This window comes from Flavobacterium segetis, assembly GCF_900129575.1.
Classification (GTDB): domain Bacteria; phylum Bacteroidota; class Bacteroidia; order Flavobacteriales; family Flavobacteriaceae; genus Flavobacterium; species Flavobacterium segetis.
This window is the reverse complement of the sequence record NZ_FQWE01000006.1, coordinates 115,343-230,685: the sequence shown is the minus strand read 5'-3', so window position 1 is coordinate 230,685 and position 115,343 is coordinate 115,343. Positions and strand designations below refer to the sequence as shown.

At 31.9% G+C, this 115,343-nt stretch carries 103 protein-coding genes, 1 tRNA gene and 1 pseudogene (2 of these 105 running past the window's edge); 55 read left to right on the top strand and 50 right to left on the bottom strand.

The window, feature by feature from the left end:
* The 8 genes from BUA99_RS10630 to BUA99_RS10595 form a co-directional block, all read right to left on the bottom strand.
* Positions 1-918, bottom strand: the start of a protein-coding gene (locus BUA99_RS10630) for an acyl-CoA dehydrogenase family protein (protein ID WP_072991946.1). It extends 1,341 nt beyond the left edge of the window; the window shows 918 of its 2,259 coding nt (coding positions 1-918); the start codon lies at positions 916-918; its stop codon lies beyond the left edge, outside the window.
* 397 nt (positions 919-1,315) lie between these two features.
* Entirely contained in the window at positions 1,316-2,248 is a 933-nt protein-coding gene (locus tag BUA99_RS10625; protein WP_072991944.1) for a transglutaminase-like domain-containing protein, read from the bottom strand.
* Between the two features lie 22 nt (positions 2,249-2,270).
* Entirely contained in the window at positions 2,271-3,122 is an 852-nt protein-coding gene (locus tag BUA99_RS10620) for a substrate-binding domain-containing protein (protein WP_072991941.1), read from the bottom strand.
* Positions 3,122-3,649 (bottom strand): GNAT family N-acetyltransferase, encoded by a 528-nt coding sequence (locus tag BUA99_RS10615; RefSeq protein WP_072991940.1) that lies wholly within the window; start codon positions 3,647-3,649, stop codon positions 3,122-3,124. The genes BUA99_RS10620 and BUA99_RS10615 overlap by 1 nt, the downstream gene beginning before the upstream one ends.
* Before the next feature lie 36 nt (positions 3,650-3,685).
* Positions 3,686-4,810, bottom strand: a complete 1,125-nt coding sequence (locus BUA99_RS10610; RefSeq protein WP_072991937.1) for an SDR family oxidoreductase — start codon at positions 4,808-4,810, stop codon at positions 3,686-3,688.
* A 95-nt stretch (positions 4,811-4,905) separates the two neighbouring features.
* Positions 4,906-5,775 (bottom strand): nucleoside phosphorylase, encoded by an 870-nt coding sequence (locus tag BUA99_RS10605; RefSeq protein ID WP_072991934.1) that lies wholly within the window; start codon positions 5,773-5,775, stop codon positions 4,906-4,908.
* A 123-nt stretch (positions 5,776-5,898) separates the two neighbouring features.
* Positions 5,899-6,228 (bottom strand): translation initiation factor, encoded by a 330-nt coding sequence (locus BUA99_RS10600; protein WP_072991932.1) that lies wholly within the window; start codon positions 6,226-6,228, stop codon positions 5,899-5,901.
* A 97-nt stretch (positions 6,229-6,325) separates the two neighbouring features.
* Positions 6,326-7,276 carry an isopenicillin N synthase family dioxygenase gene (locus BUA99_RS10595; protein ID WP_072991930.1) on the bottom strand — a complete coding sequence of 317 codons (951 nt, stop codon included), beginning with the start codon at positions 7,274-7,276 and terminating at the stop codon, positions 6,326-6,328.
* Between the two features lie 173 nt (positions 7,277-7,449).
* On the opposite strand from BUA99_RS10595, the gene BUA99_RS10590 reads away from it, so the two are divergent.
* Together BUA99_RS10590 and BUA99_RS10585 are read left to right on the top strand one after the other, a co-directional pair.
* A complete protein-coding gene (locus BUA99_RS10590) occupies positions 7,450-9,426 on the top strand; it encodes an alpha-ketoacid dehydrogenase subunit alpha/beta (protein ID WP_072991927.1) in 1,977 nt (658 codons plus the stop codon).
* A gap of 329 nt (positions 9,427-9,755) precedes the next feature.
* On the top strand, positions 9,756-9,977 hold the full coding sequence (locus BUA99_RS10585; protein WP_072991924.1) for a hypothetical protein: 222 nt from the start codon (positions 9,756-9,758) through the stop codon (positions 9,975-9,977).
* A gap of 25 nt (positions 9,978-10,002) precedes the next feature.
* Here BUA99_RS10585 and BUA99_RS10580 read toward each other — a convergent pair whose 3' ends face one another.
* A complete protein-coding gene (locus BUA99_RS10580; protein ID WP_072991922.1) occupies positions 10,003-11,547 on the bottom strand; it encodes a hypothetical protein in 1,545 nt (514 codons plus the stop codon).
* Between the two features lie 154 nt (positions 11,548-11,701).
* Here BUA99_RS10580 and BUA99_RS10575 point away from each other — a divergent pair, with 154 nt between their 5' ends.
* From BUA99_RS10575 to acs, 7 genes are all read left to right on the top strand, one after another.
* Complete coding sequence (locus BUA99_RS10575) at positions 11,702-12,877, top strand: 2-isopropylmalate synthase (protein WP_072991919.1); 1,176 nt, start codon at positions 11,702-11,704, stop codon at positions 12,875-12,877.
* Positions 12,878-12,922: 45 nt separating this feature from the next.
* Entirely contained in the window at positions 12,923-14,038 is a 1,116-nt protein-coding gene (leuB, locus tag BUA99_RS10570) for a 3-isopropylmalate dehydrogenase (protein ID WP_072991916.1), read from the top strand.
* A gap of 54 nt (positions 14,039-14,092) precedes the next feature.
* Positions 14,093-15,772 carry a dihydroxy-acid dehydratase gene (gene ilvD / locus BUA99_RS10565; RefSeq protein WP_072992132.1) on the top strand — a complete coding sequence of 560 codons (1,680 nt, stop codon included), beginning with the start codon at positions 14,093-14,095 and terminating at the stop codon, positions 15,770-15,772.
* A 146-nt stretch (positions 15,773-15,918) separates the two neighbouring features.
* A complete protein-coding gene (ilvB, locus tag BUA99_RS10560; RefSeq protein ID WP_072991914.1) occupies positions 15,919-17,613 on the top strand; it encodes a biosynthetic-type acetolactate synthase large subunit in 1,695 nt (564 codons plus the stop codon).
* A gap of 4 nt (positions 17,614-17,617) precedes the next feature.
* Complete coding sequence (ilvN, locus tag BUA99_RS10555; protein ID WP_072991911.1) at positions 17,618-18,139, top strand: acetolactate synthase small subunit; 522 nt, start codon at positions 17,618-17,620, stop codon at positions 18,137-18,139.
* Between the two features lie 79 nt (positions 18,140-18,218).
* The gene (ilvC, locus tag BUA99_RS10550) at positions 18,219-19,688 is read left to right on the top strand and encodes a ketol-acid reductoisomerase (protein ID WP_072991908.1); all 1,470 of its coding nucleotides are present in this window, start codon (positions 18,219-18,221) and stop codon (positions 19,686-19,688) included.
* A gap of 437 nt (positions 19,689-20,125) precedes the next feature.
* The gene (acs, locus tag BUA99_RS10545) at positions 20,126-22,033 is read left to right on the top strand and encodes an acetate--CoA ligase (RefSeq protein ID WP_072991906.1); all 1,908 of its coding nucleotides are present in this window, start codon (positions 20,126-20,128) and stop codon (positions 22,031-22,033) included.
* 17 nt (positions 22,034-22,050) lie between these two features.
* Here the strand turns inward: acs and BUA99_RS10540 are convergent, their stop codons facing one another.
* Entirely contained in the window at positions 22,051-22,773 is a 723-nt protein-coding gene (locus tag BUA99_RS10540; protein ID WP_072991904.1) for a hypothetical protein, read from the bottom strand.
* 104 nt (positions 22,774-22,877) lie between these two features.
* Here BUA99_RS10540 and BUA99_RS10535 point away from each other — a divergent pair, with 104 nt between their 5' ends.
* From BUA99_RS10535 to BUA99_RS10505, 7 genes are all read left to right on the top strand, one after another.
* Entirely contained in the window at positions 22,878-24,008 is a 1,131-nt protein-coding gene (locus tag BUA99_RS10535) for an NAD(P)/FAD-dependent oxidoreductase (protein ID WP_072991901.1), read from the top strand.
* Positions 24,009-24,719 (top strand): methyltransferase domain-containing protein, encoded by a 711-nt coding sequence (locus BUA99_RS10530; protein ID WP_072991899.1) that lies wholly within the window; start codon positions 24,009-24,011, stop codon positions 24,717-24,719. It begins immediately after the preceding gene.
* Complete coding sequence (locus BUA99_RS10525; protein WP_072992130.1) at positions 24,716-25,768, top strand: type III polyketide synthase; 1,053 nt, start codon at positions 24,716-24,718, stop codon at positions 25,766-25,768. Before BUA99_RS10530 ends, BUA99_RS10525 begins: the two co-directional genes overlap by 4 nt.
* A 70-nt stretch (positions 25,769-25,838) precedes the next feature.
* Complete coding sequence (locus BUA99_RS10520; RefSeq protein ID WP_072991897.1) at positions 25,839-26,267, top strand: 3-hydroxyacyl-ACP dehydratase FabZ family protein; 429 nt, start codon at positions 25,839-25,841, stop codon at positions 26,265-26,267.
* Positions 26,268-26,350: 83 nt separating this feature from the next.
* On the top strand, positions 26,351-27,628 hold the full coding sequence (locus BUA99_RS10515) for a beta-ketoacyl-[acyl-carrier-protein] synthase family protein (protein WP_072991895.1): 1,278 nt from the start codon (positions 26,351-26,353) through the stop codon (positions 27,626-27,628).
* 93 nt (positions 27,629-27,721) lie between these two features.
* Complete coding sequence (locus tag BUA99_RS10510) at positions 27,722-27,979, top strand: acyl carrier protein (protein WP_072991892.1); 258 nt, start codon at positions 27,722-27,724, stop codon at positions 27,977-27,979.
* A gap of 16 nt (positions 27,980-27,995) precedes the next feature.
* A complete protein-coding gene (locus BUA99_RS10505; protein ID WP_072991890.1) occupies positions 27,996-28,487 on the top strand; it encodes a 4'-phosphopantetheinyl transferase family protein in 492 nt (163 codons plus the stop codon).
* Between the two features lie 38 nt (positions 28,488-28,525).
* On the opposite strand, the gene BUA99_RS10500 is transcribed toward BUA99_RS10505, so the two are convergent.
* From BUA99_RS10500 to BUA99_RS10465, 8 genes are all read right to left on the bottom strand, one after another.
* The gene (locus BUA99_RS10500) at positions 28,526-29,740 is read right to left on the bottom strand and encodes an ATP-grasp domain-containing protein (RefSeq protein WP_072991888.1); all 1,215 of its coding nucleotides are present in this window, start codon (positions 29,738-29,740) and stop codon (positions 28,526-28,528) included.
* Between the two features lie 15 nt (positions 29,741-29,755).
* Positions 29,756-30,586, bottom strand: coding sequence for a type 1 glutamine amidotransferase (locus tag BUA99_RS10495; protein WP_084673529.1), 831 nt, complete (start codon positions 30,584-30,586; stop codon positions 29,756-29,758).
* 41 nt (positions 30,587-30,627) lie between these two features.
* A complete protein-coding gene (locus tag BUA99_RS10490) occupies positions 30,628-31,734 on the bottom strand; it encodes a carboxylate-amine ligase (RefSeq protein ID WP_072992128.1) in 1,107 nt (368 codons plus the stop codon).
* Positions 31,735-31,890: 156 nt separating this feature from the next.
* Positions 31,891-32,838 carry an ATP-grasp domain-containing protein gene (locus BUA99_RS10485; protein WP_072991883.1) on the bottom strand — a complete coding sequence of 316 codons (948 nt, stop codon included), beginning with the start codon at positions 32,836-32,838 and terminating at the stop codon, positions 31,891-31,893.
* Between the two features lie 18 nt (positions 32,839-32,856).
* Positions 32,857-33,570, bottom strand: coding sequence for an esterase family protein (locus tag BUA99_RS10480; protein ID WP_072991882.1), 714 nt, complete (start codon positions 33,568-33,570; stop codon positions 32,857-32,859).
* Between the two features lie 308 nt (positions 33,571-33,878).
* Entirely contained in the window at positions 33,879-34,268 is a 390-nt protein-coding gene (locus BUA99_RS10475; RefSeq protein ID WP_072992125.1) for a glyoxalase, read from the bottom strand.
* Between the two features lie 250 nt (positions 34,269-34,518).
* A complete protein-coding gene (locus BUA99_RS10470) occupies positions 34,519-35,778 on the bottom strand; it encodes a mechanosensitive ion channel family protein (protein ID WP_072991879.1) in 1,260 nt (419 codons plus the stop codon).
* Positions 35,771-36,049 (bottom strand): DUF3817 domain-containing protein, encoded by a 279-nt coding sequence (locus BUA99_RS10465; RefSeq protein ID WP_072991877.1) that lies wholly within the window; start codon positions 36,047-36,049, stop codon positions 35,771-35,773. Before BUA99_RS10465 ends, BUA99_RS10470 begins: the two co-directional genes overlap by 8 nt.
* A gap of 102 nt (positions 36,050-36,151) precedes the next feature.
* Here BUA99_RS10465 and BUA99_RS10460 point away from each other — a divergent pair, with 102 nt between their 5' ends.
* The 16 genes from BUA99_RS10460 to BUA99_RS10385 all read left to right on the top strand — a co-directional run bounded on the left by BUA99_RS10460 (position 36,152) and on the right by BUA99_RS10385 (position 54,023).
* A complete protein-coding gene (locus tag BUA99_RS10460; protein ID WP_072991874.1) occupies positions 36,152-36,679 on the top strand; it encodes a DUF6155 family protein in 528 nt (175 codons plus the stop codon).
* 198 nt (positions 36,680-36,877) lie between these two features.
* Complete coding sequence (locus BUA99_RS10455) at positions 36,878-38,422, top strand: DEAD/DEAH box helicase (RefSeq protein WP_072991871.1); 1,545 nt, start codon at positions 36,878-36,880, stop codon at positions 38,420-38,422.
* A 138-nt stretch (positions 38,423-38,560) separates the two neighbouring features.
* Positions 38,561-39,898 (top strand): DEAD/DEAH box helicase, encoded by a 1,338-nt coding sequence (locus tag BUA99_RS10450; protein ID WP_072991868.1) that lies wholly within the window; start codon positions 38,561-38,563, stop codon positions 39,896-39,898.
* Positions 39,899-40,200: 302 nt separating this feature from the next.
* Positions 40,201-42,186 (top strand): tellurite resistance TerB C-terminal domain-containing protein, encoded by a 1,986-nt coding sequence (locus BUA99_RS10445; RefSeq protein WP_072991865.1) that lies wholly within the window; start codon positions 40,201-40,203, stop codon positions 42,184-42,186.
* Positions 42,183-43,496 (top strand): ATP-binding protein, encoded by a 1,314-nt coding sequence (locus tag BUA99_RS10440; RefSeq protein ID WP_072991862.1) that lies wholly within the window; start codon positions 42,183-42,185, stop codon positions 43,494-43,496. The genes BUA99_RS10445 and BUA99_RS10440 overlap by 4 nt, the downstream gene beginning before the upstream one ends.
* A complete protein-coding gene (locus tag BUA99_RS10435) occupies positions 43,496-45,631 on the top strand; it encodes a DEAD/DEAH box helicase (RefSeq protein WP_072991860.1) in 2,136 nt (711 codons plus the stop codon). Before BUA99_RS10440 ends, BUA99_RS10435 begins: the two co-directional genes overlap by 1 nt.
* 98 nt (positions 45,632-45,729) lie before the next feature.
* Positions 45,730-46,137, top strand: a complete 408-nt coding sequence (locus BUA99_RS10430) for a hypothetical protein (RefSeq protein WP_072991857.1) — start codon at positions 45,730-45,732, stop codon at positions 46,135-46,137.
* A 411-nt stretch (positions 46,138-46,548) separates the two neighbouring features.
* The gene (locus BUA99_RS10425; protein ID WP_143151749.1) at positions 46,549-46,809 is read left to right on the top strand and encodes a hypothetical protein; all 261 of its coding nucleotides are present in this window, start codon (positions 46,549-46,551) and stop codon (positions 46,807-46,809) included.
* Positions 46,810-46,991: 182 nt separating this feature from the next.
* Positions 46,992-47,864, top strand: a complete 873-nt coding sequence (locus BUA99_RS10420) for a DUF3347 domain-containing protein (protein WP_072991853.1) — start codon at positions 46,992-46,994, stop codon at positions 47,862-47,864.
* A 60-nt stretch (positions 47,865-47,924) separates the two neighbouring features.
* Positions 47,925-48,401, top strand: a complete 477-nt coding sequence (locus tag BUA99_RS10415) for a TlpA family protein disulfide reductase (protein WP_072991850.1) — start codon at positions 47,925-47,927, stop codon at positions 48,399-48,401.
* Between the two features lies 1 nt (position 48,402).
* On the top strand, positions 48,403-48,900 hold the full coding sequence (locus BUA99_RS10410) for a heavy-metal-associated domain-containing protein (protein ID WP_072991847.1): 498 nt from the start codon (positions 48,403-48,405) through the stop codon (positions 48,898-48,900).
* Positions 48,900-49,709: a hypothetical protein gene (locus tag BUA99_RS10405; RefSeq protein WP_072991845.1), complete on the top strand. Its 810-nt coding sequence runs from the start codon at positions 48,900-48,902 to the stop codon at positions 49,707-49,709. The genes BUA99_RS10410 and BUA99_RS10405 overlap by 1 nt, the downstream gene beginning before the upstream one ends.
* An 89-nt stretch (positions 49,710-49,798) precedes the next feature.
* Positions 49,799-50,074 (top strand): heavy metal-binding domain-containing protein, encoded by a 276-nt coding sequence (locus BUA99_RS10400; RefSeq protein WP_072991843.1) that lies wholly within the window; start codon positions 49,799-49,801, stop codon positions 50,072-50,074.
* 87 nt (positions 50,075-50,161) lie between these two features.
* Positions 50,162-50,644 carry a DUF305 domain-containing protein gene (locus tag BUA99_RS10395; protein WP_072991840.1) on the top strand — a complete coding sequence of 161 codons (483 nt, stop codon included), beginning with the start codon at positions 50,162-50,164 and terminating at the stop codon, positions 50,642-50,644.
* On the top strand, positions 50,634-52,913 hold the full coding sequence (locus BUA99_RS10390; protein ID WP_072991837.1) for a multicopper oxidase domain-containing protein: 2,280 nt from the start codon (positions 50,634-50,636) through the stop codon (positions 52,911-52,913). The genes BUA99_RS10395 and BUA99_RS10390 overlap by 11 nt, the downstream gene beginning before the upstream one ends.
* A 102-nt stretch (positions 52,914-53,015) precedes the next feature.
* Positions 53,016-54,023 (top strand): DNA topoisomerase IB, encoded by a 1,008-nt coding sequence (locus tag BUA99_RS10385; protein ID WP_072991835.1) that lies wholly within the window; start codon positions 53,016-53,018, stop codon positions 54,021-54,023.
* Positions 54,024-54,041: 18 nt separating this feature from the next.
* On the opposite strand, the gene BUA99_RS10380 is transcribed toward BUA99_RS10385, so the two are convergent.
* A complete protein-coding gene (locus BUA99_RS10380) occupies positions 54,042-55,247 on the bottom strand; it encodes a multidrug effflux MFS transporter (RefSeq protein ID WP_072992124.1) in 1,206 nt (401 codons plus the stop codon).
* Between the two features lie 267 nt (positions 55,248-55,514).
* Between BUA99_RS10380 and BUA99_RS15380 the strand changes: the two are divergent.
* Together BUA99_RS15380 and BUA99_RS14960 are read left to right on the top strand one after the other, a co-directional pair.
* Positions 55,515-56,153: pseudogene (locus tag BUA99_RS15380) on the top strand (hypothetical protein).
* Complete coding sequence (locus BUA99_RS14960; protein WP_143151748.1) at positions 56,134-56,316, top strand: hypothetical protein; 183 nt, start codon at positions 56,134-56,136, stop codon at positions 56,314-56,316. Before BUA99_RS15380 ends, BUA99_RS14960 begins: the two are co-directional and overlap by 20 nt.
* Positions 56,317-56,359: 43 nt before the next feature.
* Here BUA99_RS14960 and BUA99_RS10365 read toward each other — a convergent pair whose 3' ends face one another.
* The gene (locus BUA99_RS10365; protein ID WP_072991826.1) at positions 56,360-57,079 is read right to left on the bottom strand and encodes a sulfite exporter TauE/SafE family protein; all 720 of its coding nucleotides are present in this window, start codon (positions 57,077-57,079) and stop codon (positions 56,360-56,362) included.
* 105 nt (positions 57,080-57,184) lie between these two features.
* Here BUA99_RS10365 and BUA99_RS10360 point away from each other — a divergent pair, with 105 nt between their 5' ends.
* The gene (locus BUA99_RS10360; protein WP_072991824.1) at positions 57,185-57,604 is read left to right on the top strand and encodes an Lrp/AsnC family transcriptional regulator; all 420 of its coding nucleotides are present in this window, start codon (positions 57,185-57,187) and stop codon (positions 57,602-57,604) included.
* Positions 57,605-57,770: 166 nt separating this feature from the next.
* On the opposite strand, the gene BUA99_RS10355 is transcribed toward BUA99_RS10360, so the two are convergent.
* Positions 57,771-58,277 (bottom strand): DUF2911 domain-containing protein, encoded by a 507-nt coding sequence (locus tag BUA99_RS10355; protein WP_072991821.1) that lies wholly within the window; start codon positions 58,275-58,277, stop codon positions 57,771-57,773.
* Between the two features lie 182 nt (positions 58,278-58,459).
* Between BUA99_RS10355 and BUA99_RS10350 the strand changes: the two genes are divergently transcribed.
* From BUA99_RS10350 to BUA99_RS10295, 12 genes are all read left to right on the top strand, one after another.
* Positions 58,460-60,376, top strand: a complete 1,917-nt coding sequence (locus BUA99_RS10350) for a DUF294 nucleotidyltransferase-like domain-containing protein (protein ID WP_072991819.1) — start codon at positions 58,460-58,462, stop codon at positions 60,374-60,376.
* 2 nt (positions 60,377-60,378) lie between these two features.
* On the top strand, positions 60,379-60,975 hold the full coding sequence (locus BUA99_RS10345; protein ID WP_072991817.1) for a 3'-5' exonuclease: 597 nt from the start codon (positions 60,379-60,381) through the stop codon (positions 60,973-60,975).
* Positions 60,976-61,460: 485 nt separating this feature from the next.
* Positions 61,461-62,024: a gluconate 2-dehydrogenase subunit 3 family protein gene (locus BUA99_RS10340; RefSeq protein WP_072991814.1), complete on the top strand. Its 564-nt coding sequence runs from the start codon at positions 61,461-61,463 to the stop codon at positions 62,022-62,024.
* Between the two features lie 48 nt (positions 62,025-62,072).
* Positions 62,073-63,776, top strand: coding sequence for a GMC oxidoreductase (locus BUA99_RS10335; RefSeq protein ID WP_072991812.1), 1,704 nt, complete (start codon positions 62,073-62,075; stop codon positions 63,774-63,776).
* A 10-nt stretch (positions 63,777-63,786) separates the two neighbouring features.
* On the top strand, positions 63,787-64,947 hold the full coding sequence (locus BUA99_RS10330; RefSeq protein WP_234972950.1) for a Gfo/Idh/MocA family protein: 1,161 nt from the start codon (positions 63,787-63,789) through the stop codon (positions 64,945-64,947).
* A 36-nt stretch (positions 64,948-64,983) separates the two neighbouring features.
* Positions 64,984-66,036 carry a sugar phosphate isomerase/epimerase family protein gene (locus BUA99_RS10325; RefSeq protein ID WP_072991806.1) on the top strand — a complete coding sequence of 351 codons (1,053 nt, stop codon included), beginning with the start codon at positions 64,984-64,986 and terminating at the stop codon, positions 66,034-66,036.
* 19 nt (positions 66,037-66,055) lie between these two features.
* Positions 66,056-66,427: a c-type cytochrome gene (locus BUA99_RS10320; protein WP_072991803.1), complete on the top strand. Its 372-nt coding sequence runs from the start codon at positions 66,056-66,058 to the stop codon at positions 66,425-66,427.
* A 71-nt stretch (positions 66,428-66,498) separates the two neighbouring features.
* Complete coding sequence (locus BUA99_RS10315) at positions 66,499-67,956, top strand: Gfo/Idh/MocA family protein (protein WP_072991801.1); 1,458 nt, start codon at positions 66,499-66,501, stop codon at positions 67,954-67,956.
* Between the two features lie 30 nt (positions 67,957-67,986).
* Positions 67,987-68,724 (top strand): 3-keto-disaccharide hydrolase, encoded by a 738-nt coding sequence (locus BUA99_RS10310; protein ID WP_072991798.1) that lies wholly within the window; start codon positions 67,987-67,989, stop codon positions 68,722-68,724.
* A 49-nt stretch (positions 68,725-68,773) separates the two neighbouring features.
* The gene (locus BUA99_RS10305) at positions 68,774-69,994 is read left to right on the top strand and encodes a nucleoside permease (RefSeq protein WP_072991796.1); all 1,221 of its coding nucleotides are present in this window, start codon (positions 68,774-68,776) and stop codon (positions 69,992-69,994) included.
* 6 nt (positions 69,995-70,000) lie between these two features.
* A complete protein-coding gene (locus BUA99_RS10300; protein WP_072991793.1) occupies positions 70,001-70,888 on the top strand; it encodes a hydroxypyruvate isomerase family protein in 888 nt (295 codons plus the stop codon).
* A gap of 19 nt (positions 70,889-70,907) precedes the next feature.
* A complete protein-coding gene (locus BUA99_RS10295) occupies positions 70,908-71,783 on the top strand; it encodes a sugar phosphate isomerase/epimerase family protein (protein ID WP_072992121.1) in 876 nt (291 codons plus the stop codon).
* Between the two features lie 67 nt (positions 71,784-71,850).
* On the opposite strand, the gene BUA99_RS10290 is transcribed toward BUA99_RS10295, so the two are convergent.
* The 22 genes from BUA99_RS10290 to BUA99_RS10185 all read right to left on the bottom strand — a co-directional run bounded on the left by BUA99_RS10290 (position 71,851) and on the right by BUA99_RS10185 (position 97,683).
* The gene (locus BUA99_RS10290; protein ID WP_072991790.1) at positions 71,851-73,506 is read right to left on the bottom strand and encodes a M1 family metallopeptidase; all 1,656 of its coding nucleotides are present in this window, start codon (positions 73,504-73,506) and stop codon (positions 71,851-71,853) included.
* A gap of 48 nt (positions 73,507-73,554) precedes the next feature.
* A complete protein-coding gene (locus BUA99_RS10285) occupies positions 73,555-74,589 on the bottom strand; it encodes an alkaline phosphatase D family protein (protein ID WP_072991788.1) in 1,035 nt (344 codons plus the stop codon).
* Positions 74,590-74,718: 129 nt separating this feature from the next.
* Positions 74,719-75,933, bottom strand: a complete 1,215-nt coding sequence (locus BUA99_RS10280; RefSeq protein WP_072991785.1) for an ATP-grasp domain-containing protein — start codon at positions 75,931-75,933, stop codon at positions 74,719-74,721.
* A gap of 3 nt (positions 75,934-75,936) precedes the next feature.
* Positions 75,937-77,370, bottom strand: a complete 1,434-nt coding sequence (locus BUA99_RS10275) for a leucyl aminopeptidase family protein (protein ID WP_072991783.1) — start codon at positions 77,368-77,370, stop codon at positions 75,937-75,939.
* A gap of 51 nt (positions 77,371-77,421) precedes the next feature.
* A complete protein-coding gene (locus BUA99_RS10270) occupies positions 77,422-78,555 on the bottom strand; it encodes an alpha/beta hydrolase (protein WP_072991780.1) in 1,134 nt (377 codons plus the stop codon).
* Between the two features lie 202 nt (positions 78,556-78,757).
* The gene (gene hisIE / locus BUA99_RS10265; protein ID WP_072991777.1) at positions 78,758-79,357 is read right to left on the bottom strand and encodes a bifunctional phosphoribosyl-AMP cyclohydrolase/phosphoribosyl-ATP diphosphatase HisIE; all 600 of its coding nucleotides are present in this window, start codon (positions 79,355-79,357) and stop codon (positions 78,758-78,760) included.
* Between the two features lie 46 nt (positions 79,358-79,403).
* A complete protein-coding gene (hisF, locus tag BUA99_RS10260) occupies positions 79,404-80,159 on the bottom strand; it encodes an imidazole glycerol phosphate synthase subunit HisF (protein WP_072991774.1) in 756 nt (251 codons plus the stop codon).
* 69 nt (positions 80,160-80,228) lie between these two features.
* Positions 80,229-80,954 (bottom strand): 1-(5-phosphoribosyl)-5-[(5-phosphoribosylamino)methylideneamino]imidazole-4-carboxamide isomerase, encoded by a 726-nt coding sequence (gene hisA / locus BUA99_RS10255; RefSeq protein ID WP_072991771.1) that lies wholly within the window; start codon positions 80,952-80,954, stop codon positions 80,229-80,231.
* A gap of 41 nt (positions 80,955-80,995) precedes the next feature.
* The gene (gene hisH, locus BUA99_RS10250) at positions 80,996-81,577 is read right to left on the bottom strand and encodes an imidazole glycerol phosphate synthase subunit HisH (protein ID WP_072991768.1); all 582 of its coding nucleotides are present in this window, start codon (positions 81,575-81,577) and stop codon (positions 80,996-80,998) included.
* A 105-nt stretch (positions 81,578-81,682) separates the two neighbouring features.
* Positions 81,683-82,819, bottom strand: coding sequence for a bifunctional histidinol-phosphatase/imidazoleglycerol-phosphate dehydratase HisB (gene hisB / locus BUA99_RS10245; protein WP_072991765.1), 1,137 nt, complete (start codon positions 82,817-82,819; stop codon positions 81,683-81,685).
* A 100-nt stretch (positions 82,820-82,919) separates the two neighbouring features.
* On the bottom strand, positions 82,920-83,969 hold the full coding sequence (hisC, locus tag BUA99_RS10240) for a histidinol-phosphate transaminase (RefSeq protein ID WP_072991763.1): 1,050 nt from the start codon (positions 83,967-83,969) through the stop codon (positions 82,920-82,922).
* Positions 83,959-85,251, bottom strand: a complete 1,293-nt coding sequence (gene hisD, locus BUA99_RS10235; protein WP_072991761.1) for a histidinol dehydrogenase — start codon at positions 85,249-85,251, stop codon at positions 83,959-83,961. Before hisD ends, hisC begins: the two co-directional genes overlap by 11 nt.
* Positions 85,252-85,371: 120 nt before the next feature.
* A complete protein-coding gene (gene hisG / locus BUA99_RS10230; protein ID WP_072991758.1) occupies positions 85,372-86,229 on the bottom strand; it encodes an ATP phosphoribosyltransferase in 858 nt (285 codons plus the stop codon).
* A gap of 271 nt (positions 86,230-86,500) precedes the next feature.
* Positions 86,501-87,004 (bottom strand): DUF2231 domain-containing protein, encoded by a 504-nt coding sequence (locus BUA99_RS10225; protein ID WP_072991756.1) that lies wholly within the window; start codon positions 87,002-87,004, stop codon positions 86,501-86,503.
* Between the two features lie 12 nt (positions 87,005-87,016).
* On the bottom strand, positions 87,017-88,132 hold the full coding sequence (locus BUA99_RS10220) for an efflux RND transporter periplasmic adaptor subunit (protein ID WP_072991753.1): 1,116 nt from the start codon (positions 88,130-88,132) through the stop codon (positions 87,017-87,019).
* A gap of 10 nt (positions 88,133-88,142) precedes the next feature.
* Positions 88,143-92,477: a CusA/CzcA family heavy metal efflux RND transporter gene (locus BUA99_RS10215; RefSeq protein WP_072991750.1), complete on the bottom strand. Its 4,335-nt coding sequence runs from the start codon at positions 92,475-92,477 to the stop codon at positions 88,143-88,145.
* Positions 92,478-92,532: 55 nt separating this feature from the next.
* Positions 92,533-93,927: a sensor histidine kinase gene (locus BUA99_RS10210; protein WP_072991747.1), complete on the bottom strand. Its 1,395-nt coding sequence runs from the start codon at positions 93,925-93,927 to the stop codon at positions 92,533-92,535.
* A gap of 5 nt (positions 93,928-93,932) precedes the next feature.
* A complete protein-coding gene (locus BUA99_RS10205) occupies positions 93,933-94,595 on the bottom strand; it encodes a response regulator transcription factor (RefSeq protein WP_072991745.1) in 663 nt (220 codons plus the stop codon).
* Positions 94,596-94,622: 27 nt separating this feature from the next.
* Positions 94,623-95,996 (bottom strand): DUF3570 domain-containing protein, encoded by a 1,374-nt coding sequence (locus BUA99_RS10200; protein ID WP_072991743.1) that lies wholly within the window; start codon positions 95,994-95,996, stop codon positions 94,623-94,625.
* Between the two features lie 42 nt (positions 95,997-96,038).
* A complete protein-coding gene (locus BUA99_RS10195; RefSeq protein ID WP_072991741.1) occupies positions 96,039-96,251 on the bottom strand; it encodes a DUF4266 domain-containing protein in 213 nt (70 codons plus the stop codon).
* Between the two features lie 11 nt (positions 96,252-96,262).
* On the bottom strand, positions 96,263-97,249 hold the full coding sequence (locus tag BUA99_RS10190) for an FAD:protein FMN transferase (protein ID WP_072991740.1): 987 nt from the start codon (positions 97,247-97,249) through the stop codon (positions 96,263-96,265).
* On the bottom strand, positions 97,246-97,683 hold the full coding sequence (locus BUA99_RS10185) for a thioredoxin family protein (RefSeq protein WP_072991738.1): 438 nt from the start codon (positions 97,681-97,683) through the stop codon (positions 97,246-97,248). Before BUA99_RS10185 ends, BUA99_RS10190 begins: the two co-directional genes overlap by 4 nt.
* Positions 97,684-97,847: 164 nt before the next feature.
* Between BUA99_RS10185 and BUA99_RS10180 the strand changes: the two genes are divergently transcribed.
* Complete coding sequence (locus tag BUA99_RS10180) at positions 97,848-99,947, top strand: LTA synthase family protein (protein WP_072991737.1); 2,100 nt, start codon at positions 97,848-97,850, stop codon at positions 99,945-99,947.
* A gap of 488 nt (positions 99,948-100,435) precedes the next feature.
* Here BUA99_RS10180 and BUA99_RS10175 read toward each other — a convergent pair whose 3' ends face one another.
* A complete protein-coding gene (locus BUA99_RS10175) occupies positions 100,436-101,434 on the bottom strand; it encodes a zinc dependent phospholipase C family protein (RefSeq protein ID WP_072991735.1) in 999 nt (332 codons plus the stop codon).
* A gap of 96 nt (positions 101,435-101,530) precedes the next feature.
* On the opposite strand from BUA99_RS10175, the gene BUA99_RS10170 reads away from it, so the two are divergent.
* Complete coding sequence (locus BUA99_RS10170; protein WP_072991733.1) at positions 101,531-102,262, top strand: YoaK family protein; 732 nt, start codon at positions 101,531-101,533, stop codon at positions 102,260-102,262.
* Between the two features lie 5 nt (positions 102,263-102,267).
* Here BUA99_RS10170 and BUA99_RS10165 read toward each other — a convergent pair whose 3' ends face one another.
* The 5 genes from BUA99_RS10165 to BUA99_RS10145 form a co-directional block, all read right to left on the bottom strand.
* Positions 102,268-103,200 carry a YeiH family protein gene (locus tag BUA99_RS10165; protein ID WP_394333249.1) on the bottom strand — a complete coding sequence of 311 codons (933 nt, stop codon included), beginning with the start codon at positions 103,198-103,200 and terminating at the stop codon, positions 102,268-102,270.
* A gap of 117 nt (positions 103,201-103,317) precedes the next feature.
* Positions 103,318-104,217, bottom strand: coding sequence for a LysR family transcriptional regulator (locus tag BUA99_RS10160; RefSeq protein ID WP_072991729.1), 900 nt, complete (start codon positions 104,215-104,217; stop codon positions 103,318-103,320).
* A gap of 21 nt (positions 104,218-104,238) precedes the next feature.
* Complete coding sequence (locus tag BUA99_RS10155) at positions 104,239-106,266, bottom strand: hypothetical protein (protein ID WP_072991726.1); 2,028 nt, start codon at positions 106,264-106,266, stop codon at positions 104,239-104,241.
* A gap of 93 nt (positions 106,267-106,359) precedes the next feature.
* Positions 106,360-107,106 carry a 3-oxoacyl-[acyl-carrier-protein] reductase gene (fabG, locus tag BUA99_RS10150; RefSeq protein WP_072991723.1) on the bottom strand — a complete coding sequence of 249 codons (747 nt, stop codon included), beginning with the start codon at positions 107,104-107,106 and terminating at the stop codon, positions 106,360-106,362.
* A 205-nt stretch (positions 107,107-107,311) separates the two neighbouring features.
* Positions 107,312-107,386: transfer RNA gene (locus BUA99_RS10145), tRNA-Val, on the bottom strand.
* A 212-nt stretch (positions 107,387-107,598) separates the two neighbouring features.
* Between BUA99_RS10145 and BUA99_RS10140 the strand changes: the two genes are divergently transcribed.
* A complete protein-coding gene (locus tag BUA99_RS10140; RefSeq protein WP_072991721.1) occupies positions 107,599-109,383 on the top strand; it encodes an ABC transporter ATP-binding protein in 1,785 nt (594 codons plus the stop codon).
* Positions 109,384-109,487: 104 nt separating this feature from the next.
* Here the strand turns inward: BUA99_RS10140 and BUA99_RS10135 are convergent, their stop codons facing one another.
* On the bottom strand, positions 109,488-110,663 hold the full coding sequence (locus tag BUA99_RS10135; RefSeq protein WP_072991719.1) for a proline dehydrogenase family protein: 1,176 nt from the start codon (positions 110,661-110,663) through the stop codon (positions 109,488-109,490).
* A 92-nt stretch (positions 110,664-110,755) separates the two neighbouring features.
* On the opposite strand from BUA99_RS10135, the gene aroB reads away from it, so the two are divergent.
* The 5 genes from aroB to recQ all read left to right on the top strand — a co-directional run.
* On the top strand, positions 110,756-111,823 hold the full coding sequence (aroB, locus tag BUA99_RS10130; protein WP_072991716.1) for a 3-dehydroquinate synthase: 1,068 nt from the start codon (positions 110,756-110,758) through the stop codon (positions 111,821-111,823).
* A gap of 287 nt (positions 111,824-112,110) precedes the next feature.
* On the top strand, positions 112,111-113,511 hold the full coding sequence (locus tag BUA99_RS10120) for a type III PLP-dependent enzyme domain-containing protein (protein ID WP_072991710.1): 1,401 nt from the start codon (positions 112,111-112,113) through the stop codon (positions 113,509-113,511).
* A gap of 95 nt (positions 113,512-113,606) precedes the next feature.
* Entirely contained in the window at positions 113,607-114,578 is a 972-nt protein-coding gene (locus BUA99_RS10115; protein WP_072991706.1) for a deoxyhypusine synthase family protein, read from the top strand.
* Positions 114,579-114,585: 7 nt separating this feature from the next.
* The gene (locus tag BUA99_RS10110) at positions 114,586-114,987 is read left to right on the top strand and encodes a DNA primase (protein WP_072991703.1); all 402 of its coding nucleotides are present in this window, start codon (positions 114,586-114,588) and stop codon (positions 114,985-114,987) included.
* 84 nt (positions 114,988-115,071) lie between these two features.
* Positions 115,072-115,343: the 5' end (the start) of a DNA helicase RecQ gene (recQ, locus tag BUA99_RS10105; protein ID WP_072991700.1), read on the top strand. Its footprint extends 1,849 nt past the window's final position; only the first 272 of its 2,121 coding nucleotides appear in the window; the start codon lies at positions 115,072-115,074; its stop codon lies beyond the right edge, outside the window.

Here is a 115,343-nt window from a genome sequence, read left to right as displayed (position 1 = left end):
TTCTTTTTGAGCTTTTTCGTGTGGAGTGTTTATAACAAATGTTTTATTCTGATGGTTGTAGGTTGCCGTAGTTTCTAAACCTTTTACATTCGAACCATGATTGGTTTCTGTCATAGCAAAACAACCAGGCAATTTAAGAGTACCAATATCTTTTAAGTATTTTTGATAATGTTTTTCTGTTCCAAGCGAATGGATACTCATTCCCCAAAGTCCAAATTGCACACCAAATTTTATAACTAAACTTAAATCATGGTAACTTAGTGTTTCCATTATTGCAAAGTAATCTGCAATATTTTCTCCTCCGCCATATTTTTTGGGATAAGCCATGTTTCCTAAATTCTCACGCGCTAAAATTTTGCACCATTGATATACTTTTTCACGGTAAATAGCGGTATCCGTAGAGGTTTCATAAGCGAATTCAGGTCTGGTAATAATCGATTTTACTTTTTGGATGATTTCTGACTGCTCGCCATCTAATATTTGTGTAAGTTTTGAAATTTCAAACGTGGGATCTGATTGGTGAGTGGAGGTAAAAGTTATTACATTTTTTTTAAAATTGGAGATTACGTCTTCGCCAAGAATTCCTAAATCATTTTCTAGTTGGATAAAATTAGTAGCAAATTCACTTATTGCACTTCCGTTATTAGATAATTCTATTACTATATCAAATAGCGATCGAGCTTCAGGATTGTGCTCAAGAGCTGTATTAATTTCTGATTTCCAATTTGTCATTGTAAATCTCGAGGGCGCATTAGAAATAGATAATTGAGAAATAAGCGCTACCTTTTCGTCGTCTTTAAGCCAATTCTGTACTGATATAAATTTTTTTAATACCAAATGTTCTTTTTGAGTTAAGAGATCATCAGACCAAACGAGATAAAGAAATGGTATAAAAACTTTTAATTTTGTGTTTTCCATGATATTTTTTATTAGGTACTCCGCTATATTTTACTCAATTTAGGCAATTTTGCCTCTTAAAACTATAGTAATAAGAAACATTTAAGAAAATAATAATGAGTTTAAACTCAAAAAAAACAATATTAATCAGTTTGAATCTTTTTCATATTTAATATATAAGTTAAAATTTTTCGAATCTAAAAATTATTTTCTATACCTACTTTTAATTTTTTAAAGAAGATTCTTTTATGGTGGAATAACTAGTTTTTTAAAAATAATTTCGGATTTAAGATTTTATACTAAATTTAAGTAGTGGATTAAAAAGATGCTTTGTTTTAACATTGTTAAAAACTATATATTGGCATTATTAAACACAAAAAAAGAGTATAAGTAACTGATATTAAAACTTTTAAAGCTTTTAATCTAAAGTCAAAGCACCTAAAATTTCTTCAGACATAAAGGGTCCGCCAGGATAACTTGCAGTATAATCTAAATTCATCCAAATTTGTCCCCGCTCATCTACGTGATAAAAAAGTTTTTTATTGTGACTTTCAATAGGGAATAATATATTTTTTATTAAAAAATTCACTTTTTCTAAATCGCTTTCTGAACCAATTAGTATTTCAGGATAAATGTGGCCTTTGGTATGAATTAATCTTGGTGTTCCACCAATAGATCGCACACTTGCAGCCATTAAAATAGAGTGATCGTCGCAATCTCCAGAAAAATATAGTAGAGATTCGGTAGCTGTTGCAATATAATCGCCAGCTTTTGGATCACTTACATAATTCCATCGACTATTAATTTCTTTAAAAACAGCAAAACACTGAATTATGGTTCTATATTCAGCATATCCTTTTATATTTTTAAAATGTTCTGATGTGGCTTTTATTGCAAAATTCCTAATTCGAGGATTTTGATATTCTATAGCGTTGATAATTTTAGATTTATTAGGAAATGGCAACAGCTTAGCGATTATTATATCTTGCGGATAGGGATTATAGGACATTGTATACATCATTGAATTATAATCTTCAAAAACGCTATTAAAGCCATAATTGCCTATTGTAGATCCATAAGCTAGTACGAGAAGATAGATAATGATACAAAAAATAATAATCGTTCTCAATAAACGAAGGATTATTTGAATCACAATTATCATCACGATAAAAAGAATTATTCTATCAATATTTAAAAACCAATTAGGATTTATTAAATTTTGATGTAAAATGATAAAGAGAGGAATAGCAATTAAAATATTCAAAACAAAAATTATAACGTCATCCCAAGGTTTTTTTACTTGAAACTTTTGTTTTAATTGCTGGAAATTGATGTTTTTAATTTTTATCATACTTGAAAATAAAAATAGTATTCTATACTATTTTTACAATTTCCTCAAAAGTACCTTTTTTATCTATAATTTTGAGTTCAAGAAGTTGATTTTGAATTTTGTTTAACATTTCTTGAGATAGAGAATTTTGTGACCAATCAGTGAGATCAAGCCATTCTCGAATATCGTTGGTCTTCTGATTAAATTTAGAGGCTAGAATCTGATCAATATTAGGAATGTTTTTAAAATTTAGAGTTTGCTTGTTGATAACTTTCAAGATAGAAGCAATAGTGTCAAACTCATTTTCTATAATTTCATTTCGAACTGCAATTACAAAACTCGGCCAAGGTGTGGGACAATCGCCCACTCTTCTAAAAATTCCACTATCAACCAGAGGCTTTGTCATAAAGCGCTCCCACATAAAATAATCAGCGGTACCTCCAGTCAAACTTTTAACTGCACCGTCAATAGTGTTTACTATTTCAAATTGAAAATTATCAATATTCCACTTTTGATTGTGCGCATTCACAAATGCCATTAATTGTGATCCAGAACCTAAACGAGAAATTGCAACTTTTTTATTTTCTAAATCAGCTATTGAAATAAAATTAGAATTTGCTGCCACATGAATTCCCCAAATTAGCGGAGTTTCTACATAAATCTGAACTATTTTACTACTATTTCCAGCAACGATGTCTTTGACAATACCCTCGGTAAGAATTACGGCGATGTCCGTTTCGCTGTCTCGTAGCATTTGGTTCATTTTACCTGTACCTTCGGGAACATCAGTCCATTGTAAATCAATATTTTCCTTTTTGAAATCGTTATTTGAAATCGCTAAATGCCACGGTAAATTGAAATGTTCGGGAACTCCTGCTATTTTTATTGTTTTCATTATAAGTTGGGATTTTTTAATTCGTACCAATTCCAAGAAATGCCGTCTTCCTGATATTGTTGAGTCATTTTTAGTCCAATTTTTTGCAGTATTCTATTTGACGCGAAGTTATCGGTATGTGCTGCTGCTCCCATAACTTCGATTTTCATTACATTAAATCCATATTCTATCCAAGCTAAACTGGCTTCGCTTGCATATCCTTTTCCCCAGAATTTTTCATTTAATCGGTAGCCAATATCGTAAAAATGAATTTTGTTATTGACCATTTCAGTATTGTATTTTAAACCAGCCCAACCTATTATCTGATCAGTTTCCTTTAAAACGATTATAAATCGGCCAATATTATTATTATGATATTGTGTTCTAACACTTTTAATATAAGTATTGACTTCAGCAATATTCGTTAACGGTTTTTTCCAAAGATATTGATGCACATTAGGATTTTTTTCCATTTCAAATAATGCATTTGCATCCGAAAACTGCATTTCTCGTAAGATTAAACGCTTAGTATTTAGAATAAGAGTCATCTTTTGAAATTATTGATATTTGTAATTATTTACTAATTATACATTTATATCTTTAAAATTATTCAATTTTGCGTAACGAATCATATTAGTTAAAGCTTCTTGATCCAGTTTTGGTATTTCGAGAATTGAGTTCAATATGGTAGTATCGTATTCATTGGCATTAGTTATAAAGTAAGGATTTAAATGTTTGCCAATACTTTCGTAATACATTTTTTCACTTGAATTTGCATACTTAAAACTTGCTGTATTAGGAATTAATGTGTAATTAGAATATCCCACTTCCTTCATAATTATTTGCAATCCGTCCGTCATATTGAAACTTTTATCGTGAACAATATTTAGTTGCTCAATATCAACTCTATCCAAGGAACTTATAATTACCTTAGCCACATAATCAACAGGAATAATATTCAATACTGTGTCGTCATTTATCATAAAACGTATATTTTCTTGATTCCCTTTTCGTTGCGAAAGAACGTAAAAGAATTTTGCCAAAAGATAAAAAACCATGTACTTCGATATAAAATAGGGATTCTCGTTACTTAACATCTTACCCCCAATAACACTAGGTCGCAGAATTTGAAATGGTAAACCGATTTTCTTGCACTCTTCTGCTATAAAATTTTCAGAATGAAATTTAGCATTTTCATACGCATTTCGATGATCTGGTTTAAAACCTAAATTATGAAAATCATTACATATTATTCCTTCGCGATTTCCAGAAGAAAAAGCAGTTCCTATATAAATGAATTTTTTTATGAAAGGATGAAATATACTAAAAAGAGTTTTTGTAATTGTAGTGTTTTCGTCAAAAATTTTTTCTCGATGTTCTTCATCAGTAGATAGATTTACAAATCCAGCAGAATGAATGAAATATGCATCTGTAATTTCACTTAAAAAACTTTCCTGAACGTCAGCTAAATCAGTGTCAATAATTTTTAAATATTCATGTAGTTTTTTTATTCCTTTTTCTTTTATGATTTTGGGAGTGTAGGAGCTAGATAAAAGGCTGTTTATACGATCAGAAGCTGAATTTACTCCCCTATTTCTTGCAAAAATAATTAGTTTGCCATCAATTTTTTTATTGATAAAAAGCTCTAAAATTTCATACATTATTTGAGACCCTAGTAATCCTGTAGCACCTGTAAGTATTATTTTCATTATCGTTTTATTCTAAAAAGCAAATATAGTTTTAAAAAAATAATAAAAACTTTTTTAAAACTATATATGAATAAAATTTCTAAAATTTAATTTTCTTATCCTGTAACAATTTTCTCTAAAGTGTAGGCTATTAATTCATCGACAGCTTTATATGGATCTTCACTAAAAGTTCCAGAAGCGCGGTTTGCAATTATTGCATTCAAAGAAAGCGCATTATGTCCTAAAAGTGCTGAAAGTCCATAAATTGCAGCTGTTTCCATTTCTAAATTAGTAATTAGATTACCAGCAAATTGAAAATTATCCATTTTAGAATTTAAATTTTCGTCTTGGATATTTAAACGCAGTACTCGACCCTGTGGACCATAAAAACCACCAGCAGTCGCAGTAATTCCTTTATGCATTTTATCACTTTCTATCATTCTTTCTAATTTTGTAGAACAAGCAATAACGTAAGGTTTTCCTTTTTTTAGATCCCAATTGGTATGTTTCACGAAAGCATCTTCCATTTCTATATTTGAAATGTCATCGATTAAATAGGAGCGAAGCATATTATCTAATCCCAAACCAAATTTTGACATGACAAAACTGTCTACTGGAATATCAGTCTGCAAGGATCCTGAAGTACCAATTCTAATGATGTTAAGCGATGTTAATATTTTTTTAGGTGTCTTGGTTTCCAAGTTGATATTGACCAATGCATCTAATTCATTGATTACAATATCAATATTGTCAGGACCAATTCCAGTTGACATCACTGTAATTCGTTTGCCTTTGAAAATTCCTGTTTGCGTTTTAAATTCTCTTTTCTGGGTAGAAAATTCAATACTATCAAAAAACTGAGTAATTTTTTCAACCCGATTTTGATCTCCTACAAAAATTATATCGTGTGCAATATTTTCTGGTTTTAAATTTAAATGGTAAACACTACCGTCTGGATTTAAGATTAATTCTGATGATTGTATCATATAATGATTGTTTTAACCACAAGTTTTAATAAGATTATTACAAAGCTTGAAAGGTTATTTTAATTTTATTTTAAAAATATGAAAAATTGTTTGTTGAAGGTTACTCCTTAATTTATCAGGGAGTTATCCTCCAACGCGTTTGACTTTGAATCCTTTGCTCTTTAAGATTTCCATAATCTTAACGCGGTAATCACCTTGAATAATAATAGAATCGTCCTTGAATGTTCCACCCACGCTAAGTTTGGTTTTAATTTCTTTAGCCAGAATTTTAAAATCTTCGTCAGTTCCTTGATAACCTTCAATTATAGTTGTTGCTTTACCTTTTCGTTTTTCAAATTTGCAAATCATGGGTTCTTTTTGAACATATAACTGATGTTCCTCCTTTTGAATTGAATCTTCAGGAAGTGCCTCGTGATCAGGGAAAAGATTTTTTAATTGGTCTTGTAAGTCCATATATTGATATAAAATTCAAAAAAATAAATCCCAAATTCCAACAATTTGTGAATTTAAACACAAATTTATATTATTGGAATTTGGAATGTTTATTAATCTATTTTTTAATTAAACCTAAGTCAACTAAACGTTCATATAAATATGCCCCAGCAGTAATGTCATCGAATTTTTTTGGATTTTGCGCATCAACACAGTTTTCTAAACAGTTTAGCGGCATATCGCTTACGGGATGCATAAAAAAGGGGATGGAGTATCGTGAAGTTCCCCATAATTCTCTTGGCGGGTTTACCACTTGGTGAATTGTTGACTTTAATTTGTTGTTTGTGTGACGTGATAACATATCGCCTACATTAATGACCAACTCATCTGACTCCGCAATTGCGTCAATCCATTCTCCATCATGTTTTTGTACTTGTAATCCTTTGCCTTGAGCTCCCATCAATAAAGTGATCAAGTTAATATCGCCATGTGCTGCGGCGCGAATCGCATTTTCAGGCTCTGCTGTAATAGGAGGATAATGAATGGGTCTTAAAATTGAATTGCCGTCTTTAGCATAATTATCAAAATAGAATTCATCCAATCCTAAATGTATCGCCAAAGCTCTTAAAACATAAACACCAGTTTTTTCAAGCATCTGGTACGCTTCTTTTCCCACTACATTAAAACGAGGCAATTCTTTTACTTCCACATTTTCAGGATATTCAGTGGCGTATTTTGAATCTTTGGAAACATATTGTCCAAAGTGCCAAAACTCTTTTAAATCGCCTTCTTTTCTACCTTTTGCATGTTCTGTTCCAAAAGAAACGTAACCCCTTTGTCCGCCAATTCCAGGGATTTCATAACCGCGTTTTGTTTCGATTGGTAAAGCGAAGAAGTTTTTAATTTCACCATACAATTCTTCGACTAATTGGTCGTCTAAAAAATGCCCTTTGAGTGCTACAAAGCCAATATCTTCAAAAGCACTTCCGATTTCATTTACAAATTTTTGTTTACGTGTCGGATCGTCCGACAGGAAATCACGCAAGTTAACACTAGGAATGTTTTGCATCTTGTTTACTATTTTTTAATATAAATGCAAGGCCATAAACCTTGCAAATACAAATGTAAAGAATAATTTTATATCTAAATTTTAAAACTTAAAAACAGCATAAAAAATTTTAACAAAACAAGACCAAACTGTTATATTTTTTTATCTTTGAAATCTATAATAAAAATAAAAACATGATCTTCGATAGAAAAAATCTCACTGATATCCAACTATTAGATTTATATAAAAAGATATTAAAACCCAGACTTATTGAAGAGAAAATGCTTATTCTGATTCGTCAAGGTAAAGTCTCTAAGTGGTTCTCTGGCATTGGACAGGAAGCAATAGCTGTGGGAGTGACTGCCGTTCTAGATCGTGAGGAATATATTTTACCAATGCACAGAAACTTAGGCGTTTTTACAGGGAGAGATATTCCGTTATATCGCCTTTTTTCACAATGGCAGGGAAAAGCAAATGGGTTTACAAAGGGTCGTGATAGAAGCTTTCACTTTGGAACACAACACTATAAAATAATTGGAATGATCTCTCATCTAGGCCCGCAATTAGGAGTAGCAGATGGAATTGCATTAGCAAACAAGTTAAAGAAAAATGGTAAAATAACCGCAGTTTTTACTGGTGAGGGTGCAACCAGTGAAGGTGATTTTCATGAAGCTTTAAATATTGCAGCAGTGTGGGAATTGCCAGTAATGTTTGTTATCGAAAATAATGGTTACGGATTGTCAACTCCTACTAACGAGCAATATCGTTGTGAAAACCTGGCCGATAAAGGAATAGGATACGGAATTGAAAGTCACATAATAGATGGAAATAATATCTTAGAAGTTTTTAATCTATTGTCAGAGTTAAAAGCTTCGATGGTTGAAAAACCACGACCTGTTTTACTAGAATTTAAAACTTTTAGAATGCGTGGACATGAAGAGGCTAGTGGTACAAAATATGTTCCGCAAGATTTAATGGATCTATGGGCTATAAAAGATCCTGTGAATACGTATAGAAAATTTTTAGCTGAAAACGAAATTCTAACAGAGGAGTTTGATCTTGCTTTAAAATCTGAAATTAAAAAAGAAATTGATGAGGCCTTAGCGTTTGCAAATACTGAACCTGAGATCGAAGCTACTTATAGTGAAGAATTAAATGATGTATATAAACCATTTCAATATGAAGAGATTAGCTCTCCATCAGAAAGAGATAAAATACGATTTATTGATGCTATTTCTAATAGTTTGCGAGAATCAATGGTACGCCACCCCAACTTAGTTATAATGGGCCAAGACATTGCTGATTATGGAGGAGCATTCAAAATTACAGATGGTTTTATGGCTCAGTTTGGAAAAGAACGTGTACGAAATACTCCTATTTGTGAAAGTGCCATTGTTTCTGCAGCCATGGGGCTATCCATAAATGGTTACAAGGCAATTGTTGAAATGCAATTTGCTGATTTCGTTTCAACTGGATTTAATCCAATTGTCAATTTGTTAGCTAAATCGCATTACCGTTGGCTTGAAAAAGCAGATGTCGTGATTAGAATGCCTTGTGGAGGAGGAACTCAAGCGGGACCATTTCATTCACAGACTAATGAAGCTTGGTTTACAAAAACTCCAGGACTAAAAGTAGTCTATCCAGCATTCCCATATGATGCTAAAGGCTTATTAAATACTTCAATTAACGATCCAAATCCTGTTCTATTTTTTGAACATAAGCAGCTTTACAGAAGCGTTTATGGAGAAGTACCAAAGGATTATTATACACTTCCATTAGGTAAAGCAGCGCTAATACAGGTAGGAACGGCTATAACCATTATTTCCTTTGGTGCGGCGGTTCATTGGGCGTTAGAAACTCTCGAAAAGAATCCTGAGATTTCAGCAGATTTGCTGGATTTAAGAACTTTACAACCTTTAGACACCGAAGCTATATACGCATCTGTACGAAAAACAGGTAGAGCAATTATCTATCAAGAAGACAGCTTATTTGGTGGCTTAGCAAGCGACATTTCGGCATTAATCATGGAAAACTGTTTCAAACATCTTGATGCGCCGGTAAAGCGCGTTGCGAGTTTGGATAGTCCCATTCCATTTACAAAAGCACTCGAAGATCAATATCTGCCAAAAGGAAGATTTGAAAATGATCTTAAAGAGCTTTTAGCGTACTAGAAGCTAAAATTATAAATAGGTTATTTTTGGAGTTGTAATTCTAAAAATAACCTAATATCCAAAAGATAATTATAAAAAGTAATATTGTACCAAAACAACCACCACCTAACTTCTTGGCACCGTAACCTGCTATTATTGTTTTAAAAAATCCGTTCATAATTTGATAATTTTAATTATTGTACAAGTACTTTTTATTAGAAATCGCTCCCTTCAATGCATCTATATTGATAGTAATAAACGCTCTAATTATTTAGATCAATTATAAAAATAGTATAAAAATTTGGCAACTTTATGATGATACTTTAATTTTGAAGAATAAATAAAAAATTATGAAACCTCTCAAGGAAAAACTATTGATTAAAGATGCGACCATAAATAAAATCCAATTTGATACCGAATGGTTTTTTAAATTCGATGACATGACTTATTATCTCAAAGAAGATTTATCAGCTGTGGAGTTCATTTATTTACCAATGATTATCGAAGGAAATCAAGAATATGTAAAATGTGCCTCATTTGATGATATCATAAGAGGAAGGAGAGAATTATAAAATAGAAGCGCGAGACTATACTTTATTATCTATTACTCAATTTTGCTTTCTCCTTAATTATATCACTAATTTTTTGATTTTTGATTTTGCTTTCCAGCCAAGAAATTATATCAAGATAAAGAAAGGCTCTTTTCTCATAAGTGTTTTTTTCTAATTCTATAAAACGTTCTCGCATTTTTATGAATTCCTTTTTAATATCACTTGGATAAATAGAATTTAAACTTTTTAGGAATTTAATAATTTCTTTTTGTACTTCATGTAAATCATTCATTTTTAGTAAAAACTTATAGGTGTTTTTTAAATGATTTTCCAAGTAATAATCGTTTCCAAGTTCATAATGAGCGATCAAACTTAACAACCGCGCAAAACACATCAAATCCTCACGCATGGAAAGGTTTTTATTATTGATGATTTTTTCAAGATAGAATATTGATTCTAAATACTTTTCATTACCAAAATAAATACTTGCGATTTTATAAAAAAACATCATTTCATGATATTCATCTAAATGATCACTATGCAATTTTAGTTTTTGTAAAATCTCCGGAATTAAATACTCGCTCTCAGCAAATGTGCCTTCTAAAATGTGAAAATTTAGTTTATTATTGTAGAAATACAAAAAAGAAAGCGAAGCAATATTATCATTAACAGGAAATTTCGAATCATTAATTGTCTCCTCGAGCTGTGACAAATATTTTTTGAATTTTGACTTGTATTTGAGCATGAATAAAGATTCCAGTAAATAATTATTTCCTTTTAAAAAGAATACCGGGTTCAGATAAATCATATTTGGATTTTCATAAAATAAAGTTACCCATTTATATGCATATTTGTAACTTCCGAGAAAGTCTTGCACCAAAAAACTACGCCAAAGATTTGCATTATAGAACCAATATTTTTCACGAAAACCAAATTTTTTCTCGTCAAACTTAGCGATGTGCTTGTTAAAATAATTGTCGATATACTTATATTCTTCATCTGTTTTTACATATCCCGTTTTCAACATTATTCCGTACAATTGCAATGACAAATTAGAGAGTTTACTAGAAATTGTATTTTGATAGTTTAACTCCTTTGCTTGAATAACTAATTCATCAGCACGACCTTGAATACTTCTGGTTATGTATTGCGATTCTATCAATTTTTCAAATTCCACGATTTCAAAAGCCATTAACTTCTCATCATTTTCTAACGCAAGAATTTTTGATTTATCAAGAATTTTTAAACTCTGTTTGTATAATCCCTTGTTGTACAAAATAGAAGCGAAATCAATTTGTTCCCGGATTTGATAACGCATATTTTGGCTAGGAATATTCAAGCGGATACTAACTAATATTTGTTTGTATACGTACGATTTTAGATTTGACAATTGTACTTTTTTAATAATTCCGCTTTTTAAAATTATTTTTTCGTCATACGCCTCAGACTTATCTAAAACATTAAATAATTCTATAAATTTCGTATTCGAGCTGGTCTCTAGCCGACTCGCAAATATCTTAAATTGTCTTTTTTCCGATTTGGAAAGGGATTTAATTAATACAAACAAAAAATCTTTTTGATGGTTAGCCATTGTAAAATGTAGAAGTGTAAATATTTGATTATAAGTTATTTAGCTGTTTAATAAATAGGTTATGAACAGTATATTTAGTTTATTTGAGTTTTGTGTTGCTGTTTTGAAATCTATTTTTGTTATCAGAATGTGAAATTACATTAAATAAATGATAATGAATAGAGAGAAAGTCCAAATTTTTGATACCACTTTAAGAGATGGAGAGCAAGTTCCAGGATGTAAGTTAGACACTGACCAGAAACTTGTTATTGCAAATCGATTAGACGAAATGGGTGTCGACATAATTGAAGCTGGATTTCCTGTTTCTAGTCCAGGTGATTTTCTATCGGTAACAGAAATTAGTAGAATTGTTAAAAATGCAACTGTATGTGGTTTAACAAGAGCCGTTAAAAATGACATTGATGTAGCAGCGCAAGCTTTAAAATATGCAAAAAAACCGCGTATTCATACTGGAATTGGAACTTCGGAATCGCATATTATTCATAAATTAAACACGACTAGAGAAGATATAATTGCAAGAACAAAATTTGCTGTTTCACATGCCAAGTCTTATGTCGAAGATGTGGAATTCTATGCCGAAGATGCAGGACGAACCGAGAACGAATTTTTAGCTCGAGTCTGCGAGGAAGCGATTAAATCAGGTGCTACTGTTCTTAACATTCCAGATACTACAGGTTATTGCTTACCAGAAGAATATGGAGCAAAAATTAAATATTTAAAAGAAAACGTAAAAGGAATAGAAAATGTAATTCTCTCATGTCATTGTCATAATGATCTGGGTATGGCTACAGCAAATTCTATTTCTGGAGCTATAAATGGAGCAAGACAAATTGAATGTACTATTAATGGAATAGGGGAGCGAGCAGGAAATACAGCACTTGAAGAGGTTGTGATGATTTTTAAACAGCATCCTTATTTAAATTTATATACTGACATAGATTCCAAACAGTTGAACGAAATGAGTCGCTTAGTTTCAGAAAGTATGGGAATGCTTGTTCAACCAAACAAGGCAATTGTGGGTGCTAATGCTTTTGCTCATAGTTCAGGAATTCATCAAGATGGTGTAATAAAGAATAGAGCAACGTATGAAATCATGGACCCTTTAGATGTTGGTGTCAATGAGTCCTCTATTGTCTTAACAGCTAGAAGTGGTAGAGCTGCATTAGCTTACAGGGCAAAAAAAGTGGGCTATGAATTATCAAAAGTACAATTAGATATTGTTTATGTAGAGTTTTTAAAATTTGCCGATATTAAAAAGGAAGTTTTAGATGATGATATTCATCAAATCATTGAGGTTTGTAAGATATATAATGAATTAATAAGAGGTTAAATTATTCTTCATCAATGTGATAATTTAAAAATAATAATCAATCCAATGAATTTAAAAATAGCCGCACTTTCAGGAGATGGGATAGGTCCAGAAGTTGTTTTACAAGCTAAAAAAGCATTATCAGCTATTGCTGTAGTTTTTGATCATGAGTTTGTTTTTGAAGATGCACTCATAGGTGCTATTGCTATTGAAAAAACAGGTAATCCTTTACCGGAACAAACTTTGAATCTTTGTTTAAATACGGATGCAGTTTTGTTTGGAACTGTTGGAGATATTTCTCAAGACTCTGCAATTGATATTAAATCCAGTCCAATACAAGGATTGTTAAAACTTAGACAAGCACTAGGACTTTATGCTAATGTTAGGCCAATCAAGCCATACAATGATTTATTAGATCTTTCGCCAATAAAAAGAAAAATAATTCAAGGAACTGATTTTGTCATTTTTAGAGAAATCTCTGGAGGATCCTATTTTAGCGAAAAAAAAATAAATGAACAAGGAACAATCGCGTCAGATTTATGTGAATATACTGAAAACGAAATTATCCGAATTACACATTTAGCATTCAAAGCAGCTCAAAAACGTAAAAACAAAGTCACTCTGGTTGATAAAGCGAGTATACTTGAAACCTCTAGATTATGGCGAAAAGTGGTAAAGGAAATTAGTGCTAGTTACCCTGAGGTAACAGTTGAATTTCTTTTGGTTGATTATGCTGCCATGCAGGTAATTATGAATCCTAATCAATTTGACGTTATTCTTACTGAAAATTTATTTGGTGATATTTTGTCTGATGAAGCCAGTGTTATTACTGGTGCTATTGGACTTTTACCATCCGCTTCGATCGGAAATTCAACAGCGTTATTTGAACCAATACACGGCATATTTTCAGAGGCAAAGAAAAAAAATATTGCAAATCCTATTGCATCCATTTTATCAGCTGCAATGCTATTAGAACATTTCGGTCTTCATTTAGAATCGGAGAAAGTGTACGAAGCAGTGCAAAAGGCAATCGAGCTTAATGTTGTCACGGCAGATTTGAATCCGTATTCTAAATTTGGAACGAATGAGGTTGGAGATTTTATTGCGAATTATATTGCAAGCAAAGATGATCTATATTTTAAAAGCGACAATGTTTATATAGGGCAATCAACAATTGTTTAAAGAAATAATAAATTTTCAACTATGATTTTTGAAAAAAATACAAGCATAAAAAAAATGGAATTAAACAAATATAGTAAGACAATTACACAAGATGAAACGCAACCTGCAGCACAAGCAATGCTCTATGGGATAGGTTTGACAGAAGATGATTTAAAAAAAGCGCAAGTAGGAATTGTGAGTATGGGTTATGAGGGAAACACTTGTAATATGCACTTAAATGATCTTGCAAAAGATGTGAAAAAAGGAGTTTGGGATACTGATTTAGTTGGTTTAATTTTTAATACTATTGGTGTTAGCGATGGAATTTCTAATGGTACTGAAGGAATGCGTTTCTCTTTAGTTTCGAGAGATGTGATAGCTGATTCCATAGAAACTGTGATGGGAGCACAATGGTATGATGGTATGATTGCAATACCAGGTTGTGATAAAAACATGCCCGGTGCTTTAATCGCAATGGGAAGAGTTAATCGTCCTTCAATAATGGTTTACGGAGGTTCAATCCATTCGGGATCGTGGAAAGGAGAAAGCTTAAACATAGTTTCCTCATTTGAAGCATTAGGGAAAAAGTTTCAAAACACAATTTCTGATGAAGATTTTCAGGGAATTATAAAAAATTCTTGTCCGGGACCTGGAGCTTGTGGCGGAATGTATACGGCTAATACAATGGCATCAGCGATTGAAGCACTTGGAATGAGTTTGCCATACAGTTCATCAAATCCAGCATTGAGTGACGAAAAGAAAAGAGAATGTTTGGAGGCTGGAAAATATATTAGAATATTATTAGAACAAGATATAAAGCCAAAAGACATTATGACCCGTAAAGGTTTTGAAAATGCAATTACCATTGTAGCGGTGCTTGGTGGATCTACTAATGCGGTAATGCACTTAATAGCTATGGCACATTCCGTAGACATTGAGATTACGTTAAAAGATTTTCAAGATATAAGTGATAGAACACCCATGCTCGCTGATTTAAAACCTAGTGGTAAGTATTTAATGGAAAATTTACATAATGTGGGAGGAGTTCCAGCAGTTATGAAGTATTTATTAAAAGAAGGATTGATGCATGGAGATTGTATCACTGTCACTGGGAAAACGCTGGCAGAGAATTTAGCTAATATTCCTGATTTAGAAGATGGTCAAGATGTTATCCATACCATCCAAAAATCATTAAAACCAACAGGAAATATTCAAATTTTATATGGAAATCTGGCCGAAGAAGGCGCTGTTGCCAAAATTAGTGGAAATGAAGGTGAGTTTTTCGAAGGCGAAGCCATTGTTTTTGAAAGCGAATTTGACGTTATTCCTGGAATTCAAAACGGACTTGTAAAACCCGGTAATGTGGTTGTAATAAGATATGTTGGTCCAAAAGGAGGGCCTGGAATGCCTGAAATGTTAAAACCTACATCGGCCATTATGGGTGCTGGTCTGGGTGGGTCAGTCGCTTTAATCACTGATGGAAGATTTTCTGGTGGATCACACGGTTTTGTTGTAGGCCACATTACACCCGAAGCTTTTGATGGTGGTGGGATTGCATTGGTTAAAAATGGAGATTTAATAACTATTGACGCGATCAAAAATACAATCAATTTAAAAATTTCTGATGTAGAATTTGCCGCTCGAAAAGCAAGTTGGGTGCAACCAGCTTTGAAGGTTACAAAGGGCGTTTTACTGAAATACGCAAGAGCGGTTTCAAGCGCCTCTTCAGGATGCGTAACAGATGGGGTTCAGTAAGTGTGAGTGATGAAAAATTAGATGCATCTAAAAATTTAAAATTGTTGCAGTGAATTTGTCTGGGAATTAAAATAATATTTTGGCTGTAGCCAAAATATTATTGCCAAATCAAAAGCCAATTACTGCTTTTAAAAGCAAAAAGAAAAATGAAAAATAATAAAATATCAGGTGCTGAGGCTATAATAAGGTGTCTCTTGGAAGAGGGCGTAAATTTAGTTTATGGCTATCCCGGCGGAGCAATTATGCCGGTTTACGACGAATTATATAAATTTAAAGATCAATTACATCACGTTTTAGTTCGCCATGAACAAGGAGCAACACATGCTGCTCAAGGTTTTGCGCGAGCTACAGGTAAAGTAGGAGTTGCCATTGCAACTTCAGGTCCGGGAGCAACTAACTTAGTTACTGGTATTGCAGATGCGCAAATCGATTCCACTCCTATGGTTTGCATCACGGGGCAAGTAGGGAAACATTTATTAGGGTCTGATGCTTTTCAAGAAACAGATATAATTGGAATTTCAACACCAGTAACAAAATGGAATTATCAGATAACAGAAGCTTCTGAGATTCCAGAAATTATGGCGAAAGCATTTTATATTGCAAAATCTGGTCGTCCTGGTCCTGTATTAATTGATATTACTAAAAATGCTCAATTTGACGAACTAGAATTTAGTTATAAAAAATGTACGAGCATCAGAAGTTACACTCCAAAACCAGTATTAAACTTAAACAAAGTAAAAGAAGCAGCTGCAATAATTAATGCTGCTAAAAAACCATTTATCGTATTTGGACAAGGCGTGATTCTTAGTGAAGCTGAAGCCGAATTAAAAACATTTGTTGAAAAATCAGGAATTCCTGCTGCTTGGACAATTTTAGGACTTTCGGCATTGCCAACAGCACATCCTTTAAACGTAGGAATGCTAGGAATGCATGGAAATTACGGTCCAAATGTATTAACAAATGAGTGTGATGTTTTGATTGCTTTTGGAATGCGCTTTGATGATCGCGTTACGGGAAATCTAGCTACTTATGCTAAACAAGCTCAAGTGATTCATTTTGAAATCGATCCTGCTGAAATTGATAAAAATGTAAAAACAACGGTAGCTGTGCTGGCAGATCTAAAAGAGTCGTTGACTGCCTTAATCCCATTAGTCGATAGTAAAACTCATGAGTCTTGGCACAACCAGTTCAAAGAAAAATACGAGACTGAATTAAAAGCTGTTATCAATGATGAATTGAAACCGAAAAAAGAAGGAATATCGATGGGAGAAACTATTGAAATGATAAATAAACACTCAAAGGGAGATGCAATTATGGTTTCGGATGTTGGACAACATCAAATGTTTGCTTGTCGCTACGCTAAATTCAATTCAACTAAAAGTAATGTAACGTCAGGAGGTTTAGGTACAATGGGTTTTGCTTTGCCCGCTGCAATTGGTGCTAAAATGGGAATGCCAGATCGTGAAGTGGTAGCAATTATAGGCGACGGTGGTTTTCAAATGACTATCCAAGAACTAGGAACCATTTTTCAAACTAAAGTTCCGGTAAAAATTGTGGTGCTCAACAATGAGTTTTTAGGAATGGTGCGTCAATGGCAGCAACTTTTTTTTGATAAGCGTTATGCTTCTACTGAAATGACAAACCCTAATTTTATTGCCATTGCTGAAGGATATTATATTAAAGCAAAAAAAGTTGTTAAAAGAGAAGATCTTGACAGTGCAGTAGCTGAAATGATGGCTTCAAAAGAATCCTACTTCCTAGAAGTTATGGTAGAAAAAGAAAATAACGTATTTCCAATGATTCCTACAGGAGCATCGGTTTCTGATATTCGATTAAGTTAATATTATGGAAAATCAAACATTCACTATCTCTGTTTATTCAGAAAACAACGTGGGATTATTAAATAGAATATCAGGAATATTCTTAAAACGCCACATCAATATTTTGAGTTTAAATGTATCGGAGTCGGAAATTGAAAGTGTCTCTCGGTTTATTATCGTGGTTAACACTACTGAAAAATGGGTGCAAAATATTGTGGGCCAAATTGAAAAACAAATCGAGGTAATAAAAACATACTACCATATTGATGACGAAACCATTTTTTTAGAAAATGCGCTTTTTAAAATTCAATCAAGTTTGCTTTTTGATGAACGCGAAATACAAAATATTATAAAAGAAAGTCATTCAGTTATTGTAACAGTGGCGAGAGACTACTTTGTAATTTCAATTTCAGGACAGCGAGCTGATATCGAATCATTGTACAAAAAATTAAAACCATACGGAATCATGCAGTTTGTTCGCTCTGGAAGGATTTCAGTTTCTAAAGCAAAAATGGATATTTCAAAGCTTTTAGAAACCTTAAAATAAAATAGATAAGCTCGCAACGTCTGCGATATGCTGAAGCAACACAACTTACAATAAATTAAAAAATAAATAAAAACTTAAAATGGCAAATTATTTCAATTCATTACCACTCAGATTACAATTAGAACAGTTAGGGGTTTGCAAATTCATGAATCAATCTGAATTTGCCAATGGAACTAAAGTGCTACAAGGTAAAAAAGTCGTTATAGTGGGCTGCGGTGCTCAAGGTTTAAATCAAGGATTGAACATGAGAGATTCTGGCTTAGATATTTCTTATGCTTTGCGTGCTGATGCAATATCTCAAAAAAGAGCTTCGTTCAACAATGCATTTGATAATGGTTTTACGGTGGGAACCTATGAAGAATTAATTCCAACTGCTGATTTAGTATGCAATTTAACGCCTGATAAACAGCATACTGCAGTAGTTACCGCAATAATGCCTTTAATGAAAAAAGGTTCAACGTTAGCTTATTCTCATGGATTTAATATTGTTGAAGAGGGTATGCAAATTAGGAAAGATATTACCGTTATTATGTGCGCGCCAAAATGTCCAGGATCAGAGGTAAGGGAAGAGTTTAAAAGAGGTTTTGGCGTTCCAACGTTAATTGCGGTACATCCAGAAAACAATCCAAATGGCGAAGGTTTTGAACAAGCAAAAGCATACGCAGTTGCAACCGGTGGTCATAAAGCAGGCGTTTTAAACTCCTCGTTTGTAGCAGAAGTGAAATCGGATTTAATGGGTGAACAAACCATATTATGTGGTATGTTACAAACTGGTTCTATTTTATGTTTTGATAAAATGGTTGAAAACGGAATTGAACCAAGTTATGCTTCTAAATTGATTCAATACGGCTGGGAAACAATTACCGAAGCATTGAAACATGGTGGTATTACAAACATGATGGATCGTTTGTCAAATCCCGCAAAAATTGAAGCTTACAGACTATCAGACGAATTAAAAGTCATTATGCGTCCTTTATTTCAAAAACATATGGATGACATTATTTCCGGTGAATTTTCAAAAAATATGATGATCGATTGGGCGAATGACGATGTTAATTTACTTACTTGGAGGGCTGCAACAGCCGAAACTAAATTTGAGAAAACAGCTCCTACCAATGTAAATATTTCGGAGCAAGAATATTTTGACAATGGTGTTTTAATGATAGCAATGGTAAAGTCAGGAGTGGAGCTGGCTTTTGAAACAATGTCTGAAACAGGTATTATTGAAGAATCAGCTTATTATGAATCATTACACGAATTACCTTTGATTGCAAACACAGTAGCTCGAAAAAAGCTGTATGAAATGAATAGAATCATATCAGACACAGCCGAATATGGTTGTTATTTATTTGATCATGCCTGTAAACCATTGTTAGCTGATTTTATGAAAACAGTGGAGACTAATGTTATAGGAAAACCATTTTCAACATCTAATGCCATTGATAATGTCGTTTTAATTGCTGTTAATAAAAGTATTCGTCAACACCCAATTGAAGAGGTTGGAGAATGGTTAAGAGAATCGATGACTACAATGAAAAAAATTGGATAATATAATAATACGTGATTAAGTGAATATTAAAAGTTTATTGGGATTAGGCATCTATCATTTTGAACCATAATAATTTGAATTAGTTAAATCTTTAATCAAATGAAATTGATGCTATTACATTCACTTAACTTCTGTTGAAGTTAAGTGAATTAATCCCTTACAACTTAGATTATGATCGCTTAAAATATTTTAGTTTGTTAAAAATTAATAAAATTATTATATCAATAGCATAAATAGATTTATCGGACTAAACGTGAAGGAAGTATTTTTTCACGTTTTTTTATTTTTTTAAATTTGAGTCTAAAAGCATCACTTTTTAAATATATATCAAATAAAAGGTTCGTAATTATAATAATTCTCTTTATTTGATTGCTATTTATCATAAAAATAATTTTAACAAGTGCCAGAGATTTAATACTTTTATAAAAAAATAAAACATGAGCTATTACAAAATTGAAAATTTAGAACAATATTTTAAACACTACAATAAATCAGTTCGTGAACCAAGAAAATTTTGGGGAAAAATAGCAGAAGAAAATTTCACATGGTATCAACAATGGGATAAAGTTGTCGATTTTGATATGGTTGAAGCTGATATCAAATGGTTTGAAGGGGCGAAAGTTAATATTGTAAAAAATTGTATTGATAGACATCTAGCTAAAAGAGGTGATAAAACCGCTATAATATTTGAACCTAACGATCCATCAGAAAATGCACTACACATCACCTATATTGAATTGCATCAGCGTGTGTGTAAAATGGCTAATGTGTTGCGTGAACAAGGTATAAAAAAGGGAGATCGTGTTTGTATTTATTTGCCAATGATCCCTGAATTAGCAATTGCAACATTAGCCTGTGCACGCATAGGAGCTATTCACTCGGTTGTGTTTGCAGGATTCTCTGCTGCTGCTGTGGCTAGCAGGATTAACGATAGCGAATGCAAAATGGTTATAACCTCTGACGGTGGATATAGAGGTAATAAAACAATAGATTTAAAGGGCATTATTGATGAAGCATTAGAAAAATGTTCTTCTGTAGAAAATGTTTTAGTAGTCAAGCGTATTCATTCAGAGATAGTTATAAAAGAGGGACGTGACCAATGGTTGCAGCCCCTTTTAGACGCAGCAAGTGATAATAATGTTGCTGAAATAATGGATGCTGAAGATCCGCTATTTATATTATATACCTCGGGCTCAACTGGAAAACCTAAAGGTATGGTTCATACAACAGCTGGTTATATGGTTTATACTGCCTACACTTTTAAAAATGTTTTTAATTATGAAGAAAACGATATTTTTTGGTGTACTGCTGATATTGGTTGGATTACTGGACATTCCTATATTTTATATGGTCCATTACTGAATGGAGCTACTACGGTAATTTTCGAAGGAGTGCCTTCATATCCGGATTTTAGTCGCTTTTGGGAAACCATTGAAAAACATAAAATTACTCAATTTTACACTGCTCCAACAGCTATTAGAGCTTTGGCAAAAGAAAATTTGGAATACGTTCAAAAATACGAGTTGAATTCCCTAAAAGTAATCGGCTCTGTAGGTGAACCGATAAATGAGGAAGCATGGCACTGGTACAATGATCATGTAGGAGCTAAAAGATGTCCTGTTGTTGATACGTGGTGGCAAACCGAGACTGGCGGGATAATGATTTCTCCAATTGCATTTGTAACTCCTACTAAACCTACTTATGCGTCATTACCATTACCAGGTATTCAGCCAGTCCTAATGGATGAAAAACGTAATGAAATAGAGGGAAATCAAGTAAATGGTAGTCTTTGTATTAAATTTCCGTGGCCCGGAATTGCTAGAACTATTTGGGGTGATCATCAAAGATATAAGGATACCTATTTCTCAACATTTCCGGGAAAATACTTTACAGGCGATGGTGCTTTGAGAGATGAGGTAGGTTATTATAGAATTACAGGACGCGTTGATGATGTAGTGATTGTTTCTGGTCATAATTTAGGAACTGCACCAATTGAAGATGCAATTAATGAACATCCTGCTGTTGCCGAGTCAGCTATTGTTGGATTTCAGCATGATGTTAAAGGGAATGCATTGTACGGTTTTGTTATTTTAAAAGAATCAGGAGAATACCGCGACAAAGAAAATTTGAAGAAAGAAATTAATCAGCAAATTTCAAATCATATTGGACCAATAGCAAAATTAGATAAAATTCAATTTGTGTCTGGTTTACCTAAAACACGCTCTGGTAAAATAATGCGTAGAATTTTACGTAAAATAGCGGATGGAGATTATTCAAGTTTTGGAGATATTTCTACTCTTATAAATCCAGAAATTGTTGACGATATAAAAGATAATAAAGTATAGTATATTATTTTAAATTTTTAAGGTTGGAGATCAATAGTATGATTTTCAACCTTTTTTTTAGTGCTTATCATAAATAGGTAAATCAAATAAAATGAAGTAAAATGTAAAATTCTATCTAATGCATTTAAAAAAATATTTTGAACAAAATAGGTAGCAACGGCTGCAAAAACATCATTAAAAATCAATGCAAAAGCCCCGAAAAAAAAGTAATATGCTTTGCTATCACCATATTTTCCTAAATAAGTAACAGCTGTAGCACCAAGTAGTATTGCGGTTATTGCATTAAAAATTATAATGATATTTAGGAACTCATCACTTATTGCAGAAGCTAATATAAAAATAATTGCTACTAAAAAAACACAATTTAAACCCAGAATAAAAAGCGTGTAACCACTGGGAAAAATTTGAATTTCTTTATTTTTAATTGACTTATAACCCAAAAGTATTAATGCGATGTAACAACAAAAAGATGCGATTAGGGCTGCCCTAAAAAATTGAAGTGAATCTTGCCAAAATAAGAGTAAGATCTCTTGTAGGAAGAAAAAGAAAACAAAAAGAAAATAATTTTTTGATAAATTTGTTATGTTACTTTTTACAGCGTAAACAAGGAACGACGGAATAATCAATGGTTTGATATAGATGACATAAGCAGGATTATAAAAAACTCCAGCACAAAAATAAATCACCAATAAAAAAATTGGTAATAATAACAATGTGTTCTGTTTGATAAAATTTTCCATACTTCAAACAAAACTAACAATTTATATTTTTACTACAAAAATTTTACAAAAAATTTATTCAATTTTGAAAGTCATTGTTAAACTTAATTATTAAATTTACCACAATGACTAAGAAATCTGTAATTATAGTAGGTGGCGGTTTAGCGGGATTGACGACCGCTATACATTTATCAAAAATGGGATTAAAGATTGTTCTAATAGAAAAAAACGAGTACCCTAAACATAAAGTTTGTGGTGAATATATTTCTAATGAAGTCCTTCCTTATCTATCATTTTTAGATTTAAAAATTTCTGATCTGCATCCTACTGCAATCACAGACATGGAATTCTCTACAGTATCAGGTAAAATTATTGAAAGCACCTTACCGCTAGGCGGTTTTGGAATAAGTCGTTACACATTAGATCAATATTTATTTAAAAAGGCAGTAGAAAACGGCTGCACAATAATTAAAGATACCGTCGAATCTATAATATTTAAAAACGATATATTTACCATAACCACATCTAATAATAATGTTCACGATTCAAAAATTGTAATCGGAGCCTTTGGGAAAAGATCTAATATTGATCAACAATTATCACGTACTTTTATGCAGAAACAATCTCACTGGTTAGCAGTAAAAGCGCATTATTCTGGAAATTTCCCAAAAGATTTAGTTGGTTTACATAATTTTAAGGGTGGCTATTGCGGCGTTTCTAAAGTAGAAAATGATACTATAAATATTTGTTACCTCGCTGATTATAAAACTTTTAAAAAATATAAGAATATTGATGATTATCAGGAGAATGTAGTTTTTAAAAATCCACACTTAAAATCAGTTTTTTCACATTCTAAACTGCTTTTTCAAAAGCCATTAACGATAAGCCAAGTCTCATTCGAAAAAAAACAAGCGGTAGAAAATCACATTTTGATGATTGGTGACACTGCTGGTTTAATTCATCCCTTGTGCGGAAATGGAATGGCAATGGCTATTCACAGTGCTAAAATTGTCTCTGAATTAGTAATTCAATATTATAATGACCAAATTAAAACAAGAAATGAATTAGAAAATAAGTATATTGAACAATGGAATTTTAATTTTGAACTTCGTTTAAAAATGGGACGTTTGCTGTCAAGTATATTACAAAAACCGAAACTATCTTCGATACTAATGCGTATATTAATCGCTTTTCCATTATTGCTGCCATTAATAATTAAAAAAACTCACGGAAAACCAATAACCCTTAATTATTAAATGGTATTGAATACTAAATATAGAACTGACGATCCTGAAATAATGGACGATTTTGATATGGAAGGAGAAGTCCTTAGAGATGCTCTAGATAAAATTGCAAAGATCAATCAACTTCTAGGAGGCAATAAGTTAACACTACAAGGAGTAAAAGAATTACTTCAATCTAAAAATAGAGATAAAGAAATTACTATAGTAGATGTAGGTTGTGGCAATGGTGACATGCTGCGAACAATAGCTGAATATGCTTTAGGAAAAAACTTAAAATTCAAGTTGATTGGTATAGATGCTAATAATTTTACAATATCTCATGCCAAACAGCTTTCGCAAAAATATCTCAATATCTCTTATTTATGTCAAGATATTTTTTGTGAATCATTTCAAGAATTAAAATACGATATTGTATTGTGCACATTGACTTTACATCATTTTAAGGATGAACAAATTAACCATCTATTGAAAGTGTTTTATTCAAATGCTACTATGGGAATTGTTATTAATGATTTACATCGAAGTGCTGTTGCTTACCGTTTATTTCAAGGGTTATGCTTTGTTTTTCAGCTGAATGATATGTCACGTCAAGATGGATTAACTTCAATTTTGAGAGGTTTTAAAAAAGAAGAATTAGTCGAATTTTCTAAAAGATTAAATAATAATTATAAAATTCATTGGAAATGGGCCTTTAGATACCAATGGATAATTTCAAAAATATGAGCGTAAAAATTAAAACAGTAGCTAAACAGTTACCTAAATATTCAAGAGCAACTGAGGAGATTATTCCTTTTTTAGACGCTTGGTTAGAAGGACAGGACGAACGTTTTATCAGGAAAGTAAAAAAAATTTTTGAAGGTGCTGCAGTTGATAAACGGTATTCAATAATGGATCCAATAGAGGTTTTTACTAAAACTTCTTTTGAAGAAAGAAATGATATTTATGTTCGCGAAGTAATTGATCTTGGAGAACAAGTTTTGAAAAAAGCACTAGAAAAAGCAAACTGGAATCCAGATGACTTGGACTATATAATTACAGTTAGTTGTACTGGAATCATGATTCCGTCATTGGATGCTTACTTAATCAATAAATTAAAATTACGCCAAGATATTGTAAGACTTCCTGTAACAGAAATGGGTTGTGCTGCGGGAATTTCTGGAATTATTTATGCGAAAAATTTTCTGCAGGCTAATCCCGGGAAACGTGCCGCAGTAGTAGCGATTGAAAGTCCTACTGCGACATTTCAGTTGGATGATTTTTCAATGGCAAATATAGTAAGTGCAGCAATTTTTGGTGATGGTGCAGCTTGCGTCTTACTTTCATCGCATGAGGCGGATGAAGGACCTGAAATTTTAGCTGAAGAAATGTATCATTTTTATGACAATATTCACATGATGGGTTTTAAATTGACAAACTCAGGTTTACAAATGGTTCTCGATATAGAAGTTCCTGAGACTATTGCCTCTCATTTTCCTGATATTATTCATCCTTTTTTAGAAAAAAATCAGTTGAAAATTGAGGACGTAGATCATTTAATTTTTCATCCTGGTGGTAAAAAAATTGTGCAAACTGTAGAAAATTTATTTTCTGATTTAGGAAAAAATATATTTGATACTAAGGAAGTATTGCGATTATATGGAAATATGTCAAGCGCTACAGTCTTATACGTTTTAGAGCGAATAATGGATAATAATCCCGCAAAGGGAAGTAAAGGTCTAATGCTGAGTTTTGGTCCAGGATTTTCAGCACAAAGAGTTTTATTACAATTTTAAAACTGATAATTGTAATATCGTTTATTTAACTTTTGTAAATGATCTTTTTTAATTTATAAATAAAGTATTGATGACCTCTGAAGAAATTATATCAAAATTACCGTATTCAAAACCATTTTTATTTGTTGATGAAATCATCCAAATTAATGAAAATGGAGTAGAGGGTAGCTATACATATTGTGAGAATCATGATTTTTACAAAGGTCATTTCAAGGACAATCCTATTACTCCTGGTGTTATTTTAACAGAAACAATGGCTCAAATAGGTGTAGTCTGTTTAGGTGTTTTTTTATTAAATAATTCATTTAATAAAAATTCATCAATAGCACTAACTTCCAATGAAATAGATTTTTTAAAACCAGTTTTCCCAAATGAAAAAGTAAGTGTTTTTTCTGAAAAAATTTATTTTCGATTTGGAAAATTAAAATGTAAAGTTTACATGAAAAATCAAAAAGGCGAGACAGTTTGTAGCGGGATAATTGCAGGAATGATAAGGTAATTAAGAGATGAATAACGATTTATATTGTATCCTATTTTCATAATTAAAAGAAATTAAAATTTGTAGTCTATTAAAATCATATTATGAATAGAAGAGTAGTAATAACAGGTCTTGGAGTTGTTGCCCCAAATGGAGTTGGATTAGACTCGTTTACTCATGCCATCAAAAATGGTATTTCTGGAATTATACATGATTTAGAACTCGAGAGACTTAAATTTTCTTGTCAAATATCAGGTAAACCCAATATTTCAGAGGAATTATCATTAAAATACTTTTCAGAATTAGAACTTCGTAATTTTAATTCATCGGGGATTTTATATGGAGTAATTGCAGGAATCGATGCTTGGATTGATGCGGGTTTAACAGTTGAAAATAATCAAAATCCAGATTGGGAAAGCGGGACCATATTTGGAACAGGAACTTCGGGAATAGACAAGTTTCGCGAAAGCATTTATAAAATTGATGATTTTCAAACGCGACGTCTAGGAAGTACAGCCGTAGCGCAAACAATGAATAGTGGTGTAAGTGCTTATTTAGGCGGAAAATTAGGTTTAGGAAACCAAGTAACAACGAATTCATCTGCATGTACTACTGGAACAGAAAGTATTATGATGGCTTATGATAGGATAAAATCAGGACAAGCCAAACGAATCTTAGCAGGAAGTACTAGCGATTCTGGGCCATATATTTGGGGTGGATTTGATGCTATGCGTGTTTGCACTTTTAAATATAATGATTCGCCGGAGCAAGGCTCGAGACCTATGAGCGCAACTGCATCAGGATTTGTTCCGGGTAGTGGCGCAGGAGCATTACTAATTGAAGATTTAGAAACCGCTTTAGCTCGTGGTGCTAGGATTTATGCAGAGATTTTAGGAGGAAACATAAATTCTGGTGGGCAACGTGGACTTGGAACTATGACTGCTCCAAATCCAGTTGCCGTGCAGAAATGTATAACTGCTGCTATTGCCAATGCTGGAATTAATGCAAATGATATTGATGCAATAAACGGTCATTTAACTGCAACTTCAAAGGATAGTTTAGAAATTCAAAATTGGAGTGAAGCGTTAGGATTAAAAGGGAAAGATTTCCCATATATAAATTCTCTAAAATCAATGGTAGGTCACTGCTTGTCTGGCGCAGGAAGTATTGAAAGCGTCTCCTCTATTTTGCAATTGCATCATGGATTTATTTTCCCAAATATTAATTGTGATGATATACATCCAGAAATTAGTAGTATCATTGATGAGTCAAAAATTCCGAAGAAATATGTGCAAAAAGATATCCAAATTTTAGCTAAAGCTAGTTTTGGTTTTGGCGATGTAAATGGTTGTGTAATATTTAAAAAATATAATCATAAATAGTATCAATCAATTTAGTTGAGATAACTCAATAAATTTTGATGAAATGGCAGTGCTTTTTTATAGATAAAAACTTTAGTAAAAAGAATAATAAAAATGAATAACGAACAAATTATTGAGCAATTAAAGGAAATTATAAGACCTTATGTTCTAGATCAATCTGCATTAGAAACATTAACAGAAACTACTGATTTCATTAATGATTTAAAAATTAATTCGGCAAATTTAGTAGATGTTATTTTAGACATTGAGGAAAAATATAGCATTGTAATAGATAATGAGTCAATGGAGCGTATGATTAATGTTGCCGCTGCTATGGATATAATAAAAACTAAATTAGCGGAGAAAAGTTAAATCTATTTAAAGTAAAATGATAGGAAATGACATTGTCGATTTGGCTCTAGCCAAAATAGAAAGTAATTGGCAACGTCAAGGATTCTTAGATAAAATATTTACTCCAAGTGAGCGATTACTCATTGAAAATGCACCAAATCCTGAAATTATAGTTTGGAATTTATGGACACGAAAGGAAGCTGCTTATAAAATTTACAATCGAGAAACTGGAAAAAGAGGTTATTTTCCTTTAAAATTAGAATGTAAATATGAAAGTGAATTTAAGGGGATTGTGTTCTGCGAGGGCTTTGTCTATTTTACTCAAACAGAAATCACTAAGGATTTGATTTATACCATTGCAGTAACTGAAAACAAAAATTTTAATTTAGTTAGTACAATTACTTTAGAAACTAAAATAGCTAAAATTAATGGCATTCCATATATTCAAGTAGATGCAAATCAAAAATATAAGCCAGTTTCTATAACGCATCATGGTCGTTTTTGGAGGGGAATAACTATAAAAATTTAAATTAGATTTGATCAAGAAACAGAATTTATTTTTATTTTTCACAAATTAATTTCTGCAAGTCTTTCGCTTTCAAATAGGCCTAAAGTTCCTCCAACCCAGTCCTTGTCTTTATTAAATTTTACACCTATCATTTCACCACGACTCAATCTCACCAAATTACAGAGTAGAGTGGGAGATTCATCTTCTTTTTTCCAAACGCAAAGTACTCGCACTTCTGCTTTAACTTTTCCATCAAGAGATTGAACAATTGGGATATAATTTACCTTTTTTTGAAGTATGTAAAGTTCTTTTTCAATAACGTTTTCAAGATCTTCCTTTTTTAGATGGAAAATTACGCCAGTTCCTGAAAATGAAAACAAAGGTTTTAAAACATAATTTTCCAAATCCTTGGGAATTTCTTTTAATTCGCTTAACAATGTTGTTCCTATAAAATATTTACCTTTTAAATAAGGTAAAATAAATTTACTTATCCTAAAAAACCAGTTGGGATGACCAGCCCATTCTACATCTAAATCATCAGTAAAATGAAAGTTTAATTTTAAATCATTTCGCAAATTAAGTTCGTCAAAAATAACTCGATTATAGATTCGCTTTACAAGAATTTCTATGCCTTTACTGTTCCGGTAAAAAAGCTGTTTATCCTTTTTAATCAGATCAGTAACACATATAATTGGGATTCCAATATCTCTATTGCAATAATAAAAATCAATTTTTGTATTTTGCTTCTCTGGCTCAATTTCAAGCAAAATCACATTTTCATTGGGATGTGAATTACAAATCACTTCTTTTAAAATTTCTTGATATTTATGATTGTCTATTCCATCAAAAAAAGGAGTTAACTCTTCAAGAAAGGGATATTGATTTTTGAATTTCTCGTACAAATTAGCTTGATAATTATACAAAGAAGGAAATCCCTGAACCTCAATTAATTTAGGCACAATTTCGCCATTTTCTATACATATTCCAAAATCGATGGCTAAGAAAGTAGTGTGTTTATCTTCATTTGGAACTTTATGATTAAGTTCTAATGATTTGTCAGTAAGTGTTTTGAATTCTTCTTGTTTAATAAAAGTGATAACTTCTTGACATCCTTCAATCAATTGTTGTTTTAAATTTTTAGAGATAAAAAATGGGGTTTCAGCTACTCTAAAAGTGGGTAAATAATTAAAATCAGAAGCGATATCATTTTTGAAATCTTGGTATTTTTTGTCACTGAATTGAGCATTAAATAACTCCCGATACTTTGAAATCATAAACTTAATTATTAACTAATTAGATAACATTTTTTTTGTTTTCATCAAATCATTTATAGCAGTACGAAGAAAATTCGGAATCAAAGTCTCATTAGTTTTGTAGATTTTATCATCGTCCATTAAATCTTCTAACATATCTCGAAACTTCTTTTCGCCTTTCATATTTTTTATTTTCTCTTTAGCTACTTTGTTTCGCAAATGAGCAACAAAACTTATGGGATCAGCTTCGGGATGAAATTGTGTACCAACGAAATAGTCTGTAAATCGAACAGCCATTATCGCTCTTTCATATTGAACATGATCTCTAATTTTTTCTAATGAAATAATTTTTGCTCCTTTTTTAGTAAAAACGCTTAATTTGGGTTGTACGACTTGGTAATCTCGAGAATCAATTCCGTAAAAAGGATCGGATAGGCCTTCAAATAATGAATCAGTTTCACCTTCTTTAGTTTTGTGAATAGTCATAACCCCAAAGCTTGTATCATTTCTTTTAGTAACCGTTGCTAATCCAAAATGCAAACAAGCCATTTGAAAAGAATGACAAATAAAAAGTACATGCTTTTTAATTGCATTTTCATTATTCCACTTGGTTAATGAGTCGATAAATTCATAATATTTTGTATCCCAATTACCATCTCCTATTAATGGATTTCCTGGACCTCCTGTAGAAATATAAATATCAAATTTTTCAATAGTAGGAAATTCACATTTACTACGAATATCAAATATTTGAAAACTTACCACTGGACTAAAGCGATTCACTACATCAATAATGCAACGCATTCCTTGGTTAGGTTCGCCGTTGTACATATCTAGCAAGGCAACTTTTAATATTTTATTTATCATAAACATTTATTTATAAGCGAGATGTAAAGATAAAATATTATTTACAATCCCTTTGTGAATTCTCCTGTTATAAAATCGACAACGCTTGAAAGACACCCTGTTTCATTAAATACTGTTAACTGCTTATCAGCACCAGTCCCATTTTTTAAAATTTCATGCACAAAATTAATTTCATCGCGACTTCCTAATTCATCCACCACATCATCAATAAAATCAAGTAGTTCTAGAATCAAAATCTTAGTTTCAACTTCTTTTTGCAAACCAAAATCGATCATATTATTGTCAATTCCGTAACGAGCGGCACGAAATTTATTCTCTTTAACCAGCGCAATTCTGTAAACATTAAAGCTGGTGTTATTCATATTTAGTTTATAAAGTTTAGCTACAATTGCTTGAATAATTGCTACAATACAAATAGTTTCATCAACTGTTAAGCACATATCACAAATCCTAAATTCAATCGTATTAAAAAAGGGATGTAAACGCAAATCCCACCATATTTTTTTAGGGTTATCTATACAATTAGTTTTAACTAACGTGTCTAAAAAGTTTTGATACGCTCCAACGGAGTCGAAATATTCAGGTAAACCCGTTCTAGGAAATTTATCAAAAACCTTTGTTCTAAACGATTTATATCCCGTTTGTCGTCCTTCCCAAAATGGCGAATTAGTTGAAAGTGCAAAAATATGAGGCAAAAAATAAGTAGCTTGATTCATCAATTGCAAACCTATTTCCCTGTTTTCAATCCCAACATGACAATGCATCCCAAAAATTAAATTTGAACGTGCAGCATCTTGTAATTCGTTCACAATATCATGGTAACGCGGATCGTCAGTAATGGGCTGATCCTGCCATTTAGAAAAAGGATGTGTTCCAGCACCACCAACAATTAAATCTTGCTTATCAGCTAGTTCAACAATTTTAGATCGTAAAAACCGTATTTCATTGCGAGCATCATTTACATTATTGCAAATATTAGTACCTACTTCTACCACTGATTGGTGCATTTCAGCCTTTACTTGCTCATTTAAAATTATTTTTGCACCATCAACAATTTTTGATAAATGCGAGCGCAAATCTCTAGATTCAGGATCAATAATTTGATATTCTTCCTCTACACCTAGTGTAAATATTGGTAGTTTCTTCATTAGCATATTTTTTTTAGGAACTTTTTACCGCTTTCCGTTGCTATTTTCTTCTATTGTTTATAATTCGTTTTATAGGCAAATGCAAAACAATTAAAAAAGATTTTTCGCGTAATATCGGGATAAGCGAGACTAGGGCATTGAGAAAGTTATTCCAGATTATTTTCCTGCAGCAGCTTCTTTTATAAAAGTTCCCCAAGTCAAATTCATTTTTCCGGCTTTTTGCTTTTTTGCAGCAGCAATAGCCATTTTAGCGGCCTCTTCCACCACCCATTCAAAATTTTCAGCACCAACCGAAGTTAATTCTGCATCAGGTGCTGGATTTCCAAAATCAATTGCATAAGGAATTCCTTCACGCACCGCAAATTCTACAGTATTAAAGTCGTATCCTAAGCCTTTGCACAAACGCAATGTATAATCCTTTACTGTTGCCAATAATTTTTTATCTGTAGCAGGGCCATCAATAACGTAACGCAAATGGTGTGGATTTCTTGGTTCATATTGCATAATACGCACCGCTTTTCCGCCTAAACAATATACCCTGAAATACTCGGTAAATACAATTTCTTCTTGTAACATCATTACTAATTGTCCTGTTTCTTGGTGTTTTTCCCAAAACTCTTCTTTGTTTTCGAGTCGGTAAACATTTTTCCAACCACCACCGGCATAAGGTTTCATGTAAGCAGGAAATCCTATATAATCAAAGATGCCTTCCCAATCCATTGGATATTTTAAATTTCTAAAAGATTTTCCAGTTGTGTCTGTAGGATGCTCAGCGGAAGGTAAAATCACAGTATTGGGCAACGGAACTCCTAAAGTATCAGCGAGTGCATTATTAAAAAACTTGTCATCTGCACTCCACCAAAACGGATTATTGATAACATTTGTCCCAGTCAATGCTGCATTTTTTAAATAAGCACGATAAAAGGGAACGTCTTGTGAAATTCTATCAATGATCACTGCATATTCGCCGTCCTTGTTTTGCACCACTTTGTCAATTGAAACGGCTTCGGCAATAATTCCTTTTTCATTTTTTGAGTTAACTCTATCTATAAATGCCTGAGGGAATGTATCTTCCATACCAAATAAAATTCCTATTTTTTTCATCTTTTTAAGTTTATGTTTTTAATAAAATTTAATTCTTGATAGATAATGCGGAAACATTTCTTTCCAAACTGGCCAATCATGTTTTTGATCCTGGCGAATGTCTAACCAATGATGAACATTTTTATCGCTTAACACTTTACTCATTTTTAAGTTGGCATCTAAGCAAATATCCCAATTTGAAGTTCCTAATACAATATCCATGTTCCACAATTCATGATCGTTTAATCCATATAAATAATCTTCGGGACTGTTATAAAACACATCGTCATTATGAAAACCATCCATAAAATTTTTGATAGTAAAAGCGCCACTCATAGAAAATAAATGACTTACATAGCCAGGATGTCTAAATGCAAAGTTAGCTGCATGATAACCACCAAAACTGCAACCAGCAACGGCTACTTTTCCTGCTGTAGTATTGTTTTTTACTCTTTCAACAATTTCATGACAAATTAGTTTATCATAACGAACATGATTTTCCATGCGATGTATTGGATGAATTTGCTTGTTATAAAAACTGTCTTTATCTACACTATCAGGACAAAAGATTTGAATAAGACCTTGTTCAACATACCATCTTGCTGATTCTATAAGCCCCATATCTTTATTCTCATGATAGGATCCCATTGAAGTGGGAAATAGAATTATGGGATAACCAGAATATCCAAAAACAAGCATTTCAATTTCTCTGCCTAAATTTGGAGAATGCCATTTAAAATACTCTTCCTTCATATATTTAATTTTAACAATTATAATGAAAATAATTAGGAATAAAACACAATTATATCATTGAATATAATTATTACGATATAAATGATAAACAAATATAAAATATGAATAAATGATATAATTGCGCTAAAGAAGATATGCTTTTTTAAAAAAAAGATATTTATAGTCTATAAATTGAAATGAAGATAAAGTAAAAGGGAGACCTCATGATCTACAAATAGAGCTAGCAGAAAATAAAAAAGGTCAAAAAAATATATTTTTCCTGTTTAAAGAAAAAATATATTTTAAATTACCTTGAGAAACATAATTGTTTAATCAAAAAGTTGCACTTGACTTTTTAATCGCTCTAATAACATACTCATTATTCTCTTATTGATATTTGAAGAATTTTGGGAATACACCGCATATTCTTCTAATGTGAATAAACCTATTATAATTCCCTTTACCATACTGCTAAATTTAGCATCTTTCTGCACGGCATTATCAATCACAGCTAGTTTTGCCTCGATGGTTTTTGATTGGAATTCTACTTTGTTTCTTTCTATATAATTCTTAAAAGATGCAATAAAAAGATCATTTTGTAATTTTAAGATTGGTCGAAGCGTTTCATTTTGAAAAGATTCTTCGATTGAAGACTCAGAAGATATTGAGCCAATTGCCTGTCCTCTGAGTTGTGAAAGAAAAGTGTCGCGTGTGTTCATTTTTTTTTTCTTTAAAATTAAAAAAAATGAGATAAGAATCATGCAAAAATCACTTATATAAACAAAACATTATGATTTTAAGTCAAAAAATGAATTGTTGAATAAGTTTTGAATTTACCACTGTTTAAAAGAAATCAAAATTTAAACTTGTGAAAAAACAGTTTCTGTCATACAAATTAAAATTAAACTATTTAAATATGAAAAGAAAATCAATTAATGATTCGTTTAAAATTAAGTTTTATTAGTGCCTTTATTTTGCTTTTTCATACTGCTCAGTTGCCGTTTCAAAAATTTCAAGATCGAAATAGCTAACCGATGCTATAATATGATCAAATATGTCTGACATGATATACTCGTAATTTTCAAATCGCTTGTCACTTGAAAAAGCATAAACTTCAAGTGGAACACCATGCGCGGTAGATTGTAATTGACGACAAATCATCAACATATCTTGATTTAATGCGGGATGATGGAGTAAATATTCAGTAATATATTTTCTAAACAGACCTAAATTTGTCATATGTCGACCATTAATAGGTAAGCTTTTATCAATTTTATTTTCAGAGTTAAATTTGCTTATTTCAATTTTTCTTGTATCAATAAAACTGGTTAACAATTGAATTTTTTTTAAATTTTCCAACTCTGCGTCCTCTAAAAAACGAATTGTACTTGTTTTAATTAATAGATGTCTTTTAATTCGTCGTCCATCTGAATTAAGCATTCCGCGCCAGTTTTGGAAAGAATCAGAACTCAAACTATAAGTAGGAATAGTAGTTGTTGTATTATCAAAATTACGAACTTTTACGGTGGCAAGATTAATTTCAATAACATCACCATCAGCTCCAAAACGATCCATAGTTATCCAATCGCCTATGCGAATCATATCATTTATGGATACTTGAACGCTTGACACGAATCCTAAAATAGTATCTCTAAAAATTAAAATTATCACTGCTGAAACAGCTCCTAAAATAGTTAAAAGCTCTTTTTGATTGATCTCAAATAATTTTGATATGATAACAGCAATCCCAAAAGCCCATAAAACAATCATTATAACCTGAATAAAACTGTCAATAGGTTTATCACTATAACGAGGCTTCAACTTCAAATAGTCGCGTAAAGCATTAAAAATAGTACGAACGATCCATAAAATTAAAACGACGATATAAATACCAACAAATTTTCCAAATAGACCCTCCCAATATTCATACCGATCCAGAATTATAGGAACAGATTTATAGATCAATAAAAAAGGAATAAGATGTGCTATGTACTTTGCCGTTTTATTAGTAACTAATAAATCATCAAATTTTGTTTTTGTTTTTTGCGCAATTAGAACCATGATGGTAACCAAAATAAGTCTGAATATTACATAAATTGCATACGCTAAAAGACATAGCATAATACTATTTAACATCAAACTTAAATGGGAAGCGAGACTACTTCCTAATCCCCATTTCCTAAATATTGGATAGAATAGATGAAAAAATTTCTCTAAATAATTATACATTTTTAAGATATTTTCTTTCTATATAAAAAGTGCCAAAAGGAGGAATTGATGCGATGCAAATAATGAAATATTTTTTAAAGTCCCATTTTTCTTTAAAATATAAAATTGTGGCAAGCACAATATATAATGTAAATAATACTCCATGAGCCATACCAATGTGTTTAACATAATAAGGATCATTAAAAATATATTTCATAGGCATAGCAAAGAAAAATAATAATAAAGCAGAAATTCCCTCTACAATTGCGGTAATTTTAAATATCTTGAGCATTTAGATTAAATTTAGTTTTAGTCAGCAAAAATAAGGATTAACATTGATTTTAAGTGTATTGATTCCTAAACTAATTTACTTTTGTATTCTTAAACTTTGATAATGAGCAAGCGCGATTTAAAAAAATATTTAGCTGAATTAAATAAAGAACAGCTTGAAGAGCAAATCATAGAATTGTACGAAAAATTTAGTCCTGTAAAAGTCTATTATAATTTTGTTTTTAACCCAAAAGAAGAAACACTTTTGCAAGAATGTAAACTCAAAATTTCACAGGAATATTATCCCCTTAAAAAGTCAGGGCGAAGGAGCAAACCAAAAATGAGACGTTCAGTTGCTCAGAAATACATTAAGCATTTTATAATTCTTGGAGTGGATCCTTTTTTAATTGCCGATGTTATGTTATACAATATTGAAATTGCTCAAACATTTTCAGCTGAAAATGTGATAAAACACGAATTATTCTACAAAAGTATGTTCAATTCTTTTGAGCAAGCAGTAGTATATTTAATAGCAAATGGAATACTCACGGATTTCAAAGCTAGGATAATTGCAATTCACAATCAATCTATTTCTCAAAAATGGTTTAACGAACCTGAATTTAATGCGGTTATCGAGCGATTTGAATACTAGATTGATGTCGGATATTTTTAAATTTCGCAAATGCAGTAACGTAAAATTTTATTTTTAAAATAAAAAAATTAATGGTAAGCACCATTGAATATTTGATACATAGATCAATATTAATTAAATATTCCCTCATATTTTTAATTAAAAGTAATAGATAAACTGTTTTTTAGGCGTATTTTTGCAAAAATCCAATAGCAAGAAATGTCGCAAAACACCTTAGAAATTGAAATCGAAGACAAAAAAGAACTTTATGCCTACCAAAAAGGAGACATAGATGCCATTTTTGAACGTATCGATAATGGACCTCGTCAACATCACTTATTATATCAATTGCCTACAGGCGGTGGGAAAACTGTTGTATTCTCTGAAATAGTTCGCCGTTATTTATCTAAGCATGATAAGAAAGTGGTGGTTTTAACACACCGAATCGAACTTTGTAAACAAACTTCAAAAATGTTGAAGGGTTTTGATGTAAAAAACAAAATCATCAACAGTAAAGTGAAAGAACTGCCAGATCAAAACGACTACTCTTGTTTTGTGGCAATGGTGGAAACTTTAAAAAACCGAATCAATGATGAAAAATTGCATTTGGATAATATAGGTTTAGTAATTATAGATGAGGCGCATTACAACTCCTTTAGAAAATTACTAAGCTCTTTTAAAAATGCATTTATATTAGGAGTTACAGCGACACCTCTAAGCTCGAATATAAAACTACCAATGCATGAAAGCTACGATGAATTAATAGTGGGAGACACTATCAGTTCGTTAATTGATAAAGGATTTTTGGCAAAAGCCATTACTTACAGTTATGACGTTGGCTTGACATCCTTAAAAGTGGGAATCAACGGAGATTATACCGTAAAATCTTCAGATGATTTATATACCAATATGGCTATGCAAGAAAAATTATTGCATGCCTACACTGAGAAATCTATTGGAAAAAAAACCTTGATTTTTAATAACGGAATCAATACTTCTTTATATGTATATGAAACATTTAGGGAAGCCGGTTACGAAATTCGTCACTTAGATAACACCAGTAGTACTGAGGAACGTAAAGAAATTTTGCATTGGTTCAAGCACACTCCAGATGCTATTTTGACATCTGTTGGGATTTTAACCACAGGTTTTGATGAACCTACAGTTGAGACTATTATTTTAAATAGGGCTACTAAATCATTGACCTTGTATTACCAAATGATAGGTCGTGGTTCTCGTAAATTACCTAATAAAGATACCTTCAATGTGATCGATTTAGGAAATAATGCAGCACGATTTGGATTGTGGAGTGAGCCTGTAAACTGGCAACATATTTTTAAATCTCCTGAGTTTTATTTAGAGAATTTACGTGATGATACGGAGATTGAATTGTATTTTAAATACAGTATGCCTCCTGAATTACGTGAAAAATTCAGTAAAACTGCCATCGTAACTTTTGATGTCGATGAAGAACACAAATTAATTATCAAGCAAAATTTACGTTCTAAGGAAGTTTTAGATAAATCATTAGAGCAACATGCCGCGATGTGTGTTGATAATACAGAAACTTTGCAGGAAGCAAAAGGTTTAGGTAAATTGTTAGAGGACGATATTGATTGCCGCATCAAGCGTTATTCAAAATGCTTGAGTCAATGCAGTAAAAATTACCGTGAATGGCTAGTGGACGATTATAAATTGAAACTAGTATTACTAACAGGTAAAAAATACCGTGAGAAAATCATGAACGAACCTGATGAAGATTAATTCTTTTTTCAGGAGCTGTTTCCCACTATTCGCTATATCTATTGTGGCGAACACCGCCACAACAGGATGCCGCTACTATTGGGGCTAGCGTTCACGATTACAAATAACTATTTTTTCCAAATTATAAAATCCAAAAAAATGTCAAAACAATTCGCTGATTTAGGAATTTCTAAACCAATATTGAATGCACTTTCTGATTTGAATATTGTTACTCCGACAGAAATTCAGCAAAAAACAATACCGTTATTGTTAGCTAACACAACTGATTTTGTTGGATTAGCTAAAACAGGAACTGGTAAAACAGCTGCTTTTGGATTGCCTATTTTACAATTAATAGATACTAATTCGACACTCGTTCAAGCGGTTATCTTAGCGCCAACAAGAGAATTAGGCCAACAAATATTTAAGAATTTAGAGTCTTTTGCGACTTTCTTGCCTGAAGTTTCTATCGCAGCAACTTGCGGAGGAATTCCAATCAAACCACAAATTGAACGTTTATCAGCGCCAACGCACATAGTAGTAGCAACGCCAGGACGTTTAATTGATTTAATTCAGCGTAAAGCAATCAATCTTAAAGAAACTAAGTTTCTAGTGCTGGATGAAGCAGATGAAATGGTTTCTATCTTAAAAGAAAGCCTTGACGAAATCGTAGCCGAATTACCTAAAGAGCACAAAACCTTTTTGTTCTCAGCAACTATGCCGGGAACCATCAAGCAACTGGTTCAGAATTACTTAAATAAAAACGTGGTTCAGGTAAATGCTAACATGGAAACAGTAGGAAATCAAGGAATTGATCACGAATATATTGTAGTAGATCCTATTGAAAAACTTGATGTTTTAATGCATTTCCTAAATTCAAAAGAAGGCGAACGTGGAATTATCTTTTGTAAAACTAAAGCTGCTGTCAATAAACTAGCTAAAAATTTAGCAATCAATCGTTTTTCATCAGGCGCCTTGCACGGAAGTTTATCACAAGGAATTAGAGATCGTATCATGGAGCAATTCCGTGAAGGTCATATCAATATATTAGTGGCTACAGATCTTGCGGCAAGAGGAATTGACGTAAAGGAAATTTCGTATGTGGTTAATTACCATTTACCAGATGCTTATGAAGCTTATGTTCACCGTAGCGGAAGAACAGCAAGAGCAGGAGCAAAGGGACTTTCCTTAACCGTATTGCAACCGGAAGAAGTAGATGAAATTGCCGATTTCGAAAAAGAATTAGGAATTAAATTCACTGAATTTAAAAAACCGAGTTCACTAAGCATCGAAGAAAACAATACCCTTTTATGGGCGAAACAAATATTCAAAACCAAACCCAACCACGAAGTGGACGCGGAATTGAAAACAAAAATAAAAACCGTTTTCCATCACTTAACAAAAGATGAACTGATCGAAAAGCTGTTGGCTAATTATTTGTTACAAAAAAAAAACGAACCAACCGAAAAACCGGTTAAAAGACAAAAAATGAAATAGATTATTTTCTGTTTTATAAATGAAAAACCATTGTGAAGTTTGAAGAAGTTTTACAATGGTTTTTTTGTTTTAGATATTTTAAATTGAAAGAAAAAGATTAATTATTTAATTGATTAAATAAAGAATTAAGCATATATTTGATTTTGTATTCGATTTATGGCTCTGATGAAAAAAGTTTCGATTACATTATGGACACAAAAAATAAAATAAAAAGTTAATAATAATATCTGTAGGTTAAAGCAAATTTGCTTTTTCCTCAGCACCAACAATTTCTTTACATTGACAACTAAGATTTAAAACGAATGACAGCATTAATTATAATTGGAGTAATAATTTTAATAATTATTGTTGTTAAAGGCAACAAAAAGCCAACACGACAAGAGGCTATTTACACAAATTTGAAAATCAGACAGAAATCAGAAAAAGAAATTCACGATGAATTAGTTCAAAACCTTGTCAAAAATATTAAGATTGCTGTGACGACAAGTAACGGAACTAGTAGTTATAACGATGACTCAATAATTGATGTAACAGACCAAACTTATAACATTAACTCGAACAACCATTTGAAAAAATACAGTAGTGGCGTGCCTTACTGGTCACACCGTTACGTTTATTCATATTCTGAACTAAACAGTACTTCTGATGAACAAGAGAAATTTTATTGCATTTTTAAAATCAACTTTTTAAATGGTACATATTTTGATTTAGAAGGGAATATGAATTATGCTTTCATTTTATTGTTTGACTTGCTAAATGAATATGATGATCATAAAAGTATATCAAAATTAGAGAGTCAACTGAAAATTTTAGGAGAATTTTATCCCAAAACCAAATCTTATTGTATTTCATTTTTAATCGATAAAATGGAATTAGGCGGATATAGTGATGATGTCTTAAGACTTAGAACAGAGGATAGGTTTAGCTATCAAAATTACAACTCAGATTACGATTATGACTACTGGAGGTTAGGTAGTAAATACAAATCCAAATTAAATCTCAGTGAAGAACAAGTAATACTTTTAAACAAGATTAATTATCCAAGTAATAATTTCTGTAGTATTGAATTTTGTTGCCTTGAAGTTTTAAAACTCTACGTTGATGTAATACAAGAGTTAAAATCAAAATACAAATCAGATGGAACTACAATTGAAAAGGAATTTTTATTTATTGCAGATGTAATTGCAAGGAAACACTTTAGATATAGAAATGGAAGTCAGAATTATAAATATTGTATTGAATCAACCACAAATGAATTTTACTCAATTATTTTCAAATATTGTGAGAACGCAGTTCGAGAATTTTATGGACACAAACGGAAACTAAATACAGATATTTATCACACAAACGAGGAAGCCAAAACAGAAGTTGAATCAAAAATAACTTTAAAGGTTTCAGAGTTATTGTCGACACTGATTTCTAAAATTATTCACCCTGACGAAGCAACTGAAATTGAGCTTAATTCACAAACTACAAGTAGATGGAAATTAAAATTTGAAGAACTGACAACGAATTATAAAATTAATCCAAAGGAATTTGTAGAGTCAATTATCGAACTTGGAAAACTTAATAAAAAGAATCCCTCTATTGAAAATATATTTTTTGAAGCATCAAAATTTATTGCAAAGCATGATAAAGTTTCATCATTGACACTTTATATTCATTATTTACACCACGATATAAAATCTGTAACCTTTGACAACAAGCAACTAACAAAGACAATCCAGAAAGGTCTTTTTAAAACTAATGAGCAAATTCAAGATTTTGAACAAATTGTTAACGAATTTATAAGTGATAAGAATTTAGATAAGGCACTCAAAGCTGTTGTGAAAGTGTACGAAGTAAAACGAAAAAAAATACAACTAGACAGAACCACAATTAAGGAAGTTCAAGCACAACATTCCGGAACGGTCGAACTTCTTAATGAATATTTACGTGATGACTTTGAAGATGAAAATGACACGATTCAAAATCAAGAAATAAATAGTGAAGAAATAATGATTGAAATAATTCAGAAAAATGATGAATCTCATCAATCACCATTTTTACCTAAATTATCACTTAATCAAATCCAAATTTCTATTTTAGAACTGTTTTATAAAAATAATTTTTCAATTCTTCAAAGTGAAATTGAAGAATTTGCAAAATCAAAAGGTGTCTTTAAAAATCAAGTAATCGAAAGTGTCAATGAAACCTGTTATGAAGTTTTAGATGATGTCTTAATCGAAGAGGAAGACGATTACTATTCAATAATTCCAGAGTATTTCCAAAAAATTTCAACAAAATGATAGATAACATAAAACCAAAAGAAGCCACTTCAATAATCAATTCACTTATTGGTGGTGTAGTTCCAAAGATTGGTATTCAACATATAACCGTTGGTCGTTCAGAAGAAATAAATGCAGTCGTATCTGCTTTAGAGGATGTGAAAAATGGCCATAGTATGGTGAAATTCTGGATTGGAGACTTCGGTTCAGGTAAATCGTTTATGCTTCACTTGCTCAATACAGTTGCTTTAAAACAAAAGTTTGTAGTAGCTAATGCAGATTTCACACCTGATAACCGTTTGTATTCAAATGATGGAAAAGGTGTTGCACTTTATTCTGCAATAATGGATAATGTTTCCATTCAGACAAAACCCGAAGGTGGAGCTTTGCCTACTTTGTTGGAAAAATGGATTGAACAAATTATTACAAAAACAGCAGATGAAAATAATATCTCGTTAGCTGATATTCGAAATGAGCAATACTTGAATCTCATTCAGAACAATATAATGAAAACCATAAATGAAATTACTGACGTTGGTGGTTTCGACTTTGGAACAGTTGTAATGAAATATTACGAAGGTTACATTAAAGGAGATGAACAACTAAGAAGAAATGCATTAAAATGGCTCAAAGGCGAATATAGAACAAAAACCGAAGCAAGGCAGGATTTAGGCGTTAGAGAGGTAATTAATGACCTAAATTACTATGATATGCTTAAAAACTTCTGTAAACTTTTTGTAAGTATGGGTTATAGTGGTTTTATGATAAATCTTGACGAAGCTATAAATCTATATAAGATTTCGACTTCTGTAATGAGAGAAAAAAACTATGAAAAGATTCTAGCTATTTACAATGATTGTTTTCAAGGAAAGGTTTCTAACATATTCTTCAATTTTGCTGGAACAAAAGAGTTCTTGGAAAATCAACGTAGAGGGCTTTTCAGTTATGATGCTCTGAAAACAAGACTTGCAACCAATAAATTTGAAACAGCTCAAATTAGAGACTTCGCGCAGCCTGTTCTGAAATTATTACCTCTAAATAATAACGAAATATTTGTATTACTTCAGAAATTAAAAGCAATCTTTGATTACAACTACAAAACTGAAATACAAATTTCTGATTATGAAATTCAGCAATTTATGGAGGAACTATTCAATAAACCTGGTGCTTCAGAATTTTTAACTCCGAGAGAAGTAATTAGGGACTTCTTAAATATCCTAAACATTATTCGACAAAACCCAACTATTGATAAAAACATGTTATTTGGAGAACTTGAAGTTTCTGATGAAAGACCTGAAGAATTTTCATTAGATAGCATAGAAGAATTATAATGTCATTTGATTTACTTTCAGAACCAATACGAAAATTTATTCGTGATAAGGGTTGGGAACAGTTGCGACCAATTCAAAATGCTGCTATTTCCAGAATTTTGAGTTCAGATGAAAATTTTATTTTGGCTTCAAGAACTGCATCTGGTAAAACAGAAGCAGCATTTTTGCCTATACTTTCAAAAGTAAACTTCAATGATACAGGTGTTCAAGTTCTTTATATTTCACCATTAATTGCTCTTATAAATGATCAGTTTTATCGTGTTGAAGAACTTTGCAAAAATCTTGATGTAACCGTTACCAAGTGGCACGGAGAAGCTAACAAAACTTTGAAAGAAAGATTAATAAAACAACCAAGCGGAATTATACTAATCACACCTGAATCATTGGAAGCAATGTTTGTGAACAAACCTTACAATGTCAAACAGTTGTTTTCCAATTTAAAGTATGTAGTTATTGATGAAATCCATTCATTTATCGGAACAGATAGAGGAACTCAACTAAAATCCATATTAAGCAGACTTCAAAAAGTAAATTCCAGTTCTTTTAGTATTGTTGGTCTTTCTGCCACAATGAGTGAAGAAAATAAATTTATTGAAGTAAAAGAGTTTACTGGAAATGTAGAAAAAACAAAAATCCTAATAGATAGAACAGCGAAAGAAATCAATACTGTATTTCGTTTTTTTAAAAGTAAAAATGAAGAATTACCTTTAGAACTTTTGAAGGACTTATATTTAGAAACAAAAGATAACAAAGTTTTAATTTTTCCAAATAGCAGAGGGCGAGTTGAAGAAGTAGCTGTAAAACTTAAAAAGATATCTGAAAGAGTAAAAGGACATCCTAATTATTTTTCGCATCATTCCTCCGTTGACAGGGAAGTAAGAGAATATGTAGAATACTTTGCAAAAAATAACAAAAGAAATAACTTTTGTATTTCTTGTACATCAACACTGGAACTTGGAATAGATATAGGTTCTGTTGATGAAGTTGTCCAAATCGATGCTACGCATAGTATTGCTTCTTTAATTCAGAGAGTTGGAAGAAGTGGTAGAAAAGACGGAGAAAGTAGTAATTTATTTCTTTATGCAACAAATAAATGGAGTTTACTTCAATCTATTGCTTGCTGGCTTTTGTATAAAGAAGGTTTTATAGAGCCTCCAGAAAAAAATGAAAAGCCTTATGATATTTTGGTACATCAGGCTTTATCAATTACTAAAGGACGTTCCGGAATAATTCTCACTGAATTAATAAAACAACTGAAAGAAAATGCTGCATTCAATTTGATTGAACGATCAGAAATTGAAGAAATACTTCAATATTTGATTGAAATTGATTTTCTAGAAAAACTTGAACTCGAAGTTATTATAGGCGTTGAAGGCGAGAAAATTGTTAATAGTCGGGAATTTTATAGCGTATTCAAAACTGAAGAAAACTTTAAAGTTGTAAATGCTGGCAATACAATAGGTCAAATACCTTTTTCACCTCAAATTATTGAGGATGAAAACATATTGCTATCTGCAAAAATATGGAAGATAAAGTTCGTTGACTACAAAGCTAAGAAAATTGAGGTCATATCAGCAAAAGATGGTAAAAAGCCAATGTTTTTTGGTGGAGGTGCAGCTATTCATCAGAAAATTAGAGAGAAAATGTTTGAAATATTATATTCTAAAATAGAATATGATTTTCTTGATGAGCCTAGTTTTGATGAAATAGCAAATATGCGAGAAGATTTTTTAGTATTCAAAATTAAGGATTTACAATCTGAAAGACCTTTATTGACATCAGAAAAACACTTCCAACTATTCACATTTACTGGAACACGAATTAACAGGACTTTACAATTGCTTTTAAATATTGCTGCGATTAAAAACAGGATTGACGAGAGTACTAGTTCGTTTGATATTGAAGTTTCAGCAGAAGATTTGATTACTAAATGGAAGCATATATTCTATCCTTTAATAGATATTGATACTCATATTTCAACTCTTTTACAGGCAAACCCTACTCTTTTAGACTTTTCTAAATGGGGAATATATTTGCCCTTGAAATATAAAATTAAAGTTATTAAGAATAAATATTTTGACATTGAACAGACAAAAGTATTATTAAATAATTTTAAATTAATTTCTAATGAATAGCATTGACAACAATTCATAAGACTAATAAAACCAAAAAAGCACAAAATTCGTTCCTCTTAAGTACCGCATAATTAGCAATTTTTATAAATCCTTAAAAAATGAAAAGAATTAAATTTGACAATTTACAATACAATTGGTTTTTTATATCATTAGTATTACTATCCTTATTCTGTATCATTTTTGGTTTTTTTGAAATAATTGAATTTCAAAACCCAAAAATAAATAAAGGAATTAGTGCAATTGGACATGTATCGCAAGCGGTATTTTTCTCAAGAATGTTTTGGTTCAAGAATTATGTACAATATAATAAAAAAGGAATTTTTATCCGGATTAAAACATTTTTTGGAAAATCAATATCATTTGATAATGTGAAGAGAACAGAATTAGAGAATCAGGTTATAACAATTTATAAAAATGATGGATCTAGATATGATTTTAACTTAGAAGAAATTGAGGAAATTGATTCTAGAAAGCTTTTTGATGTAATTAATCAATACTCTTCTTAACATATTTATTATTTACCTGAATATAACTTCTATTGTAGAAACTGCTACCTAATTAATGTTCAAGGTTTAAACAACGGATTATATTTCTTAAAATTAGAAAGCGGTAAAACCTTTAAATTTTTAAAAGAATAAAAACTTTTTGTTAAAGCAACAATCTTTCGCAGTAGGCCATTGCAAAAACTTGATAGAGTAGTGCAATGGCTATTTTTAAATCTTTAATTTTATAAAATGATGCTGTTTAACTAAACCCAACAGAAAGTTAAAATTAAACCTATAAAACAAATTACTTCTTACCTTTGGCACATGATTAAAAAGTTGCACATATATTTTGTAATTCTAACTCTTGGCTTGTTCTTACTGCCAAGTTTGACTTATGCGTGTGGAACTCAGTCAGAAAAAGAATGTTGTAAAATGGAAACAACCTCAAAACAAGAGCATAAAGGATGTTCTGAAGAAAGTCATGCTGCTGATAAAAATAGCGGTTGCGACGGTCAATGCGGACATTCAAATTGTACAACAACTTCTGTACAAGTAAGCTTAGCTTTGTTTAGCCAAAATGAATTTGGTTACACTTTCTTTAATTTTCCTAAAGAAAAACAAAAGTTTTACAGTTCAAAAACTTTCGTGTCATCTGGATACACTTCATTATGGCTTATTCCTAAAATAGGCTAATTTTATTTCTTGACAGCCATACTTATGGCTACTTCACTGCATCTGCAGTACACTAGCTTCAATTTTTAGATTAATCAAGTAACGTATTTGCGTTCTTAATTATTTTACTGTTGTTCACAATTCAAAATTTTAATTAAATCACTTTCAAAAGAAAATTCTCTTTTGACACAAATCCCTACACTATGAAATATTCAATTTCAAATGTAATGGTTGCAGCAACGATGTTGTTAACCTTTACAATCTCTAGCGCACAAATAAAAAATTCAGTAACTGAAAACGTAAAGATTTACGGTAACTGTGGCATGTGCGAAAAAACAATAGAAAAAGCAGGTAATCTAAAAAACGTTGCTTCTGTTGATTGGAATAAAGACAGCAAAATGGCTTCGATAACTTATGATTCTAAAAAAACAACTCAAGACGAAGTTTTAAAACGCATTGCTTTAGCAGGATACGATAGCGATACTTTCCTTGCGCCAGAAAATGTTTATAATGAATTACCAGGTTGTTGTCAATATGATAGAGAAAGTAAAATTGCAGTAAAAGCAACTGCATCTACGATGAATTATGAAAATCACGCAAATCACGCAAATCACATGGATATGACAAATACAGCAATGAAAGAAATGAACCAACTTTCGTCAGTTTTCGATAATTATTTCGCAGTAAAGGATGCATTAGTAAGTACAGACGGAGCAATGGCTGCTGAAAAATCTAAAACGCTACTAACTAATTTAGAAGCGGTACAAATGGATAAATTGGAAATGGATGTGCATATGGTGTGGATGAAAGTTTTCACCAATTTAAAGGAAGATGCGAAACACATTGCTGACACTAAAGAAATTGAACACCAAAGAGAACGTTTTATCAATTTGTCAAAAAATATGTATGAATTAATCAAGGTTTCAAAAACAGAAAACCCAGTTTACTATCAGTTTTGTCCAATGGCAAATAAAGGAAAAGGTGCAAACTGGTTGAGCAAAGAAAATGCAGTTAAGAATCCATATTACGGTTCGATGATGATGACTTGCGGTAAAACGGTAGAAACAATTAAATAACTTTAGCAAAGTCCAGTTGTAAAAATTTGGACTTTGTTTTAAAAAAAAACAATATTTATAATGTATATCAGGACAAAACTAATCGTCTTTTTATTAGTAGCTTTTAGTGTTACTTCATTTGCACAAATAAAAATTGGAAACACAATTCCATCAATTGAATTGCAAAGCAATAAAGATAAAAAAGTTAACATAAACGAATTTAAGGGTAAGTATGTATTAATTGATTTTTGGGCTTCTTGGTGCGGACCATGCAGAGTGGGGAATAAAAAGCTAGTGCAAATGCATAAAGATTTAGATTCAAGTAAAATAGAAATTATTGGAATTTCGATTGATACAGACGCTGCTAAATGGAAAAAAGCGATTGAAAAAGACAAGATAAATTTTTTGCAATTAATTGATCCAAAAGGATTTGATGCTAACGCAGCAGTAGTTTTTGGAGTAGAAGAGTTGCCTTCAAAATTCCTATTTGATAGCGAAGGAATATTAATAATGAAAAACCCAACAGATCAAGAAATAATAAATTTAATAAATAAATAAAATGAAAATAGTAAATATAAAATACAGCGCTTTAATAGTTTTAATGGTACTATTTTCGGCGGTAAGTAATGCACAAATTTCAAAAGCAGAGATTGTAGCAACTGGATTAACGTGCTCCATGTGTTCAAACGCTATTAACAAGCAATTAAAATCAATGCCAGAAGTGAAGGATGTCGAAATCGACTTGAATTCAAATACTTTCATTGTTTCATTAGCAGATAATAATTCACTATCGCCTGCGATATTCAAAGAAAAAGTGGAAAAAGCAGGTTTTTTTATTGGTTCTTTAATTGTAACAGTGGATGCTGAAACTTTAAAGAAAAACTCTTTCGTTGTTGTAGACGGTAAAGAAAGTAAGAACAAGGAAGTTCAAGTACAGGTTTTAGATAAAGGTTACGTAACTGATAAAGAGTTTAAAAAACTATCTAAGTCTTACAAGAGCAGCACAACGTATGCCATGAACAATGAAAAGGATTTCCATATTAAAATTGTAAAATAATGAAGAAATTTCTAGTACTAGTTATCGTTTTTATTTTTCAAAAAGGAACGAGTCAGGAATTATTTTTGGTAACAGATCCTGCAAGTAATGTTCCTGCTAATTCTTTAGCAATAAATGTGTTACAGTCTGCTTTTCAAAGCGAAATGACATCAGGATCTATTTATAGTATTATGCCTGAAGTAACTTATGGACTCAACAGAAACTTGATGTTAAGAGCATCAGCTTTTGCCAGTAACAAGAACGATAATTTAGAAGCAGAAGGCGGGAGCATTTATGCCAAGTATCGCTTTTATTCTGAGGATGATATCAATAGTCATTTCCGAATGGCTGCTTTTGGTAGGTACAGCTTTAACAATTCTAATGTAATTCAAGAACAAATTGAAATTATGGGTAACAATACCGGTTTTGAAACTGGTATTGTTGCTACAAAACTGATCAAAAAGTTGGCAATCAGTTCTACAGTAAGTTTTGAGAAGGTATTCGACAATACTTCAAATCATGCTTTTCCTGACAATTTTGGAAGCACAGCCACTAATTATACGTTGTCTTTTGGAAAATTAATGTATCCAAAAAAATATACTAGTTTGAAACAAACAAATATTAACTTAATGTTAGAATTTGTAGGCCAAACTATCAATGAAAATGGTAAATCGTATTTAGATGCAGTTCCAGTTATTCAATTTATTTTTAATAGTCAAGCACGTTTAGATTTGGCTTACCGAAGAGAATTAATTAGTTCAATGAATCGCAATGCATCAAATGGAGTCTATTTGAATTTGTATTATACTTTTTTTAATTTAAAAAATTAGGAAGTGAATTATGAAATAATTTTTAATAAATAAACAACAATGTTTAGATGCAGATAAACGTCTTTAGCAGCTAATTAAAACTCTACAAAATGAAAATTTTAAATTTTAGTTTACTATTAGGTTTGTTTTTAATTATAACTTCTTGTAAACAGCAAATTAGCAAAGACAATAGTAATAAAGAATCACACATGATGAATGATTCAACAATGATGAAACATGATTCAACGATAATGAGTAACGATCATAAAATGATGGATAATAACAAATCATATTCTTGTCCAATGCATCCAGAAGTTATTGGAAGTAAAGGCGATAAGTGTCCGAAATGTGGAATGGAATTGGAGCAAATTACAACAAAAGATTGAAAATGGAAATAATGATTTGATTATCAATTTATTAAGTTGATCTATTCGAATAGATTAATTAGTATTTAACTTTAAGAATATAGTAAGATGGAAAATTTAGAGAAACACAAAAAGCACAATACGTACTCAAAATTCGTTTCAATGTTAGGGCTGTCCTTTCTTGCAATGTATGTTACGATGTATTTAAACACTTATGCGATTGACCATGTATATTTTAGTCTTACAAGATTTTATATGACATGTTTAGGAATAGCAACAATGGCAGTAATAATGTTATTAGTGATGTTGAGAATGTATACGAATAAGAAAAAAAATATAGCAATAGTCGTTGGTAGTTTTATTCTATTTAGTTCGGCTTTGTTTCTTGTTCGAACTCAAAGTCCAATCGTTGGGGATGTTTTATGGATGAAAGCAATGATTCCCCACCATTCTATTGCAATATTAACAAGTGAACGAGCAGATATAAAAGATCCAGAGGTTAGAAAACTGGCTGATGATATCATTAAGGCTCAAAAAAAAGAAATTGAGGAAATGAAAATGATGATAAAAAGATTAGAAAATGATAAATAATAAAGTAATAGTTGTCTTTGCAGCTATATTTAGTTTTTGTGCCTTGAACGCGCAAAACGTAGTAAAATATGACTTAACAGTAACCGATACAGTTGTAAATTTTTCTGGAAAAGATAAACGAGCAATTGCTGTAAACGGACAAATTCCTATGCCAACCTTGACTTTTACAGAAGGCGATATTGCTGAAATTGTCGTTCATAATAAACTGAAAGAGGGAACTTCATTACACTGGCACGGATTAATGTTGCCTAATCAATATGACGGTGTTCCTTTTCTTACACAAATGCCTATCGCGCCCGGCGAAACATTTACGTATCGTTTTCCAATAATTCAAAGTGGAACTCATTGGTATCATTCGCATTCTGGCTTACAAGAGCAAATTGGGATGTATGGCTCACTAATTTTAAAAAAGAAAATAAATGATCCAACCTTTAGAAAAGGGATTGACGATTTGCCTCAAGTTCCCATAATTTTGAGCGAGTGGACTGATTTAAATCCTAAAAACGTACATCGAATGCTGCACAACGCTTCCGATTGGTTTGCAATTAAAAAGGGTACAACGCAAAGCTATGCTGAAGCGATAAAAGCGGGACATTTCAAAACTAAAATTAACAACGAGTGGAAACGAATGCTAGCCATGGATGTTAGTGATATTTATTACGAAAATTTTCTTATCAACGGAACGAATGAAAATCAATTATCGCAATTTAAAGCGGGCGATAAAGTACGATTGCGAATTTCTAACGGTGGTGCATCATCTTATTTTTGGTTGAATTATGCGGGAGGAAAAATTACGGTAGTAGCCAATGATGGGAATGATGTAGAACCTATTGACGTAGACCGATTAATTATTGGCGTTTCAGAAACCTACGATGTTGTTGTGATCATTCCAGCAGACAATACTTCATATGAATTTTTAGTCACTCCAGAGGATAGAAGTAAATCAGCTTCCATTTATATTGGTTCGGGAATTAAGCAATTGGTTAGTCCAATGCCAAAATTAAAATACTTTGAAGGTATGAAAATGATGAACGGCATGATGAACATAGACGGTTCAATGAACGATATGGGAATGGATATGTCTTTACAGAAAATGGATATGAATACTGTCATGTATCCAGAAATATCTGGCAATGCTATGAAAATGAATGACGGGAAAATGAAAATGGATGATGGTAGTATGAAGATGGATGGTGATAAAATGAAAATGAGCGGTATGCAAATGGATCATTCAAGTCATAATATGAATTCAGATATTGTGACTTTGAATTATTCAATGTTGAAATCACCAACTGTAACTACATTACCAAAAGATGCTCCTATTCGTGAAATTAAATTTGAATTAAACGGAAACATGAATCGTTACGTTTGGAGCATGGATAATAAAGTTCTTTCAGAGGTTGATAAGATATTAATTAAAAAAGGAGAAATTGTTCGCATCACTTTGACTAATAATTCTATGATGCGTCATCCAATGCATTTGCACGGTCACGATTTTAGAGTATTGAATGGGCAAGGGGAGTACTCTCCGCTTAAAAATGTATTAGATATTATGCCAATGGAAACCGACGTAATCGAATTTGCTGCGAATGCAGACGGAGACTGGTTTTTTCATTGTCATGTTTTGTATCATATGATGGCTGGAATGAACCGAGTATTTAGTTACGAGGATTCAAAACCTAATCCCTTTTTACCAAACAAAGTGGCAGCCTACAAGAAACTGCAAGCCGAAAGCAATCAGTTGCATTTTATGGCTGAAAATGATTTTGCTACCAATGGAAATGATGGCCAAGCAATGTTTCAAAATGCTAGATGGAGTTTTGGAACCGAATGGCGTTTGGGATATAGCGATGACCACGGCTATGAATCTGAAACACATATTGGAAGATATGTCGGAAAAAATCAATGGTTTATGCCTTTTGTAGGTTTTGACGTCAGATATAGAAAATTAGAAAGTAAAGAAATAGAAGAAAATTTATTTGGACAAAGAAGTACAAAAGATAAGCGGATTCAAGCTAGTTTGGGATTTGCGTACACGTTGCCAATGTTAGTTATTTTTCAAACAGAAATATATCATGATGGAAATGTAAGATTGCAATTGATGCGAGAAGATATTCCAGTTTCTCCAAGATTGAGAGCCTCGTTTATGGTGAATACTGATAAGGAATACATGGGCGGTTTTAAGTATATTGTAGGTAAGAATTTCGGAATTACTACGCATTATGATAGTGATATGGGAATAGGTTTTGGTGTGAATGTGAATTATTAATGATTGCTTGTGTTAAATCTAATTTTGTAATTAAAGATAAAAATTTTAAAACTGATTGTTAAATTTCAGTATTATCTTTCCATTCAATAAATTTTAATTGAAATGAATAAAAAAGAGACTAAGCAAGAGATCAAACATGTTGATGATGAAGCAATGTCAATTCATAAGCGGAAGAGAGGTAAGGGCTACCAATACTTTGATGAAGAAGGAAACAAAATTACTGACACCATACTACTAAGTAGATTTCGCCGACTGATCATTCCGCCTATGTGGAATGATGTTTATATATGTAAATGGGATGATGGACATATACAAGCTATTGGTAGAGATGCTAAAGGGAGAAAGCAATATATCTATCACTCTGAATTTGAAAAAGCAAGACAAGAAGAGAAGTTTGCCAAAATGAAAGATTTTGGTAAAGCATTGACCAAATTCAGAAAGAAAATCATTGCTGATATTTCCACAAAGGACTGGAATAAGGATAAAGTATTAGCATTAATCGTTTTGTTTTTAGATGAAACTGGGATCAGAATTGGAAATAAACAATACGCTAATCAAAATGGAACTTTTGGCTTGACAACTTTAAGAAGAAAGCACATGACTTTTGAAAATAATCAGGTAACTTTTGAATATAAAGGAAAAAGTAACCAAATGCGACACGTAGAAATTGATGATGTCCAACTGGCAAAATTAATTAAAAAATCAGCTGAGTTACCAGGTTTTGAAATTTTTAGATATAAAGGTGCGGATGGAAACTTTCATTCAATTGATAGCGAAGATGTCAATGATTACATTCGAACAAATATGGATGAAAATTTTAGTAGTAAGGATTTTAGAACTTGGGTTGCCAGTAGATTAGCAGTTGAACTTTATCCATATGCAATTGAAGCAATTGGTAAAACTAAAAAAAGTAAATTTAGTAATACTTTGATTCGTATGGTCGCTGAAGAACTTGGTAATACGCCAACAGTTTGCAGATCCTATTATGTGCATCCAGCAATTATGGGCAAAATTGAATCTAAAAGTTTACCTAATAAAATATATGAAGATGTAGGAATGATGCAAAGCGGACTTACAGCATCAGAAAAAGAAGTAATGAAACATATTTAAAATTGAATTGGCAGCTTTTTATCTATTAATTAAAACAGCTGCTTTAATTCTTTTTTTGCCTACAATTAATATAATTAATGCCAACAACGTAGAAGTGGTCATTATAATCACCATGGGTAAAACAGAATTTTGGACAAAAATACCAACCGCAAAGGAAGCGAATGCTCCTAATCCTAATTGAATAGCACCCATCAAAGCGGAAGCACTTCCGGCATTTCTCGAAAATGGAGCGAGTGTTAGACCAGCTGTATTAGGATTTGAAATTCCTAAACAAGCTAAAAATAAAAATAACATACCTATTGTTTCATATAATCCCAAATAGTTGTTAATCGCTAATATCAAAAACAATATGCTAACAAATGCTTGCGAAATTAGCGCGCCAAAAATCATTTGCTCACTTGTAAACTTTTTTAGTAATAATGAATTTAACTGGCTGGCACCGATAAAACTTAAAGACATAAAAGCAAAAATCCAACCATAAGTTTTAGCATCTACTTTAAAAATATCCATAAATAGAATAGGTGAGGCTGCAACATAAGTAAACAATCCTGAAAATGCTATTGCCCCGGCAAATGCATACGTATAAAATTGTGGCTCCTTTATAATGTTTAGAAAATTGTTGATTATGGGCTTGGGTTTCAATGATATTGAAGTATCTGGTAAATAGGAGTTAGGGAGTACAATTTGAGAAGCGATAAGAATAACTATACCCATATACATCAATATAAAAAATACCGTGTGCCATCCATAATCAGCCGTCACATAACCTCCAATTGTGGGAGCTAGCATAGGCGATAGACCAACTACTAACATCAACATCGAAAAAACTTTAGGAATATCTTTAACTGGAAATAAATCTCTAACCATAGCTATTGAAGCTACTGTAGCCGCACAACTTCCTACAGCTTGAATAAAACGTAAACCAATAAAGATGTCAATATCCTGTACAAAAATGCAACCTAAAGAAGCAAAGATGTAAACCAGCAATCCTATAAATAGTGGTTTCTTTCGTCCAAAACGGTCTAACAAGGGTCCGTAAAGTAATTGACCTGCCGATATTCCAATAAAATAACTGGATAAGGTCATAGAAACATTAGCAACTGAGGTATTTAAATCCCTAGCAATTCCAGCAAAACCAGGTAAATACATATCAATAGAAAACGGTCCTAAAGCGGTCAAAGATCCTAATATCAGAATTAATTTAATATATTTTGATTTGGACATTTCTGTAACTTCCATTTCGGGATCAGTCATCTAATAATAATTTTTAATTTTTTGCAAAGGTAAATTATTTATAATCTTACTAAAACTTAAATGAATTTAAGTTTTAGTAAATACGTCTTATTGGCACTCTAATTTTTATTACCAGTAATAAACCAGAGATAAAAAGCAGTGTCAAAATAATTTTTTTCAAAAACTCCTTATTTAATTTTAAATAAACCATTTTACCTAATACTAATACTAATACTAAAGTAAAAAAAGGAAGTACATATACAAGCTATTGGCAGAGATGCTAAAGAGAGAAAACAATATATCTATCACTCTGAATTTGAAAAAGCAAGACAAGAAGAGAAGTTTGCCAAAATGAATGATTTTGGTACAGCATTGACCAAATTTAGAAAGAAAATCATTGCTGATATTTCCACTAAGGATTGGAATAAGGATAAAGTATTAGTATTAATCGTTTTGTTTTTAGATGAAACTGGGATCAAAATTGGAAATAAACAATACGCTAATCAAAATGGAACTTTTGGCTTGACAACTTTAAGAAGAAAGCACATGACTTTTAAAAATAATCAAGTAACTTTTGAATATAAAGGAAAAAGTAACCAAATGCGACACGTAGAAATTGATGATGTCCAACTGGCAAAATTAATTTAAAAATCAGCTGAATTGCCAGGTTTTGAAATTTTTAGATATAAAGGTGCGGAAGGAAACTTTCATGCAATTGATAGCGAGGATGTCAATGATTACATTCGAACAAATATGGGTGAAAATTTTAGTAGTAAGGACTTTAGAACTTGGGTTGCCAGTAGATTAGCAGTTGAACTTTATCCATATGCAATTGAAGCAATTGGTAAAACTAAAAAAAGTAAATTTAGTAATTGCTTTGATTCGTATAGCAGCTGACGAACTTGGTAATACGCCAACAGTTTGCAGATCCTATTATGTACATCCAGCAATTATGGGCATAATTGAATCTAAAAGTTTACCTAATAAAATGTATGAAGATGCAGGAATGATGCAAAGCGGACTTACAGCATCAGAGAAAGAAGCAATGAAACATATTTAGGCTTAAAAAATAGTAAAGTGATATTCTTACTCTAAGTAAAATTTTAATTTTTTATCAGTAACATTAGTCCAGAGATAAAAAGAAGTATTAATATAAAATTTTTTAAAAATTGCTCATTTAATTTTAAATAAACCATCTTTCCCAGAATTAAAGCCGAAATGAAAAATGGTAAAACATAGATCGAATTAGACAATTTTGTTGTTGTAATGGCACCTTCAAATGCTAAGATGGAAATCCGCATCATTGATACCAGACCTAATATTCCAAACATAGTAGCTCTAAAAACTTTTATTTCACTTGTTTCATTTTTGATTATGATAGCATACAATGGACCTCCTGTGGAAAAAACTCCAGAAAAAAAGCCACCAAAAAGTCCTAGTAAGTATTTTGTTTTCGAACCGAAATGATAAACTTTACTATTTAATAGACTGTTAGCTACGAACAAGATAATAAATAGTCCAAGTGCTTTTTTTAAGATTATCGGCTGACCATAGAGCAAAATAAAAGAACCTATTAAAATTCCAATTAGGGAGGTTATAATTAGTTTTTTTAGTAGTAGTTTATTCATATTCTTCCATTCTCTGTAGAAATAAATTGGTGTAGAAATAGAATAAAATATTGAAATGTAGCAAACAGCGTCTTTTAAAGGCATAACAACTAATAGAAAAGGTAGTGCTACTAAAGCACCGGCAAATCCGCTAATAGTTTGAATAAAAAAACCAAGAAATATTCCAATAATTAGTAACGTCAAAGTGATATCCATGGCTCAAAAGTAGTATTACACAAAAACAAATTAAAATTTAATCAACGGATTTTTGTTTAATATTCCATTTTAAAAATGTAATTTTAGAGCTTTAAAACTTTTTATATGGTTGATTCAATAGATTTAAAAATAATCGAGAAATTAAACGAAAATGCTAGAATGTCATTTGTTGATATTGGCAAAAAAATAGGTCTGTCACCATCTAGTGTACGGGAACGAGTGCAAAAATTAGAAGATACAGATATAATTAAAGGCTATAATGTTCAACTAAATAACACAAAATTGGGATATGGATTAGAGGTCTTTATAATGTTTAAACTATTTAGCGGTAAATTAAATTTGTTTTGTGATAAATTGAATCTTTTTCCTGAAATCGCAGAAATTTATCGGATTACTGGAACACATAATATTTTTATGAAGGTAATTTTAAAAGATCAGTTTCATTTACAACAATTTATCGATCGGCTTTTAGTTTATGGTGAACCAACAACACATTTAGTTTTGTCGAACTTAAAGAGTTCATAAGATATTACTTTGCATAGAGTTTAAAAAACCTAGAAAATTGCTCACTACTAAATGAACTATAATTTATATTATGTAAAATAGAAACTATTGTTTTTATATTTAAGTATGCTTTCTAATTGAAAAAGCATCACCTTTCGGTAATGCTTCTTTCAAAATATGTTTTATTTTACTTTATGGATATCGGTATGCTCCAATTAGACCAATTTAATATCATTTTGTTTTTTTCAATTTTATAAGTCAATTTTTCTGTTGGCATTTTTACAGCTTGTTGTTTTACTTTTACTCTTAATTGATCTTCCTTCTCATCATATTTTCCAGATCCCCATTGCTTTGCAACTTTGTTAAATATAATAATGCATTCTTTTTCATTTGGAATTAAGAAAAAAGAGTATTTTCCAGCAGCTAATTTTGATCCTTCGACCATTACATCTTTCGTAGTTTCAAAAGTTGTTGCTTCATTTGCACCAGCACGCCAAACTTGATTGAAAGGCACTAATCCTCCCCAAATTTCTCTTCCGTTTACTGATGGGCTACCATAATTTACTGTAATTGTAGCATCATTAATTTTACCGCTGATCATTTCTTTTGTGCTCTTTGGCTTTCCTTGTGCTGATGCTAGGGAGACAATAAATAAAGCAATAAGCGAAAATTGCATTTTATTAATTAATTTCATGATCTTAAATATTTTAGTTAATCTAGTAAAAATAAAACAACTTCGAATTAATCATAAATATCCTTATTTATTTTATGAAACATTTAAGTTTTGTATAATTTACTGTGGGATAATTTAGTTTCGTTGTGATTGTATTTTTAAAATTGTTATTTTTACAATCGATATTTATTTATCCATTTTCTATGAATACAATTGCTGAACATATTGCTGATTTTCTGAAGGGATATCCACCATTTAATCATTTGACTTTTGATCAATTATCGGAAATTGCTTCAAGTATTCGCGTTTTAAATCTCGAAAAAAATAAAGAATTATTTCAAGTTAACGAAATTCTACACGATAGCTTTTACGTTGTTGCATCTGGTGTTGTAAATTTATCTGTAATTGCCGATGCTGAGGAATCTCTACTCAATAAATGTTCTGTTGGAGATTTATTTGGTTTACGTCCATTTTTTGCTAAAAACAATTATATGATGACTGCTAAGGCAAGAGAAGAAAGTATAATTTATGCAATTCCAATTGCCACTTTCCGACCATTTGTTGCCAATAACTCAGAAGTTTTAAATTATTTATTAGAAAGTTTTGCTGTAAATACAAGAAATCCAAAAGATAAAGAAAATTTAACAGGTAAATTAATTTCTGATACCGTCTATTATTCTGATCAACAATCAGAAATGCAATATTTTCAGTCACTTTCTTACAATATTACCCCTTTAAAAACTACAAGTAGTACAACGGTTCAAGAAGCGGCATTAGCTATGACTGCTAGCTTGAAAAATAGCATACTTATATGTGACAATGATGTACCAATAGGTATTATCACCGATACAGATATGCGCTCAAAAATAGCCACTGGTCGTTATCCATTAACTGTAACTGTTGATAAAATTATGTCTTCGCCAGTGATCACTGTGATGGAAAACATTTCTTTGGCGGAAGCACAACTTTTGATGTTAAAACATAACGCGACTCACCTTTGTGTAACCCACGATGGGACTGATAAATCGACTATAAAAGGAATTATTAATGAACATGATTTAATTATTGCGCAAGCCAGCAATCCTGGAGTTCTAATTAAAGAAATTAAGCGATGTCAGGCTCCTAAAGAGTTAAAACAAATTCGGGATCGTCTCACCGATTTAATTCAAACTTCGATCACTAAAAATATTCCCATTTCTCATATTTTCAATATTGCTAGTGAAATAAACTTAGCGATTATTAAGCGATCTGTTGAATTGTCTATTTTAGATCTTGGCTCACCTCCTGCTCGTTTTGCATGGTTAAGTATTGGCAGTCAAGGAAGAAAAGAACAATTATTGTTAACAGATCAAGATAGCATTCTAATTTTTGAAGATGTAGCGGCAGATAAATATCGTGAAGTAAAGGATTATTTTATAAAATTAGCTAAAAAAACGACTTTCACTTTAGAAGAAATTGGCTATAATCTTTGTCCAAATGGCCACTTGGGAAGTAATTTATTATGGTGTAAATCGTTGACTGATTGGGTAAAACAATATGATAACTGGATGAATACTCCAGGTGAAAATAGCAATGAAATTAGTAGTGTATTTTTTGATTATGAAATTGCTTTTGGAGAACAAAAAATTGAGGATACTATCACAAATGTTATTTTTAAAAATTCGAAAAACAATACATTATTTTATGATTTTTTAGGAAATGATGCTTTACGAAAAAATTCTCCACTTAGTTTTTTTAAAAATTTCAATGTCGAAGATGAAGGTGCTAATAAAAATAAATTTGATATCAAAACTCGTGCATTGTTACCACTAATTGACGGTGCAAGATTATTTGCTCTATATTTTGAAATAAGAGGAATAAATAACACATTTCAAAGGTTTAAGCAGCTAGCAATAAGTGACACTAAACACGCAGAAATATATTTGAATTGTGCTGAAGCATTTTTAATTTTATCAAAATTTAGAACGGTAGAAGGTTTAAAGAATGATAGTTCAGGACAATTTATTAATCTAGATGAATTATCTAAAGTTGATCGTGAAAAACTGAAAAATGCGCTTGCTCCTATGCGAGAATTGGAAGAATTAATAAAAAGTAAATTTAAACTTACTCAATTTTCATAATTATGTTAGATTGGTTAAAATATATTAATAAAGAACATCCTGAATTTTGGAAAAATTACCTCTCTAAATTCGGTGAAAAATCATCTCGATACGTAATTTTATCAACTGAAACCTCTGGCTTGAGTCCACTGAAAGATGTGATTTTGTCTCTTGGTGCATTTGCTGTAGTGGATGATAGTATTTTAATTGGAGATAGTTTTGAAGTTACTTTATTACAGTATAAATTTTTTCATGACAATGGCTTAATGAATGAGTTTATGGTCGAAAGCAAGATGAAGAAAACTTCTGAATCTGATGCTATAGAATCTTTTATACACTTTATAGATAATGCAATTTTAGTGGGTCATCACGTCAATTTTGACGTTGAAATTATAAATGTAGCTTTAGAGAGATTACAGTGCGGAAGGCTTAAAAATGAAGCTTTAGATGTTGATGTCATGCACCGGAAACTAAATGATATCAGTGAAAAACAGTTTTCACTAGATGAACTTTGCACGATATATAATGTTCCAATGAGCGATCGAAACTCAGCAGCTGACGATGCGTACAAAACCGCATTATTATTTTTGAAATTAAAGTCTAGATTGGGCATAAAATAAAAACAATTCAAAATTTAAATTTTGTTAATCGGGTAATATAAAACTCAATATTTTCATATTTTAAACAAAATCTTTTTGTTTGAAAAATTAACATCACATTATTTAATTTATTAAATAGTTTAATCTAAATGCAAATATTTAAGCAAATAATGATTAAGACTTCGCGATTTTAATAAAAATCTTATGACATTTTTATATTTTTTAAATAGAATAAATTATTTCTCAATTTACACATTTGTAATTTATTTTAAACATTATCTCTAAATGTAAAGATGTTTCCACAAAATTTATTTGTAATTTACTATCTATTTTGAAAATTTAATTTTGTTAAAGTAGTAATTTGTTGAATTATTACACAATAATAATATTGAAATTTGAATATTATTGAATTATTCAATGATTTAACATTAAAAAAATAAAATTAATTTTTTTTTCGTTATTATTGTATAGTTAAATGTTTGATTTTTAATTTTAAAGGGAGACAAATGAATAGAAGAGAAGCACTTAAAAGTGTTGCGTTTTTAATGGGAAGCGCAATTTCATCAACTACTATTGGAGTTGTATTCGAAAATTTTATTTTACCTGAAAAAGAGAAAAATTTCGTCTCATTTTCTGTCTCTGATGAACAAATTCTATCTGAATTTGCTGAAACTATTATCCCAACTACAGCCTCCTCAGGTGGCGCTAAAGCCGCAGGTTTAGGCGCGTTTATTCCAATGATTATTAGAGATTGTTATCCTGCTAATATGCAGAAACTTTTTGCAGAAGGATTAAAAGAAATGCAAATTAAGTGTTCTAAGGAGTTTAATAAAGACTATTTGTCAATATCAAAAGAGGAGCGAAATCAATTAATGTCCTCTTTAAGAGATGATGCAATTGGAACGAATAAAGCACCTTCTTTTTTTCTGATTGCTAGGGATCTAACTATTTTAGGGTACTACACCTCTGAAATAGGATGTACGCAAGCTCGAGAATATCTTCCTGTTCCTGGCCGATATGATGGAGAAGCTCCTTACATCAAGGGTCAAAAAGCTTGGGCGACAAATTAAAATAAATCAGAAATACTAACGATATCAATTTCATTAAAAATACTTCACGTGAATATAAATACCAATTTAAAAGCGGAAAATACGTATGATGCTATTGTCATAGGTTCAGGAATTAGTGGTGGCTGGGCAGCAAAGGAGCTTACAGAAAAAGGACTAAAAGTACTAATGCTAGAACGAGGAATGAATATTGAGCACATCAAAGATTACGACTCTGCGATGAAGGCACCATGGGAATTTGAACGAGCTGGAAAACTTACTACGGAGCAAAAGAGTACGCATCCTGTACAAACTCGAGATTATCCTTACAATGAAGCAACTGAAAAATGGTGGGTGAATGATATCGATTGTCCATACACCGAAGATAAGCGTTTTGACTGGTATAGGGGTTTTCATGTAGGTGGAAAATCATTGATGTGGGGAAGACAAAGCTACCGTTTTAGTGATCATAATTTTGAAGATAATGCTAAAGATGGATACGGCAATGACTGGCCTATTCGATATAAAGATATTACCAAGTGGTATGATTACGTTGAAAAATTTGCAGGAATCAGTGGTCAAGCTGAAAATTGGCCTCTCTTACCTGATGGAAAATTTTTACCGCCAATGGATCTAAATTGTGTTGAAAAATCAGTCAAAGAGCGATTAGAAAAACATTACAATAAAACAAGAATCCTTACAATAGGACGCACTGCTAATTTAACGGTTCCTCATAAAGGTCGAGGCAGTTGTCAATATAGAAACTTATGTAGTAGAGGTTGCCCTTTTGGTGCTTATTTCAGCACGCAGTCCTCTACTTTACCGGCTGCTATGGCGACTAATAGGTTAACAGTAAGACCATACTCTATTGTAAATCATATCATTTACGATAAGGACACTAAGAAAGCGAAAGGAGTCATGGTTATTGATGCAGAGACTAATGAGACTATGGAATTTTATGCCAAAATTGTTTTTGTAAACGGATCTACATTAGGTTCAACTTTTATATTACTAAACTCCACTTCTGAAGCACATCCAAACGGATTGGGAAATGCTAGCGGACAGTTAGGTCACAATCTTATGGATCATCATTTTCGTGTTGGCGCTGAAGGTTCTGCTGAAGGTTTTGAAGACAAATATACGTATGGACGGCGAGCCAACGGGATTTATATTCCAAGGTATCAAAACATGGGAAATGACAAAAGAGATTATCTTAGAGGTTTCGGTTATCAAGGTGGCGCTAGTAGAGGTTCATGGCATAAAGAAGTTGCTGAATTAGCTTTTGGTGAAAATTTTAAAAATACAATGTCGTTACCAGCTGATTCATGGAGTATGGGATTGGGTGGTTTTGGTGAAATGTTGCCTTATTATGAAAATAAAGTGTACATCAACCATGACAAAAAAGATAAGTGGGGACAATCTGTTCTTGCAATCGATTGTGAATACAAGGAAAATGAGGCAAAAATGCGTGAGGACATGATGAACGATGCTGCTGAAATGTTAGAGGCATCAGGTATTAAAAATGTCCAACCTTATGATAATGATTGCTATCCAGGAATGGCAATTCACGAAATGGGAACAGCGAGAATGGGCAACGACCCGAAAGAGTCAGTGTTAAACAAATGGAACCAAATGCATGAAGTTAGTAATGTATTCGTTACTGACGGCGCTTGTATGACTTCTGCTGCTTGTCAAAACCCATCGTTAACTTATATGGCTTTAACAGCTCGGGCTTGTGACTACGCAGTAAAAGAACTAAAAAAAGGAAATCTATAGTTTAAAAAGTATGAGAAAATTGAGAATGGGAATGATAGGTGGCGGTCGTGATGCTTTTATAGGGTCAATTCACCGTCTTGCAGCTAATATGGATGGATTAATTGAATTATCCTGTGGTGCCCTGAGTTCAAATCCTGAAATTGCATTACTATCAGCTAAAGATTTATTTCTTCCAGAATCTCGATCATATATAAACTATGAAAAAATGATTGTTGCAGAAGCAGCATTGCCATCTGATATTAAAATTGATTTTATAACTATTGTTACACCAAATTTTGCTCATTTTGCACCAGCAATGATGGCTTTGGAATATGGATTTAATGTCGTAATTGAAAAACCGATGACCTTTTCATTAGAAGAAGCAAAACAGTTGCAACAAAAAGTTATAGAAACGGGATTAATACTCTGCTTAACATATACTTACTCTGGCTATCCAATGGTTAAACAAGCAAAGGCAATGCTTAATCAGGGAAAATTAGGGAAAATTAGAAAAGTTTGGGTTGAATATCCTCAAGGTTGGCTAAGTACGCTTTCCGAAAAAGAAGGAAATGTACAAGCTGCTTGGAGAACAGATCCTTCTAAATCAGGTAAAAGCTCAGTTATGGGTGACATTGGCACTCATGCTGCACATTTAGCGGAGTATATTACAGGATCAAAAATTACCGATGTTTGCGCAGAGTTAAATACAATTGTTGAAGGACGGGCAATGGATGATGATGGAGCAGTTTTATTAAAATTTGACAATGGTTCGAAGGGCGTTTTAATGGCATCGCAAGTTGCTGCTGGTGAAGAAAATGCATTGAAAATTAGAATTTACGGAGAAAAAGGTGGAATTGAATGGTTACAACACGAACCAAATACGCTTGTAGTCAAATGGTTTAATGAGCCAACACAGATCTTACGAGCAGGAAGTAATTATGCGTATTTATCTTCGTTTGCAACTCATAATTGTAGAACGCCAGGTGGACATCCAGAAGGTTATATTGAGGCGTTTGCAAATATTTACAGAAATTTTGCACTAACACTCAATTGTTCCCTAGATGGTAGAAAGCCTACCCCAGAAATGTTAGATTTCCCGACGGTTGAGGATGGCATTCGAGGAATGGCGTTCATTGATACTGTAGTTGCCTCTTCAAAATCTGAAAAAAAATGGACTACTTTTAATTTGTAATTTATTGCATTTTAAATTATTTATCTTACTTAAAATATGACTACAATTAAAGGACCAGCAGTGTTTTTAGCACAACTTATAAGCGATGAAGCTCCATTTAATTCTTTAGATGGAATTTGTCAATGGGCTGCTGATCTCGGTTTTAAGGGAATACAAATGCCAACATTAGATTCTCGATATATTGATTTACAAAAAGCAGCAGAGAGTAAAACGTATGCTGATGAGCTAAAAGGAAAAATTGCAGAATATGGGCTTGAAATTACTGAACTATCAACACATTTACAAGGTCAACTAATAGCAGTGCACCCTGCTTATGATGATTTTTTTGATGGCTTTGCGCCAAAGAATGTTCGAGGAAATCCCAAAGCAAGACAAGAATGGGCGGTTCAACAATTGAAGTTTGCTGCAAAAGCATCTCACAACTTAGGATTAAATGCTCACGCCACTTTTAGCGGTTCCTTGTTATGGCAGTATTTTCATCCGTGGCCACAGCGACCTGCAGGATTAATTGAAGATGGATTTGAAGAACTAGCTAAACGCTGGACTCCTATTTTAAATAAATTTGATGATAATGGCGTTGATCTTTGCTACGAAATTCATCCGGGAGAAGATCTATTTGACGGTGAAACATATGAAATGTTTTTGAAAGCGGTCAACAATCATCCTCGGGCATGCATCTTATATGATCCATCACACTTCGTTTTACAACAACTAAATTATGTTCAATATATAGATTTTTATCATGAAAGAATTAAAGCTTTTCATGTAAAAGATGCCGAATTTAACCCAACAGGCAAGCAGGGAACTTTTGGAGGCTATCAAAATTGGGCTAATCGTGCGGGACGATACAGATCACTTGGCGATGGACAAATCGATTTTAAAACTATTTTCAGTAAGCTTGCGCAATATGACTATAAAGGTTGGGCTGTTTTAGAATGGGAATGCTGTATAAAAAATCAAGAAGTTGGTGCTCGTGAAGGAGCTGAGTTTATTAAGAATCATATTATAAAAGTTACAGATAAAGCATTTGACGATTTTGCTGCGGTTGAAACTAATCAAATTTTAAATAGAAAAAACTTAGGATTGTAAAAATGTAAATTAAAACATAATGAAAATAAAAATTTTGCTTTTTGGAAGTGTCTTTGTAGGATTAACCTCTTTTACAGCGTATGAATCGGAGGTGACTTATGTTGCAATTGGTACAACATCAAATATAATTTATCAATCTTTGGACGGGGAGAAATTAGTAGCTAAGTCGGATTGTATTGGATGCCATAAAATTGATAAAAAGTTAATTGGTCCCTCCTATTTAGATATCGCTAAAAAATATCCTTTAAATGATAAAAGCGTAAATTATTTAGCTTCAAAAATTATTAAAGGTGGCTCTGGTGTTTGGGGCTCAATTCCAATGGCAGCTCATTCCACCTTAAAAAAAGAAGATGCTAAATTGATGGCTAAGTATATTTTATCTGTAAAATAAAAATGATTACCTAGTTGCTGCATTGCATCAATTTGACCTTTAATTACTATTAACTAACCACTTATAAAGTAATGAAACCAACAGAAGAAGATAATAAGATCATTAATAACCGTCGTGATTTTATAAAAACAACCGCTATTGCAGCAGCAGCATTTATGATTGTTCCTAGACATGTTTTAGGCAGAGGTTTCGTCGCGCCTAGTGATCGCTTATCCATTGCAGGTATTGGTGTGGGTGGAAAAGGAAAGTCGGACATTGCAATGTTTGCTAAAAGCGGAAGAGCTGATATCTCTTTTCTATGTGATGTCGATACCCGTAGAGCTGCTGAAAGTGTAAAAGCATTTCCAAAAGCTAAATATTATAAGGACTGGCGTGAAATGCTAGACAAAGAACATAAAAATTTTGACGCTGTTTCTGTATCTACTCCTGATCATAACCATGCAGTACAATGCCTAGGAGCAATGCAATTAGGAAAACATGTTTTTGTTCAAAAACCTATGGCTCACGACATTTATGAAGCTCGCATTATGACGCAAGCAGCTGAAAAATATAAGGTAGTAACCCAAATGGGAAATCAAGGTGCCTCCAATGATGGAACTCGAATTCTGAAAGAATGGTATGAAGCGGGTTTAATAGGAGATGTTCATACTGTGCATGCGTGGACTGATAGACCGGTTTGGCCACAAGGCATTTCATGGTCAATTAATAAAGCCAATGTTCCAAATGAACTAGATTGGGATTTATGGCTAGGAACAGCTCCTTACAAAGAATATGTGAATAAGTTAGTGCCATTCAACTGGCGCGGTTGGTGGGATTATGGCACAGGTGCATTGGGAGATATGGGTTGTCATTTGCTTGAAGCCCCTTTCAGTGTATTAAATTTGAAGTATGCAAAAGATGTTCAATGCAGTGTGGGCTCAGTTTATGTTGATGAATTCCAACGCGGTTATTTTCCAGAAAGTTGTCCTCCGTCAAGTCACGTTACATTAACATTTCCAAAGACTGAAAAAACAAATGGAGATATTGCTGTCCACTGGATGGATGGCGGAATTCAACCTGTAAGGCCAGCAGAATTGGGTGATAAAGAGATTTTTGGAGATGGCGGAAGCGGAACTTTATTTACCGGTACAAAGGGAAAAATGATGTGCGATACCTACGGATTAAATCCTCGTTTAATACCTCTCAGTAAAAATGAAAATCTAAATGTGACCCAGAAATATAAGCGCGTGATTGATGGCGCAGATGGACATTATAAACAGTGGGTTGATGCCTGTATCGCCGGCTACGGAAAACAAGAATTGAGTTCACCCTTCGAAATTGCTGGTCCATTAACTGAGGCTTTATTAATAGCCAACTTAGCCATTAGAGGATACGATCTTAAAATTGATGAATTAGGTGAGGATGTATATCCTGGAAGGTCAGCTAAATTACTATGGGACAATGATAGTATGAGAATTACAAATTTTGATGAAGTAAATCAATTTGTAAAAAGAGAGTATCGCGAAGGCTGGAAATCGATTACTTTATAAATAAAATTAATTATTAATAAAAAAAATAAAATGATTAAAAACATTTTTTGTTCATTATTTGCGATGATAATAACACAAGCAGCAAGCGCACAACAAGACGCAGCTCCTAAAGGATTTAAATATATTTTTGACGGTAAATCAACAACTGGATGGCATACGTATGGCAAAAAAACGGTTAACTCTGGTTGGAAGGTTGAAAATAATGAATTGCATTTTGATCCGTCTACAGCACAAAATGGTCAAGGAGGCGATATTGTTACTGATGCAGAATACGAAAATTTCCACTTAAAACTGGAATGGAAAGTAGCTCCAAATGCTAACAGCGGTATTATTTTTTATGTTAATGAAGACCTCTCTAAATTTAAAAATACGTATGACACAGGTGTAGAAATGCAGGTATTAGACAATGATGGTCATCCTGATGGAAAAATTGAAAAACATAGAGCTGGCGATTTATACGATCTAATTAAAAGTAGTTCTGAACCAGTAAAACCTGTTGGAGAATGGAATAATGTTGATATTGTGTGCAAATTTGGAAAACTTACAATGATGCTTAATGGAGTAAAAGTTGTAGAAACTGTTTTATGGGATGCTAATTTTAACAATTTAGTAGCGGGAAGTAAATTTGCAACTTGGTCGAATTTTGCTAAATTTAAAAAAGGTAAAATTGCATTGCAAGATCATGGTGATAAAGTTTGGTTTAGAAATGTAATGATAAAAGAGTGGAATACAATGAAAACGACAACTGGTTGCGAAGCTGGTATGTAAATTATTCTGTTTGAAACTGACTCAACTAAAATTTTATACTATTTGATAAATGAATACTATCATTCGAACAAAATTATCCCTCATGATGTTCCTCAATTTTTTTGTTTGGGGAATATGGTTTGTAACCATGGGAACATTTTTAACTAAAGGCGGAATTGCAGCTACCGGAACTCAGACGGGGCTTGCCTATGGGACGCAATGCCTTGGAGCAATAATTGCACCTTTCATAGTAGGAATGATTGCAGATAAATATTTTGCTGCACAAAAAATATTAGGTTTATTACACCTTGCTGGAGCCGTAATTTTATATTTACTTTCAACCCAAAATAGTTTTGACTCTTTTTATTCTTTACTGTTGATTTATATGATACTTTTTATGCCAACTCTAGCATTGGTGAATTCTATATCGTTAAATCAAATGACAAACTCTGAAAAAGAGTTTGCGAAAATTCGAGTTTGGGGAACAATAGGATGGATTGTTGCAGGTTTAATTATAGGATATATGTCTTGGGAATCAGCACCCAAAAGTTTAAATATCACATTTAAAATTTCAGCTATAATTTCAGTGGGATTAGGTCTATTTAGTTTTTTTTTACCGAGCACGCCTCCACTCAAGAAAGGAAAATCGGTTAGTTTTGCAGAAACTATAGGATTAGATTCTTTTAAAATTTTGAAAGATAGAAATTATCTAGCCTTTTTTATAGCATCAATTTTAATTTGTATTCCTCTAGCTTTTTACTACGGTCAGGCGAACCAATTTTTAAACGAAACTGGAATGGAAAAAGCAGCGGCAAAAATGACCATTGGTCAAATGTCTGAAATGTTTTTTTTGTTTTTAATGCCTTTATTTTTTTTACGATTTGGTATTAAACAAATGCTTTTGTTTGGCATGTTTGCCTGGGTATTGCGTTATTTATTATTTGCTTACGGCGATATTGGAAGCGGCATTTGGATGCTTTATTTAGGAATTGCATTGCACGGAATTTGCTATGACTTTTTCTTTGTAACTGGACAAATTTACACTGATCAAAAAGCTGGTCCAGAGTCTCGTTCTTCTGCTCAAGGACTAATCACATTAGCTACTTATGGTGTTGGAATGTACATTGGTTTTTATGTAGCGGGATTAATTGTAGATTATAATTCATTACAAGAAGGTCAACATAATTGGCAAAAAATATGGATATTTCCTTGTCTTTTCGCTTTGGGAGTATCCATACTTTTTGCTGTTTTTTTCAAAGAAAAACAAAAGTTAAATATAAAACATAAGTAAATTATAGTGGATAATATTAGTCGAAGGATAGCACTCAAAGGTATATTAGCTGGAACGGTTGCAATCGTGATTCCAGAGCGTATTACTACTTTGGCTGAGCCAAAGAGTTTAGCTAATTTAAATTTAAGATTAATAGGAAATATTAATCACTCTGTTGCTCGATGGTGTTTTAGTGATATTGATATTGATACGCTCTGTCTTGAAGCAAAGAAAATAGGGATTTCTGGTATTGATTTGGTTGGACCACAAGATTGGCCAGTGTTAAAAAAATACAATCTCATTTCGTCAATGTGTAATGGAGCCGAAATAAATTTAGTGGATGGTTTTAATGATTTAAAATTTCACGATATTTTAATCAAAAATTATTCTGAAATGATTCCGCTTGTAGCAAAAGCTGGATATAAAAATCTAATTTGTTTCAGTGGAAATCGAAGAGGAAAAACCGATGAAGAGGGCTGGAATAATTGTTTTATTGGACTACAAAAATTGCTCCCTATTGCCAAAAAGTATAACGTGGTTCTTGTAATGGAATTGTTAAACAGTAAAGTCGATCATAAAGATTACCACTGTGATAAAACTTCTTGGGGCGTTGCATTAGCAAAGCGCCTTAACTCAGAAAATTTTAAATTACTCTATGACATCTACCACATGCAAATTGATGAAGGTGACGTGATTAGAACTATTAGAGAAAATCATCAGTATATAGCTCATTATCATACGGCTGGAGTTCCTGGACGTAACGAAATAGATGAACTGCAGGAGCTAAACTATCCGGCAATTATGAAAGAAATTATAAAAACGGGATACAAAGGATTTGTTGCTCAAGAATTTATACCTAAAAATAATGATAAATTAGCCTCGTTAAAAAATGCAATTTTAATATGTGATGTCTAATAATTTTATACAAAATAAAATGATACAGAGAAGAGAATTTCTAATCAACACTAGTTTAGCGCTAGGAGCTTTAGCTATTGCTCCTTCATTTGCTTATAATACTAAAAAGAAAGCTATTGGATTACAACTTTATTCATTGAGAGATTCATTGCCCAAAGATGTTAAAGGAATTTTGACTCAAGTAGGCCAAGCGGGTTTTAGTGAAGTAGAAACCTATGGTTTTTCAGTTAAGAATGGATTTTTTGGTACAGGTGTTAAGGATTTTAAAGCGATGCTAAATGACAATGGATTAAAAGCGACTAGCAATCATTTTGATTTTAATAATTATATAGAAACCGATTCAACTGAAAATATTAAGGCTTATATAGACACCGCAAATTATTTAGATAGTAGTTATGTCACAGTACCATGGATTTCAGAAAGATTACGAGGAACGACAGCTGATGATTATAAAAAGTTAGCCGATAAAATAACCAAAGTCGCTGAACTATGTAATGCTGCAAATTTAAAATTAGCGTATCATAATCATGACTTTGAATTTGAAAAATTTGGAGATTCGACAGGATATGAAATTTTACTAAACAATACTGATAAAAATAAGGTTGATTTTGAACTTGATTTATATTGGGTGGTGCGCTCTGGAAATGATCCACTGCAATTATTCAAAAAATATCCAGGTCGTTTTACGATGTGGCACGTAAAAGATATGGATAAAAGCAATCAGGATTTAAATACAGAAATTGGTAAGGGGAGAATTGACTTTAAAGCGATATTTGCTGAGGCAAAGTTATCAGGAATGAAACATTTTTATGTTGAACATGAAACGAATTATTTCCCTAATCCAATTGAATCGGTCAAAGAGAGTTGTTTTTACGTTAGAAAAAACTTAATTTAATGCTACTTTACCTCATAAAAAAAAAGATTTAATCATAAATGGATGACTATTTCTTTGTTCGAAAAGTTTATTCTGTGATATTAAAATTCGCTACGTAATAATTCTTGTCAATTTCTAGTTTTGAAACACCTGGTTGAGTATTGATGTCTTGCCACTCTAAAGTGGGATTCAAAACTTTCTCTACACCATCGATGGTTACTTTCACAGGCATTTTAAAACCACTTGTGCAATTTGTCCAGCGAAAACTCAATTTATTATTTTTGAAAAAATATTCTAACGTTGGAACTCGAGTATCTCTTAAATATTGATTGAAAAATGAGGTTAAATCTATTTCTGAATTTGTAGATAAATAATCCTCAATCTGTTTTGTGGTTACCGTTTGATGATAAAAAGTGCTATTTAAACCTCTGAGTATATTTCTCCATTTTACATCGTTATTAACAAGCTGACGCAAAGTATGCAACATATTACCTCCTTTATAATACATATCACTTGATCCCTCGTTATTTACTTCATATTGCCCTATAATAGGTTTGTCATTTTCTATATTTTTTCTAAGTCCCCGTACATAATTATTTCCTGCTTCTTTACCGTAATAAAACTCAACAAATAGACTTTCAGAGTAGTTAGTAAAACTCTCGTGAATCCACATATCGGCAATGTCTTTGTAGGTAATATTATTAGCGAACCACTCATGTCCCGACTCATGAATAATGATAAAGTCAAATTTTAATCCCCATCCTGTCCCGCTTAAATCTCGACCGAGATAACCATTTTGAAAGCCATTTCCATAGGTTACTGAACTTTGATGCTCCATTCCTAAGTAAGGTACTTCCACCAGCTTGTAACTGTCTTCATAGAAAGGGTAAGGGCCAAACCAATGCTCGAAAGCCTTGAGCATTTTTGGAACATCTTGAAATTGTTTTTTGGCTTTAGCCAAATTATCTCTCAAGACATAGTATGTGCAGTCTAGATCTCCTTTTTCTCCTTTAAATTTTTCAGAGAAAGAGACATAATCTCCAACATTTATATTCACACCGTAATTATTAATTGGATTTGAAACATACCAATTATATGTTTTAGTTCCATCTTTTAATTGTTTTACCGTCTGCAACCTACCATTTGAAACCGCTACTAAATCCGCAGGAACATTAACGCTAATGAGCATATTCTCTACTTCATCATACATGTGATCTTTGTTAGGCCACCACACACTAGCTCCTAATCCTTGACAAGAAGACGCAATAAATAATTTTCCATTCGAATCTTTTTGCCAAGTGATACCTCCGTCCCATGGAGGATTTACTGCTACTTTAGGCTTTCCTCCATAAAAAACGACCAATTCTTTAATGGCACCAACTTTCTGTGCTGCCACTAATTCAATAAAAAAAGCATTTCCTTCTCTTTTGAATCTAAGTTCTTTACCATCTTGAATTACTTTATAAATTTCTAGTGGTTTCTGCAAATCAATTTGCAGATTATTGTATTCTTGTAATACTTTATATCCAATGGTGTTAGATCCTGTTATTGTGCTATCTAAAGGATTTACTTTTATGTCGAGATGATAACTTTTTAAATCCCACCAAGATCTTTCCTTAGTGATACTTCCTCGCAATGAATCTTGTCTTGTAAAAATAATATCATTTGAACTTAATAAACTTTGCGATTTTACTCCGTTAAAAGCAAGTAATGACATAAAAATAATTCCTACCTCTTTTTTCATGTTTGATTTTTTTAAAATAAAATTAAATTTTAAATGATATCATTTATTTTAATTACTGGGATAAATTTGGACATATTCTTGTAACAATTTATTCTCTTTTCCGCGAATTTGCATGACAACTTTATTATTTTTAAAATCAAATTGCAGTAATCCAAAGTTAATATCTTTCACCACTTCTCCTTTTATGAAAGGATTTTCTTCACCAGAAAAAGAAGTATAAGTTAATCCACTAGAAGTAAAATCAACTAGAGGATATGCTAAACCATCCACATTTTTAGAAGAAAAGGTAGCAATATGTCTATCACCAGAAATTATAAAAGTACCTCGTGCCTTAGAGGAAACAATCATTTTTTCAAGCTTTTCGATTTCGTGAGGAAAATTATCCCATGCTTCAAAACCATGTTTATTTGATAGAAATTGAACACTACTAACGATGACGTTAAATTGTGCATCTGAAGTATTTAATTCATTTTCAAACCACTTCCACTGCTCTGTTCCTAGCATCGTACCTTCGCCATAAGCGTTAGGTTGAAAACGTTTTTTAGTATCCTCTGCTTTAGTCAAAGCTGTTCTAAAAAATCTGGAATCTAGAACGATCACTTTTACTTTGTTTTTATTAAACTGAATTATTTTTGAATTGTAAACACCATCTCTTGTGTGCTGTATGGCATTAGTTGGAGTATCTAAGAAATTGAGAAGTAATTGCTGACTTTCTATTTTAAAATGATATTCTACTCCCGCATCATTTGCACCGTAATCATGATCATCCCAAGTCCCTAGCACAATTTTATTTTTAATAAAGGAAAGGTATTCCGGGTCTTGTTTTTGAATTTTATAGTTATTTTTAAGTACGGTCATGTCTTCTGTATCAGAGTAAACATTGTCACCACCCCAAATCCAAACTGAAGGGTTGTTTTGATTAATCAAAGGCCATAGTTCATTTTTAATTTTCTGATTGTCACAAGATCCAAATGCAATATTTAAAATGGATTCTTTATTTTTTATTTTGGTGACCTCTTTTTGATAATTAACTTTACAACTTACAAAAGAGAATAAAATAATTAGGAAGAGAAAGTTTTTCATGGAAATAAATTTTAAAATTTAAATTCTAATTTTCGTGAAAATAGAAATAAATGAAATTAGCCAATATAAAGTTTACTTAAAATACGATCAAGCGGAGACATATTTCCTATCATTTTAAAAAACGTATTTTTAATGCAAAGTTGTAATCTTACTTTGTTCTACAATTGCTGTAAAGTTTGCAGCTAAGCGATTTCCATAATCTTCTAGTAGCGCTAATACTCTTTCTTGTTTATCTGATTTTACAATTAGTCCAGCATGGAATTTCAGCGGAACTATAAAACAAATTTCGGGATCGGAAAAGGTTTTTAAATCAGGATGTTCCACTTTAGATAAAGTCAACGCGATTCCTGCATACCCTTTTTTGACTTTTGGTAATGAATATTTTTTTTCTTTAACTAAACAATTTTCGATCTCTGCCCATTCTTTCCACAAATTGATGTTGGAAGCTTCAGCGACCATCTCAGCAAGATGCGCTCCACCTACTCTAGATGAAGTTTCAAGAAAATAGATTTGGTTCGTTTCATCACATTTGATAAATTCAGTGTGAGCTGCACCATGTTTTAGTCCAAAACCTTTCAAAACTTGCTCATTAATTTTCTTTATCGCTTTATCGTCAATCGAGTTGTATTTTATATTAGAGGAACAGAAAACGCCACCACCTTGAGAGACCTCCATTGGCGTAGTTAAATATTTTGAAGTCAAACTAAAAATAATTTTACCTTCAAATATTAAGCTGTCACAATGATAAACATCTCCGGGTTTGAATTGTTCTAATAAGTATTTAAAACGATTATTTCCCATTTCGTTAATATGGATCCACAAACTTTCTTTATCGTATACTTTTATAATTCCTGCTGCGGAGGCTTCTGATCGCGGTTTAAAAACCCATGGAGCTTGCACTGAATCAGCGAATGTATTAAGATCATGATCATTAAATAATGAACAAAAAGCTGGAATTGCAATACCGCAACTTTTTGCTCTCATGCGCATTGCAAGCTTGTCTCTAAAGTAGCGCCCTGTGGTTTGTCCCATTCCATCAATACGCAAGTTTTCACGCAAATACGTCGCTTTTTCAACATCATAATCATCAAGAGCAACAATGGCGTCAATTTTAGTAGCTTTCATAAAATTCCCAACTCCTAGTAAGAGATGTTCTAAATTCCAGTCAACATCTTGCCCTTCCATATAGAAAATTTCATCAATGTGGTCTAAAGGCCAAGCTTCATTTCTTAGTTTATCACTTGTAACGAGATAGACTTTGTTTCCTAATTTTTTTAATTGAATTAAAAAATCGGAGCCTTTAAAATAATTTGAAATACAAAGAAATGTTTTAGAATTTTCCATAGGTTATAAATTTTCAATGAATTTAGTTAATAAATGAACGCCGTATGCAGTTGCGTGTTTACTTTTTGCAAATTCATCATCGCCAAATGCAACACCTGCAATATCAAGATGTGCCCATGCTTTGTGATCTTTTGTGAAATATTCTAAAAATTTAGCCGCGCTAATGGCTCCAGCAACTGGCTTTCCGCTGTAGTTTTTCACATCTGCAATATCACTTTCAATGTCTGATTTATAAACATCCCAAAGCGGCAAAGGCCATAAGCGCTCTCCAATAGCATCTCCACTCTGTTGTAATTTTTCAGTCATTTCCTTATTATTACTGAACAAAGCAGCACATTCAAAACCCAAAGTTGCTACACTGCTTCCAGTGAGCGTGGCAATATCAACAATATAATCTGGTTTATAGTTCTTGATTAAATATGATAATCCATCGGCTAGAATGAGTCGGCCCTCCGCATCAGTGTCAATTATTTCTATTGAATGACCGCTGTAACTGTGAATGACATCGCTGGGTAAAAATGATTTTGCATCAACGGAGTTTTCAGCACATGGAACTATGGCAGTTACATGAACGGGTAATTGTAAATCAGCTATTAATTGCATTGCTCCAAGAACGGCAGCACCTCCAGCCATATCACACTTCATGTGTAGCATTCCTGCAGTTTTTATATTGAGTCCTCCCGTGTCAAAAGTAATTCCTTTACCTACTAATCCAATATGTTTACTGTATGCAACAATTTCTTTAGGACTATAAGACATAATAATGAATTGTGGCTCATTTTCACTTCCTTTTCCCACCGCTAAAAAAGCGCCTAATCCAGCAATTTTTGACGCCTCATACCCCAAAACTTCAACCTGAAATCCGAATTTTTCACCAGCGTCTTTTGCCCAAGTAGACAAATATTTTGGTGTTATAATATTTGGTGGTAAATCAACTAAATCATATACGTTCAATTGAGCGTTTGCTATTTTCAACGCTTTCCTAGCCACGGCTGAATGATCATCTGCCGAAACTAAATTTAGAGTAAAATCTAGATCTAAAAAAGGATGTATTTTTTTATCTAATTTAAAATGAGCAAGATTATATGTTCCTAAAATTAAGCCAGAAATGATCGCTTCAAGTTGATCGTTATTAAATTCCTTTGATACAACTATAGCTACATTAAGACTAAAAAGATCTTTTTGCTTTGCAGAAATGCGGCGGAAAATGGTTTTAATAGATTTATAATCTGTTTTTTTTCCTAAACCAATTAATAAATAAACATTATTATTTTTCTCAGTGATATAGATTGTGTCTTTCTTAGCTGCAAATACTTTGGCTGAAACTTCTATATCATGATAGGTGTTAATAACTTCGTTTTTTAATGCGGATTCAAAAACAGGAATTAAAATAGTTCCAGAAAAATTAGTTAGGTTGGCGATCGTATTTATTTTCATTTGGATTGTTTTAGTCTTTGTTTCTAATTTTAATCTCCTTAATAATTTTTTTTATTTTGTCTGAAAAAATAACCATTCAATCGCTTTGGGAAATTCATCGCTCCAGTATGTTTCTGTATGTTTACCTTTTCTATTTATGCTCAAATTGATTTGACTACTATCACTTATAAATTCCTTTGAAATTAAATCTTGCTGAAATTTTTTAACTTCCGCCAATAAATTTTTACTCTCTTCACCGCCGGCATATAAATAAATTTTCACATCTTGAGTATTTTCCTCTTTTGCAACAATTTTTAATTCGGGAACTACCCACAATGACGGTGAAAAAATCATCAATTTACCATACACTTCAGGATTTCTTAAACCGCTAAATATGCTCACTAATCCTCCCATTGAACTCCCTCCTATTCCTGTAAACTCTCTTGCTTTTTTAGTTCGAAAATTACGATCGACAAATGGTTTTAAAGTCTCAGTCACAAATCGAATATATTTTTTTCCTTGTCCTTTTCCTAGGACTGTCTTACCTACATTGTATTCCATTATTCGATCTTCTTCGGCATGTTCAATTGCAATAACTATAATTTTTCCAATTTTATATTCGGACATTACGGCTAATTTTTTATCGATTTCCCAATTGCCAAATTCAGCAGATTCATTAAATAAATTTTGAGCATCCTGCAAGTACATTACCGGATAACTCTCGCTGGAGTTATCATAATCGTGCGGTAATAAAGCCCAAATTTTTCTTGTTTTATTTAATTGCGGAATCTCAAATTCATCCGAAATTAATTGTACTTGTGGCAGGAAAGATTGTTTAAATGGTAACCAGTTTTTTCTCCATCGCGCTACATATTCCTTTTTCACTCCCGTATGCAATAATGTGGAGCGATTTTCTGTCCGATTTCCGTCTACATCGATTTCTACTTCACTCCAATCTCCTTTAGTAAATTTATATAAAAGTTCTTGCGGATATTCAAAATCAAAAGGGAATTTATAATGATAAGTGTTATTCGCAATTTTTTCCATCAGAAATTCTTTATCCTGCGTTCGCCAGTTATTAAAATTACCTGAAATATAAACTGGTCGCATATCATCTTCATCAGTTGTCAAGATTATGTAAAGACCTGTGTTTACATTTTTAGTATCTTGATGTAAAACGATGTTTTCTAAATTGTTACTTTGCATTGCAATGTGGTATTTTATAAAGAAAGTAAATATAAGGGATTGTTTTTTGAAATAAAAGAAAAAAATCCAACAGCAATTGAATTGTGCTATTGGATATTATAATTTTTATCTAGTTTATTGGTACTTAAAAAATATAAATAATTTGGCCATCTTCATTAAAAATAATATTTCCTAAAATACATCGAAAACCGCGTAGTGAGTACTATTTTTGACGACTTTTTAAAACTTTTACTACATCATCCATTTTATATCCTTTAGCTTGAAGTAATATTAGGTAATGAAACAATAAATCAGCGCTTTCACTTAAAAACAAATCATCGTTCTCGTCTTTAGCTTCAATAACTACTTCAATTGCTTCCTCTCCGACTTTCTGTGCGATCTTATTTATTCCTAATTCGAATAATGATGCTACGTAACTTTTTTCAGAATCAGCTTTTTCTCTGCGAGTGCTGATAGTGTTTTCCAGCTTAGTAATAAATCCATAATCAGCTTTATTTTCTTCTCCCCAGCAAGTATCAGTTCCTTTATGGCACGTTGGTCCTTCTGGTTTAACATGAATTAATAAGGTATCGTTATCGCAATCATTTTTAATGGCGATTAAATTTAAAAAGTTTCCACTTTCCTCACCTTTTGTCCAAAGTCTCTTTTTAGTTCTACTATAAAAAGTTACTTTATTTGTTTCTAAGGTTTTTTGATAGGCCTCTGCATTCATGTAACCCAACATCAAAACATTTTTAGTTTCACTATCTTGTATAATCGCAGGAATTAATCCATCTGTGTTTTTTGAAAAATCTATATTCATCTTTGTAGTCTAAAGTTTTTAAAGTCGGAAGTCTTAATGTGCAAGACTAAATTCTAACTTCGATATTATTATTTTTAAGTTCGTTTTTTAACGTTTTTATTTCAATTTCTTTAAAATGAAAAACACTTGCTGCAAGCGCTGCATCTGCTTTTCCTTCACTGAAGGCATCAATAAAATGCTGTATATTTCCAGCACCACCAGAGGCAATGATAGGAATATTAACTAATTTAGAAAGTTTTGCCAAGGCTTCATTTGCAAATCCGTTTTTAGTTCCGTCATTATCCATTGATGTAAATAAAATTTCTCCCGCCCCTCGTTGTTCCACCTCTTTTGCCCAATCGAATAAAGTCCACTCAGTTGGAACTTTTCCTCCAATTAAATGTACAATCCATTGACCATCAATTATTTTAGCGTCAATTGCCACTACAACACACTGACTCCCAAATTTTTGCGCTAAATCATTTATCAATTGTGGGTTTTTGACCGCCGCCGAATTGATAGAAACTTTATCAGCGCCATTTTGTAGCAAAATTTCAACGTCTTCCACAGAAGATATTCCACCACCTACAGTGAACGGAATATTAATAGTAGAAGCTACTTTACGAACCAGATCGATCAAAGTTTTCCTTCTTTCTTCGGTTGCTGAGATATCTAGGAATACTAGTTCATCAGCGCCTTCATTAGAATAAATTTTAGCTAATTCCACAGGATCGCCCGCATCCCGTAAATCTTCAAAGTTGACACCTTTTACGGTTCGACCGTCTTTAATATCGAGGCAAGGTATTATTCTTTTTGTTAACATATTTATTTATGTGTTAATTAGAAAATTAATGAGTGCAATAATAAATTCATTATTGCATTTCTAATTTACTTATCTACTTAGTATGTATTGCTCCAATTGTTTCATTGAAATTCGTCCTTCATAGATTGCTTTTCCTATGATTGTTCCTTCACAGCCTAGTTCAGCTAGTTTTGGTAATTCGTCAAAGGTAGAAATTCCTCCAGAAGCGATTAATTTTATTCCTTTTGCTTCTGCCAAAATTTTAGCGTATAAATCAAAACTTGGTCCTTCGAGCATTCCGTCTTTAGCAATATCAGTACAAATAACGTACTGAATTCCTTTTTTCTGATACTCTTGAATGAAAGGAACTAAATCTTCATCAGATTCTTCTAGCCAGCCGGAAACTGCTACCTTTTCATTGTTTGCATCAGCTCCTAAAATAATTTTATCAGCTCCATATTCAGCAATCCATTTTTTAAAAATAGCTCTATTTTTTACAGCAATACTTCCGCCCGTAATTTGGTTAGCACCACTTTCAAAAGCAATTTTTAAATCGGCATCCGATTTCAATCCACCACCAAAATCAATTTTAAGTTTCGTTTTACTCGCAATTTGTTCTAATATTTTATAGTTGACAATTTGGCTTGATTTGGCACCATCGAGATCTACTAAATGAAGAAATTCAATTCCGTGTGCTTCAAATTCTTTAGCAACTTCAAGCGGGTTTTCATTGTAAATAATCTTAGTATTGTAATCCCCTTTTGATAAGCGTACACATTTTCCGTCTATTATATCTATTGCTGGTATTATTCTCATTTATAATTTGTCTTATAGTTTGAAAGTCTAAAGTCTTAAAGTTATAACTTTAAAAAATTAGCTAAAATTTGTTCTCCTACATCACCGCTTTTCTCAGGATGAAATTGTGTTCCATAAAAATTATTATTTTGAAGCGCTGACGCATATTCTACTTCATAATTAGTTGTGGCAACTGCCTCGTTGCAAAGCGGAGCATAATAACTATGCACTAAATACATATACTCATTGTCAGTTATTTCTCTGAATAAAGATGACTTCAAATTATAAATTTGATTCCAACCCATTTGCGGTACTTTTACTTTATTTGAAAATTTGATAACGTCAACATTAAAAATACCTAATCCTTTTGTATCTCCCTCTTCTGATGATTTGCACATTAATTGCATTCCTAAACAGATTCCTAAAACAGGTTGTTTTAAGGTTGGAATCAAAGTGTCTAAACCACTTTCTACAAGCATTTTCATTGCTGAACTTGCTTCACCAACTCCTGGAAAAATCACTTTATCAGCAGCTTTTATTTCTTCTGGATTGTTACTTAAAACAGCATTTAATCCCAGCCTTTGCAATGCAAACATAATGCTCTGAATGTTTCCTGCACCGTAATTTATGATAACTATATTCATTTTGTTAAGCTTTTGGCTATTGGCTCTTCGCTTTTAGCAAGCACAATACCTAAATTTAATACTCTCGTTTTGCCAATAGCCAAAACCTAATGGCTAAAAGCCCTTCTACAACATCCCTTTTGTACTTGGCAGAATCATTTTTTCTGTATCCCGTTTTACCGCTATTTTAATCGCTTTGGCAAAAGCCTTAAAAATAGCCTCTATTTTATGATGCTCGTTAACTCCTTCTGCTTTAATGTTGATATTTGCTTTAGCACCATCTGAAAATGATTTAAAAAAGTGTAAAAACATTTCTGTTGGCATTTTACCCACCATTTCACGTTTAAATTCCGTTTCCCAAACTAACCAGTTTCTCCCCCCAAAGTCAATCGCTACTTGTGCTAAGCAATCGTCCATTGGCAAACAAAAACCATAACGTTCAATACCGAGCTTATTTCCTAATGCTTTAGCAAAAACTTCTCCAAGTGCAATTGCAGTATCTTCAATAGTATGATGTTCATCGACCTCTAAATCCCCTTTTACAAGAATTTCTAAATCCATTTGGCCGTGACGTGCAATTTGGTCCAACATATGATCGAAAAAAGCAATTCCAGTTTCGATTTTGCTTTTTCCAGTTCCATCAAGATTTAGATTTATAAAAATATCGGTTTCATTCGTCTTTCTTTCAATAGATGCCGATCGTTCTTCTAATTTTAGAAACTCGTAAATTGTTTTCCAATCTGTAGTTTGTAAAGCAATTACAGAATCTAATTCTTCTCTTTTGGAAGCAATCTCAGCGCTTCCCAGTGCTTCATCGGTATTAATGAAAATCGCTTTCGAACCAAGATTCTTTGCTAGTTCAACATCGGTAATTCTGTCACCAATAACAAATGATTTTTTTAAATCGTATGCTGGATTTTTAATATATTTAGTCAACATTCCAAGTCCAGGTTTACGTGTTGAAACATTTTCATGTGGAAATGTTTTATCAATCAACACATCGCTAAAAACAACGCCTTCGTTTTCGAAAGCTTTCATAACCAAATTATGTACTGGCCAGAAATTTACTTCTGGATGCGAATTTGTTCCCAAGCCGTCTTGATTAGTAACCATTACTAACTCAAAATCTAATTCTTGAGCTATTTTACCCAAATATTGAAACGCAAATGGATAAAACTCTAGTTTTTCAAAACTGTCTAATTGATAATCATTTGGTTCCAAAACCATTGTTCCATCACGATCTATAAAAAGTATTTTTTTCATTTTGTATTTTTTTACAACAACTCCAATTTGTTCGCAATTTAAAATTTCTAGAGATTAAAAATCAATTATTAAAATGGTATTTAAAATTGGAAAAAAGAATTTAAATTTCTTTTAGAGCAGCTATTAGTTTTTTATTTTCTTCCTCAGTTCCAACAGTTAAACGCAACGTATTTTCGCAAAGTGCTTGTGTAGTTCTATTGCGAATAACAATACCCAAAGCTATTAAATCATCATATCTTTTATTCGCATCATCCACTTTAACTAAAATAAAATTTGCTTCTGTTGGGTAAATTTTACTAACAAATTTTATATCAAGTAAAGCTTTAAGTATTTGATCTCTTTGCTCTATGATAGAATTGATTTCAGTATCAATCTTTCTAGAATTAGCTAATCTTTCTAATGCCCTTTTTTGGCTTAATTCGTTTACGTTATAAGGTGGTTTTATTTTGTTTAAAATTGAAATAACTTCGCTAGAACCATAACAAATTCCTAATCGAATTCCTGCCAAACCGTATGCTTTTGAGAGCGTTTGAGTGATCACTAAATTAGGATATTTATCTAGCTCATTAATCCAACTTTCTTTTTTTGAGAAATCAATATACGCCTCGTCTATTACGACTAAACCTTTAAAATTTTGTAAAAGATAAACAACACTTTCATCTAAAAATGAATTTCCTGTTGGATTATTTGGAGAACATAAAAATATCATCTTTGTGTTTTCGTTGACAGCAGACATAATTTTTTCAATTTGTGGCTGAAAATCATCTGAAAGTAGAATTTCTTTATTCTCGACTGCATTAATATTCGCTAAAACGCCATACATACCGTACGTTGGCGGTAAGGTAATTACATTGTCAATTTTTGGCTCACAAAACGCTCTAAATAATAAATCCAATACTTCATCACTCCCGTTTCCTAGTAAGATCTGATTAGTTTTAACATTTTTTTGCTTTGCTAAAACTGATTTCAAGCTTATTTGCTGTGGATCAGGATAGCGATTCACACCATTCTCGAACGGATTTTCATTGGCATCCAAAAAAATCATATTGGCAGTATCAAAATCCTTAAACTCATCTCTTGCAGAAGAATAAGGTTTCATTATTTTTACGTTAGAACGCACTAAATTATTTATATCAAAATTACTTTTCATTTTCAATTGCTTTTAGACGTAATGTAACTGCATTTTTGTGCGCTCGTAATCCCTCCGCTTCTGCCATAATTTCAATTGCTTTACCAATATTCAGTATTCCTTTTTCAGATATTTTTTGAAAAGTCATCGCTTTCAAAAAACTATCTAGATTCACACCGCTATAATTCTTAGCGTAACCATTAGTAGGTAAGGTATGATTAGTTCCTGAAGCGTAATCACCCGCACTTTCTGGAGTATAATTCCCTATAAATACCGATCCTGCATTTTCAATTTTATCAATATAAAAATCATCACAAGCTGTGCAAACTATAAAATGTTCAGGACCATATTCATTGATTAAATCAAGCGCAATTGCATCGTTTTCAACAAAAATTAGTTTAGAATTTGCAATGGCTTTCTCGGCAATTTCTTTTCTAGGTAAAACTGTGATTTGTTCTTGAATTTCTGTTTCAACAGCATCGATAAAATTCTTAGAGGTAGAAACTAAGATTACTTGACTGTCAACTCCGTGTTCTGCTTGCGATAACAAATCAGAAGCTACAAAGGAAGCAACAGCGGTGTCATCAGCAACAATTAATAATTCTGATGGGCCAGCGGGCATATCAATTGCAACTCCAAATTGTGTTGCTAACTGTTTCGCAACGGTTACAAATTGATTTCCTGGTCCAAATATTTTGTAGACTTTCGGAATTGTTTCTGTACCAAAAGTTAAACCAGCAATAGCTTGGATTCCGCCCACTTTTAAAATTTTAGTTACACCACACAAATTAGCAGCATATAAAATTGCAGGATTTATGTTTCCATTTTTATCTGGTGGCGAACATAAAACAATTTCCTTACATCCAGCAATAGTAGCAGGAACAGCAAGCATTAAAACTGTTGAAAACAAAGGTGCGGTTCCACCTGGAATATACAAACCAACTTTTTGAATTGGTCGTTTTTCTTGCCAGCAAATTACTCCCTCAATTGTTTCTATTTGAACTCTCTCTGTTTTTTGTGCAGCGTGAAATTTTTCAATGTTAGATTTAGCGAGTTGAATTGCCGCTTTTAATTCATTTGAAACCTTACTGATAGCTTCTGTAATTTCAGCAGAAGAAACTTCAATATTTTTAAAAGCCACACCGTCAAAAAGCGAAGTATATTTGGCCACAGCCTCATCGCCTTTTTTCTGAACTTCTTTAAAAATTTCTTTTACAGTAGCTTCTATGTCATCTACTGTTTTTGTTGGTCTTTCTAAAATATTGGACCAAGTTTCTGGTTTTGGATTGTATATTTTATTCATGTTATTTACAGTTTAACCGCAAATTTTACAAAGATATTGCAAAGTTCGCAATGGTTTTTTCTACTTTATTTTATTAATCATAATTCTATTATTCGTATAACAAACTTCGTAAATAGTACTTTACAGCACCATTTTTTCAATTGGGCAAACTAAAATTCCTTCTGCTCCAGCTTCTTTTAATTGATCTATCACGTCCCAGAAAGTATCTTTTTCAATTACTGAATGAACACTACTCCATCCTTCTTGTGCCAAAGGAATTACAGTTAAACTACGCAATACTGATAGAATTTTTCCAACTGCGTCAATTTTATCATTGGGAACATTCATCAAGATGTATTTTGATTTCCGAGCTCTTAAAACAGATTCAATTCTGAATTTCAAAGTGTCTATTATTTTTTGAGATTCAGGACTTACTTTTGGTGATACCGCAAGAACTGCTTCGCTTTTAAAAATAACTTCAACTTCTTTTAAATTGTTTTTAAACAAGGTGCTTCCGCTAGATACAATATCAACAATTGCGTCTGCAAGACCTATGTTAGGTGCAATCTCAACTGAACCTGAAATTTGGTGAATGTCTACTGAAACACCTTTCGAATTGAAAAAATCAAGTACTGTTTTTGGATAACTTGTAGCGATACGCATGCCGTTTAAATCTTGAACTGACTTATAATCAAATGCTTTAGGAACTGCCACGGATACTTTACATTTTGAAAAACCAAGTTTTTGAATCACTTTGATATCTCCTCCTTTTTCAACTAATAGATTATCACCTACAATAGCGATATCGACAACTCCATCCATCAAGTATTGAGGAATATCTGAATTTCTTAAATATAAAACTTCTAAAGGAAAATTTGAAGCCTCGGCTTTTAACTGATCGATTCCGTTGTCGATTGAAATTCCCGCATCTTTGAGAATTTGAATACTTTCTTCATTTAAACGACCCGACTTTTGAATTGCAATTTTTAATGTACTCATTTTGTTTTGTTTTTGTTTTTATGATAGTCTAAGTACAAAAATTAGGTAATAAAAAAACCCGCTTGATGTACTCAAACGGGTTTTAGAATATGATGATTTACACACATATCATTAACACATCGCTTGAGAGAAATAATGAGAATGATGATGATGCAATTTATTTGTAAACATTGTGACTTTTTTTAAATCTTATGCAAATATAGGTAATAAATTATTTAAAATCTCGTAAGAAATAGTTCTTATTTGTAAATAAATTTTATTAGTAATGATTTTAGTTTTTAATTTCAGAATTTCTAGGCGTAGTTTGTTCCACATTACTATTCTTATTCAAATAATTTTCTCTAATCTCAGTATGTCGAATCTCTCCACCCGATGCACCGACTAAGGTTGCTAAATAAACTGTTGGTGCTGCAATTACGACAGCAACGATTGAAATGAATTTCGCTTTCGCGTGGTTTTTTATATTTAGAATTAGTCCTAAAACAGAAATACCCCCAAGTAAATATAATGCAATTGCTAATTTTTCAGCCAATTCCTCGTGTTCATGAATTATAGCTTTACCAATCCCAGGGAAATCCTCTACCATCTCTTCCGCTCCCTCACCCGTTTGCATACTAATTAATGCAAAAATTGCTGTAAATATAAATAAAAAATAAGCGGTATTCTTGACCGAATTATTCTTTAAAAGTACTCCAACTATTAAAATCCCAAGAGCAAAAATTGTCCCAATTATGGGGAAGTGATTTACTACTAAGTGCCAATGTGCATCATTCATGATATTAAATTTTTAGTTTGTTAATTCGAAAACACCTTTTGTTAAAATTTTGGAAGTCGCAGTTAAACTTGCATTTGGAAATATCTCTACAAATTTTTCTGATTTTTCTCCTACCTTCACAGCAACTTTTTTAAATGAATAACCGTCTTTCTCATTCTGTAGTAAAAGTACATAACTTTTATTTTCTTCATTAATCAAAGCCTCGGCAGGAATGGCAAGTCCTGTTTTTGAATCAACAATTATATTTGCTTCAACAAACATTCCTGTAATTAGTTTTTGTTTTATGTTTTCATCTAAGTGTGCATGAATGTTTATCGTTCTATCAGTACCTTCAATTGATTTCCCTACCAAATGCACTTCGGCATCAAACATTTCTGTTGAGGCTTCAGGAACTTTAAAGAATATTTTTTGACCCATTTTTACTTTTAAAATATCTTTTTCAAATACAGCTAACTCTAAGTGCAAGTGATCCGTATCCACAATCTCTAGAATCACATCAGATGGTGCAGCAAACATACCTACATTTGCATTCATAATCACGATATCGCCAGAAATTGGCGAGAAAATGGTGATTATAGAAGTTAGCTTTCCACTCTCTACGTCTCTTGGATTAATATTTAACAATACTAATTTAGCGCGTAAGCTTTGTGACATCGCTTTTGCTCTTCGAAAATCACTTTCGGCTTTTAAATAGTTTTTTTGCGAAGTTATATTTTCATCAAATAGTGTTTTTTGGCGATCGTATTCTGATTTTAGGAAAGTAAGTTGTTCAGTTACTTCCATATATTCCTTTTGGATATCTAAAAATTCAGTGCTTTGCAATGTCAATAATGCTTGACCTTTCTTCACTTTGTCGCCTACAAGAAGCGTAGTAGATTTTACATAACCACCAATAAACGTTGTCACTTTTGCTCTATTTTGAGGTGGAACATCAATTTTTCCAGCTGTTTTTATCATCACATCAAAATCTCGTTCAGTAGGATTACCTATTTCCATAGCTGATGCTTTAAATTGAGCTGCAGTTACTGTTGTAAACCCATCGCCTTTTGGCGCTTCTTCCTCTGTTTTTGATTCTTTGCAAGAGAATAAAACAAGTGATAAAGTGACTATATAAAGTATTTTTTTCATTATCGTTATCTTAAAAATTTAAATATTGGAAATCTAATTGGGTTTGGTTGTATTGCAATATAGTGTCTAAGTAATCAACTTGAATATTTACTGCATTTTCAAGACTTTGGATATACTGAAAAAAATCAATTTCTCCATTTTTATAACTGCTGTTAGCCACTTTTATAATCTCATCAGATAATTTTTTACCAAATGTATTATAGTAATTTATTGCCTCCTGGTATTTAGCTAATTCACTTGTTTTTTGTTTTACGTATTGATCAATTTTCAACTCTTCATTTTGTTTTTGTTGTTCCCAACTTTGCAATTCAAGCTGCGCTACTTTAGTTCTTGAGGTATTTCCAGAATAGAATAAGGGAATAGCAACGCCTACCTGAAAGCCATATAAAGATTGTGATAATCCCTTATTTTTCCCTTGGAAATAATCGATATTAATATCTGGTAACCAATGCTGTTTTTGTAAATTAATTTGATTTTCATATATCGCACTAAAACTTTCTAAGTACGCGATATGAACTATTTTACTTGTCTCATCTGTTGAAAGACTCAACGGAATGATCAAATTGTTTTTTATAAGTATTTCTTCATCCGTTTGAAGTAGTGATTGTAGCAATTCGTATTGTGCCTTTTTATCATTTTCAATCTGAGATAGTTTAGTTCTTATTTGTCTGAATTTTGCTTGAGCAGTAATTTTTTCTAAATAATTAGTTTCACCTAGCTCAAAACGTCTGTCGCTTGCTTTAGAAAAACTTTGATATAAACTATCCATGTAACGATAGAGTTTCTCCTGATTTTGTAAGTAAACAATATGCTGATATGATTTAGAGACATCAAGAGAGAGCTTATTTTTTTTAATTTCAAAATTAGCTTTCTCGTTTTCATATTGTGATGTAAAAACTCTTTTTTGCGCTGCATAAACGGTTGGGAATGCAAAACGTTGTTGTACCCCAAAAACACGTAATGGCTCATCATTTGACGCTAAATTATTTTGATCATAACTATAATAAACATTAGTTTTATCAAAAGTATAAGCCGTTTTAATAGCCGCTTTTGTTTTATCGACTTGTAATTGTGCCGCCTTAATTCCTTTATTACTCTGAAAAGCTTTTGAAAGCAAAGTATCTAATTCTGAATTTGGATTTTGTGCAAAACCTACAGAAGAAGCTAACAAGAATAAAATAATATAGGTTGTGTTTTGATGTATTTTAAACTTAGCTTTTTTATGTTCGGCACGATCAAGCATTTTATACAAAATAGGTAACACAATCATAGTTAAAATAGTTGCTGTCAGCAAACCACCAATCACTACTGTTGCTAAAGGGCGCTGTACTTCTGCTCCAGCTGATGATGAAATTGCCATTGGTAAAAAACCTAGAGCTGCTGCTGATGCGGTTAATAATACAGCACGCAATCTATCAGTAGTCCCTTTTTTAATTAATTCATCAATATCTTTCATTCCTTGATGTTTAAGTTCTTTAAAATGTTCGATGAGTACAATTCCATTTAATACGGCAATACCAAATAGTGCAATAAAACCAACTCCTGCAGAAATACTGAATGGTAAATCACGAATCCATAAAAACAGCACCCCACCAACAGCAGATAAAGGAATTGCAGAATAAACCATCAATGCTTCTTTCACGGATCCAAAAGCAAAATATAAAAGGACAAAAATTAATAATAAAGCAACAGGAACAGCAAGCATTAATCGCGCCTTAGCACTTTGTAAGTTTTCAAACTGACCTCCATATTTCACATAATATCCAGCGGGTAACTTAATTTTACTATCTACTATTTTTTGAACATCGGCCACAACGCTTTGTAAATCTCGATTTCTAACATTTATTCCTACTACAATTAATCTGTTTGTGTTTTCTCGCGAAATTTTTGCAGGACCTTCGGTGTATTCAATTGAAGCCATCTCACTCAAAGGAATTTGTTCTCCAGAAGGCGTAGATATATACAAATTACGTAAATCCTCAATATCATGTCGATTGGCTTCCGCTAAACGAACAACCATATCAAAACGTTTTTCACCTTCAAATATGTTTCCAACTGTTTTTCCCGCGAAGCCAAGAGCGATCATTACATTTAAATCTGAAATATTTAATCCGTAACGAGCAATTTTAGACCGATCATAAACCACAGACATTTGAGGTAAACCTTCTGTTTTTTCAATAATAATGTCTGATGCTCCTTCTACTTTTGCAATTGCTTCTTTTATTTCATGTGCTTTTCTAGCCAAAATATTCAAATCATCACCAAAAATCTTTACAGCAACATCAGAGCGAGATCCAGAAATTAACTCGTTGAAACGCATTTCAATAGGTTGCGTAAATTCAATTTCCATATTTGGAATTTCTTTCTCTAACGCTATTTTAATTTTATCTGCCAATTCATCTTTACTAGATGCGGAAGTCCATTCAGACTTCGGCTTTAACTTTACTATAACATCACTTTCTTCCATAGACATGGGATCTGTAGGTACTTCAGCAGCACCTATTCTACTTACCACTTGATTAACTTCTGGAAAATTCTTAAGAATTATTTTCTCGATTTGTGTCGTTGTCGCAATCGTTTTTGATAATGAAGTTCCTGTTTTTAAAACGGGCTGAATTACAAAATCGCCCTCATCTAATGTTGGAATAAACTCTCCTCCCATTGTTGCAAATAATCCACCTGCCAGCAATAACAGTCCTAAAGCTCCAAACAAGACTTTTTTCGTATTACCAATTGCCCAAGTAATTATAGGCAAATACCAAGAATTAAGTTTACGTATTAATTTACTCGAAATAGATTTTGGGTTTTCAGCAACTGGTTTTAAAAACAAAGAAGAGACCACGGGAACATAAGTAAAACATAGAATCATAGCACCAATTAAAGCAAAACTGAAAGTTATCGCCATTGGTCTAAACATTTTTCCTTCGATCCCTGAGAGGGAGAGAATTGGAATAAAAACAATCAAAATAATAAGCTGGCCAAAAACAGCCGAATTCATCATTTTAGAAGCGCTTTTATAAGTGATCTGGTCTATTTGCAACTGACGTTCTTCTTTTTCAAGACCAACTAAATGAGCTGATTTACTTGCTATTTGGAAGGCAATAAACTCAACAATAATTACCGCGCCGTCGATTATAATTCCGAAATCAATAGCTCCTAAGCTCATTAAATTAGCATCAATGCCAAAAATATTCATAAAAGTAATGGCAAATAATAAGCATAAAGGGATTACCGAAGCAACCACTAACCCTGATCGCCAGTTTCCTAATAATAATACCACTACAAAAATTACTATTAAGCAACCTAAAATTAAATTTTCAGCTACAGTAAAAGTAGTTTTCCCTACAAGTTCGCTTCTTTCTAAAAACCCGTTAATGTAAACACCTTCTGGCAATGATTTTTGAATTTCGGCAACTCGGTTTTTTACATCGTCTATAACTTGTTTAGAGTTTCCACCTTTTAGCATCATTACTTGACCTAAGACCTTTTCGCCTTCACCGTTTCCGGTTATTGCTCCAAAACGATTGGCATGACCAAAACGTACTTCTGCTACATTTTTGATATAAACTGGAATTCCGTTGTTATTATTAACAACAATATTGCCTATATCATCAAGGGATTTTACTTTTCCTTCTCCTCGAATAAAAAAACTTTGATTTACTTTTTCAATATAAGCACCACCAGCAATGCTATTATTTTTCTCTAATGCTGTAAAAACTGCGCTTGTTGTAATATTCATTGCTTTTAATCGCGCTGGATCAATCGCTATTTCATATTGTTTTAAGTAGCCACCCCAAGTGTTGATCTCCACAACCCCTTTTATACCTGATAATTGGCGTTTTACTACCCAATCCTGAATTGTTCTTAAATCACTTACTGAATAATTATCCTTGAATTCAGGTTTTACTTCTAATGTGTATTGATATATTTCTCCAAGACCTGTAGTAATTGGTCCCATTTCAGGTGCGCCAAACCCCTCGGGAATTTTCTCGGAGGCTGCCTTAATTTTTTCAGCAATAAGTTGTCTTGGTAGGTAGGTTCCTAAACCATCTTCAAAAACGATGGTAACTACCGATAAACCAAACTTAGAAATAGAACGAATTTCAGTTACTCCCGGCAGATTTGCCATTTCAATCTCAACAGGATAAGTAATATACTGCTCAATGTCCTGAGTAGAAAGATTTCCAGAAGTTGTAATTACTTGAACTTGATTGTTAGTTACATCCGGAACGGCGCCAATAGAAATTTGAAATACAGAAAACAATCCAAATCCAAAAATTCCTAAAGTGAAAAGCAAAACAATGAGTTTGTTTTTTAAACTGAAAGCTATAATTTTTTCGAGCATTTTATTTTATTTACAGTTCAAAAGTAATCTTTAAAGATACCATTTTCCTTAAGAACTACTTAAGTTCCGCTTTGGGTAAACTTAAAATTACCTTTGTACCTATATTTTCTTGACTGTTTACGTTGATTTTAATAGAAAGTAAAGAGCACAATCGTTGTACTATTGAAAGACCTAAACCAGTTCCTTTAATTTCTGGATGATCACCTGATTTTGAGCGGTAAAAAGGATTAAAAACTCGTTCTAAATCTTCTTTTGGAATTCCAATTCCGGTATCGTTGATGTGACATTCTATTTTAGAACCGATTTCTTTAACTAGAATTGTTAGGTCTCCATTTACTTTTGAATATTTCACAGCATTAGAAATCAAATTATTAATGACAATTGAAAATAAATAACTATCCGTATCAAAATAAAAATCATTAGAAAAATCAGTAAAAACAGTTATTCTTTTTAATTTTATAGCAGCTGAATACCGTGCAATTATATCTAAAAATAACGCGTTCAAATATACTTTTTCGGTTTTAAGTGTTTGTTTTTGGTTTTCAAAACGTGCTAGTAGTAGCAATTGATCTACTAAATTATTGAGACGATTGACTTCATTTACACAAAAATTGATCTTGTCTTCATATTCAGCTGCATTGCGCGGTTTACGAATTAAAACTTCAAGCGTTCCTTTAATAACCGTGAGCGGTGTTCTTAATTCATGTGAGGCATCCGAAGTAAATTGTTTTTCTCGCTCAACCGCAGATTCAATTCGATCTAGTAAGCTATTAATAGTCTTTGATAAAACAAATAACTCATCCTTATTTAGCGGTAGCGGAATTCTAGAAATTAAATTATCTTTAGTAATGCTGTTAGAGGTATTTATAATCGAATTTATTGGTTTGATACTTCGCCCAGCAATAAATCTTGCGATTAAAAAAAGTAAAAGTAATATTAAAGGATAAGCAATAATCAATATTTCTGATAGATTTTGCAAAACAAGTGCTGCACCTTCCAGCGACATAGCAATCATTAAATAACCTATAATTTGAGAGTTTTGATAAATAGGAACCTGAATTTGCCTAATCTTATTTCCTAAAATAGTGGTATCAAAGAAAATATTATTACCAATTTTTTTATTAAAGTAAAGTTTCTCATTTTTAAGATTAGGTGATTTTTCAATCAATTTTTCATTTTTATCTAAAAACTGAATAAAAACAGGATTTACATCGACTGTATTATGCTCGCGCTCCTCCCATTCCTCCATATGAATTAATGAAAACGTATAGTTTTTAATTTCTATTTCGTTTAAATGATTTTCAACTTCTTTCGAAATATCGGTATTTAAATGATTGTATACACTTAATTTAACAATAGAATAAATGACAAGAAACACTACAAAAATTAATAATGCTGTAGTAATAATGTAATTGGAAGCAATTCTGTTTTTGAAGGAAAGTTTTTGCATAATATTTAGTCATTGGCAATATAGCCTACACCACGTACGGTTTTTATGTAATCTTCTTCTATTTTTAAATTCAATTTCTTACGTATTGCATTAATAAAAACATCAATAACGCCAGTATCATATTCGAAGTGAATGTCCCAAACATCTTCTATAATTTGAGTGCGAGTACATACTTTGCCTTTATTTTTTACTAAATAGGTCAAAAGCTCAAATTCGCGTTGTGTCAAAGCTACTTCATTTTCATTAACTAAAACCTTGTGTTTAACTAAATCAATTTCTATTGTTCCAAGTGTTAATATTTCTTCTTGCTTTTGATTTCTAAAATGAATTTTAACACGCTCCACTAATTCATCAAAACTAAATGGTTTTTTAATATAGTCATTGGCACCGGCTTTTAGTCCTTCAATAGTTTCTTGAATAGTATCTTTGGCAGTCAAAAAAATAATTGGCGTATTATTATTTTTAAGTCGTATTGATTTACAAAGTTCTAAGCCGCTCATTTTTGGCAGCATCCAGTCCAACAAAATCAAATCAAAATTTTGTTTCTGAATAATTTCAAATCCTTGTAGACCGTCAGCAGCACTACTTATTTGATAGCCTTCCTCTTCTAATCCCTGTTTGAGAAATTGTACAATTCCAGCCTCATCTTCTACTATTAATATGTGCATTAGTTGTATTTTTTGTAAAATTACGGATTATTGCATTGAGAATTTGAACGCGATAGTTGCGATATTAGCTTTTAAGTTATCACTTCGTTCATAATGATTGAATCGTAAATCAATATTTTTAAGTCCAAATTCCCAAATTTTTGTAGCAGTAAAAATATCAGTATAATTAATACCAAAACCATATTGGTTAGCATCAAATGCAGCTAAGTCAGCATCTGAGGTATAAAATTTCTCTGTTGATAAATGAGTTTCATAAGGGGCGTAATACTTTGAAGCGGTTTGCGTATAATAGCGATACATAGGAAAAAAAGTAAATTTATCAGATAATTTTATAGGAAGCTCAATGCTTGCCGTGTGCGCTTGAATATCCCAATTATCAGAATAAAAACGATAGTAAGTTCGTACAATAAAACGTTCATTGATGTAATAATTTAGCCTTGCTCCTAAGGGTAATTTGAAACGAGAGTCGGGCAATCTTTCAATATCGTCTGCAAGTTTGTAAACTCCGGCATTACTAACACTCTCATAAGTATTAATGAACTGGGGTTGACCAATATAATAATTAGCTTTATCAGCAAAATAGATTCGGTGATAAGGAGTTGATAATAATCCTTGCTGTTGCACAATATCAGCAAAAAGAGAAACTTGCAATTTTTTAGACAGAACCTGAGAAAACTCTAAAGATGCTGAAAATGAATTTCTATTTACGCTTTTTATGGTTTGAAAAGCTGTTGGCGCATAAGCAACTGTAACTAAGCTGTTTTGATCATAAATAGTTCGTCCAGCTAAATAACCTTGGTTGACAAAGTTAGAACCATACGTTGCATATTCATCTAATTCCTTAGGATATATAGGTCGCCACTGATCTAAGTAAGCATTCACTTTTAAACTTAGCTCTGTGTTTTTTTCATTAAAAAGGCTCGCAATTCCGCCACCAAAACCTATCGAAGTATAATCGTATTCATTTGAAAATGAAAGATCAGTATTCCAAATAAAATTTCTAGAATCGCTACTATGACTATAATTTACAACAGCAGAAACGAGCTGATCACTTTGTGAAGCACCAGAGGAAGCTTGCCAAGGCGTAGGATTTGTACCAGAATCAAATGGATTAATATTACTAGAAGAGGCTGATGTATACGCTGATAATCCCAAATCAACAGTTAAAACATCATCATCGTTCAATGGCATTGCCACAATAATATTTGAAGCTAAATCAGTAAGTTTCTCTGAACCTATTCCGCCAGAGACCGCTGATTTTGCACCGTCCTGATTGTAATAACTGGCTAAAAAGTCAACTTCTGTACTTTCTAGTACTCTTCTTTTAAACACTGGTTCTTTATCCTGTGCAAACACAGAAACTGAAATAAGCATAACAAGAGCAATACTATTTATTTTCATTTTTGTTGAGTTAATTTTTTGAGATTAATTATGATCTTTTTATTAATTGCAACCACATCCACCACCAGATTTTCCACCATTGGCCCCAGCTGCAGCTTCGCGATAAACCTGAAATGCCGTTTCATAGCGTTCCGCAGTTCTAGCTGTTAGCTTCATATCAGGATCATTTATTTTTTCTTTTTCGTACTCTTTAACTGAGCTACAAGACTGCATTACCACTATTGTAAAAAATACAAATACTATTTTCTTTATCATCTATAAGGAGTTTATTTGTTATAATTTTTAATGTCAATCCCTTTTGAGGAATGAATTTTACCTCTATCGTCAACAATTATGCATTCAATACCTTTTATTTGGTTAATAAGATCTAAACCTACCTCTACTCCCATTACAAAAATTCCTGTTGCCATGGCATCTGCTATTTCGGTTTGTTTTGCAAAAACGGAAACGCTAACAATTCCAGTTGCTGGATAACCCGTGCGAGGATCTATGATATGCGAGTAACGAATTCCGTTGAATATCACATATTTTTCATAACTCCCAGAAGTTTCCACAGCATTATCCTCTAAAGGAAATGTAGCGAATACTTTATTTTTATTTAGAGGATTTATTATTCCTATTGTCCATAGTTTCCCATCAGGTTGCTTTCCCCACGCGTTAATATCTCCGGATACATTTACGAGTCCCGAAGTACAGCCCTTAGAAAAAAGTAATTCCTTTATCTTATCAGCAATAAAACCTTGTCCTATTCCACCTAAGCCTAATTTCATTCCGTTTATTTTCAGAAAGATAGTTTGAGTTTTTGAGTTTAAAATAACATTTTTAAAACCAATTTTTTCGACAGACTTTTTAATTGCTTCCGCCGATGGCATTGTTTTCATACTTCCATCAAATTTCCAAATTTTATCCATGGAAGCATAAGAAATATCAAAAGCTCCCTTTGTAATTTGAGAAATTTTGAGTGCTCTTTCTACTAAATCAAAAACTTCTTGATTTACTTTTACTGGCTTTATACCAGCATTTTTGTTCACCTCTGATATTTGAGTTGACGGAATCCAATCAGAAATTAAATTTTCTATTCGCTTTGTTTCGGCTACAGCCAAATTAATATATTCGTTAGCCATCATTGTATCTTTTGCAACAACAGTGACTTCAAACGGACTTCCTAGCATGTACAGTTTTCTTTTATGCGCAATTTGGGCAAGGGCCGAAAAACTAAATAAAGCAAATGCTATCAGTACTAAATTTTTCATTGTTTTTCGAAAGAATGAATGAGTTGAATATACTCCTGAGATGAAACATTTTTATAACCAGTAATCCCTAAAACTGTTCCTGACTTATCTAAAAGGAGTACCAAAGGAAAATTCCCTGATTTATTATACCTATCTGCTAACTTTTTATTACTTGCAGTTAAATCACCAGACAATAAATTTGCTTTTTTCTTCGGAAAATCAGCTCTATAAATTATCCAATTTTGATCTGCTTCTTTTTTGAACTCTTCAGATTGCCAAATAGTTTTATCTAATTTTATGCAGGGAGCACACCAATCAGATCCTGAAAATACGAGTAAAATATTTTTATTTTCGCTTGCAGCTTGTTTCTTTGCAACCTCAAAATCAGATTTCCAGTTTTGAGAATATCCCAATGATACCAGAAAAAGAAACAATAAAACAATACTTTTTTTCATTTTGAGAAGAGTTTTAAATTTGAATAAATTTATTCTATTTATTAACTTCCATAACAAGAGTAGAATATCTTAAGCTAAAATTAATTTTAATGAAAATTTACCTTGACTAATCAAGTAAATTTGCTAATTAATTCTACTTTTACTCAAAAAATAACATAATTAATATGAGTTTATTAAAGAAAGCATCGCCATTTTTTTACTTATTGTTGTTCTATATTATAATAAGTTTGACCGTTAGGACCATTCTCTTCTTTCATCCTATAACTCAATCTACATTTTCAGCTGTAGATACATTTTCATTATTTCTATTTGGACTTTTATCGGACTTTTTTGTTTTCATTTTGGTAAGTAGCTTATTATGGCTTTATCTTATTTTTATTTCTAATTCGAAATATTATAAACCTTATGGTTATATAATTTTTGGTGTTTTTATCACTTTATTTCTTTATGTATTATCAGGAAAATCCATCCTTAATGAGTACGGTGGTGCATTGCCAAAGATTGGTCTTGTATTCGTTGGTTTAAAAACATTACTTTTTGGATTACTTCTATTTTTACCAAAATTTCGAAATCAGATTCGGTTTTGGCTATTTTCATTTGTTATTTTTCTTTACGTAGTTTTGATTTTACAAAACGGGATTAGCGAATACTTTTTTTGGAATGAATTTGGAGTCAAATACAATTTTATTGCAGTAAACTATCTCATATATACGAATGAAGTAATAGGAAATATAATGGAGTCTTATCCAGTAATTCCTATCTTCTCTGCATTGTTTATTATTGCTGGCTCAGTTACCTACTTCATTGTAAAAAAATCAAAGAATTATATTCAAAATATTCCAACATTTATTGAAAAAATAAAAATTTCTGGAGTTTACTTTTTACTTTTTGGTTTGTCTTTACTGCTAATTCCGACGTTATCAATTAAGGAAAATTCTCAAAATATTTTTGCTAATGAATTGCAAGCTAATGGACTTTATAAGTTTTATCTAGCATTTATGAATAGTGAATTAGATTATTTTAAATTTTACAAAACAGTTCCAAATAGCGAAGCATTTGCGCAATTAAAAACACAAATACCATCAATTTCAGGAGAAACTACTTTGCGTCAAATAACAAGCAATGCAGCAGAAATTAAAAAGAACGTAGTATTAATAACTATAGAAAGTTACAGCGCTGAATTCATGGAAATGTATGGAAACGAACAAAAAATCACTCCTTTTCTCGACAGTTTAGCCAAACAAAGTTTAGTTTTTACTAATTTGTATGCTGTAGGAAATAGAACAGTACGTGGTCTCGAGGCGGTAACTTTGTGTTTTCCTCCAACGGCAGGAGAAAGCGTAGTGAAGAGAAAGGACAACAAAAATAAATTTTCAACAGGATCTATTTTTAGAAAAAAAGGATACGACGTCAAATACATGTATGGTGGTGACGCATTTTTTGACAATATGGAAGACTTTTTTGCTGGTAATAATTACGATATTGTCGACAAAAAAACATTTAAACCCAACGAAATTACATTTGATAATATTTGGGGAGTGTGTGATGAAGATATGTACAATAAAGCGATAAAAATAATGAATCAAGAAGGACAATCAGGAAAGCCTTTTTTTAATCATATAATGACTGTTAGTAATCATAGGCCTTTTACGTATCCTAATGGAAAAATTGATATTCCAGGCGATGCAAAATCTCGCGACGGTGGCGTAAAATATACCGATTTTGCGATGAAAAAATTCTTTGAAATGGCCAGGAAGCAGCCTTGGTTTAATAACACTGTTTTTGTAATCGTTGCTGACCATTGTGCTTCAAGTGCAGGAAAAACCGAATTACCAGCTGATAAATATAGGATTCCAGCTATGATCTATAGTCCAGGTTTTGTAGCGCCTCAATATTATAATAACTTAATGTCTCAAATTGATGTTATGCCTACAGTTTTAGGATTATTAAATTTCAATTATCAAAGTAAGTTTTATGGTCAAGACGTATTAAAATTCGATTATAGACCTCGAGCACTTATTGCCACCTATCAGGATTTAGGTTTGATAAAAGATAATATTCTTACCATAATTTCTCCTAAGCAAAAAGTCAAACAATTTCAGTTGACCTTAAGATCAGGTCAGAAAGTAGCGCCAGAATTTCAAATATTTTATGATCAAGTGCCCCTAAAGCAAGAACGAATAGATTTAGTTAATGAGACTATTTCCTACTATCAAACTGCTTCAGATATTTTAAAAAATAAAAAATATCAAAAAATTAACTAAGTAATTTCAAGAAAATGATGTCGCTATTTTTTATCCTATAAGCCATATAAGTTTTAAGTATAATTTTCTTTAAGTCTTGAATTTTATATGGGTAGCGAATCGTCGATTAGTGTATATTTAAGAACATATAAGTACCAAAACTAAGACCGATAAATAACGCGATAAATTGTTGCTGTAACTTTCTCTAAAAAATTGGATGCGATAGTTTTCATTATCAATTTCTTTTGTCGTAGCTGTAGTAAATACTTTTCGCTTTTATTGTATGAGATCCCTACAAGAAAACCTCATAAACAGCACATAGTATTACAAATCAATTTGTGTAATTTGTGTAATTTGTGGTTAAAGAAATAAATTCATTCATAAAAGATGTAGCGCAATAAAAAATCATCCTCCTAAAAATTAGATTATAGAAAAATATTAATCAATTATCTAGCATAAAAAACGGCTGAGAATTATATCTCAACCGTTTTTTATCTGTTTACACAAGCTTACTCTTTTTCATTTATTAATCCAAAAAGTTTACCGTGTTCAAATGCTTTTAAATCTTTCTTTAAGAATTTTTTATTGCGTTTTGTAAGCTCGTTAGCGTCAAGCTTGCTTAAATCTGGTTTACCAGCATTGATCCAAGCTGTATACCAAAAACTAGCGGTAACCGTAATCGCTTTTTTCATTTGCTTTTCTACCATTCCGTTTAATTCCGAGTGAAATCTAGCAGCATACTCGTCAGAATATAATGTACCACCGTAGCGATTTTTTACTATTACACCATTATCATCGGTTACAAATATTTTATTTTCAGGAGTAGAAGTTCTTAATTTTTTATCAGCTGCCAAAAGAGGTTCAACTAAACTATGCGTATCAAACATCAATTCCCAAATTGCTTTATCTACATTCTCTAGATAAATGCCTTGAGAGACGTTTAATTTATAATCTTTAACAAATAGTTCTGGCAAACGGCTTTCCCACAAAGAATGAATTCCTTTTTGATTGGTATTTTGTCCATCGTGATTATCAGAAGTATGCAAAGGCATGTGCGCATCGGCAATGTAATGACCTAAATCTGCGGCAATGAATAAAATTTCGTTCTTTCTTTTATCTTTAAACGCTTTTGTTAATTTAGTCATCAAATCTTGAATATGCCATGGCAGAATTCCGCTTTTATCTAAGAACTTGTCATCGTATTTTTTTCTGGCTTCTTCCATCGTTTTTGGAAAAGTAGTAACATCACCAAAGTTTTCCATATCAAAATAATGACGTGGAGGCTCGGCTTTGTCATTTAACACATTTCGTCTTAAATCTGGCACTGTCGATTCCTGCGTAATATAATCAATATGATTATAAAAGAAAGTTTGTAATGGAGCAGGCAATGCTAAAACTGCTCCTCTATTGATGCGTTCATGTCCGATAACGCCCCAAGACAAAAGTAAAACCGCAACAAATACTGCAGATAATGTAATAAATGTAGGTCTAAGTCTAAAATTTTTCATTAAATTTATTTTTTGAGAGACAAATGTATTTCATTAAATCGTTACTTAAAAAAAAAGCTTTTAAGATTCTGTTAAATAAATTAGAAAACAATAAATATGTTTCGACATCAAGGAAAAAACAGAACTTTTATACATAATTTACGCTTAGCTACTTTGTTATCATTTGTCGCTGGAATAGTAAATATTACGGGCGTACTAGCAATACAAACTTTAACAACTAATGTGACTGGTCATTTTGCTTTTTTTGCTGAGGAGATAATGAAACGCGATTATAAGGCTGCTTTTACATTTTTCGTTTTAACGCTGTTCTTTCTTTTAGGCGCGTTTATTTCCAGTTTGCTAGCTGAACTTTCCTCTAAAAATAATCCTGATTTATCTCATGTAATTCCTATTTCACTTGAAATGTTAATCTTAGTGAGCGTTGGTTATTTTGGATCAAAAACTGACCTATCGAGTTTTGAAGGAAAATGGATTGCTTTTTCAATGCTTTTTGCAATGGGAATGCAAAATGCAATGGTAACAAAGATTTCGCAATCCATTGTTAGAACTACCCATTTGACGGGTCTTTTCACCGATTTAGGAATTGAACTATCACAGTTATTTTTTTACAAAAAACCAATTGAAAATAAAAAACTAAAAACGAGTATTGATCTTAGAATTTCTATTATTACTTTCTTTTTTCTAGGTTGTTTTTTGGGTGGTTTCGCTTTTCATGCGTTACAAATGAAAACGCTATTTATTGCGGTTGCATTCCTTTTATTAGCACTTTTATATGATTATATTCGCTTACAATTTCATGTTATTAAGCGGAAAACTTTAAGGCGATAGTAAAACTAACTGAATTTAATTATAAAAAGCAAAGCAGCAGTACCAATAAATATCCAAAGTAAAACACCCTGAAAAAATGGTTTTAATCCTACTGATTTTAAAACATTAAAATTTAGTCCAGCACCAATCAAAAATAGAGTCAGTGTTAACCCTATTTTAGCAATATTTACTAAATAAGGAGCAACAAGCGCCGTTTGAGGAACATAAGTATTTAGTAGCATTGCCAGGATAAAAAGACCAATAAAATAAGGTGTTTTCACTTTACTCGATTTATTTTTAAACAAAACTGATGTAAACAAAGCGACAGGAATGATCCACAAAGCTCTAGCTAATTTTACAGTAGTTGCAATTTGGAGAGCTTCGGTGCCGTACTTATTGGCTGCGCCTACTACTGAACTCGTGTCATGAATTCCTATAGCACACCATAATCCAAATTCTTGCTGACTTAAATTTAACCAATGCCCTACAGCTGGAAATAAAAACAAAGCAATAGAATTCAAAATAAAAATAACTCCCAGTGCTACCGATGTTTGCTTTTCGTCTGACTTAATAACTGGAGCAATAGCTGCGATGGCACTACCTCCGCAAATAGCGGTACCGCAAGAGATTAGATGAGAAGTTTTTTGTTCAATATTCAACCATTTACCGATAAAATAACCTAAAATCAAAGTACTAATTAAAGAGGCAATCGTGAAAATAAATCCTTCTTTTCCAGCTGCTAAAGCAGTGTTCACATTCATTCCAAACCCAAGTCCTACTACTGAAATTTGAAGTAAGATAGTTGTGGCCTTATGATTTAAATCTAAAAAAGGATTACCAGTGAGATTTGCAATAACTAAACCCAGTAGCAATGCGATAGGAGGCGAAATAAGTCCGGAAAGACATAAAATTATTAATAAAAGAAATATGATTTTTTGAAACTTTAAACTCAATTGAATAAAAGTACCACTATTTTTTTTTGGTTTTGTACTAAGATTTTTCACAATAAACTTATTTAATTTATACCATACAAAGGTCTTGTTATTAAATAAAATTTGGTAATCATAAAAAATAATCTAGTATAACGTAATGTTATAATGACTAAACATATGCTTTATAAATAACTCAGACAACGAATCTTTAATCCCTTGAAGACTGATTATGTAAAAATAACGTTCAATGCTAAGATTTTTCACATCAAGTATTGTGAGTTCGTTGTTCTTCAATTCTTTTTGTATGGCATGGATAGATATAAAAGCGACACAATCAGAATTTAATAAATATGATTTTATATTTTCGGTACCGCCTAGTTGCATTTCGATAGTTAAATCATTAAAATTGAGTTCAAGCGGTTTTAATGCGTGTGCAATAACATCAAGTGTTCCTGATCCTTGTTCCCTAATCAAAAAACTCATTTTCTTTAAATCTTCTTGCGTTAATTCTTCTAGATTTGTTAATGAATTTGAGCTTTTACATACTAAAACTAATTCATCTTTTAAAAAGGGAGTGTACTTTATAGATGTATTTTTAGATTGTCCTTCAACAATTCCAAGTTCAATTTCCTTGTTTAGTAAAGCATTTTCTATTTGCTCCGTATTTCCGTTTACTAAATTAATAGTGCTATTTTCCATTTTTTGATGGAATTGTGCTAAGAGAGGTGGAATTATATATTGAGAAATTGTTGTACTTGCTCCTATTCGTAGTAATCCGCTTCGTTCATTAATTAGCGCACTCATATCAAAATCAATTTCCCGATAAATTTCAAAAATCCTTTTAGTATGTTTTAGCAATACTTTGCCAGCTATAGTAATGGAAATTTTAGAACCATTTCTATCAAAAAGTTTAATTTTATATTCCTCCTCTAATTCTTGTATGTGCTTAGAAATTGCAGGCTGAGTAATAAACAACTCTGCCGCCGCTTTAGTAAAACTCAAACGGTTTGCGACCGTATAAAAAACTTTAAATCTAAAATCCATGCTTTTACTTCTATAATTTTATTAAAGCAAGCCATTATATTTACGAACAAACCACTCTGTTGCAAGCAAACTAACGATAATTATTAGTAGCCAAATCCAATCAATCAGAGGTGTTTTAGTTACTACATCTTTTTGTATTGCTTTATAATCGTCATTTTCTAAAAGTGTTTTAATTAACACATCAATTTGATTAGGATAAAATTCTTTTCCTTGTGTTTGTAATGCTAATTGAGTTAGCTTTTCTACATCGGGATTTACAAATTGTTTTTCAATATCAAAATCAAGAATTTCAAAACTACTAGAATAAACAGAGTTGGAAATCAATTCCTTTACCGTAAAGTTATAAGCTCCTGCTTTGAGTCCATCCAAATTTACTTTGTAAAGGTTATTCCCTTTTAGTAAATCGTAATTTTTAGTTTGTTTCGTTTTATTATTAGTAACCGCGATAGTTAAACGTGCTTTTTCATCAAACTCATAATTTTTATTGAAATATTGAGCTGTAATTTCTAATGCATCACCAAAATTATAAAAGCGTTCATGCTCAACAACCAGTGATTTTTTTATAGCATTAGAAGCTAAGAATTGAATTATTTTATCAATAAAAATATCGTACTTTTCAAAGGACTGATTGTTAATATGAGTCTGTAGTCGCCATTTCCAGCTATTTTCACCCAGCAAATAAGCTGCTCTTTTGTTCTGATTTTCTGTAAAAGCAAGCAATGGAGAATTAGTTTCTAAATTTCTAATTTTAGAAGAAAGCATAATAGATACAGCACCGTTTATTGTAATTGATCCAAAAGAATTTTGCAATGGTGGTAAATTTTCAAAGCCAATATTTTCTGCTGCAAATAAATTAAATTGAGGATTAAAAATAGTTAGATAATCTTCTTTACCACCGCTCATTTTAAAAACTAAATTATTTTGTTGCTGATTTAAAAAATTAAAATCAGTACTGTTACCTGTAATTATAAATGTATTTACTTGTGCTAATTTATTATTTTCAAATATCTTTTTAAACGCTGTTGTGGGTTGATATAAAATCACCACATTAAAATCTTGTAATGCATTAACATCGTTAATTTTAAGTATTGTCACTTTACGCTGCGCATTAGATTCAATTGCTCTTTTTAGAGCTCCTACATCAGGATGATTTATTGCTGAAACAATAGCGATATTCGTTTTTTGATCAATTACTTCAACTGCAAAGTTCTTCGTATTGTTGTATGTGTTTATTTCTTTTTCTTTAGACAAGATACTCGCTTTAAAAACTTGAACACCTATTTTATCAGCCGGTAAAAGAATATTTACACTTGCCGTTCTTTTGGATGGAGAAAAAGAAATGGATTGTTTAGTAATAACAGAATTTCCTTGAGAAATAACAAAATCAGCTGTAACAGTTTTAGTTCCTGAGTAATTTAAAAAAGCTTCGACAGGAAATTTATTCTTTTGAAATGCATATTTATTGACGTTGAGCTGATTGATTTTAAAATCTAAAAAAGTAGTGGTATCGCCTATAACAATAGGATAAACTTTATTTACATCGCCAAAACTATATACGTAATCATTACCCGATGTTTGATTTCCATCCGATATTAAAACTGTTGGATGAATTTTGTTTTTGTAAATACTTTTTAAATTTTTTGCAACAAGGTCAATATTAGACTGACTTCCTTTAAAGTTAAATGTTTCCGAAGCTTGAAATTCATCTGCAAATTGGTAGGATTGCAAGTCAAATTTCTCCTGTAAATCACCATTAGCTTTAATTTTTTTATAGAGTTCTAGAACTTTGGCGTCTGACTTTAAAAAAGCAATAGAACTGGAATTGTCTATTACAATTGGCAGGGGTGTTTTTACTATTTCTAGTGTCTTTTTAGTAATAATTGGATTAATTAGTAATAATAGAATTCCAAAAATCGCTAAAAAACGTAAAAAAGCCAAAAACAAACCGACACTTGATTTATTTTTGGCTTTGTAAATGTACTGAAAATAAGACAAGACGCCCGCTATTAATAAAGAAAGTAATAATAGTAGGATGCTGTTTGTTGTCATATTTTTATAATAAAAACATAAGGTCAAAAAAATAAATAATCATTTATCTTAAAGTCTTTAATTTTTTGAATTTTACAATAGTTGAATTCATCATTATGTAAGCATTCCTCCGCATACGTTCATCACTTGACCAGTTACATAAGCACTCATGTCAGATGCAAAAAATAAACAAGCATTAGCAACATCTTCGGTAGTTCCGCCGCGTTTCAATGGAATTCCGTCTCTCCACCCTTTAACAACATCTTCATTTAGTTTAGCTGTCATCTCAGTTTCGATAAATCCCGGAGCAATAACATTACAACGAATATTGCGCGAGCCTAATTCTAAAGCTACTGATTTAGAGAAACCAATAACACCCGCTTTTGAAGCCGCATAATTCGTTTGTCCTGCATTCCCTTTGACTCCAACAACTGAACTCATATTTATAATTGAGCCAGAACGTTGTTTTAAGAAAGTTCGTTGGATAGCCTTTGTCATATTGAATACCGACTTCAAATTAACATCAATCACCTTATCAAAATCTTCTTCTGACATGCGCATTAATAAGTTGTCTTTCGTTATTCCAGCATTGTTAATTAAAATATCAACCGTTCCAAATTCAGCTAATACTGCATCAACAAAAATTTGTGCTTGATTAAAATCCGACGCATCAGATTGATATCCTTTTGCTTTAATTCCAAGAGCGTTTAACTCATTTTCTAATGCATTAGCTGACTCAACAGATGAACTATAAGTAAAAGCAATATTTGCACCATGTTTGGCAAATACCTCTGCAACTCCCTTGCCAATTCCACGACTAGCGCCTGTAATTATAGCTACTTTTCCTTCAAGTAATTTCATATTATTTTGTTGGTTATTTTTACATTCAAAATCAAATATAATACTATTTTAATCTTCATTAAAAATTTGGTCACATTAAAAATCTTAAACAGATAATTGACATCGTTTTATTTGATCTTAAACTATGTTTTATTTGTCATAACAATTGCGAACAGTTTGAACATTAATTTCATAAAAAAACTCCTCAATATCTTGAGGAGTTTTGTGGGCGATGAGGGGTTCGAACCCCCGACCCCCTCGGTGTAAACGAGGTGCTCTGAACCAGCTGAGCTAATCGCCCTTATGTTTTTCAGCAATTTCGTTTCCTTTACTGCTGGTGCAAATATACATTTAGAAATGGTATTCACAAGCACTTTTTAAAAATAAAAATATAAAAATTATTCTAAATTTTCTTTTCCACTCTTTTACAGCATTTTAAATAAGAGACTAATCAATATGATTTTTTTGTATTGAGTTGCTATAGTCTTACATTTGCTGCATAAAAAATAAATAATGGCACGATTTAAAGAAAACGATTTACCCAAATCAAAAATAACAGCTACATCACTCAATAAAGCACTAATTATTTTTAAATATGCGGGTAATCATAAATGGAAATTTTATGTTGGTTTGGTTTTTTTGCTCTTCACTGGTGCTACTGCCCTAGCCTTTCCTAAATTGATGGGAATGCTTATCGATTGTGTTAAAAATAAAGACATGTCTCAAGCTAATTATATAGCGCTTGGCTTAGTGGTCATATTATTTATGCAATCCATTTTCTCTTTTTTTAGACTCTATCTATTTGTGAATTTTACCGAACATACTTTAGCAAACTTGAGACTAGCTTTATACAGTAATTTAGTAAAACTTCCAATGTCGTTTTTTTCTCAGAAAAGGGTTGGAGAATTAAACAGCCGCATCAGTTCCGATATAACTCAAATACAAGACACGTTAACTTCAACAATTGCGGAATTTTTAAGACAATTCATTCTAATTATTGGAGGTGTCTTATTACTAGCAAATGAAAGTATCAAACTCACACTTTTGATGCTATCTGTTGTACCGCTTGTTGCCGTTGCGGCAGTAATTTTTGGTAGATTTATTAGAAAATATTCAAAGAGCGTTCAAGATAAAGTCGCTGAAAGCCAAGTTATAGTTGAGGAAACCATGCAAGGAATTTCTATTGTAAAGGCTTTCGCCAATGAATGGTACGAGATTGCTCGTTATAATGGTAAAATCAAGGAAGTTGTTACTATTGCAATAAAAGGCGGAAAATATCGAGGTTACTTTGCATCCTTTATTATTTTCTGCTTATTTGGTGCCATTGTCGCTGTAGTATGGTTTGGTGTTCGTTTGAGTATTAGCGGAGAAATGAGTGTTGGACAATTAATTTCATTTGTATTGTACTCTACTTTTGTAGGCGCTTCTTTTGGAGGAATTGCTGAGCTTTATGCGCAAATTCAAAAAGCAATTGGTGCAACTGAGCGCGTATTTGAATTATTAGATGAATCTCCTGAAAAAATAAATTCAGTTCAAAATGCAGCTACTCAAAAAATAAAAGGCGATGTTACCTTTAAGAATGTAGAATTTAGTTATCCGTCCCGTAAGGAGATTAAAGTTTTAAAAGATGTTAATTTCACTGCAAAATTTGGTCAAAAAATAGCGATTGTTGGTCCAAGTGGAACAGGAAAATCAACAATTGCCTCATTATTACTGAGGTTTTATAATGTTGATAGCGGAGAAATATTAGTTGACGGAAAAAATATTTATAATTTTGACCTAGAACAACTTCGTGGTAATATGAGTATCGTTCCTCAAGATGTGATATTATTTGGAGGAACGATTAAAGAGAATATTGCTTACGGTAAACCGGACGCATCAGAAGCAGAAATTCTATTAGCAGCAAAACAAGCCAATGCATACAATTTTATTGAAAGTTTTCCTGAAAAATTTGAAACGCTTGTAGGTGAAAGAGGAATTAAATTATCTGGTGGTCAAAGACAGCGTATTGCAATTGCACGAGCTTTATTAAAAAATCCAAGTATTTTAATTTTAGATGAAGCAACGTCTTCTTTAGATAGTGAAAGTGAAAAGTTAGTTCAAGAAGCATTAGAAATTTTAATGGAAGGACGAACAAGCATAATTATTGCGCATAGACTTTCAACTATACGAAGTGCTGATCAAATTTTAGTTTTAGATAATGGAACAATTTCTGAACAAGGAACTCATCAAGAGTTAATCACATTAGAAAACGGAATCTATAAAAATCTAAGTAATTTACAGTTTAGTAATTCATAAACTTTAATCTAAATCTATTCAATTGTTAATAGTCAATGTAATTATAAATCAAAAAGCTCCAATTAGAAAACTGGAGCTTTTTATATCTTTAGATTAACTAATCACTAATTATTATTTTCTTTCCTTCTTTTTCGCTCCGTTTTTATCATCGATAATTCACGACTTGTTTGTCCTGCTACCGAAGTGTTTTCTTCAGCGCGACGAATCAGGTACGGCATAACATCTTTTACTGGACCAAATGGTAAATACTTAGCAACATTATAACCATTTGCAGCTAAATTATAACTGATATTATCGCTCATTCCGTATAATTGACCAAACCAAATTCTATTATCATTGCTTTTAATAGCTTTTTGCTGCATTAAGTCCATCAATTTATAAGTGCTTAATTCATTGTGTGTTCCTGCAAAAATTGACATTTGATCTAAATGATTTGTCATGTAAATTACAGTTTCATCATAATTTTTATCTGTTGCTTCTTTAGTTTCACAAATTGGTGATGGATAACCTTTTTCAACAGCACGTGCTATTTCTTTTTCCATGTACGCACCACGAACTAATTTCATACCAATATAAAAACCCTCGCTTTTAGCTTTCTCCTGCAATTTTTTCAAATAATCCAAACGATCCCAGCGATATAATTGCAAAGTGTTAAAAACAATACATTTATCTTTGTTGTATTTTTGCATCATCTGCATAACTAGATCATCTGCAGCATCTTGCATCCAACTCTCTTCACCATCAATTAATAAGGCTACATTTTTTTTATGAGCTTCGCTGCATACAGTGTCAAAACGTTTTATAACTCTACTCCATTCCTCTTGTTCTGAAAGTTTTAAAGTTTGCTTTGCACCAATTTTTTCATATAATTCAAATCTTCCAAAACCAGTTGGTTTAAAAACCGCAAAAGGGATGGCTAAACGCTCTTTGGCAAATTCAATTGTTTTTAATGTCATTTCTAAAGCCGCATCAAATTGACCTTCTTCCTCTTTTCCTTCTACAGAATAATCAAGTACTGAAGAAACTCCTTTTGTATATAATTTATCAACCACCGAAAGGCAATCAACTTCATTTATACCACCGCAAAAGTGGTCAAATACAGTTGCTCGAATTAATCCTTCAACCGGAAGGTTTGCTTTTAAAGCAAAGTTAGTTACCGCAGTTCCTATTCGAACTAACGGTTGATTATCGATCATTTTAAAAAGAAAATAAGCCCTATCCAGCTCCGTATCACTTTTTAATGCAAATGCAACTTGTGTATTATCAAATAATTTTTCCATCCGTTTGATTTTTTGTGTACAAATATATAGAGAGTTTTAAATATTATTCAGCAAAAATTACCTTATTTTGTAATAATAACAAAATATAGAAAATGCATTCAATTCAAGCCAATAATTATCTAGTTCATTTTAACGTAAAAGGATATGAACAGTTAAACCTTCATTTAATAGAAAATAAATATTCCAATATCTTTATAATTGTAGACAACAATACAAATGAGCTTTGTCTGCCTTATTTTTTACCATTTCTGGAAACAGATTTAACAATTGAAATCATCGAATTTGAAGCTGGCGAACACAATAAAAATATCGAGACTTGTGTCCAAATTTGGAATGTGCTAACGGAACTTGGCGCTGACCGAAAAACATTAATAATTAATTTAGGTGGTGGAGTTGTTACTGATTTAGGAGGTTTTGTAGCTTCTACTTTTAAACGTGGAATTGATTTTATACATATTCCAACTACTTTGCTTGCAATGGTAGATGCATCAGTAGGTGGAAAAAATGGTGTTGATTTAGGGAATTTAAAAAACCAAATTGGAGTCATCAATGTACCAAAGATGGTACTTATTGATACACAATATCTTGAAACAGTTCCGCAAAATGAAATGCGCTCAGGCCTTGCTGAAATGTTAAAACATGGTTTGATTTACGATAAATTATATTGGCAACAATTTCTCGACTTGAAATCAGTTGATTTTGCCGATTTCGATTCCTTGATTTATCGATCTGTTGAAATAAAAAATGAAATTGTTACCCAAGATCCAACTGAAAAAAATATTCGCAAATCTTTGAATTTTGGTCACACATTAGGTCACGCTATCGAGAGTTATTTTCTAGAGAACGAAAATAAAAAAACATTACTTCATGGCGAAGCAATTGCGGTAGGAATGATTTTAGAAAGTTATATATCTTGGAGTAATAAACTAATTACTCAAGATGATTATAAGGAGATAAAATCTTGCTTGAAATCAATTTATGATACTATAATTTTTGACGAAAAAGATATCGATCCGATACTTGATCTGCTAATCCATGACAAGAAAAACGAATATGGCAGTATACAGTTTGCATTAATAGAAGGAATAGGAAAAATAAAAATTAATCAATCCGTTGAAAATGAATTAATTCTTAAAGCGTTTCAAGATTATAAATCGTAATAAATTTTAATAAAAAGCACGCGCAGTGTTTATATTATTTTTTACATTTGCACCAATGAAAAAATGTCAAAACAAACGCAGTTATAGTTCTAGTAAAACTCGAAAAAAAATTTCTTTTTTAAGAATATTAAAACGGTTTTACTCTATTAAGGGTAACTTTAGTTTTGACATCTTTCAATATTTGAAGGCTGATCATGAAAAGCTTCAAATTATTTATGCTAATATTCGAGTTTGATTTTTTAGATATAGTCTTTTTCAAATATTCTAATCTATAATATCAAAAACTAATGAATACAAAATATTCTGATTTAATCAATCAAACCTATTATTTCCCTCAAGAAGAATTTAAATTAAACAAAGAAAACCTTCAATTTCATAATATTGATTTGATGAAGTTAGTTGAGCAATATGGTACACCTTTAAAATTTACCTATTTGCCACAGATTTCAAATAATATCAACAAAGCCAAAGCATGGTTTAGAAAATCGATGGAGAAAAATAAGTATGAGGCAAAGTATTACTACTGCTATTGTACAAAAAGTTCTCATTTTGAGTATATAATGAATGAAGCTTTTAAAAATAACATTCATATTGAAACGTCGTCTGCTTTTGATATTAATATTGTCGAAAACTTATTAGTTAATGGCAAAATCAATAAAAGCACTTACGTGATTTGTAACGGATTTAAAAGAGATCAATATATTGAAAATATTGCTCGCTTGATCAATAATGGGCATAAGAATACCATTCCAATAATAGATAATTACGAAGAACTGGATTTATTACAGGCTGAAATAAAAGGGAAATTCAAAATAGGAATACGAATTGCAGCAGAAGAAGAACCAAAATTTGAGTTTTACACTTCACGTCTTGGAATTGGATATAAAAACATTGTTAGCTTTTACAAAAAGCAAATTCAAGACAATAAAAATTTGGAACTTAAAATGTTGCACTTTTTTATAAATACTGGGATCAATGATACTGCGTATTATTGGAACGAGCTTGTTAAATGTATAAAAGTTTATGTTGCTTTAAAAAAGGAATGTCCATCGTTAGATGGATTAAATATAGGTGGTGGCTTCCCAATCAAAAATTCATTAGCATTCGATTTTGATTATCAATATATGATTGATGAAATTATCAATCAAATAAAAATTGCTTGTGATGAGGCTGAAGTTAATGTTCCCAATATTTTTACTGAATTTGGATCATTTACCGTTGGAGAAAGCGGTGGCGCAATATATCAGGTGTTATATCAGAAACAACAAAATGATAGAGAGAAATGGAATATGATTGATTCCTCTTTTATCACAACCTTGCCTGATACTTGGGCAATAAATAAGCGTTTTATAATGCTAGCTGTGAATCGCTGGAACGAAACCTACGAGCGAGTATTATTAGGTGGATTGACTTGTGACAGCGACGATTACTATAACTCAGAGCAAAATATGAATGCCATCTATTTGCCTAAATACAACAAAGAAAAACCACTGTATATAGGTTTTTTTAATACTGGAGCATATCAGGAAACCATAGGCGGATATGGAGGCTTACACCATTGCTTGATTCCACAACCTAAACATATTTTGATAGATCGAGATGAAAATGGAATTTTAGCCACCGAAGTTTTCTCTGAGCAGCAAACCGCCGACGAGGTATTACAAATATTAGGTTACCACAAAAAATAAAGTAAACAACATTTATAAGTACGTGTTTCAAATTTATTTTATTAAATTTGAAAATACGTTGTGAAATTAAATACGAGAAAATAAAATTATAAAAAATGAGCAAAGGACCTATTAGTCAGTTTATTGAAAAGCATTATTTGCATTTCAACTCTGCATCTTTAGTTGACGCAGCTAAAGCTTACGAAGAACAATTAGCTAACGGAGCGAAAATGATGGTAACAATGGCTGGTGCAATGAGTACTGCCGAAATTGGAAAAATCTTCGCTGAAATAATTCGTCAGGATAAAGTTCATATCATTTCTTGTACAGGAGCAAATCTTGAGGAAGATATCATGAATTTAGTAGCTCATTCACATTATGAAAGAGTACCAAATTATCGTGACTTGACACCTCAGGAAGAATGGGATTTGATGGAAAGAGGATTAAATCGCGTCACAGATACTTGTATTCCAGAGCATGAGGCATTCCGTCGTTTGCAAAAGCACATTTATAAAATTTGGAAAGATGCTGAAGAAAAAGGCGAGAGATACTTTCCTCATGAATTTATGTATAAAATGCTACTTTCTGGTGTTCTTGAGGAATATTATGAAATTGACTTAAAAGATAGCTGGATGTATGCTGCTGCAGAGAAAAATTTACCTATAATTGTACCGGGTTGGGAAGACAGTACAATGGGAAATATTTTTGCTTCTTATGTAATTAAAGGAGATTTAAAAGCATCAACAATGAAATCAGGTATTGAGTACATGATTTTTCTTTCTGAATGGTATCCAAAAAATAGTAGTAAAGGTGTTGGTTTCTTTCAAATTGGTGGGGGTATTGCTGGAGATTTCCCTATTTGTGTTGTACCTATGTTGTATCAAGATATGGAAATGCATGATGTTCCTTTTTGGAGTTATTTCTGTCAAATTTCAGATTCAACAACTAGCTATGGATCGTATTCTGGAGCTGTCCCAAACGAAAAAATTACATGGGGTAAATTAGATATTAAAACCCCTAAATTTATAATTGAGTCAGATGCTACAATAGTAGTACCTTTAATTTTCGCTTATTTGTTAGACCTATAGAATATTTATGAAAAGAGTAATAGTAGATTACGCGAAACTTACCCACGAGATTTTAAATTTATTAGTGGAAAAATTTCCTGATGGTTATGATGATTCAAACATTATCAGTTTTAGAAATGCCAAAAATGAATTGATTGAAGCAGTCGAAGTTCGCACTGATGACACAATTTATCTCGTAAAAGTTAGTACAAAACTTTCTGATCGAATTGAAAATTACGATGAGGATGATGAATTACTAATTGATGAAGTTGTTGAGCCAATGAAAGGTTTAGATTTAGATGATGATCTAGATGATGATGATGATGATGATGACAAGCCAGATTCTGACTCAGGAGACGATGACGATGATTATGACGCTGATGAAAAAGATTTTATAGATGAAGATGATGATCAAGATGATGAAGATTAATTCAACTTGTCATTAAAATACAATTTAAAGGAACTCGTAATTGAGTTCCTTTTTTTATTACTTTAGTTCAAAATATACGCCACAATGACAACTGCAATTTTACATTCCACATTAAAGGAAAACTTTGGTTTTGAAAAATTTAGACCTAACCAAGAAGAAATAATAAATTGTATTTTATCTGGTCAAGATACATTAGCAATTATGCCCACTGGTGGTGGAAAATCTATTTGTTTTCAATTACCCGCTTTACTTTTTGAAGGAATCACTATTGTGATTTCGCCGCTGATAGCTTTAATGAAAGATCAAGTAGATAGCTTGAAGGCAAATGGAATTGAAGCTTGCTTTATTAACAGTAG

Coding starts and splice junctions, on each gene's coding strand:
- BUA99_RS10625 (WP_072991944.1), bottom strand. CDS start 2,248: ATGATAAAAATTAAAAACATCAATTTCCAGCAATTAAAACAAAAGTTT.
- BUA99_RS10620 (WP_072991941.1), bottom strand. CDS start 3,122: ATGAAAACAATAAAAATAGCAGGAGTTCCCGAACATTTCAATTTACCG.
- BUA99_RS10615 (WP_072991940.1), bottom strand. CDS start 3,649: ATGACTCTTATTCTAAATACTAAGCGTTTAATCTTACGAGAAATGCAG.
- BUA99_RS10610 (WP_072991937.1), bottom strand. CDS start 4,810: ATGAAAATAATACTTACAGGTGCTACAGGATTACTAGGGTCTCAAATA.
- BUA99_RS10605 (WP_072991934.1), bottom strand. CDS start 5,775: ATGATACAATCATCAGAATTAATCTTAAATCCAGACGGTAGTGTTTAC.
- BUA99_RS10600 (WP_072991932.1), bottom strand. CDS start 6,228: ATGGACTTACAAGACCAATTAAAAAATCTTTTCCCTGATCACGAGGCA.
- BUA99_RS10595 (WP_072991930.1), bottom strand. CDS start 7,276: ATGCAAAACATTCCTAGTGTTAACTTGCGTGATTTCCTGTCGGACGAT.
- BUA99_RS10590 (WP_072991927.1), top strand. CDS start 7,450: ATGATCTTCGATAGAAAAAATCTCACTGATATCCAACTATTAGATTTA.
- BUA99_RS10585 (WP_072991924.1), top strand. CDS start 9,756: ATGAAACCTCTCAAGGAAAAACTATTGATTAAAGATGCGACCATAAAT.
- BUA99_RS10580 (WP_072991922.1), bottom strand. CDS start 11,547: ATGGCTAACCATCAAAAAGATTTTTTGTTTGTATTAATTAAATCCCTT.
- BUA99_RS10575 (WP_072991919.1), top strand. CDS start 11,702: ATGAATAGAGAGAAAGTCCAAATTTTTGATACCACTTTAAGAGATGGA.
- leuB (WP_072991916.1), top strand. CDS start 12,923: ATGAATTTAAAAATAGCCGCACTTTCAGGAGATGGGATAGGTCCAGAA.
- ilvD (WP_072992132.1), top strand. CDS start 14,093: ATGGAATTAAACAAATATAGTAAGACAATTACACAAGATGAAACGCAA.
- ilvB (WP_072991914.1), top strand. CDS start 15,919: ATGAAAAATAATAAAATATCAGGTGCTGAGGCTATAATAAGGTGTCTC.
- ilvN (WP_072991911.1), top strand. CDS start 17,618: ATGGAAAATCAAACATTCACTATCTCTGTTTATTCAGAAAACAACGTG.
- ilvC (WP_072991908.1), top strand. CDS start 18,219: ATGGCAAATTATTTCAATTCATTACCACTCAGATTACAATTAGAACAG.
- acs (WP_072991906.1), top strand. CDS start 20,126: ATGAGCTATTACAAAATTGAAAATTTAGAACAATATTTTAAACACTAC.
- BUA99_RS10540 (WP_072991904.1), bottom strand. CDS start 22,773: ATGGAAAATTTTATCAAACAGAACACATTGTTATTATTACCAATTTTT.
- BUA99_RS10535 (WP_072991901.1), top strand. CDS start 22,878: ATGACTAAGAAATCTGTAATTATAGTAGGTGGCGGTTTAGCGGGATTG.
- BUA99_RS10530 (WP_072991899.1), top strand. CDS start 24,009: ATGGTATTGAATACTAAATATAGAACTGACGATCCTGAAATAATGGAC.
- BUA99_RS10525 (WP_072992130.1), top strand. CDS start 24,716: ATGAGCGTAAAAATTAAAACAGTAGCTAAACAGTTACCTAAATATTCA.
- BUA99_RS10520 (WP_072991897.1), top strand. CDS start 25,839: ATGACCTCTGAAGAAATTATATCAAAATTACCGTATTCAAAACCATTT.
- BUA99_RS10515 (WP_072991895.1), top strand. CDS start 26,351: ATGAATAGAAGAGTAGTAATAACAGGTCTTGGAGTTGTTGCCCCAAAT.
- BUA99_RS10510 (WP_072991892.1), top strand. CDS start 27,722: ATGAATAACGAACAAATTATTGAGCAATTAAAGGAAATTATAAGACCT.
- BUA99_RS10505 (WP_072991890.1), top strand. CDS start 27,996: ATGATAGGAAATGACATTGTCGATTTGGCTCTAGCCAAAATAGAAAGT.
- BUA99_RS10500 (WP_072991888.1), bottom strand. CDS start 29,740: ATGATTTCAAAGTATCGGGAGTTATTTAATGCTCAATTCAGTGACAAA.
- BUA99_RS10495 (WP_084673529.1), bottom strand. CDS start 30,586: ATGATAAATAAAATATTAAAAGTTGCCTTGCTAGATATGTACAACGGC.
- BUA99_RS10490 (WP_072992128.1), bottom strand. CDS start 31,734: ATGAAGAAACTACCAATATTTACACTAGGTGTAGAGGAAGAATATCAA.
- BUA99_RS10485 (WP_072991883.1), bottom strand. CDS start 32,838: ATGAAAAAAATAGGAATTTTATTTGGTATGGAAGATACATTCCCTCAG.
- BUA99_RS10480 (WP_072991882.1), bottom strand. CDS start 33,570: ATGAAGGAAGAGTATTTTAAATGGCATTCTCCAAATTTAGGCAGAGAA.
- BUA99_RS10475 (WP_072992125.1), bottom strand. CDS start 34,268: ATGAACACACGCGACACTTTTCTTTCACAACTCAGAGGACAGGCAATT.
- BUA99_RS10470 (WP_072991879.1), bottom strand. CDS start 35,778: ATGTATAATTATTTAGAGAAATTTTTTCATCTATTCTATCCAATATTT.
- BUA99_RS10465 (WP_072991877.1), bottom strand. CDS start 36,049: ATGCTCAAGATATTTAAAATTACCGCAATTGTAGAGGGAATTTCTGCT.
- BUA99_RS10460 (WP_072991874.1), top strand. CDS start 36,152: ATGAGCAAGCGCGATTTAAAAAAATATTTAGCTGAATTAAATAAAGAA.
- BUA99_RS10455 (WP_072991871.1), top strand. CDS start 36,878: ATGTCGCAAAACACCTTAGAAATTGAAATCGAAGACAAAAAAGAACTT.
- BUA99_RS10450 (WP_072991868.1), top strand. CDS start 38,561: ATGTCAAAACAATTCGCTGATTTAGGAATTTCTAAACCAATATTGAAT.
- BUA99_RS10445 (WP_072991865.1), top strand. CDS start 40,201: ATGACAGCATTAATTATAATTGGAGTAATAATTTTAATAATTATTGTT.
- BUA99_RS10440 (WP_072991862.1), top strand. CDS start 42,183: ATGATAGATAACATAAAACCAAAAGAAGCCACTTCAATAATCAATTCA.
- BUA99_RS10435 (WP_072991860.1), top strand. CDS start 43,496: ATGTCATTTGATTTACTTTCAGAACCAATACGAAAATTTATTCGTGAT.
- BUA99_RS10430 (WP_072991857.1), top strand. CDS start 45,730: ATGAAAAGAATTAAATTTGACAATTTACAATACAATTGGTTTTTTATA.
- BUA99_RS10425 (WP_143151749.1), top strand. CDS start 46,549: ATGGAAACAACCTCAAAACAAGAGCATAAAGGATGTTCTGAAGAAAGT.
- BUA99_RS10420 (WP_072991853.1), top strand. CDS start 46,992: ATGAAATATTCAATTTCAAATGTAATGGTTGCAGCAACGATGTTGTTA.
- BUA99_RS10415 (WP_072991850.1), top strand. CDS start 47,925: ATGTATATCAGGACAAAACTAATCGTCTTTTTATTAGTAGCTTTTAGT.
- BUA99_RS10410 (WP_072991847.1), top strand. CDS start 48,403: ATGAAAATAGTAAATATAAAATACAGCGCTTTAATAGTTTTAATGGTA.
- BUA99_RS10405 (WP_072991845.1), top strand. CDS start 48,900: ATGAAGAAATTTCTAGTACTAGTTATCGTTTTTATTTTTCAAAAAGGA.
- BUA99_RS10400 (WP_072991843.1), top strand. CDS start 49,799: ATGAAAATTTTAAATTTTAGTTTACTATTAGGTTTGTTTTTAATTATA.
- BUA99_RS10395 (WP_072991840.1), top strand. CDS start 50,162: ATGGAAAATTTAGAGAAACACAAAAAGCACAATACGTACTCAAAATTC.
- BUA99_RS10390 (WP_072991837.1), top strand. CDS start 50,634: ATGATAAATAATAAAGTAATAGTTGTCTTTGCAGCTATATTTAGTTTT.
- BUA99_RS10385 (WP_072991835.1), top strand. CDS start 53,016: ATGAATAAAAAAGAGACTAAGCAAGAGATCAAACATGTTGATGATGAA.
- BUA99_RS10380 (WP_072992124.1), bottom strand. CDS start 55,247: ATGTCCAAATCAAAATATATTAAATTAATTCTGATATTAGGATCTTTG.
- BUA99_RS10365 (WP_072991826.1), bottom strand. CDS start 57,079: ATGGATATCACTTTGACGTTACTAATTATTGGAATATTTCTTGGTTTT.
- BUA99_RS10360 (WP_072991824.1), top strand. CDS start 57,185: ATGGTTGATTCAATAGATTTAAAAATAATCGAGAAATTAAACGAAAAT.
- BUA99_RS10355 (WP_072991821.1), bottom strand. CDS start 58,277: ATGAAATTAATTAATAAAATGCAATTTTCGCTTATTGCTTTATTTATT.
- BUA99_RS10350 (WP_072991819.1), top strand. CDS start 58,460: ATGAATACAATTGCTGAACATATTGCTGATTTTCTGAAGGGATATCCA.
- BUA99_RS10345 (WP_072991817.1), top strand. CDS start 60,379: ATGTTAGATTGGTTAAAATATATTAATAAAGAACATCCTGAATTTTGG.
- BUA99_RS10340 (WP_072991814.1), top strand. CDS start 61,461: ATGAATAGAAGAGAAGCACTTAAAAGTGTTGCGTTTTTAATGGGAAGC.
- BUA99_RS10330 (WP_234972950.1), top strand. CDS start 63,787: ATGAGAAAATTGAGAATGGGAATGATAGGTGGCGGTCGTGATGCTTTT.
- BUA99_RS10325 (WP_072991806.1), top strand. CDS start 64,984: ATGACTACAATTAAAGGACCAGCAGTGTTTTTAGCACAACTTATAAGC.
- BUA99_RS10320 (WP_072991803.1), top strand. CDS start 66,056: ATGAAAATAAAAATTTTGCTTTTTGGAAGTGTCTTTGTAGGATTAACC.
- BUA99_RS10315 (WP_072991801.1), top strand. CDS start 66,499: ATGAAACCAACAGAAGAAGATAATAAGATCATTAATAACCGTCGTGAT.
- BUA99_RS10310 (WP_072991798.1), top strand. CDS start 67,987: ATGATTAAAAACATTTTTTGTTCATTATTTGCGATGATAATAACACAA.
- BUA99_RS10305 (WP_072991796.1), top strand. CDS start 68,774: ATGAATACTATCATTCGAACAAAATTATCCCTCATGATGTTCCTCAAT.
- BUA99_RS10295 (WP_072992121.1), top strand. CDS start 70,908: ATGATACAGAGAAGAGAATTTCTAATCAACACTAGTTTAGCGCTAGGA.
- BUA99_RS10290 (WP_072991790.1), bottom strand. CDS start 73,506: ATGAAAAAAGAGGTAGGAATTATTTTTATGTCATTACTTGCTTTTAAC.
- BUA99_RS10285 (WP_072991788.1), bottom strand. CDS start 74,589: ATGAAAAACTTTCTCTTCCTAATTATTTTATTCTCTTTTGTAAGTTGT.
- BUA99_RS10280 (WP_072991785.1), bottom strand. CDS start 75,933: ATGGAAAATTCTAAAACATTTCTTTGTATTTCAAATTATTTTAAAGGC.
- BUA99_RS10275 (WP_072991783.1), bottom strand. CDS start 77,370: ATGAAAATAAATACGATCGCCAACCTAACTAATTTTTCTGGAACTATT.
- BUA99_RS10270 (WP_072991780.1), bottom strand. CDS start 78,555: ATGCAAAGTAACAATTTAGAAAACATCGTTTTACATCAAGATACTAAA.
- hisIE (WP_072991777.1), bottom strand. CDS start 79,357: ATGAATATAGATTTTTCAAAAAACACAGATGGATTAATTCCTGCGATT.
- hisF (WP_072991774.1), bottom strand. CDS start 80,159: ATGTTAACAAAAAGAATAATACCTTGCCTCGATATTAAAGACGGTCGA.
- hisA (WP_072991771.1), bottom strand. CDS start 80,954: ATGAGAATAATACCAGCAATAGATATAATAGACGGAAAATGTGTACGC.
- hisH (WP_072991768.1), bottom strand. CDS start 81,577: ATGAATATAGTTATCATAAATTACGGTGCAGGAAACATTCAGAGCATT.
- hisB (WP_072991765.1), bottom strand. CDS start 82,819: ATGAAAAAAATACTTTTTATAGATCGTGATGGAACAATGGTTTTGGAA.
- hisC (WP_072991763.1), bottom strand. CDS start 83,969: ATGAAAAGTAATTTTGATATAAATAATTTAGTGCGTTCTAACGTAAAA.
- hisD (WP_072991761.1), bottom strand. CDS start 85,251: ATGAATAAAATATACAATCCAAAACCAGAAACTTGGTCCAATATTTTA.
- hisG (WP_072991758.1), bottom strand. CDS start 86,229: ATGAGTACATTAAAAATTGCAATTCAAAAGTCGGGTCGTTTAAATGAA.
- BUA99_RS10225 (WP_072991756.1), bottom strand. CDS start 87,004: ATGAATGATGCACATTGGCACTTAGTAGTAAATCACTTCCCCATAATT.
- BUA99_RS10220 (WP_072991753.1), bottom strand. CDS start 88,132: ATGAAAAAAATACTTTATATAGTCACTTTATCACTTGTTTTATTCTCT.
- BUA99_RS10215 (WP_072991750.1), bottom strand. CDS start 92,477: ATGCTCGAAAAAATTATAGCTTTCAGTTTAAAAAACAAACTCATTGTT.
- BUA99_RS10210 (WP_072991747.1), bottom strand. CDS start 93,927: ATGCAAAAACTTTCCTTCAAAAACAGAATTGCTTCCAATTACATTATT.
- BUA99_RS10205 (WP_072991745.1), bottom strand. CDS start 94,595: ATGCACATATTAATAGTAGAAGATGAGGCTGGAATTGTACAATTTCTC.
- BUA99_RS10200 (WP_072991743.1), bottom strand. CDS start 95,996: ATGAAAATAAATAGTATTGCTCTTGTTATGCTTATTTCAGTTTCTGTG.
- BUA99_RS10195 (WP_072991741.1), bottom strand. CDS start 96,251: ATGATAAAGAAAATAGTATTTGTATTTTTTACAATAGTGGTAATGCAG.
- BUA99_RS10190 (WP_072991740.1), bottom strand. CDS start 97,249: ATGAAAAATTTAGTACTGATAGCATTTGCTTTATTTAGTTTTTCGGCC.
- BUA99_RS10185 (WP_072991738.1), bottom strand. CDS start 97,683: ATGAAAAAAAGTATTGTTTTATTGTTTCTTTTTCTGGTATCATTGGGA.
- BUA99_RS10180 (WP_072991737.1), top strand. CDS start 97,848: ATGAGTTTATTAAAGAAAGCATCGCCATTTTTTTACTTATTGTTGTTC.
- BUA99_RS10175 (WP_072991735.1), bottom strand. CDS start 101,434: ATGAAAAATTTTAGACTTAGACCTACATTTATTACATTATCTGCAGTA.
- BUA99_RS10170 (WP_072991733.1), top strand. CDS start 101,531: ATGTTTCGACATCAAGGAAAAAACAGAACTTTTATACATAATTTACGC.
- BUA99_RS10160 (WP_072991729.1), bottom strand. CDS start 104,217: ATGGATTTTAGATTTAAAGTTTTTTATACGGTCGCAAACCGTTTGAGT.
- BUA99_RS10155 (WP_072991726.1), bottom strand. CDS start 106,266: ATGACAACAAACAGCATCCTACTATTATTACTTTCTTTATTAATAGCG.
- fabG (WP_072991723.1), bottom strand. CDS start 107,106: ATGAAATTACTTGAAGGAAAAGTAGCTATAATTACAGGCGCTAGTCGT.
- BUA99_RS10140 (WP_072991721.1), top strand. CDS start 107,599: ATGGCACGATTTAAAGAAAACGATTTACCCAAATCAAAAATAACAGCT.
- BUA99_RS10135 (WP_072991719.1), bottom strand. CDS start 110,663: ATGGAAAAATTATTTGATAATACACAAGTTGCATTTGCATTAAAAAGT.
- aroB (WP_072991716.1), top strand. CDS start 110,756: ATGCATTCAATTCAAGCCAATAATTATCTAGTTCATTTTAACGTAAAA.
- BUA99_RS10120 (WP_072991710.1), top strand. CDS start 112,111: ATGAATACAAAATATTCTGATTTAATCAATCAAACCTATTATTTCCCT.
- BUA99_RS10115 (WP_072991706.1), top strand. CDS start 113,607: ATGAGCAAAGGACCTATTAGTCAGTTTATTGAAAAGCATTATTTGCAT.
- BUA99_RS10110 (WP_072991703.1), top strand. CDS start 114,586: ATGAAAAGAGTAATAGTAGATTACGCGAAACTTACCCACGAGATTTTA.